The sequence below is a fragment of the Futiania mangrovi genome, from assembly GCF_024158125.1.
In the GTDB taxonomy this organism is placed as follows: Bacteria; Pseudomonadota; Alphaproteobacteria; order Futianiales; family Futianiaceae; genus Futiania; species Futiania mangrovi.
Window position 1 is genome coordinate 1 of record NZ_JAMZFT010000001.1, and the last position, 111,107, is coordinate 111,107.

The following is a 111,107-nucleotide window of genomic DNA, read 5'->3' on the forward strand; positions in this document are numbered from 1 at the left end:
GCGCAGAACAACCTCAACGCGGCCGACTGGACGGGCACGGGGCTGCCCGACGCGGTCGACATCACGATCCCGGCGGACGACGGCCGCGGCTTCTTCGCGCAAGGCCTGACGCCACGCGAGGCCGCGGACCTCCTCAACTACGCCACCGAAACCGGCCTGCTGCGCGACGGCACCGCACCACAGGCCGTCGTCGACGCCAACAACCTCCAGGGATTGATCCAGGTCACAGGAAACAGGGCCGCGGCAATCGGTGCGGCTCCGTCGCAACCCCTGCTTCCGGGCGCACCGGAACCGGCGCTACTGCCGCCGGGACCGGACGCGCTCGTCGGGCTCGACAGGGTGTTCAACCGGGAACTGGATCCGGCGCAGGCGCAAGGTCTGGCGGCGCGGTCGGCGGAGCTTGGGGAACGCTGGGCCGGCGTCGCCGCGGAGATGGACGCCATCCTGGCCGCCGGACCGTCCGATCCGCGATACGCGCCCCTCATGGCGGAGCGCGAGGCGCTGGCCATCGAGCAGACGCAGTTCTCAGGCTCACTGAGCCCCGTCGAGGTTACTGCCAACAGCAGCCGGGCGGTCCAGAACTGGACGGCAACCAACGAGATGGTTGCGGGCTGGGCGAGAGATGGGGTTCCCTTCAGCGCCGAGCGGATCGCGGAGATCAACGAGAGCCTGGGCCAAGGCCTCAGTCCCTGGAACGATCCGCGCGCGGCGGACGAGGCGAATGCGGAGTTCGGCTGGTTCCGCGGACCCGGCGACCGCGTGACGTTCCGGGGCACGCCGTACCTCGACGGGGCGCATGTCGAGCAGGCGGCACAGGAAACCGCCGACTGGATCAACGGGCAACTGGCGGCGGGGGGCGATCCCCTGATCGTCGCGGGGCAGGCGCAGCAACGGCTGAACAGCATCCATCCGTTCTTCGACGGGAACGGGCGTACCTCTGCTTCGGTCGCCAATTGGGTGCTGGCGACGGCGGGACTGCCCCCCGCGACGGAACCCGAGGGGACGCGCGTCGCCCTGTTCCCCGATGCACCGGAGCTAAATCCACCTGCCGGTGCAGCGGAGGCGATGATGGCCGATGCGGTCACGCGCACCGTGGACCGACTCGAAGCAATCGTTCGCCCTGCAGACGCGGGCGACGCCGAAGCGCTGAACCAGGTGCAGGTTCCGGCGGGGCCGCCCGTCGTCACGACGATGGCTGAGGCGCAGCGGGCGCTCGAGGACCGCTACGGCATCGTCCTGGTCGACAATCTGCGGGCTGGCGGTCCGGACTTCCCGCGCCATTCGGACGCCGAGATGCTGGAAATCGTCAATGCCGCGATGCCTGTTCTCGACCGGATCGAGATGAAGGCGCCGGGCGCGCTGCGCGGCCTCGGTCTCAGCAACCGGCACCCCGATCATACCGCCGTACCGGAGAACGGCCTGGTCGTCTCCGGACTGGCGAGCGAACACGCCGGCACGGTCTCGGTGCGCACGCCGGCGCAGTACCTGTCGATCCACAATGGCAACGAGCGCGTGGCACGCCACGTCTTCGAAAGCACCATCCTGCACGAGTTCACCCACGCAATGGTCGCCAAGGCGCCGGAACACGCCCGTGACTTTCGTATGAACCTGCAGCCGGTGGGGCAGATCCGCGGGCCCCACAGCACCAACGCGGGCCCCGATGCGGTCACGCGGGAGGAGCTGATCGCGCAGCTCTATCCGGGGCAGGACCCGCAGAAGTCCGCGATCCGGTTCGGGCGCGATTATGTGCAGCGGATCGAGCCGGGCGAGTTCGCCGCCATGCAGGACGCGGGGCTGCCGGTCCCCTTCACGCCGAACTATGCTGGCACGGTCAATGTCTACCGCAAGCCTGCCGAACGGGCGCCCGACGTGCTGGGCGATATCGTGTCGCGCCGGGCGGGATTCGACAACGAGGGCCTGCCGGAGTTCGGCGTGCTCTACTTCAACGGATGGCCGACGCTGCCGGACCCGTCGACGCAACTGCCCTACAATGCGGTGGCGGCACGCGGACCCGCGCCGGAAAACCTGCAGGGGCTCTTCGAGGGCTTCCTCGCCGAGGCGCAGCGCCAGCCGGGGCCGGTTCAGACGCGCCTCGCGCCGGAGCGGCTGACCATCGTGCCCGATACGGACGGCGGCGACGGCGTGACCGCGGCGAGCCTGGCGTCCCTGAGCCCGGCCGAGCGGGAGGAACACGCTCGGGAACTGGACGCGGCGCTCAGGTCCGCGCAGAACGACCTGACCGCGAACCCGGTGACGCCCGTCGTACGCAACGAGCAATTCCTCTATGACGCCATGCTGGCCGAGCGGGAGGCGGGGCGCCCAGTCGCGGTGCTGCTGGCCGATTCCAACAATTTCTCCGGCTACAACGGCGTCGTGGGCATGGAGGGCGGCGACGCCGCCATAGCGGCCACAAGCGCGGTGATGAACCGCACGGCGGCGCGCCTCAGCGACATGTACGCGCTGGACGGTATCGCCTTCAGCGGCGGGCGCAAGGCCGGCGACGAGATGTTCCTGATCGCCACCGGCGGCGACGGCGAGATGCCGGAGACAGTGCCGCAGGACATGGTGCGCGTCTTCCACGAGGAGATCGCGGCCTACAACATCGCCAACAGGGTGCCGATCCCGACGGGCACGTCCTCCGCCGCGATCATCCGGCCCGATGATTACAACGCGGAGAAGGGCGGCAGCCCGTTCGAACTGCTGCGCCGCCTCGACGGTCTTGACCACCTCGGCGTCGAATACTTCAACCAGGGCGGCCCGGCGGGCGCGGTGACGCGGGCGGAGACGGAGCTTCCGGGCGAGGCGGGCCTGATCCTGCGCGAGACGGCGGAGCGGTCCTTCCCCTGGGTGAAGAACGGTGGCGTGGTGGAACGCTCGGACGGTACCCTCCAGTTCATTCCCGGACCGGTCTACGAGGCCGAACCGGGGCAGGCCGCGCGCCAGTTCCGGGCCGGACAGGGGCGCGTGGACGATGTGAATGCGGCGGTCGATGCCCGCACGGCAAACGTCGCCACGCAGGACGGCTTCGCCCGGCCGCAGATCGCGCCGAACCTCGTCGCGGGCGCGGGCGAGCCCGGCACGCATCCGGCGCTTCCCGACACGATATACCGGGAGATTGCCGGGGTTCCCGACCTCGACACCGTGAACTGGTCCGACCCCCAGGCGAGCGCCGACGCGATCAACGCACTCACCTCCGGGATCGAGATGGCGCGGTCGGTCGAGACGCTGGAGCCCGTGTTCCGCAACCTCGCCGCCGACGGCATAGAGGTGCAGAGCCAGCCGATCGGCCTCGACACGCTGGATACGATGCTCGCCGATGCCGCGCGGACCGGCGGGTCGGTGGAGCTGGATTTCTTCGAGCCGCGCGGCCTGAAGGACATCAACGACCGGGGCGTGGCCGACTTGATGGTCATGGGGCAGCGGCAGGAGGTGCAGGTCAGCCACGGCGGCGGAAACGTGGTGATCGAGCAGATGGTGCGCGCCAACCACCAGGCACTGAGCGAGGTGCTGGGACCGGACTATGTGGAGAATGGCCTCGCGACCGTGTTCCGCGACCGGGGCAAGCGGTTCGCCACCGCGTTCTCGGCAGATGTGACGCCGGAGCAGATCGCACAGGTGCGGGCGCGGCGCGACGAGATCTATGCCGGGACGCCCGCCGAGATCGTGACTGCCAACGGGTCTCGCCACCCGATGTATATCGGCGAGCCTGACGGCGGGCGGCATCCCTTTGTCTTCGACCTCGGCTACGCGGGTGCGCGGGTCACGCCGGGGACCATGACCGGCCCGGCGGATGCTGAGGCGGTGCGCGACCTGCTGGTGGCGCCGATCGCCGGGCAGCGGGTGAGCGTGCTCGACCTCGGCAAGCTCGCCGCAGACGGGGAGCCGGAGGGGGCGGCGGCGCCCTATGGCGCGGTGCCGGGCAACCTGCCGGGGGTCGTCTTCACCCTGCCGCGGGGCACGGCGAACGGAAACGGGGAGAACCAGCGCGCCCGCTACTGACAGGGCCGATACCCGCCTAGAGCCGCCAGTGCCGGAAGCCTGCCGCGCGTACCGCCTCTGGCGCGAAGCGGGCGAGCGGATCGACGAACAGGCCGCCGGGGACGAGCGAGGATGCGAGATCCGCGAACGGCATCTCCCGGTAGAGCCTGTGCGGAGCCGCGACGATCAGGGCGTCGCAGGACCCAAGATCGGCCCGCGGCGTGAGGGTGCGTCCGTATTCGGCCTGGAAGGCGGCGGCGTCGGCAAGATCGTCGGCAGCGGCAACGCGCGCGCCGAAGCCCTCAAGCTCCGCGATGACGTCGGCCACGCGGGAGTTGCGCACGTCGCGCACGTCCGCCTTGAAGGTCACGCCCAGAACATTGACCCGCGCGCCGGGGAAGGAGACGCCCGCGGCGATCAGGGCCTTCGCCACCTCGGCCGCGACGACGCCGCCCATGCGGTCGTTGATGCGGCGGCCGGCGAGGATCACCTCCGGGTGGTGGCCGATCCGCTCCGCCAGGTAGGTCAGGTAATAGGGGTCGACGCCGATGCAGTGCCCGCCCACGAGGCCGGGGTGGAAGTCGAGGAAGTTCCACTTGGTGCGCGCGGCGGCCAGCACGTCCTGCGTGTCGATGCCGATGCGGTGGCAGATCATCGACAGCTCGTTCATCAGCGCGATGTTGAGGTCGCGCTGCACGTTCTCGATGACCTTCGCGGCCTCGGCGACGGCGATGGAGGGGGCGACGTGGACGCCGGCGCTCACGACCTCCCCATAGAGGCGGGCGAGGCGGGCGGCGGTGTCGGGCTCATCGCCCGCGACCACCTTCACGACGCCGCCCAGCGTGTGCACCGGGTCGCCGGGATTGATCCGCTCCGGCGAATAGCCGACGTGGAAGCCTCGCCTCCAGCGCAGGCCGCTTCCGGCCTCGAGGATCGGGATGCACACCTCCTCCGTCGCGCCGGGGTACACGGTCGATTCGAACACCACGGTCGCACCGCGGGCGAGATGGGGGCCGAGCGTCTCGCACGCGCGGGCGAGCAGGCGGAAATCCGGGCGGCGGGCGGCGTCCACCGGTGTCGGAACGGCGACGATGACGGTCCGGGCCTCAGCCAGCGCGGCCGGGTCGGAGGTGACGCGCAGGTGCCGGGCGGCGGCGAAGGCGTCCGCACCGATCTCGCCGCGCGGGTCGGTGCCGGAGGCGAGCGCCGCAACCGTGTCCGCCGACACGTCGAAGCCGATCACCGGGCGGCGCGCGCCGAACGCCAGCGCCAGCGGCAGCCCGACATAGCCGAGCCCCATGACGGCCAGCGTGCCCGTCTCGGCTTCTGCCTCCGCCCCGGCTGAGGCTCCGTTCCGGTCGTCCTCGGTCTGCATGTGCCTCGCCCCCTCGTGCGCAGCGGCTTGCGCCGGCCTACCGGAGTCATAGGACGTCCGGGCCCGCGTGGGAACGGTGCGCGCGAGGAAGGCCGCGACGCCCGGCGCCAGGCGGGAGAGCAGGGCAGCGAGAGACGACAGCATCGCGTGGGGCCTCGCAAGAGGTGCGGGTGCGGAACGGGACGGGGGAGGATAAGCCCGCCGGAGAGGGTGGGGATAAGTTTTTGCAGGCGCCGGGCGGGCGCGCTATAGGACGGGCCATGAACGTGACACCGATCATCTCCCCCTCCATCCTCTCGGCCGATTTCGCGCGGCTCGGCGAGGAGGTCCGCGCCATCGACGCCGCCGGCGCCGACTGGATCCATGTCGACGTGATGGACGGGCATTTCGTGCCCAACCTGACCATCGGTCCGGCGGTCGTGAAGGCGCTGCGCCCGCATACGGCGAAGACCTTCGACGTCCACCTGATGATCGATCCCGTCGACCCGTACCTCGAAGCTTTCGCGGAGGCGGGCGCCGACATCATCACGGTCCACGCGGAGGTGCCGAAGCATCTCGACCGCACGCTGCAGGCGGTCCGCGCGCTCGGCAAGAAAGCGGGCGTCTCGCTGAACCCGGCGACGCCGGAGACGGTGCTCGACTACGTCATGGACCGGGTGGACCTGATCCTCGTCATGTCGGTCAACCCGGGCTTCGGGGGGCAGTCGTTCCTGCGCTCGCAACTGCCCAAGATCGCCCGCATCCGGGAGATGATCGGCAACCGCGACATCCGGCTGGAGGTCGACGGCGGGGTGACGCCGGACACCGCGCGCGAGGTGCTGGCCGCGGGCGCGGACACGCTGGTCGCGGGCTCGGCGGTCTTCAAGGGCGGCACGCCCGAAGCCTATGCCGCCAACATCGCCGCGCTGAAGGCCGCGGGCCGCGAAACGCGCGAGGCCTGAGCGCTCAGCGCGCGAGGCGGGCGGCGCTCAGGGGCAGCGTCGCGATGAAGAGGATGAGCGAAGCCACGACGATCGACGGGCCCGAGGGCGTGTCGAACTGCAGCGAGGCGAGCAGTCCCGCGACCACCGAGACCGCGCCGAAGACGGCGGCGATGGCGGCCATCCCCTCCGGCGAGCGGGCGAAGGGCCGGGCAGAGGCCGCAGGCACCACGAGCAGTGCCGTCACCAGCAGCACGCCCACGATGCGGATCGCGATGGCGACTGCGGCGGCCATCAGCAACAGCAGCAGCAGGCGGTAGAGTTCGACCCGAACGCCCTCCGCCGCCGCGAGGTCGGGGTCGACGGTCGCCGCGAGGAGCGCCCGCCAACTGAAGACCACAATTCCGAGGAGAGCTGCGCCCCCGATCCAGAGGGCGACGACCTCGCCCCGGCCCACCGACAGGATGTCGCCGAAGAGATAGGCCATGAGGTCGGTGCGAACGCCCGGCAGGAAGGCCAGCACCACGAGGCCCACCGCCAGTGTCCCGTGCGCGAGGATGCCGAGGAAGGCGTCCGGCGGGATCTCCACGCGCCGCTCCAGCAGCCAGAGCGCGACGGCGATGGCGAGCGCCGCGGCGAGCACGCCCGCCCGGATGTCGAGGTCGAACGCAAGGCCGAGCGCGACGCCCAGGAGCGCGCCGTGCGCCAGCGTGTCGCCGAAGAACGCCATCCGCCGCCAGACGACGAGGCAGCCGAGCGGGGCAAGCGCGATGGCGAGCGCCAGGCCGGCGAGCATCGCGCGCACGAAGAAGGCGTCGGTCAGACCGGCGAGGATGCTCATGCCCCGCCCTCCGGCCCGTGCTTGTGGCCGTGAACGTGCTCGTGCGCGAGGTCGTGATGATGGCCGTGCGCGTCGACGATGTCGCCGGTCAGGTCGTGCTCGTGATCGTGGGCGTGCGCGTAGAGCGCGTAGGTGCCCGCGGCCTTCGGCCCGAACAGGCGCAGGAATTCCTTGTCCCGGCTGACCGTTCGCGGCGCCCCGGTGCAGCAGACGTGCCCGTTGAGGCAGACCACGCGGTCGGTTGCCGCCATGACGACGTGCAGGTCATGGCTGACCAGCAGGATGCCGCAGCCGTGGCGGTCGCGGATCTCGCCGATCAGATCGTAGAGCGCCGCTTCGCCCGCGAAATCGACGCCCTGCACGGGCTCGTCGAGGACCATGAGTTGCGGCCGCGCGATCAGCGCGCGGGCCAGCAGTACGCGCTGCAGTTCCCCGCCCGAAAGCGTGTGGGCGGGCGCGTCGATCAGTTGCGCGACGCCGGTCTCGTCGAGCGCCGCGTGAACCTCGGACCGGGAGGCCCGCACCGTCAGCGTCATCAGCCGGTGGACGGGCAGCGGCAGGGTGCGCGGCACGGTGAAGCGCTGGGGCACATAGCCCACGGTCAGGCCGGGCGCCCGCACGATCTCGCCCTCGGTCCGCTTCTCAAGCCCGAGGAGCGTGCGCACGACCGTCGTCTTGCCGCCGCCGTTCGGGCCGATCAGGGTGACGATTTCCCGCTCCGCCACCTCGAGGTCCACGTGGCGGACGAGCCAGCGCCCGCCGCGGCGGACGCCGAGATCCTGCGTCGCGATCAGCGTGGCCGCGTCCGTTTGCCGGCTCTCAGGCATGCGAAGGGCTGGGGCGGCGGTCATGGGCGTGCCTCGGTGCAGGCCGCGCAGCGCCCCGCGACCTCGATAACGGGGTCGTGGATCTCGAACCCTTCCTCGCGGGCGGCCTTGCCGATTGCGGCCATGACTCCGCGGTCGGCGATCTCCGCCACGGTCCCGCACCGCTCGCACACCAGGAATTGGGGCCCGTGCCGCGCGCCGGGATGGGCGCAGGCGATAAAGGCGTTCGCCCGCTCGATCCGGTGGACGAGACCCTGCGCCTGCAGGAAGTCGAGCGCCCGGTAGACCGAGATGGCAGCCGGGCGGCGGCCGCGTTCGGCCATGCGCTCGATGATCTCGTAGGCGCCTGTGGCGCGGTGTTCCGAAAGCAGGGTTTCCAGCACCTGGCGGCGCAGCACGGTCAGCCGCTCTCCCCGCCTCGCGCAAAGGTCTTCGGCTGCGTCGAGGCCGGCCGCGATGCAGGCCGCGTGGTCGTGCGCGTCGGAGGGGAAGGCGTGGGTGGTCATGGATGGGTCCGGTGCTGTCCGGCCACCCTCGCACAGTGCGCGGCGCGGGTCATCTCCGGATCGCTTGACATGTTATGTTGTAACATCTACCTCCGGACATCATTCGTCAAGCACCGGCGATCGCGCCGTTTCCCGGGGGAGTTCCGTACATGAGCCCATTCCGCCTGTCCGTTCCCGCCATCCTGGGCCTGGCCTTCTGGGCCACGCCGGCCGTAGCGGCGCCGCCCGCGACCGTCGCCACGATCCTGCCCGTCCATTCCATCGTGTCGGCGGTGATGGCGGGCGTGGCCGAGCCGCACCTGCTGATCGACGGGGCAGGCTCGCCGCACGCCTATTCGCTCAAGCCCTCCGACGCGCGGGCGCTGGAACAGGCGGGGCTGGTCGTCTGGGTGGGCGAGGGGCTGGAGACGTTCCTTGAGCGTCCCCTGTCGACGCTGTCGGCGAAGGCAGCGGTCCTGACGCTGGAGGAGATCGAGGGGATCGAGCTCCTGCCGATCCGCGAGGGCGGAGCGTGGGAAGGCCACGCCCACGATCATGGCGGTCACGACCATAAGAAGGGGCACGACCATAAGAAGGGGCACAGCCACAAGGCGGAGGCGCACAAGGGTCACGGCCACGCAGAAGATGCCGTCGACACCCATCTCTGGCTCGACCCGATGAACGGCAAGCGGATCGCGGCGGAGGTCGCCGAGACGCTCGCCCAACTCGACCCCGCCAATGCCGACACCTACCGCCGCAACGCGGAAACCTATGCCGCGCGCCTCGACGCGCTCGACGCCGAGATCGAGGAGATGCTGCATCCTGTCGAGGACCGGCCCTACGTCGTCTTTCACGACGCCTATCAGTATTTCGAGGCGCACTACGGTCTGAACGCGCGGGGCGCGGTGACCTTGAGCCCCGACCGCGCGCCGGGGGCGGAGCGGCTGCGCGAGGTGCGCCACGCCATCGAGGAGAGCGGGGCCGTCTGCATCTTCGCCGAGCCGCAGTTCTCGCCGCGCGTGCTCGACGTGGTGACGGAGGGCCTGGACGTGAAGACGGGTGTGCTCGACCCTCTGGGGGCCGAGCTGGCACCCGGTCCCGACGCCTATCCGCAGATGCTGCGGAACCTGGCGGTGGCGCTGAAGGACTGCCTCGGCTGAGGGGAAGCCGGGCGCTCAGGCGACCGGGTCGGAAATGACCTCGATCCGGTCGTCGCGTACCGCATTGAAGAAGCAGTTGGGCCGGTTCGTGTGGCAGGCCGGCCCGGTCTGCGCGACCAGCACCAGCACCGTGTCGCCATCGCAGTCGTAGCGGAACTCCACGAGCCGCTGGACGTGGCCGGAGCTTTCGCCCTTGCGCCACAGCGCGCCGCGCGACCGCGACCAATAGGTGATGCGCCCCGTGCGCAGCGTCTCCGCTATCGCTTCCGCGTTCATCCAGGCCATCATCAGGACCTCGCCCGTGCCGGCGTCCTGCGCGATGGCGGGGACCAGGCCCTTGTCGTTGAAGGCGAGCGCGTCCAGAACCGCGGCCACCGTCGCGTCCGACGCGGTCGGCTGGGCGGGAAGCGGGCTTTCGGGGCCGAAGTCTGCGGGCATGGGCGTCGCTCCCGGGTGCGCGTGAAAACGGGCGGGGAGCATGTGCATCCCCGCCCGTGTCCGTCAAGCGCGTCCGTCAGGCCGGCGCGTGCCTCATGCCCCGTACCCCAGGTCCTTCAGCGTCTCGCCGATCTCGTCGAGGACGGCGGGGTCCTCGATGGTGGCGGGCATCTTCCATTCCGACCCGTCGGCGATCTTCTGGATCGTCGCGCGCAGGATCTTGCCCGACCGCGTCTTGGGCAGGCGGTTCACGACCGCGCAGGTCTTGAACGCGGCGACCGGGCCGATCTTCTCGCGCACCAGCGCCACGCACTCCTTCGTGACCGTCTCCGGCGGGGTGTTGGTCCCAGCCTTCAGCACGACGAAGCCAACCGGCACCTGGCCCTTCATCCGGTCGGCGGCGCCCACCACCGCGCACTCGGCCACGTCCGGGTGCTGGGCCAGAACCTCCTCCATCCCGCCGGTGGACAGGCGATGGCCGGCGACATTGATCACGTCGTCGGTGCGCGCCATCACGTGGATGTAGCCGTCGGCGTCCATGATGCCGGCGTCACCCGTCTCGTAATAGCCGGGGAAGTGCGAGAAATAGGCCGAAACATAGCGGTCGCGCGCGTTCCACAGCGTCGGGAAGGCGGCGGGCGGCAGCGGCAGCTTCGCGCAGATCGCGCCGATGGTGCCGCGAGGGACCTCGTGCCCGTCCTCGCCCAGCACACGCACGTCCCAGCCGGGCGCGGGCCGCGTGGGCGAGCCGGGCTTCACCGGCAACTCCTCGATCCCCATGCAGTTCGCAGCGATGGACCAGCCCGTCTCGGTCTGCCACCAATGGTCGATCACCGGGATCTGCAGCTTTTCCTGGCACCATTCGAGCGTGTTCGGATCGCACCGCTCGCCCGCGAGGAAGAAGGTGCGCAGCTTCGACAAGTCGTACTTCGCCAGTTCCTTGCCGTCGGGGTCCTGCTGGCGGATGCCGCGGATCGCCGTCGGCGCGGTGAACATGACGGAGACGCCGTGTTCGGCGCACACGCGCCAGAACGCGCCAGCGTCGGGCGTGCCGACGGGCTTGCCCTCATACATGATGCTGGTGCAGCCGTGCAGCAGCGGCCCGTAGATGATGTAGGAGTGACCGACGACCCAGCCGATGTCGGAGGCGGCCCAGTAGACCTCCCCCGGCTCGACACCATAGACCGCGCGCATGGAATATTTCAGCGCCACTGCGTGCCCGCCGTTGTCGCGCACGATGCCCTTGGGCTGCCCGGTCGTGCCGGAGGTGTAGAGCACGTAGAGCGGGTCTTCCGACTTCACCGGCACGCAAGGCGCTGGTTCGGCGCCCGCCAGCGCCTCGTCCCAGTCGATGTCGCGGCCCTCCGTCAAGGCCGCGGCGACCTGCGGGCGCTGCAGGACGATGCAGGCCTCGGGCTTGTGTTTTGCCAGTTCGATGGCCCTGTCGAGCAGGGGCTTGTATTCGACGACGCGCGTGGGCTCGATCCCGCAGGAGGCGGAGATCACCACCTTCGCCGCAGAGTCGTCGATACGCACCGCCAGTTCGTTCGCCGCGAAGCCGCCGAACACGATGGAGTGGATCGCCCCGAGCCGGGCGCAGGCCAGCGCCGCAGCCACCGCCTCCGGCACCATCGGCATGTAGATCACGACGCGGTCGCCCTTGGCGACGCCGAGGCCCTTGAGTACGCCCGCGAGCCGCGCCGTCATGTCGAGCAGCTCGTCATAGGTCAGCGTGCGCTTCGACTGCGTGACCGGGCTGTCGTGGACGATTGCGGCCTGCGCGCCGCGGCCCGCCTTCACGTGGCGGTCGAGGCAGTTCCAGCAGGTGTTCATCTCGCCGCCGACGAACCAGCGCGTCGTTGGGGCGTCGCTCGTGTCGCAGACCGTATCCCAGGGGCGGAACCAGTCGATGTCGGCCGCGGCCTTCGCCCAGAAGGCCTCCGGCTGCTCGATCGACTCCCGCCACACCCGTTCGTAATCGCCCTTGGCCATGCCTCGCCTCCCTTGCCCGCCGGCGGGGCCGGCGTTCTGCGTTCGCTTTGCCTAGGGTTTTAGCGGGCTGACGTCCGCGCGAAAACCCAGACGAAGGTTCGGCATGGCAGGCAGGAGTGTCAGGCGGCGCAGCTCGCAGGAACCCGGGGGGCAGCAGGGGTGCGCGGATGTGCCCCCGCGGGGGTGAGGCGGCGGACCGAACCCGCCGACCGCGCGGGCAGCACGATGCTGGCGATCGTGCCCTTGCCGGGTGTGCTGTCGATGCGCAGCCGCCCGCCGTGCAATTCGGCGATGCGGGTGGCGAAGGGGATGCCTATGCCGGTGCCGCCGTGCCGCTTCGTCCAGCTTTCGTCGCCCTGGGTCAGGATCGAGCGGGCCGTCCGGATCTGGGCCGGGTCCATGCCGCGTCCATTGTCGCGGATGCAGACCGCGAGGCGGCCATCTTCCGTGACCGTGCAATAGACGCCGACCTTTCCCCCCGGCGGTGTGAAGGCAACGGCGTTGGCGAGGAGATGCCAGATGGCGCGCTGCAGCCGGCGGGAATCGGCTTCGAGTTCCGCCGGAAGGTTGGGTGCCGCCTTCACCGAGACATGGACGCACCCTGCCGCTGCCGCGCCGCGCACCTGTGCGGCAGCCGCGCGGACGATCTCGAGCGGGTCGGCGCTGTCGAGCATGAGGGCGTCCTCGCGCGCGTCACATTCGGTCAGGGTCAGGATGTCGTCGATCATGCCGAGGAGATAGCGCCCGCTCTCCTGGATGTGGTTTGCATAGTCCATGTAGTTGTCATGGCCGAGCGGTCCGAACGTCTGCCGGCGCATCACGTCGGACATGCCGATCACCGCGTTGAGCGGCGTGCGCAATTCGTGGCTCATGTTCGTGAGGAACTGCGCGCGGGCGAGGTTGGCGCGTTCTGCCGCCTCCTGCGCTTCGCGGGCGGCGGCGATCGCGGCCTCGCGCGATTGCACCTCGGTGCGGAAGCGCTCCATCATCTGCTGGTACCAGACCGTGAGTACGTCCGGTTCTGCATTGCAGCGCCGGGCGAGGAGGCGCAACTCCTCCGCCGACAGGGGATCTTCGGCGCGTTCGGCCGCGCTCTCGAAAATCGCGCCGGGGTTGACGTGCGTGCGCTGGCGGCGGGCCAGGGCAAAGCCGATGGCGCCGCCAAATGCCGCGGCTAGGACGAGGATCGACAGCGGGCCGAGCGGCAGCAACAGGGACGCGAAGGCACCGCCGAACGCAGCCCCGGCTACCAGTTTGGCGCACCGGGCCGCGTCGCGGTCTTCCCGCAGCATTTCCCACAGACGCAACATCAGGCCTCCACGCGACCCGCCCGGGATACTCTTCCATCTCCAGTTTCGGGTGAAACTGCAAACAAAGAATAAACCTGAAGGCGAGTCGCGTGGGTCGCCTGCTCCCGCGTCAGTAGTAGATCCGGTCCGGCATGTCTCCGAACGCGAGATCCGCGGTCCTGTTCGTCATGGCCAGGATCGGGTCCATCTGGCCCACCCCGTTGTGGCCGATGCCGGTCAGCGTGTGCCAGGCCTCGTGCACTGCGATCCGCGCCGCGGTGAAGGGGGCGGCCCCTTCTGCCGAAGCGTAGGTCCTGTCCTCGTCCGCGAAGTCGACGAACATCTTCGATCCGTCAACCAGCGCACGGCTGCCGCCGATGCCCGTTCCGGTCTCCACCTCGATCGTCCGGCCCTCTGCTGCCGCCTGATCGACATAGGCAGCGAATTCCGGATCCGCCAGATAGGCCTGCTCGAGCGAGTTCGCGATCTCGCCTGCGCGTTCGCCCTGAACGTTGAAGACGCCCAGCGCGTTCGCCTGCGTGGCGGTGGGGTCGTTCGACCCCATCATCCCGGCAGGTCCGCAGCCTCCGGGTCCGCAGGCATCCGCGCCCCCGAACCCGGCGCCCGCGAAGCCTGCGCCTGGCCCACCATGGCTATGTCCTGCACCGCCATGGGTATGCCCAGCACCCCCATGACCGCCTGCGCCGAATGCACTCATGTAACTCTGGAAATCGTTCGCGTCGGAAAACCCACCACCATGCGAGTGCCCGACCGCGTTCCCACCAGCACCGTAGCTGTTCACGTGAAAACCGACCATTGAGCTCTACCCTTACAAGACACAGGGAAAACTGTCCCTAAATTGGACATTAACCTAGGCTCTTGCGAGGTGGAAGCAAAAAAATCCCGCAGATGCGTCGTGCGCCGTTCCAAAAAAGGACGTTTCGCTTATTCGGCCGCCTCGGCCAGCGGTGCCGGATCGGGGGCCCGTGCCGTCAGCCGGGCGCGCAGCTTCGCCTCCTCCGTGCGCACGCGCTCCAGTGCGGCTTCCTTCACGTGCCCGAAGCCGCGGATCTGCTGTGGCAGGCGGGCCAGCGCGACGGCGGTCGCATGGGTACGGGCGTCGAGCGTGCCGAGGATGTCGGCGACGAGCTTCTCGTAATCCCGGATCAACTGGCGTTCCATCTTGCGCTCGGCCGTGCGGCCGAAGATGTCGAACGGCGTGCCCCGCAGCCGCTTCAGCTTCGCGAGCAGGCGGAAGACGCGCATCATCGCCGGGCCATACTCGCGCTTCACGAGCCGCCCGTTGCCGTCCCGCTTTGCCATGATCGGCGGGGCGAGGTGGAACTTCAGCGCATAGTCGCCCTCGAACATGTCGGCGATGCGGGCCTCGAAGCTGCCGTCGGTGTAGAGGCGCGCGACCTCGTACTCGTCCTTGTAGGCCATCAGCTTGAAGAGGCTGCGCGCGACCGCATCGGTCAGCGCCTCGCCGAGGCCGAGCGCCTTCTCCTTCTCCCGCACCTTGTCGACAAGCGCCTCGTAGCGGCGGGCATAGCGGCGCGACTGGTAGCCGGTCAGGAACTCCACCCGCCGGGCGATGACGTCGTCCAGCGTGCGGGCGATCGCCGTGCTGGCCGTGGCGGCCGGGGCGGGCGCTGCCAGCTTCTCGACCGCGGCGAGATCGTGCGCGGCGCGGCGGCCCCAGAGGAAGGCCTTGAGGTTCGCCTCGACCGCGACGCCGTTGAGGCGGATCGCCTCCTCGATGGAGGACCGCTTCAGCGCGATCAGCCCCTGCTGCCAGGCGAAGCCCAGCATGAACAGGTTGGTCGCGATGGAATCGCCCATCAGCCGCGTCGCGAGCGGGGTCGCGGGAACGAGATGCGTGTGACCCTCACCCAGCATGTCGCCCAGCTGCTTCTCGATCCGCGCGGTCGGAAGGTCGAAGTCGGCATTCTGGGTGAAGGCGCCGGTCATCGTCTTCTGGGTGTTCACGACGGCCTGCGTGTGCCCGGGCTTCAGCGTGGCCTGCACGCCGGAGGAACCCGCGACGACGATGTCGCAGCCGAGCAGCACGTCCGCGCCGCCCGCGGCGACGCGGATCGCCTGGATCTCGTCGGCGCTCGCCGCCAGCCGGATGTGCGAGACGACCGCGCCGCCCTTTTGCGCCAGGCCCGCCATGTCGAGCACGCCGCAGCCCTTGCCCTCAAGGTGCGCCGCCATGCCCATCAGCGCGCCGATGGTCACGACGCCGGTGCCGCCGATGCCGGTCACGACGATGGACTGGCGGCTGTCTGCGGGCAGGGCCGGTTCGGGCAGGGTGGGGAATGCGTCTGCGTCCGCGCCCGCAATGGCTCTGCCCTTTTTCAGCTTGCCGCCCTCGACCGTCACGAAGCTGGGGCAGAAGCCCTTGAGGCAGGAGAAGTCCTTGTTGCATGCGCTCTGGTCGATGGTCCGCTTGCGCCCGAACTCGGTTTCCAGCGGCGCGACGGCGACGCAGTTCGACTGCACGCCGCAATCGCCGCACCCCTCGCACACCAGGTCGTTGATGACCACGCGCTTGTCGGGGTCGGGGAAGGTGCCGCGCTTGCGCCGGCGCCGCTTCTCCGCCGCGCAGGTCTGGTCGTAGACGAGCACCGTCACACCGGGAATCTCGCGCAGCGACGTCTGCACGGCGTCGAGATCGTCGCGGCCGCTGATGTCGACCTCGGCCGGGAAGAAGCCCCTGGGATACTTTTGCGGCTCGTCGGAGACGACGCGCACGCGCTTCGCCCCCTCCGCCAGCACCTGGCGCACGATCATGTCGACCGTCAGCCCGCCGTCGTTCGGCTGGCCGCCGGTCATGGCGACCGCATCGTTGTAGAGGATCTTGTATGTGACGTTGACGCCCGCGGCGACCGCGGCGCGCAGCGCCATGATGCCGGAGTGGTTGTAGGTGCCGTCGCCCAGGTTCTGGAACACGTGGCCGGTCTTGGAGAACGGCGCCTCGCCGATCCAGTTCGCGCCCTCGCCACCCATCTGGGTGTAGCCGATCGTGTTCCGCTCCGGCATCAGCTGGACCATCCAGTGGCAGCCGATCCCGGCATAGGCGCGGCTGCCCTCCGGCACCTTGGTCGAGGAGTTGTGCGGGCAACCGGCGCAGAAATAGGGCGTGCGCGTCGCGATCTCCGCGATGCCCGTCCGCGCCGCCTCCGCCTTGCGGATCTCGTCGGCGCGGGCGCGGATCGCCGCGTCGTCGGCGTATTCGAGCACGCGGTCCGCGATGGCGAGGGCCACCATGTTCGGGTTGAGCGCGTCCTTGGCGGGCAGCAGGACGCGGCCTTCCTCGTCCTGCTTGCCGACGACCTGCGGCGCGCCGGCGCGGCCGTAGAGCGCGTCCTTCAACTGCCATTCGATGAGGGAGCGCTTCTCCTCCACGACGATCAGCTTGTCGAGGCCGAGCGCGAACTCCCGCACGCCCTCGGGCTCCAGCGGCCAGGGCATCGCCACCTTGTAGAGCGCGATGCCGAGGTTCGCGGCCTTCACCTCGTCGATACCGAGGTCGTCGAGCGCCTGGCGCACGTCGAGATAGGACTTGCCCGCCGTGACGATGCCGAGCCGCGGCGTCGCCCCGCCCCTGAAAACCGTCTTGTCGAGCCGGTTCGCCCGCGCGAACGCGCGCACGGCGGGCAGGCGGTAGTCGTGCAGCCGCGCCTCCTGCTCGATCGGCATCTCGAAGGCCTCGATATGCAGGCCGTTCGCAGGCTGGTCCACCTCCGGGTAGACGAGGTTCAGTCGTTCGGCATGCACCTCGATGCTCGCCGTCGCGTCGACCGTGTCCTTGACCAGCTTGAGCCCCGCCCAGGTGCCCGCAAAGCGCGACAAGGCCCAGCCGATAAGGCCGTAGTCCACGATCTCCTGCACGCCGCAGGGGTAGAGAATCGGGATCATCGCATCGACCAGCGCATAGTCGGACTGGTGCGCGGTCGTGGAGCTTTCGCAGGTGTGGTCGTCGCCCATCAGCACGAGGACGCCGCCGTTGGGCGCGGTGCCGGCGAGATTGCCGTGGCGAAGCACGTCGCCGGACCGGTCGACGCCCGGTCCCTTACCGTACCACATGGCGTAGACGCCGTCGTACTTGTTCTCGCCGCGCAGGTGCGCCTGCTGCGTGCCCCAGCAGGCAGTGGCGGCCAGGTCCTCGTTGATCGCGGCCTGGAAGACCACGTCGGCGTCCTTCAGCCAGGACTTCGCCTTCCACATCTGCTGGTCGACGGCGCCGAGGGGCGAGCCGCGGTAGCCCGTCACATATCCAGCGGTGTTCAGACCGGCCGCCTTGTCGCGCGCCTTCTGCATCAGCGCCAGGCGGACGATGGCCTGGGTTCCGGTGACGAAGATCCGGTCCTTCGTCACGTCGAACTTGTCGTCGAGAGAGACGGTCTCAGGCGCGCTCATGCTTCATGCTCCCTGTCCGCTGCGCCCGGTCGCCTGGGGGTGTCTGCTGTTCTTGTCCCCGGGTTGCCGCTGCTGGTCGCGTCGCGGGCCAACGAAACGTATCCTCACAGAACCTAGGGTCGGTCCAGCGGAAAAAAATGTCAATAGTGCTGACCTAATTTCGCAGATGGTTGGACCCGCACGGCAAAGGGGCGGAGGCCTTCGGGCGCTCCGCCCCCTGCTTTTCTCGTCGCCCGGCGAGGCGGCCTAGCCGAACAGCACGCTCGGCAGCCAGGTCGCGAGTTCCGGGAACGCCACCAGCAGGCCCAGCATGGTGAGCTGGATGACGATGAAGGGAATCACGCCCCGGTAGATGTCGCCCGTGCGCACGCCCGCCGGTGCCGCGCCGCGCAGGTAGAAGAGCGCGAAGCCGAACGGAGGCGTCAGGAACGACGTCTGCAGGTTGATCGCGAACATGACCCCAAGCCACACCGGATCGGAGAACGGGTAGACGTCCATCTTGAACAGGATCACCGACACGATCGGCACGACGATGAAGATGATCTCGATGAAGTCCAGGATGAAGCCCAGCAGGAACATCACCAGCATCACGACCAGCATCGCGCCCGCCGCGCCGCCCGGCATGTTCTCCAGCACGTGATGCACCGCGGCCTCGCCACCGAAGCCGCGGAACACCAGGCTGAAGATCGCCGCGCCGAACAGGATGACGAACACCATAGCGGTCGTTTCCATGGTGGAGTTGACGACCGTCCGCAGGATGCCCGTGCGCCACACCCGGCCGAGGCTGATCGCCAGGCCCCAGAGCAGCATCAGGCCGAGCGCCACGCAAAGGCCGATGCCGATCCAGTCGGTGAGTTCGTAGGCCGTCTTGGTGATGCGCACGTCCATGACCTGCGAGACGACCAGCATGCCGATGAGGCTGAGGCCGGCGAAATAGATCGGCCAGCCGTGCCGTTCGTCGAGACGCACGCCGGCAAGGAGGGTCGCGCCGATGGCGCCGACGCCCGCGGCCTCGGTCGGCGTCGCAATGCCCGCGAGGATCGAGCCCAGAACCGCAACGATCAGGATCACCGGCGGCACGAGGCTGTGTCCCAGGGAGCGCAGCAGGTCGGCCGTGCTCATCTCCTTTTCCAGCGGGGGCAGGGCAGGGCTGCTCGACGGCCGGATGATCGCCATGAACACCTGGTAGGTGATGTAGAGACCTACGAGAAGCAGACCCGGAATCAGCGCCGCCGCAAACAGGTCGCCGACCGAGACAGGCTGCGGCGAGAAATCGCCGATCGACATGCGTGCCTGCTGATAGACCGACGACAACTGGTCGCCCAGCAGGACCAGCACGATCGACGGCGGAATGATCTGGCCCAGCGTGCCCGCCGCGCAGATCGAACCCGTCGCGAGCTTCGGATCGTAGCCGTTCTTCAGCATCGTCGGCAGGGATAGCAGCGTCATGGTGACGACCGTCGCGCCCACGATGCCCGTAGACGCCGCCAGCAACGCGCCCACGATCGAGACCGAGATGCCGAGGCCGCCGCGCAGCGTGCCGAACATCCGGCCCATGGATTCCAGCATCTCTTCCGCGACGCGGGAGCGTTCCAGCATCACGCCCATGAACACGAACATCGGAACGGCCATCAGAAGCTCGTTCTGCAGCGTCCCGTTGAGGCGCTGTGCAACCGCCTGCAGGAAGGAGAAGCTGAAGATGCCCAGAAGCTCGCCGATCATTGCGAAGATGATCGAGACGCCGGCGAGCGTGAACGCCACCGGGAAGCCCAGCAGCAGACCCCCGATGAGGCAGAGGATCAGCGCGATGTTGAGAAAGTCGCCGGCGGTCATTGCACCGCTTCCTCCTTGCGTGCGGCCGGGCTCAGGTGCGTGTCGAGCTGGCCGGTCAGGACGAGTGCCGCACGTGCCGCCATCGACAGTCCCTGAAGCAGGATCAGAGCCGCGAATGCGACCGGAAGGCTTTTCAGCAGGAAGACCGCCTGGATGCCGCTCGTCTCCTTCGAACCCTCGAGGATCGACCAGGACTGGATCGCGATCGGCAGGGACACGTCGAGGATCAGCACGGCCATCGGGGCGAGGAAGAACAGCGCCCCGAACAGGTCGGTCATCGCCTTGCCGCGCATCGAGCGTGCTGCGTAGAAGATGTCGACGCGGACATGGCCGCCGCGCAGCAGCACCGCCGCTGCGCCGAGCATGAACCCTGCCGCGTGCAGGTAGACGATGCTCTCCTGCATGGCCACGTGGCCGTAGCCGAACACGTAGCGCAGGAGAACGACGAGAAACTGCAAGAGCACCATGGGTAGCGCGAGCCACGCCACCGTCGCGCCGATCGATTCATTCATCCGGTCGATCGTGCGCGCGAAACCTTCGAGAAAGCTCATGGAACCGGCTCCCTGCCAAGCTTGCCGCGCGGGTCCTCTCCGGACCTCTTCGTCTTGGATGTGCCGTTGCGGGCGGTTGCCCGTCCCGGCGAGGCCTGCGCTGCGGCATCATGCCGCGAACGCGCCCGTCCCGGTAGTCAGATGCCCGCGCCACGGGGTGACGCGGGCATCCACTTTCGGGAACGGTCCCGGACTTACATGTCCATCGCCTTGTCGCGCAGGTTCGCGTAAGGCTGGTCGGACAGCTGGGTCCAGCCACGCAGCGACTTGTACGCCGCCTGGTAGCTCTCGAACATCTTCTTGGTGATTGCGTCACCCTCGGCCGACTCAGCGACGACCTCCTGGGACGTCTTGAAGAATGCCGTGAAGAGCTCGTCGGAGAACTTCCGAAGCTGCACGCCGTGCTTGTTGATCAGCTCGTCGAGCGCGCGGCCGTTGTTGGCGTTGAACTCCGCCAGCGAGTAGTTGTTCTCGGCCATGCAGACGGCCTCCACAACGGCCTTGTCGCTGTCGGACAGGCTGTCCCACACGCCCTTGTTCATGCCCACGCCCAGGGTCGGCCCCGGCTCGTGGAAGCCCGGGTAGTAGTAGAACTTCACGACCTTGTAGAAGCCGAAGGCCAGGTCGTTCCACGGCCCCACCCACTCGGTCGCGTCGATGGCGCCCGACTGCAGCGACGGGAAGATCTCGCCGCCCGGCAGGTTGACGGCGGTCGCGCCCAGGCGCCGCATCACCTCGCCGCCGAAGCCCGGCATCCGGATCTTCAGACCCTTGAGGTCTTCGAGCGTGTTGATCTCCTTGGCGAACCAGCCGCCCATCTGCGAACCGGTGTTGCCGGCCGAGAAGTGCTTCATGTTGAACTGCTCGCCCAGCTCGTCGCGGACCTGGGAGCCGCCCATGTGGTGCATCCAGGCGTCCATCTCCGCCGGCAGCAGCCCGCTGGGGACCGTGCAGCAGAAGTTGTAAGCCTTGGACTTGCCCTGCCAGTAGTAGTCGGCGGCATGGTACATGTCGGCCGCGCCGGACTGCACCGCGTCGAAGCTCTCGAACGGCGGAACCAGTTCGCCGGCTGCGTAGAGCGTGACCTTGATGCGGCCGTCGGTGGCCTTGGTGATGTTGTCAGCGATGCGCTGGGCGCCGGTGCCAAGGCCAGGGAAGTTCTTCGGCCAGGTGGTGACCATCTTGAGTTCGCGCACGCCTTGCGCGATCGCGGGGGCGGCGAACGTCGTGGCTGCAGCAGCAGCCGTCGCGACGCCCGCGCCCTTGATGAATGAGCGACGATCCATGGTACTATGTTTCCTCCACTTTCCCTGTCGGAGCAGGCCGCCAATCGGCGATCAGGCCTCAAGTCTTGTTCGTGGTTGACAGCCTGCGCGGCTGCCAGCCTATCTCCGATCCGCCCCCCAAAAGCAAGGAGATTTCATGTAGAGCGGCCTCTGCTATAGGTCGCACGGGCCGTCTGACACTTGTCTTGCGGCCGGTCATTCGTACTTGTGAAGAGATTTCCGGATCGGGCGGAGCTTGGCTGCAGTGGCATTGGGACGGCTTGCCGACGACGCGCTGGATGTGCTGTCGCGGATCGAAACGGGCGGATTGTTCGAGCGGACGCTGCGCATCGGCGTGACCGGGCTGTCGCGGTCCGGCAAGACGGTTTTCGTGACCTCGCTCGTGCACAACCTGCTGCAGCGGGCGCGGCTGCAGCAGTTGCGTCTCGTGGCGGAAGGCCGGTTCGAGGTTGCGATCCTGCGTCCCCAGCCGGATCCGGAGGTGGCCCGCTTTGCGTTCGAGGCGCACCGCGACGCGCTGCTGGGCGCCGATCCGCACTGGCCGGAGGGCACGCGCCGGATCAGCCAGCTGCGGCTCTCGATCCGCTACCGCCCGACGGGGCTGCTGGCGCGCGCCGTCGGCGGCAGTTCGGTGCTGAACCTCGACATCGTCGATTATCCGGGCGAGTGGCTGCTCGACCTTCCGCTCCTGCGGCTCTCCTTTGCCGACTGGTCGGCGAAGGTGCTGGCGCAGGCGGAGCGTGGCGCGCGGGCCCAGCTTTCCGCGGACTGGCGCGCGGCGCTCGGCCGGACCGATCCCGACACACCTGCCGACGAGGAGACCGCGCAGCGGCTGGCCGGTCTCTTCACCGCCTATCTGCGGGCCGCGCGCGGGTCGCAGGCGAATCTCTCGGAGCTTTCGCCCGGGCGGTTCCTGCTGCCGGGAGAGATGGAGGGGAGCCCCGCGCTGACCTTCTGCCCGCTGCCCCCGGGCGAGGGGCCGGGCAGGCGCGGCAGCCTGCGCGCAGCCATGGAGGAACGCTACCGCGCCTATGTCCGCCACGTGGTCCAACCGTTCTACACCCGGCATTTCGCGCGGCTCGACCGGCAGATCGTGCTGATGGACCTGATGAGCGCGCTCAACGCGGGCGAGGAGGCATGGCGCGACCTGGAAACCGCGATGGACGACATCATGGAGAGCTTCCGGCCCGGTCCCGACAGCTGGCTGCGCCGCCTGATCGGCGGGCGCGTCACGCGCCTCCTGTTCGCCGCGACCAAGGCCGACCAGTTGCACCACTCCCAGCACGCAGCCCTCGAAGGCCTGATGGCGGGACTGGTGCGCCGGGCCTCCGACCGGGCCGCCTTTGCAGGCGCGGGCATCGGCACCATGGCGATCGCCGGAGTGCGCGCCACCACCGAAACGACGGTGCGCGAAGGGGGCGAGCCCTTGGCGTGCGTCGAGGGGACGCCTGCGGGCGCGGCGGAGCGGGCCGCCGTCTTTCCCGGTCACCTGCCGGACCGGATCGAGGATCTCTTCCCGCCCGGCATGGCGCAGGGCGAGCGTTATCATTTCGTGTCCTTCGCGCCCCCGCGCGTGAGGGAGCCCGAGCGCGGCCTGCCGCACATCCGCGTCGACCGCGCGCTCGACTGGCTGATCGGGGAGGCGGCGTCGTGAGCGGCGAGGAGACGCGCACCCATCGTCGTCCCGGCGTCTTTCCGGCGGGGCAGGGACAGGCAGAGCCCGGACCGGACGACTGGGGCGCGGAGGTGCCCGTGCCGCAGGCCGCGCCGGTCCGCCCACTGCCCGTCGCGGGGCGGGGCTGGCGTCCGCTCGGCTGGGCGTTCGGCGCGCTGGGACTGCTCGTCAGCTTCTGGATCGGCTACGAGATCGACGCGATGGTGCGCCGCTTCTTGGCGGACTATCCGCCGCTCGGCTATGCGGCGCTCGCGCTTGCCGCGGTGCTCGTCGCTGGCTTGCTGGGTTTCGCGCTGCGCGAGGTGTTGGCGCTGCGCCGCCTGCGCCGCATCGACCGGCTGCGCCGCCGGGCGGCGGGCGTGCTGGCCGCGGGCCGCGACGCCGTTGCCGCATGCGAAGTGGCGGGCGAGGTGCGGGCGCTCTACGCCGGCCGGCCCGACGCGGCCTGGTCGGCGCAGGGGCTCGACGACGCGCTCTCGGGCCTGATGGACGGGGACGCGATCCTGCACGAGGTCGAACGCCGCGTGCTGAGCCCGCTCGACACCGCAGCCCAGGCGGCGATCCGCCGGGCGGCGGCGCGCGTGACCGCCGTCACGGCCATCGCGCCCGCGGTCGGCATCGACACCGCGGTGGTGCTCGCCAACAATGTCCGGCTGGTGCGCGAGATTGCGGCGATCTACGGCGGGCGTCCGGGCTTCATGGCGTCGTCGCGCCTCGTGCGCGAGGTGGCCATCAGCCTCGTCTTCGCAGGCGGCATGTCGGTCGGCGACGACATCCTCTCGCAGATCGCCGGCCACGGCCTGACCGCGAAGATCTCCACCCGCCTCGGCGAGGGACTGGTCAATGGCGCGCTGACGGGCCGCGTCGGCCTCATTGCCATGGACATGTGCCGGCCGCTGCCCTTCACCGCCGTGAAGCGCCCGCGGCTGCGCGATCTCGTGGCCGGCTTGGCCGACCGCATCGGGCGCACCTCGCAGGAGGAGGGCGTGCAGACCTGACCCGCCAGCCTGCCTCTCGCGCGGGCCCGCGTTCTGCGATAAGGGGCGGGGAGCGCAGCGCGAAGGGGCAGGGACATGGGCGGCATGATCGGGAGCATCGCGCCGGTACTGATACCGACGTTCCTTCTGCCGCTCGCGGGGTATCTCTGGTCGCGCTCGCCCGTCCCCTTCGAGACAGCGTTCGTCACGCGCATCGTCGTCTACATCGGCTCACCCTGCCTGATCTTCGGCACGCTTGCGGCCGCCGACATCCCGCGCGAGGCGTTTCTCGACATGGCGGGGGCGAGCGTCCTGGCGCATTTCAGCTTCGCGGCCCTGGGCGCGGCGGTGATCTGGGCCTCGCGGATGCACGTGCGGACCTATCTCGCGCCCTTCACGCTGGCCAATGGCGGCAATCTCGGCCTGCCGGTGTGCCTCTTCGCCTTCGGGCAGGAGGGGCTGGCACTGGGCATCAGCTATTTCGTCATCCAGTCGGTGCTGATGTTCACCTTCGGGGTATGGCTCATGTCCGGGCAGGCATCGCTGAAGCCCCTGCTCAAGATGCCGATGCTCTATGCCGCCGCGGCGGGTATTGGGGTCACCGTCCTCGAGGTCGAGGTTCCGCGCTGGATCATGAACACGGCGACGCTGACCGGCGGCATGGTGATTCCGCTGATGCTGATCACGCTCGGCGTCTCGCTCGGCCGGCTCAACCCGAAGGGGCTGGGGCGCAGCCTGTGGCTGTCGCTGGTCAAGCTCGCCATCGGCATCGGCGCGGGGTTCCTGCTGGCCGACATCTTCGGCATGACGGGTGCGGCGCGCGGCGTGCTGATCCTGCAATGCGCGATGCCCGCCGCCGTCTACACCTACCTCTTTACCGAGCATTACGGCGGCCGGTCCGAGGAGGTGGCGGGCGTCGTCTTCGTCTCGACGCTGCTCGTCGTGCTCGCCTTGCCGCCGCTTGTGGGCTATGTGCTCACCACCGCATCCTGAGGACGAACGAGACGGCGCAAGGGAAGGGCAAGGGCATGAGCGCACCGGGCGAGAAGGGCTTTCCGGTTTCCTGGGACCAGCTGCACCGCGACGGCCGCGCGCTGGCGTGGCGGCTGGCGGAGCGTGCGCCGTTCGCCGGCCTCGTGACGATCACGCGCGGCGGGCTGGTGCCTGCGGCCATCGTCGCGCGGGAGCTTGGCATCCGCCTGATCGAGACCGTCTCCATCGTCTCCTACGACCACAAGGCGCAGGGCGAGATGCAGGTGCTGAAGCCCGTTTCGCCGGAACTGCTGGAGCGCACGAACGGCGGCGAGGGGCTGCTGATCGTCGACGACCTCGTCGACACGGGCAAGACCGCGCGCCTCGTCCGCGAGATGATCCCCAAGGCGCACTTCGCGACCGTCTACGCCAAGCCCGCGGGCCGTCCGCTGGTCGACACCTTCGTGACGGAGGTGAGCCAGGACACCTGGGTCTATTTCCCCTGGGACCTCGGGCTGCAGTTCGTCCAGCCGATCAACCGCAGCGCGCCGCTCTGACCGGCCGCTAGCCCGCGATCCGCGGCCGTCCGAAGGCGGTCACGCGGATCCGCGCCTCCACGAAGCTGACGAGCCCGCCGTCGAGGTGGGCGACGACGTCCTCGCGCTCGGTCCGCGTCTCCACGTCGCCCGAGCCTGCCTCCCGCGCCCGCCCTCTGGCGAGCGTTGCGGCCCGCGCTTCCGCCTCCGCCGCCGCGGTTTCGAGCGACGGGAAGTCCTCCGGCGTGCCGTCCACGTGGATGCGGAACAGGCCCTCCTCGGGCTGTGTCACCAGCGCGTCGACCGCGACCCGCACATGGCCCGCCACCGCGCCGATGGCGTTGGCGACGTCGGCATGCTCCGGGATCAGCGCCCGCGTGCCCACCAGGTCCGCAATCGCCGGGTACCAGGTTGCCGCGGATGCGCCCAGCGCGATCACGGGGCGGTCGAGCCGCACGCTCAGCGAAACCGTGCCCCGATGGCCGTCGAGCGCACGCGCGATGGCGGGGTCCGCGGCGCTCAGTCCCTCCGCCCCGTCGGCGGCGAGGCCTGCGTCGATCAGCGCATCCGCCGACGCCCGCGTCAGCGCGTCCGCGATGCGCGCGGCGACGGTTTCCGCATGCGGCGCGAAGGCGCGCCCGCGCGGATCCTTCGTCCGCGCCAGCAGGGCGAGGCCCGCCCGCGCGGCGTCTGCGTCCCAGCGTCCGTCCCGGCCCAGCACATGGGCGGCGTCGGTCGGCGTCGGTCCCGCCAGCAGCACGAGGCCCCGCGCCGCCAACCGGTCGATGGCGGTGAGCGCCGCGCGCCCCGGCGCGACCGCCTCCAGCGCCTGCGGCCCGTGGCCCAGCGCCTCCAGGATCGCGGCCTCCGTCCGGCTGAGACCGTCCGCCATCGCCCCGGCCCGACCGGCGGAAACGAGAAAGCGCCCGTCCGTCTCCGCGGGCCTTGCGCGCGCCGCCTGTGCCGCCAGCGTCTCGCCCACGCCCGGATGCGCGCCTGCGAGCAGAGAGAGCGGCACCGCGCGCCGCGGCCCCAGCGCCACCCGCAGGCCGAGGCCCCGTTGCACCAGCCGCACCTCGCTGTCGCCGCCGAGGCCGCGCGTCTGCATGGCGACCGCGCGCACCATGGTGCGGAAGCCGCCGACCTGCGCGCCGTCGGCGCTCAGCCGCGGCAGCCCGGCTTCGAGCGCCGCGATGTCCGTCGTCGTCCCCCCGATGTCGGAGACGAGCGCATCCTCGGCCCCGCACAGGAAGCGCGCGCCGACGAGGCTCGCCGCCGGCCCGGACAGCACCGTCTCGATGGGATGGGTCAGGGCCACGTGCGCGCTGACCAGCGAGCCGTCGCCCTTCACCACCATCAGCGGCGCGCGGATGCCGTGGCTGGCGAGCATCGCGCCCGTGTCCCGCACCAGCCGGGCGAGCAGGCCGATCAGCCGTGCGTTCAGCACCGCCGTCAGCGCCCGGCGCGGTCCGTCGAGCGCGCTGGTCAGTTCATGGCTGCAGGTGACGGGCAGCCCCTTGATGGCGGTCACGAGGTCGCGCACCCGCTCCTCGTGCGCCGGGTTGCGCACGGCGAAGGCCCCCGCCACCGCCACGCCCGTGACGCCTGGATCCAGCGCGGCGAGGAAGGCGCGCACCGCGTCCTCGCCCAGCGGCATGGCTTCCCGCCCGGTCGCCGTGTGCCCGCCATCGACGACCGCCACGGGATCGCCCTTGAGCGCGGCACGAAGCCCCGCGCGGTCGAGCGCGGCCTCCCCCAGCCCGACCAGGATCAGCGCCACGCGCCCGCCCTGTCCCTCCACCACGGCGTTGGTCGCGAGCGTCGTGGAGAGCGAGACGAGGCCGATGCGGCCAGGCACGGCCTCCGCCCGCCCCAGCACGTCCGCCACCGCCGCGCCGAGGCCCGCCGCATAGTCCGCGCGCGTGGTCAGCGCCTTCGCCTTGGCGACGACGCCACGGTCCTCGTCGAACAGCACGGCGTCGGTGAAGGTGCCACCGGTGTCGAGGCCGAGCAGCAGGCTCATCCCGCTGCCCTCCGCCCGCAGGTGGGGTAGGGCACGGCTTGGGCGGCGCGGGCAGCGGGCGTCGTCATGTCAGGCATGGTCCTCGGGTGTCCGGATGCCTGATGTGCGGACAGGCGCGCGCGGCGTCAATGGCTTCCTGTGGGCGAGGGAGTGCGTGCTATTCCCGCACGCCGTTGACGGACCAGTCGTAATGGTCGTCGGCGATCTCCGTTATGCCGTCGAGCGCGGCGGCCAGGTCCGCGTCGGCATGGGCCTTCAGGTGCGCGATGACGCCGGCGTCGGTGCCGCCGAAGTCCTCCATGTACCAGTCGTAGATCGAGGAGACGACGAGCCGCCCGTCCCTGACCGCCGCGCCGCGCGGGTGGTTGACATAGGCGCGTGCGGCTTCCGCCAGCATCTCCTCGACACGGGCCGCGGTCCACGCACGGCGCGCGAGGTTCGGGCAGCCGACGGAGGCGCAATTGACCGCATAGTGGATCCGCGCGTCCTTCCAGATCGGGCGCAGGATGCCGTGCTCGATATCGTTGAGGGACAGCGCGCGTCCCTCGACGGTGACGACCTTCTCGTCCCAGGGGCCGAGGTTGAACAGCCCGCCCTTCACCTTGCGGATGCTGTCCACCGGCCAGGCGTCGAGCACCAGGTCGACCGTCACCGCATTGTAGAGGTTGACCCAGTAGGCGAACTGCGCGTCGCGGGGCAGGGCGGTCACCGTCACCTGCTCCTGCCGGGTGATATGGTCCTTGAGCGCCTGGTGCACGGCAACGGGGACGGCGCCATAGTCGATCCGGTTCACGCCGTCTGCGCCGGGTTTCACATGGCGCATGACGAAGCTGTCCCAGCCCTCGTGATCGGGCGCGCGGTCGCTACCTTCCGCCGTCCAGTGCGCATCGACGAGCCGCGACGCCGGGGCGGCCTCCGGCGCGGGGGAGACGAGCAGGCTCGCCGCGAAAAACAGGACCGCAAGGCCGAGGATGCGCATGCGCGTGGCTCCCATCCGTGTCGGGGGCGTCATCGGGTGCGGGACCGACTGTGCCGCGCGGCCCGGCGCCTGAAAAGCCCCGCGCTGGCGTCCTGACGCGCTTGTGAGCGGGCGTGAGGACGCGGCCTCACGCATTGAGGGCCACGATTGCGCCGTTCAGCACGGCGGCATAGGTCACCCAGGCCGCATAGGGGAACATCAGGGCCGCGGCGATCCGGTCGACCTTGAGGAACAGCGCGATGGTCACGGCGATGGCGGCGGCGAGCAGGACAAGCTCGATCAGCGCCACGCCCGGCGCCCGCAGCCCGAAGAAGATCACCGACCACGCGAGGTTGAGGCCGAGCTGCACCCACCACGCCGCGAGCGCGCGCCGCCCGTGCCCCGTCTCCGCGATGGCGCGCCAGACGCGCCAGGCCGCGATCGCCATCAGCACGTAGAGGATGGTCCAGGCGACGGGAAACACCCAGTCGGGCGGCGTGATCTCGGGCTTGGCAAGCTCCCGGTACCAGGTGTCGACGCTGCTCGACGTCGCAACGCCACCCATCACCGAGACCGCGAAGGTCGCGACGAGAAAGCCCAGGAGGCCGAAATAGCTCTGGCGCTGCTTCATGAGCGGTGAGTCTAGGCCGTTTCTGCCGGATTCGTCCATGGCCCCGCGCGGGGTTTGCCCGTGCCCTTCGTCTGGACGCGGTCCGGCCCCCCTGCTAGAAGGCGGACCATGTTCGGTTCGGGACCCGTGCGGCGAATTACGGGCCCGGCCTCCGCCTGACCGAAGGGGGCGCGGGGGCCGGGTTTCGCGGGCGTGCGCGGGCGGCCTCTCCTCCTGCCGCCGCGCCGGCCCGCAGATCGCGTCCCGCACGCGACCCCAGCAACCCGAAATTCCATGGCCGCCCATCCCGTGGCCCGCATTCAGGACGTGATACCGCCGTGACCGATACGCCGAACTACAAAGACACGATCTTCCTGCCGAAAACCGATTTTCCCATGCGCGCCGGCCTGCCGAAGAAGGAGCCGGAGATCCTCGCCCGCTGGGAGGAGATCGACCTCTATTCCCGCCTGCGCGACACCGCGAAGGGCCGCGACAAGTTCATCCTGCACGACGGCCCCCCTTACGCGAACGGGCACCTGCACATCGGGCATGCGCTCAACAAGACGCTGAAGGACATGGTGACCCGCACCCAGCAGATGCTGGGGCGTGACAGCAACTACGTCCCCGGCTGGGACTGCCACGGGCTGCCCATCGAGTGGAAGATCGAGGAGCAGTACCGCGCCAAGGGCCTCGACAAGGACCAGGTGCCGGTCAACGACTTCCGCAAGGAATGCCGGGAGTTCGCCGACCACTGGATCGACGTGCAGCGCGAGGAGTTCAAGCGCCTCGGCGTCACCGGCGACTGGAAGCGCCCCTACACGACCATGAGCTTCGACGCCGAGGCCCAGATCGCGCGCGAGCTGATGACCTTCGCCATGACCGGCCAGCTCTACCGCGGCTCCAAGCCTGTGATGTGGTCTGTCGTGGAAAAGACCGCGCTGGCCGAGGCCGAGGTCGAATACCACGACCACGTCTCCGACACGATCTGGGTGAAGTTCCCGATTGTCCACGCAAGCGCTATCGGAAGCGAACTGCTTTCAGACCTCGTTCCGGGGCCCGCGTATGTCGTGATCTGGACCACAACGCCCTGGACGATTCCCGGCAACCGCGCGATCTCCTATTCGCCCCGGATTGAGTATGGCCTCTATCAGGTGGTCGATGCACCAGCGGACAATTGGGCCAAGATTGGTGAGCGGTATGTTCTAGCGAAAAATTTGGCAGCGGATGTGATGAAGGCCGCGCGGGTGAGCGAATTCAAGCTCGTACGTGATATCAATCCGGTTGCTATCAGTGCCTGCGCGCACCCGCTGCGGGGACACGGCTACGACTTCGACGTGCCCATGCTCGCGGGCGACCATGTGACCGACGAGGCGGGCACGGGCTTCGTGCACACCGCGCCCGGCCACGGGCGGGAAGACTTCGACGTCTGGATGGAGCACCGGGCGGCGCTCGAGGCGCGCGGCATCTCCACCGCCATCCCCTACACGGTCGACGCAGAGGGGCGCTTCACCAAGGACGCGCCGGGCTTCGAGGGTGCGCAGGTCATCACCCACAAGGGCGACAAGGGCGACGCGAACAAGGTCGTGATCGAGGCGCTGGCCGCCGCAGGCATGATGGTCGCGCGCGGACGGCTGACCCATTCCTACCCGCATTCCTGGCGCTCCAAGAAGCCGGTGATCTTCCGCAACACGCCGCAATGGTTCGTCTACATGGACCGCGACATCGACGGGCCGGGCGACACGCTGCGCGCCCGCGCGCTGGCGGCCATCGACGCGACCCGCTTCGTGCCCGCCTCGGGCCAGAACCGGCTGCGCGGCATGATCGCGGAGCGGCCGGACTGGGTGCTGTCGCGCCAGCGCGCCTGGGGGGTGCCGATCACGGTGTTCGCCGACCCGGACACGGGCCAGGTGCTGAAGAACGAGGCCGTGAACGCCCGCATCGCCGATGCGTTCGAGGCCGAGGGCGCCGACGCCTGGTTCCGCGACGACGCGAAGGCGCGGTTCCTGTCGGGCCTCGTGGACGACCCGGACCGCTGGATGAAGGTGACCGACATCCTCGACGTCTGGTTCGATTCGGGCTCGACGCACTCCTATGTGCTCGACCGGCGCGAGGATCTGAAGCCCCACCGCATCGTCGACGGCGGGCGCGACCGGGTGCTTTATCTCGAAGGCTCCGACCAGCATCGCGGCTGGTTCCATTCCTCGCTGCTGGAAAGCTGCGGCACGCGGGGCCGCGCGCCCTACGACAGCGTGCTGACCCACGGCTTCGTGCTGGACGAGCAGGGCCGCAAGATGTCGAAGTCGCTCGGCAACACGGTCGCGCCGCAGGACGTGGTGAAGGATTCGGGCGCCGACATCCTGCGCCTCTGGGTCGCCTTCTCCGACTATTCGGAGGATCTGCGCATCGGGCCGGAGATCCTGAAGTCGAACGTCGACGCCTACCGCCGCCTGCGCAACACGGTGCGCTGGCTGCTGGGTGCGCTCGACGGCTTCTCCGAGGCCGAGCGTCTGCCCGTCGCCGAGATGCCGGAGCTTGAGCGCTGGGTGCTGCACCGCCTGTGGCAACTCGACGCGCTGGTGCGGCAGGGCTTCGACGATTTCGCCTTCCAGCGGGTCTATCACCAGCTCTTCACCTTCGCGACGAACGACCTCTCCTCGGTCTATTTCGACATCCGCAAGGATGCGCTCTATTGCGACGCGCCCGGCAGCGCGCGCCGGCGCGCCTGCCGCACCGTGCTGGACCACGTGTTCCATTGCCTGGTGCGCTGGTTCGCCCCCGTCCTCGTCTTCACGATGGAGGAGGCTTGGCTCACCCGCTTCCCGTCTGAAACGGACTCGGTGCATCTCCAGACGCTGGTCGACGTGCCGGCGGGGTGGCGCGACGACGCGCTGGCGGAGAAGTGGGCGAAGGTGCGCAAGGTCCGCCGCGTGGTGACCGGCGCGCTGGAGGTCGAGCGCGCGGCCAAGCGCATCGGCGCGAGCCTCGAGGCCGCCCCCGTCATCCACATCGCCGATGCGGACCTGCGCGCCGCGGTCGAGGGCGTGGACATGGCCGAGCTGTGCATCGCCTCTGCCGCCACGATCGTCGCGGGCGAGGGGCCGGCGGATGCCTTCCGCATGGCCGAAGTGCCGGGCGTTGCGGTTGTTCCCGCGCTCGCGGAGGGGGATAAGTGCGCCCGCTGCTGGCAGGTGCTGCCCGACGTGGGCACCCACGCCCATGCGCCGGGCACCTGTGGGCGCTGCGCCGACGCGGTGGGGAGGGACGCTGCGTGACCGGCGCCCCCCCGACGGCAGGGCTGAGGCGCTGGGGCTTCGCGCTGGCGCTCGGTATCGTGCTGCTGGACCAGGCGAGCAAGCTCGTCATGCTCGGCGCGCTGCTGCGCGCGCCGGGTGGCAGCATCGGGGTGATTCCAGGGTTCCTCGACTTCACGCTCGCCTTCAACCGGGGCGTCAGCTTCGGCCTGTTCAAGGCGGGCGACCCGATGGGCGTCCTGCTGCTGGCGGGCGTGGCGCTGGCGGCCAGCGTGCTGATCGCGTGGCTGATCTGGCGGTCTGACAACAGGCTCGCCGCAATCGGCTACGGCTTCGTGCTGGGCGGCGCGGTCGGCAACCTGATCGACCGGGTGCGCATCGGCGCGGTGATCGACTTCATCGACGTGCACCTGGGCACGTTCCGCTTCTGGACCTTCAACATCGCCGACACGGCAATCACGCTGGGCGTGGCGTGCCTCTTGATCGAGATGGTGGTTCAGGACAAAAAGAAACCATGATGCGGGCGTATCCGCGTCCGCCGGGAGGTACCGTGATGATGCGTGTCCGCCGTCTTGCGCCCGCGTGGGTGGGGCTTGCCGCGATTGCCGTGCTGCTTGCCGGGTGCGGCCGCGATCCGCTCGGCCTGAGCGAGAAGCGCCCGCCGGACGAGTTCACGGTGGTCAGCCGCGCGCCGCTCGTGGTGCCGCCGAACTATGCGCTGCGCCCGCCGCAGCCCGGCGCGCCCCGGCCGCAGGAATCGCAGCCGTCGGACCAGGCGCGCGCCCTTATGTTCCAGCGCCAGATCGCGGCGTCCGACGCCTCCGCCGGGGAGCGGGTGCTGCTCGACAAGGCCGGTGCGCAGAACGCCGACCCGAACATCCGCGAGACGGTGAACCTCGAGACCTCGCGTCTGCAGGAGACGGGCCGCGGGCTCGCCGACTACATCCTGTTCTGGCAGACGCCCGCGGACCCGAACACCGTCGTCAACGCAGCCGCCGAGGCGGACCGGCTGCGCAAGGCGCAGGCGGACAAGCAGCCGGTGACGGGTGCAGGAACGCCGGTGATCCAGCGCGCCACGCAAAGGTCGCTCTTCTAGCGGCCGCCGACGGTCCTTGCGGGCATTTTCTGGCCACGAATCCGGCCTAGATAGTTACTCCGAACGAGCAAGCGGCCGCCGGCATGCCTGGCGGCCGGTTCCGGGGAAGGAGTTTCGCACGTGGCTTTCGCATCTGCGCTGTTCGCCCGCATCGCCCTTGCCGCCGTCCTGTTCGCGCCTGCGCTGCTGCCCGCGCACGCTGCGGACATGCCGCGGCCGGAGACCGCGACCCTCGGCAACGGGCTCCAGGTGGTGGTGATCCCCGATCGTCGCGCGCCGGTCGTGACCCACATGCTCTGGTACCGGGTCGGCGCGGCAGACGAGCCGCCCGGCCATTCCGGCATCGCGCACTTTCTCGAGCACCTGATGTTCAAGGGTACGCCAAGCGTGCCGGACGGGCGCTTCTCGCAGGTCGTGGCCGCGAACGGCGGACAGGACAACGCCTTCACCTCTTACGACTACACGGCCTATTTCCAGCGCGTCGCGCGCGACCGGCTGGGCGTCGTCATGGAGATGGAGGCCGACCGGATGCGCAATCTCGTGCTCGACCCGCAGGTCGTGGCGACGGAGCGCGAGGTCATCCAGGAAGAACGCCGCCAGCGCACCGACAATTCGCCGGGCGCGCGGCTGAACGAGGCGATGAACGCCGCCCTCTACCGCAACCATCCCTATGGCGTTCCGATCATCGGCTGGGCGCACGAGATCGCGGCGCTGGACCGCGAGTCGGCGCTCGACTTCTACGACCGCTTCTATGCGCCCAACAACGCGGTTCTGGTGGTTGCGGGCGACGTGACGATGGCGGACGTGCTGCCGCTCGCCGAGGAATTCTACGGCCCGATCCCGCGCGGGTCCGAGGTGGTGCGCACGCGGCCGATGGAGCCGCCGCAAACGGCGCCGCGCCGGGTGCGGCTGGAGGATCCGCGCGTCGCCGCGCCCCAGGTCAGCCGGCTCTACCAGGCGCCGTCGGCGCGCACGGCGGCCGGACAGGACGCAGCCCTCGACGTGCTCGCCGAAATCCTCGGCGGGCGGACGGGCCGCTTCTACCAGGGGCTCGTCGTGGACCGCGCCATCGCGGCGGGGGCGGGGGCCTATTACCAGTCGACCGCGCTCGATTACGGCGTGTTCGCGCTTTACGCGACCGCGTCGGACGGTACGGATGCCGGCGCGCTGGAAGCGGCGCTCGACGAGACGCTGCAGGGTTTCCTTGCCGAGGGACCCAAGCCGGAGGAACTCGACCGCGCCCGCCGTTCGCTGATCGCATCCGCGGTCTACGCTCAGGACAGCCAGTCGACGCTTGCCCGCATCTTCGGCTCGGCGCTGACAACAGGCCTCGGCGTGGACGAGGTGCTCGCCTGGCCGGACCGCATCCGCGCTGTGACCGCCGGCGACGTGATGGCGGCGGCCCGTGCCGTGCTCGTGCCCGAGGCGTCGGTGACGGGCGTCCTCGTTCCCGCACCGCAAAGCTGATCCCGGAGGGGGTTCCGACCATGCGCTACCCGACACGGCACACCGCGCGCGTGGGCGTCCGCGCCTGCGAGCAGCAATCCCTCCTTGCATGTCTCGCCGCGCTCCTGGCGGCGGCGCTGTTGCTTGCCATGGCGCCGAACGCGCGCGCCGCGACCGAGATCCAGCGCGTCGTCAGCCCCGGCGGGATCGAGGCGTGGCTGGTTGAGGACTATACCGTCCCCGTCATCGCGCTCGAGGCGGCGTTCGAGGGCGGGGCCGCGCTCGACCCGGCGGGCAAGGCGGGGCTTGCGACCTTCGCCGCTGCCACGCTGGACGAGGGGGCCGGTCCCTACGACTCCCGCGCCTTTGCCGAGCGTCTCGAGGATCTCAACGTCTCGATCTCCTTCTCCGCTGGGCGCGACCGCTTCGGCGTGAGCCTGAAATCGCTGAGCCAGACGCGCGACGAGGCGTTCGGCCTGCTGCGCCTCGCTCTGGCCGAACCGCGCTTCGATACCGAGCCGGTGGAGCGCATCCGGCGGCAGTTGCTCATCGGCGCGCGCGCCCGCCAGCAGGACCCGGGTGACCGCGCGGCGGCAGCCTTCTTCGCCCGCGCCTTCCCCGGGCACCCTTACGCGACGCCCACCGAGGGCACGCTCGAGACGATCCCGGACATCACGCGGGAGGATCTGCAGACCTTCGCGGCCACGCGGCTTGCGCGCGGCGGGTTGCGCATCGCCGTTGCGGGCGCGATCTCTGCCGACGAACTGGGGCCTCTGCTCGACAGCACCTTCGCCAGCCTGCCCGGCGGCGCGCCGGCGTCCGCCGTGCCCGACGCAAGCGTTGCGGGCTCGGGCGTGACGGTCGAGCGCATGGACGTGCCGCAGTCCTCCATCCTGTTCGGGCTTCCGGGCATCGCGCGCGACGATCCCGACTTCATCCCGGCCTATGTGATGAACTATGTCCTCGGCGGCGGCGGCTTCGCCTCGCGCCTGACGCAGCAGGTCCGCGTCGAGCGCGGGCTTGCCTATTCCGTCTATTCCTATCTCGCGCCGCTCGATCACGGTCCGCTGTGGATCGGCGGCGCGGGCACGCAGAACGCGCGCGTGGCAGAGACGCTGGACGTCGTGCGCGCCGAGCTTGCGCGGATGCGAGACGGGGGCGTGACCGAACAGGAACTCGCCGACGCCAAGACCTATCTCACGGGTGCCTATCCCCTGCGCTTCGACACCAATTCCAAGATCGCGGGCCAGTTGCTCTCGATCCAGGTCGAGGGTCTGGGCATCGACTATCCGGTGCGGCGCAACGCGCTCATCGAAGCGGTCACACGGGACGACATCGCCCGCGTGGCGCGCCGCCTTCTCGATCCCGACCGGTTGCTCGTGGTGATTGCCGGGGCGCCCGAGGGCATCGGCGAGGCGGCACCCGCGCCCGCGCCCCCTGTTGTTTCGCAATAGGGCGGGCGGTTAGACTGCGGCCACTCTTTGCAACCGCAGCAGGATTCGCAGCCCATGGCCTACACCCAGAACGTCGATGCCTGCCTCGGAATCGCGGGGAGCGGCGCGCTGGAGCCGGTGCTGGACGAGGTGCGCGCGGCGCTCACGCAACTCGCGCTCGCCCATGAGCAGGGCACCCTGCCGCTGCTGCACGTGCCCGCGCGCCGTGACGACCTGGGGCTCCTGAGCGACATCGCCGACTGGATGCTGCCGGGCGCGACCGACATCGTGATCCTCGGCACTGGCGGGTCGAGCCTGGGGGCGCAGGCGCTGGCCCAGCTTGCGGGCTATTGTCTGCCCGTGACGATCCCGCCGCAGGGCCGCCCGCGGCTGCATTTCCTCGATAATCTCGACCCGTGGACGCAAGCGGACGTGCTCTACCGGCTGCCGCTCGACAGCACGCGCTGGCTCGTGGTGTCGAAGTCGGGCGGCACGGCGGAGACGATGGCCCAGATGCTCACCGTCCTCGCGCGGCTGGAGGAGGCGGGCTTTGGGGGCGCGGCGCGGCGCGTCATGGTCGCGCTGACCGAGACGCGCGACAGCCCGCTCTCCCGGCTTGCGGCCGCGCACGGGCTGCCGCACGTGCCCCACGATCCGGGCGTCGGCGGGCGCTACGCGGTGCTGACGAGCGTCGGCGCGCTGCCGGCGATTCTCATGGGCCTCGATCCCGTGGCGATGCGGGAAGGGGCGGCGGGCGTGCTGCAACCCATCCTCGACGGCGCGGACGTGCTCGACGTGGCCCCTGCCGTGGGCGCTGGCGTGCTCGCGCTGCTGGAGCGGGAACGCGGCGTGCGCTCCCACGTGCTCATGGGCTATGGCGACCGGCTGCAGCGCTTCGCGCTCTGGCACCGGCAGTTGTGGGCGGAAAGCCTCGGCAAGAACGGCAAGGGCGCGGGCCTCGAAGCCGCGACGGGCCCGGTCGATCAGCACAGCCAGCTTCAGCTCTGGCTCGACGGGCCGGCGGAACGGTCCTTCACCCTCCTTGTGCCGGAGATGAAGGGTCAGGGCCCCGTCTTCCCGGCGGGCGAGGCGCCGGACCCCGACCTCGCCTGGCTTTCGGGCAACACGGTGGGCGACCTCGTCGCGGCGGAGGCGCAGGCGACCGCGGACTCGCTCAACGCCGCCGGCCGTCCGGTGCGCACCATGCGGATCGAGACGCTGAACGAACGCGCGCTGGGTGCGCTCTTCATGCACTTCATGCTGGAGACGATCATCGCTGCGCACCTCCTCGGCGTCGATCCCTACGACCAGCCGGCGGTGGAGGATGGCAAGCGCCGCGCCCGCGCCGCCCTCGACAGGTCCGCGGGAGAAACGGCCGCCTCATGACCGCACCGCGCATCCGCCGCCTCGGCGAGGGCACGATCAACCGCATCGCCGCGGGCGAGGTGATCGAGCGCCCGGCGAGCGTGGTGAAGGAGCTTGTGGAGAACGCGCTCGATGCGCGCGCGGCCCGCGTCACCGTCACCATCGCGGGCGGCGGGCGCGACCTGGTGCGCGTGGAGGACGACGGCCACGGCATGACGGCGGACGACCTGACGCTCGCGGTCGAACGCCACGCAACGTCGAAGCTGCCGACGGGGCCCGAGGGCGACGACCTCGTCCACATCGGTACGCTCGGCTTCCGGGGGGAGGCGCTGCCCTCCATCGGCTCGGTCGCGCGGCTGGAGATCCTGAGCCGGGCCGACGGCGCGGGCGAGGGCTGGCGCATCCGCGTCACCGGTGGCCGCGTCGAGGGGCCGGAGCCTGGCGCCATCGGCAAGGGCACGCGGATCGAGGTGCGCGACCTCTTCTTCGCAACGCCCGCGCGGCTGAAGTTCCTGCGGTCGGAGCGGGCGGAGGCGATGGCGGTCGCCGACGTGGTCAAGCGCCTCGCGCTCGCCCACCCGCACGTGGCGTTCTCGCTGCGCGACGAGAGCCGCACGGTCCTGAACGCGGAGGCCGGAACTGGCGACCTGTTCGATGCCGGCATGGCGCGGGCGGGCGCGATCCTTGGCCGCGACTTCGCCGACAACGCGGTCAAGGTGGAGGTAGAGCGGGCAGGCGTCACGCTCTCGGGCCTTGCCGGGCTGCCGACGTTCAACCGCGGCAATGCGCAGGCGCAGTTCCTGTTCGTCAACGGGCGGCCGGTGCGCGACAAGCTGCTGACGGGTGCGGTGCGCGGGGCGTACGCGGACTTCCTGGCGCGCGACCGGCACGCTGTCTGCGTGCTGTTCCTTCAGATCGCGGCGGAGGAGGTGGACGTCAACGTCCACCCCGCCAAGGCCGAGGTGCGCTTCCGCGACCCCGCGCTGGTGCGCGGCCTGATCGTCTCCGGCCTGCGCCACGCCATCGGGCAGGCGGGCCACCGTGCCGCGACGACCGTTGCGGCGGACGCGCTGTCGGCGCTGCGCGCGCCCGGTGGCGCGCCCTCGCCACGCTTCGACTGGTTGCGTCCGCCCCAGCCGACAGGTGGGGGGCTCGCCGGGTACCGCGCGCAGGCGCCGGTTGCACCCGCGGACGGGCTTGCGGAGGACCAGCGCGCGCTCGCCTCGCTGACCGCCGCGCCCTTCGCGCCCGTGCCGCAGCAGGCAGCACCTGAGGTGGAGGCCGGGCTCGCCGCCCGCCCGCTCGGCGTCGCGCGCGGGCAGTTGCATGGCACATATATCGTGGCGGAGACGGCGGACGGTCTCGTCCTCGTCGACCAGCACGCAGCGCATGAACGCCTCGTGCACGAGCGGATGAAGGCGCAGCTTGCCGCCCGCGGCATCGCCCGCCAGCGCCTGCTGCTGCCGGAGGTGGTGGACCTCGACCCCGCGGATGTCGAGCGACTCGCGGCGCGTGCGGACGAACTGGGCGAGATGGGCCTCGCGCTCGAAGCCTTCGGGCCGTCGGCGGTGGTGGTGCGGGAGGTGCCGGCGATCCTCGGCCAGACGGACGTGCAGGGCCTTGTCCGCGACCTCGCCGACGAGATCGCCGAACTGGACGAGGCGCTGGGCCTCAAGGAGCGGATCGACGCCATCTGCGGCACCATGGCCTGCCACGGTTCGGTGCGCGCGGGCCGCCGCCTGACGGGCGAGGAGATGAACGCGCTGCTGCGCGAGATGGAGGCGACGCCCCATTCCGGCCAGTGCAACCACGGCCGCCCGACCTATGTCGAGCTGAAGCTCGCCGACGTGGAAAAGCTGTTCGGGCGGCGCTGAGGTTCAGGCGGCGGTCAGGAACACGAGCCGTGTCTCGCCGTAGGTGCGATCGTCCAGCGTCTCGAAGCCCTCGATCTCCGGCACCTCTTCGCCCTTGTCGAGTTCGAGGACGCAGACCGCCCCCTCAGCCAGCCAGCCGCCCGCCCCCGCCGAGGCGAGCGCCACCGGGCCCAGCCCGCTGCAATAGGGCGGATCGCAGAAGACGAGCGCGAACGGCCCGCCCGCCACCGCAGGCATCGGGCCGAGGTCGGTCGCCGAGCGGGAGAAGAGCTTGGTCGCGCCCGTCGCGCCCAGCGCCTCGATGTTGCGGCGGACGAGCGCGCGGCTCTCTGCGTGGTTGTCGACGAGGCAGACCCGGTGCGCGCCGCGCGACAGGGCCTCGAGCCCCAGCGCGCCCGAGCCGGCGAAGAGGTCGAGCACGCGCGCGCCCGCGATCTCCGGCGCCCAGGGCGCATGGGAGAGCACGTTGAACAGCGCCTCCTTCACCCGGTCTGTGGTGGGGCGCACGCGGGCGTCCTTCGGCCCGGCCAGCTGCTTGCCGCGCCAGCGGCCCGCGATGATGCGCATGCCCCTCAGCCCCGCCGCTTGCCCGTTCCGCCCGGCTTCGGGCGTGGGGTACGCCGCTCCCCGCGCGCCGTCGGCGGCGCCTTGGCATCCTCGCCCGCGCGTAGCCGCGTCTGCGCGCCCGGCTTGAGCGTCAGCTTCGGCCGGCCCGTGCTCTTGTGCGTGGACCGCGAGGCCGGACCCGGCGCGGCGTCTGCGACCGGCGGATAGATCGCGCCCACCTGGTCGACCAGCGTGCGGCGCGGCACCTCCTCGATCTCGCCGGGTTCGAGCTTGCCAAGCTGGAACGGCCCGTAGGAGGTGCGGATCAGGCGCGTGACCTTCAGCCCCAGGTGCTCCATCACGCGGCGGATCTCGCGGTTCTTGCCTTCCTTCAGCGTCACCGCGATCCAGGCGTTGGCGCCCTGCACACGCTCCAGCCGCGCGGTGATCGGGCCGTAGCGCACGCCCTCGACCTCCACGCCCGCGAGCAGCGTGTCGAGCACCGCCTGGTCGACGTCGCCGAACACCCGCACCCGGTAGCGGCGCGACCAGCCGGTCGCGGGCAATTCCAGCAGGCGCGACAGTCCGCCGTCGTTGGTGAGCAGAAGCAGGCCTTCCGACGTGAGGTCGAGGCGGCCGACAGAGACGACGCGCGGCATGTCGGGAGGGAGCGCCTCGAACACCGTCTGGCGGCCTTCGGGGTCCTTCGCGCTGACCACGAGACCGCGGGGCTTGTGATAGCGCCAGAGCCGCGGACGCTCGATCGCGGGCAGGGGCTTGCCGTCCACTTCCACCCGGTCCGACGTGGTGACGAGCGTCGCGGGCGTCTCCAGCGTGCGCCCGTTCACTGCGACGCGGCCCTCCGCGATCATGGCCTCCGCCGCCCGGCGCGAGGCAATCCCTGCGCGCGCCAGCACCTTGGCGATCCGCTCGCCCCTGGCGGCGCCCTGTTGCGCGCCGTCCTTGTCCGTTGCGTCTGTCATGCCGGTCCTGTCGCGCGTCGCGCGCAGCCGGTCAAGAGGGATCGGCAGCGGGGCTCAGGAATAGTCGCGCGTGTCGTCGATGACCTTGCCGTCGTTGGGCAGGCTGCCGGGGGCCACGACCTCCACCGTGCCGCGCACCTTGCAGACGTCCTGCAGCGTGCGCGCGACGGCGTCCGCAAGGCCTTCCGCCGCGCCCGAAACCTCGGCCTTCAGGACCATGGTGTCGGTCTGCCCCTCGCGCCCGACGACGAGCCGGGCCCGCGCGATCTCCCCATGCTGTTTCAGCACGGCGGCGACCTGCGCGGGGTCGACGAACATGCCCTTGACCTTGGTGCGCTGGTCGGCGCGTCCCATCCAGCCCTTGATGCGCATGTTGGTGCGGCCCGTCGGGCACGCGCCGGAGAGGACCGCCGACATGTCGCCCGTGCCGAAGCGGACGAGCGGATAGTCGGGGTTGAGCGTGGTGACGACGATCTCGCCCACCTCGCCCTCGGGAACGGGGTCGCCGGTGCCGGGGCGCACGATCTCCACGATCACGCCCTCGTCCACCACGAGGCCTTCCATCGCCTCCGTCTCGTAGGCGACGAGGCCCAGGTCCGCCGTGCCGTAGGATTGCAGCGTGGCGATGCCCCGGTCCTTCAGTTCCGCGCGCAGCGAGGGGGGCAGCGCCGCACCCGAAACGGCGGCCTTGACGATGGAGGAGGCGTCGCGGCCCATCTCGGCGGCCTTGTCGAGCAGCACCTTCAGGAAGTCGGGCGTGCCGGAGTATCCGGTGGGGCGGATCCGTTCGATCGCGTCGACCTGCAGTTCGGTGTTTCCGATGCCCGCGGGGAAGGTGACGCAGCCGACCGCCGCCGCGCCCGTCTCGAACATGTGGCCGGCCGGCGTCAGGTGATAGGCAAAGGAATTGTGCACGATGTCGCCGCAGCGGAAGCCCGCCGCATAGAGCGCGCGCCCGCAGCGCCACCAGTCGCGGCCCTGGCCGTCGGCGCCCCATCCCTCGGGCTCGAAGATTGGGCCGGGCGACATGAAGATGCGCCTGAGCGCGCCCGTCTTCACCGCGGCAAGCCCCCCCAGGGGCCGGTTTGCGTCCTGCAGCGCCAGCAGGTCGCCCTTGCGCGTCACCGGCAGCTTCGCGAGCGCAGCGCGGTCGGTCAGGCCATCCGGGTCGACGTCCTTCAGCAGCCTGGCGAAATAGGGCGCGTTGGCCTTGGCGTTGGCGACGTTGGCGCGCAGGCATTCGAAGGTCGAGGTTTCGCGCTGCTCCGGCGCGCGCGTCTCCAGATCGTCGTAGTAGCGCTCGTCGGCCATGCCGCCTCCTTGGGTTCGAGGTCTCGTCGTCTTGCCGCCGCCAGGCGCGCCGCCCGGATCAGTTCAGCCAGCGCTTGCGCCGGCGGTAGCTCTTCACGTCCCGGAAGGACTTCTTTCCCTCGCTGACGCCGAGGTAGAATTCTTTCACGTCGGCGTTGTTGCGCAAGGCCTCGGCATCCCCGTCCAGCACAACCCGGCCATTCTCCAGGATGTAGCCATAGGTCGCGTAGCGCAGCGCCATGTTGGTGTTCTGCTCGGCGACGAGGAAGGACACGCCCTCCTTGTCGTTGAGTTCGCGCACGATCTCGAAGATCTCCGCGACGAGCTGCGGCGCGAGGCCCATCGACGGCTCGTCCAGCAGGATGGTCGACGGCTTCGACATCAGAGCGCGCCCGATCGCGCACATCTGCTGCTCGCCCCCCGAGGTGTAGCCCGCAAGCGAGCGCCGCCGCTCCTTCAGGCGCGGGAAATAGGTATAGACCTTCTCGAGATCGTCGTTGATCGCGGCCCGGCCGTCGCCGCGCGTGTAGGCGCCGGTCAGCAGGTTCTCTTCCACCGTCAGGTGCTCGAAGCAGTGGCGGCCTTCCATGACCTGGATGCAGCCGCGTTTCACGAGGTCGTTGGGCGACAGGTCCTCGACCCGCTCCCCCATGAACTCGATGCTGCCCTTGGTCACCTCGCCGCGTTCCGACTTCAGAAGATTGGAGACGGCCTTGAGCGTCGTGGTCTTGCCCGCGCCATTGGCGCCGAGCAGCGCGACGATGCCTTTCTTCGGCACCTCCAGGCTCACACCCTTCAGGACGAGGATCACGTGATTGTAGATCACCTCGATGTTGTTGATCTTCAGGATCGGCGCGTCGGTCACGGGGCGGCTCTCTCGATCTGGAACGGATGAAGACACGTCAAAGGGGCAAACGAATGTCCGGGGGGAGGGGGGCGGACGGCGGACCGTCCGCCCCTCCTGTGTTCAGAACCTCACGCTCACTTGCAGTCGCGCGGCGTGATGTTGTTCTCCTTCGCGTAGGCTTCCGCGTCGGCCTTGAGCAGGGGCTGGATCACGTCCGACATCGGCTGGATCCAGTCGGTGACGAGCGTCCACTCTCCCGTCTCCGCGTTCCACTGCTGGATCGCGGCTGCGCCGGAGCCTTCGTGGTTGTTGCACGCGATCTTGATTTCCGGGGCGAAGCCGCCGCCGAGGCCCAGTTCCTCCCACCGCTTGTTGTCGATGACCAGGTTCTCGAAGCCGTCGCGCGCCTGCTCGCCACGGATCTTGACCGTGCCGTGCATCTTGATCGCCGTGCGGAGGCCTTCCGCCGTGGCGACCGCGTTCAGCAGGCCGCGGTTGTAGAGCGAGTCGCCGACCCCATCGCGCTCGCCGGCGCCCTTGCCCTTGTCATAGAGCTCGGTGAGGATCTCCTGGATCAGCGGGAAGTTCGTGCCCGGCGCGTTGAACGTCGCGGCCTGGTAGCCCGTGGCGTCCTTGCCGGCCGGCAGCACGTCGTTCTCCGAACCCGACCACCAGATGCCGATGAAGCGGTCCATCGGATAGCGGATCGAGGCGGCTTCCTTGACGGCCACCTGGTTCATCACGCCCCAGCCCCACATCACGACCCAGTCCGGACGGTCGCGGCGGATTTGCAGCCAGGTCGCCTTCTGCTCCTGCCCCGGATGGTCGACGGGCAGCAGCATCAGATCGTAGCCCCAGTCCTTGGCGATGGTCTCGAGCGTGCGGATCGGCTCCTTGCCATAGGCGGAGTTGTGGTACACGAGGGCGACCTTCTTGCCCTTCATGTTGGCCTGTCCGCCCTCCTTGTCCGCGATGTACTTCATGATCACGGTCGCGCCGGACCAGTAGTGCGCGGGCAGGTTGAAGACATAGGGGAAGACCGAGCCGTCAGCGGCGGACGTGCGGCCGTAGCCCATGGACAGGATCGGGATCTTGTCTTCGCTCGCCTTGGGGATCAGCTGGTAGGTGATGCCGGTCGAGAACGGGTTGATGACGAGCGCGCCCGACTCTCCCATGTTCTTGACGTTCTCGTAGCACTCGACGCCCTGCTGCGTGTTGTAGGCCGTCTCGCACTCGACATAGTTGATCTTCGCACCCTCGATGCCGCCGTACTTCTCGTTCAGCAGGGTGAAGTAGTCGGAGAAGGCGTTCGCCACCGGAATTCCGCTCGGCGCGTAGGGGCCGGTACGGTAGGTCAGCAGCGGAACCGTCAGCTCGTAGGACAGGGCCGGTCCCGCCACGAAGGGCAGGGCCATCGCGGCCGCAAGTCCGAGGGCCTTCGTTCTGATCGTCATAGTGTTTCCTCCCGGTCGATCAGCAGTGATGTGTCCTTGTGCCGCTTCGCGGTTCTTCTTCTTGGGGTATGCCGTTCCCTGTTGCGCCCGTCCTCAGTAGGGGAAGGGCCAGAGCCGCAGCTTCTCCTTCACCGTCGACCACAGGCGGGCGAGGCCGTGCGGTTCGACGATCAGGAAGAAGATGATGAGCACGCCGAGCAGCAGGATCTCGAAGTGCTTGGCGGTCACCGCCTGCAGGCCCATCCCGTCCACCATCACCGTCTTCAGCACGATGGGCAGAAGCACCATGAAGGCAGCGCCCAGGAACGAGCCGAGGATCGAACCCAGGCCGCCGATGATGATCATGAAGAGGACGAGGAAGGAGATGTTGATGCCGAACGCCTCCGTCGGCTCCGCCGCGCCCAGCCACACGCCGAAATAGAGCGCGCCGGCCATGCCGATGAAGAAGGACGAGACGGCGAAGGCCGACAGCTTGGCCTTGAGCGGCTGCACGCCCACAAGCTCCGCCGCGATGTCCATGTCGCGGATCGCCATCCATTGCCGCCCGATGTTGCCGCGCGTCAGGTTCTTCGCCACCAGCGCAAACACGCACACGAAGGCGAGGCAGAAGAGATACCCCGCGGCCGGCGACGCCTCCGGTCCCGTCACAAGGACGCCGAAGGACGTGGCCGGCGGCGCCGTGATCTGGCCCGTGGGCGAGTAGTTGTAGAACCAGCCCACCTTGTTGAAGAGCCAGACCAGGAAGAACTGCGCGGCAAGCGTCGCCACCGCCAGGTAGAAGCCCTTGATCCTGAGCGACGGCAGGCCGAACAGCGCGCCCACGCCCGCCGTGACGAAGCCTGCAAGGATCACGATCAGTGCGAAGTCAAGACCGGGGAAGGACGTCATGAGCTTGTAGGTCGCGAACGCGCCCACCGCCATGAAACCACCGGTGCCGAGCGAGATCTGCCCGCAATACCCGACCAGGATGTTCAGCCCGATCGCCGCCATCGTGTAGGACAGGAACGGGATCAGGATGGCCTTGGCGTAATAGTCGTTGATGAAGGGCGGCACGGCGAGGAACGCCACCGCCAGGACCAGAAGTATGAAGGCCTTGTCCTGCGCGATCGGGAAGATCGCCTGGTCCTTGGGGTACGACGTCTTGAACTGTCCGGTTTCACGGTAAAGCATCGCGTCAGACCCTCTCGATGATCTTCTCGCCGAACAGACCCTGCGGACGGAACAGCAGGAAGGCGAGGGCCAGCATGTAGGCGAACCAGTTCTCGATCGCGCCGCCGATGATCGGGCCGGCGTAGATCTCCGCGATCTTCTCGCCGACGCCGATGATCAGGCCGCCGACGATGGCGCCGGGGATGGAGGTGAAGCCGCCGAGGATCAGCACCGGCAGGGCCTTCAGCGCGATCAGCGACAGCGAGAACTGCACGCCCGACTTGGTGCCCCACATGATGCCCGCGACCAGCGCGACGATGCCCGCGACCGACCAGACGACGACCCAGATCGTGCGCAGCGAGATGCCCACCGACAGCGCCGCCTGGTGGTCGTCGGCGACCGCCCGGAGCGCGCGGCCGATCCGCGTCTTCTGGAAGAACACGGCGAGCACGGCCACCAGAAGCGCTGCCGTTACGGCAGCCACGATCTCCAGCTTCTCGACATAGAGGTTGAAACTGTCGAGCAGATAGTCCGACGCGCCCTGCGGCAGGCCGATGTCGAGCACCTTGACGTTCGAGCCCCACAGGATGTCGCCCGTGCCCTCGATCACATAGGCAAGGCCGATCGTCGCCATGAAGAGGATGATCGGCTCTTGGTTCACGAGGTGCCGGAGCACCAGCCGTTCCACGAGCCAGGCCACCGCGATCATCACCAGGATCGTGACGATGATCCCGGCCCAGGCAGGCAGGCCGAACTTCTCCATCACGCCCGTGAGCGTCAGTGCGGCAAAGAGCGCCAGCACGCCCTGTGCGAAGTTGAAGACGCCCGAGGCCTTGAAGATCAGCACGAAGCCGAGCGCCACGAGCGCGTACATGACACCGGCCATCAGGCCGGAAATCACGGTCTCGAAGAAAAACATAACGTCGGGGTTCATCGTCAGGCCTCTTCCTCGTCGTCGTGGGCAACGCCGAGATAGGCGTCGATGACGCGCTGATCGCTCTGCACCTCTTCCGGTGTGCCGTCGGCGATCTTCGAGCCGTGGTCGAGCACCACGACCCGGTCCGACAGGTCCATGACGACGCCCATGTCGTGTTCGATCAGCGCGATCGTGGTGCCGAATTCGTCGTTCACGTCGAGGATGAAGCGGGACATGTCCTCCTTCTCCTCGAGGTTCATGCCCGCCATCGGCTCGTCCAGAAGCAGCAGTTCCGGCTCGGCGGCAAGCGCGCGGCCAAGCTCCACCCGCTTCTGCAGGCCATAGGGCAGCCGCCCCACCGGAACGTTGCGGATGTGCTGGATCTCGAGGAAGTCGATCACCTGCTCGACGAAGGAACGATGTTCGATCTCCTCCTTCAGCGCCGGTCCCCAGTGCAGCGCGTGTGCAAGCAGCCCGCGCTTCATCTTGGTCACCCGGCCCGTCATGATGTTGTCGAGCGTCGACATGCCCCTGAACAGCGCGATGTTCTGGAAGGTGCGGGCGATGCCGGTGGCTGCGGCCTCGTGCGGCTGCATCTTCGTGCGCGCCTTGCCCTTCCAGGTGATCGTGCCTTCCTGCGGGTGGTAGAAGCCGTTGATGACGTTCAGCATCGACGACTTGCCCGCCCCGTTCGGGCCGATGATCGCGCGGATCTCGCCCTTGCGGATGTCGAAGCTGACGTTGGAGTTCGCCACAACGCCGCCGAACCGCAGCGTGATGTTCTGCACGTCGAGGATGACCTCGCCTATGCGGCGGGCGCGTGCCTCGGGCGTGTGCATGGAGTGCGCGTGATGCGTGTTCGCCTCGTGCGCGTCGGCGAGCGCGGCTGCACTGTCGTTCGTCATGTGTCCCGTCGTCCTATTCGGCGGCTTGTGCGGTGTGCCCCGGAAGCGGGACGGTCTTCGCGTCGTGGATCTTCACCGTGGCCTTGAGGGCACCCTTGCGGCCGTCCTCGTATATGACCTCGGTTTCCACGTACTGCTCCGACTTGCCGGAGTAGAGCGCGTCGATCAGCGGGGCGTACCGCTCCGCCACGAAGCGGCGGCGCACCTTGCGGGTGCGGGTCAGTTCGCCGTCGTCGGCGTCCAGTTCCTTGTGCAGCACGAGGAAGCGGTGGATCTGGCAGCCCTGGACATGCTCCTCCTGCGCCAGCGAGCGGTTCACCTCCTCGACGTGGGCGGCGATCATCTCGCCCACCTTGGGGTGCTGGGCGAGTTCCTGGTAGCTCGCATAGGAGATGTTGTTGCGTTCCGCCCAGTTGCCGACCGCGTTGAGGTCGATGTTGATGAGCGCCGTGACAAAGGGCCGCTCGTGTCCGATCGCGACCGCCTCCATGATGTTGGAGAAGAACTTCAGCTTGTTCTCGATGTATTTCGGCGGGAACAGCGATCCGTCCTGCAGCCGGCCCACGTCCTTGGCCCGGTCGATGATCTTCAGGTGGCCGTCCTCGACGAAGAAGCCCGCGTCGCCGGTGTGGACCCAGCCGTCGGGGGTCTTGGTCTCGGCCGTCGCCTCCGGGTTCTTGTAGTATTCGACGAAGACGCCCGGGGAACGGTACATGACCTCGCCCGTCTCCTCGTCGATGCGCACCTCGACGCTGGGGGCCGGCACGCCGACCGTGTCGGCCCGCACCTCGCCGTCCGGGTGCGCGGTGATGAACACCGATGCTTCCGTCTGGCCGTAGAGCTGCTTCAGATTGATGCCGAGCGAGCGGTAGAACTGGAAGATCTCCGGCCCGATCGCCTCGCCGGCGGTGTAGCCCAGGCGCAGCTTCGACAGGCCCAGCACGTTCTTGAGAGGCCCGTAGACAAGCAGGTCGCCCAGCCAGTAGAGCAGCCGGTCGCCGAACGAGACGGCCTTGCCGTCCAGGATATCGGGCCCGACCCGGCGTGCGTGCGCCATGAAGTAATTGAACATCCGCCGCTTGATCGCGCTGGCGTCCTCCATCCGGATGGTGACGGAGGTCAGCAGGTTCTCGAACACCCGCGGCGGCGCAAAATAATATGTTGGCCCAAGTTCCCGCAGGTTCTGCGCCACCGTGTCCTCTGATTCCGGGCAGGACACGCAGAACCCCGCGAAATAGGACTGGCCGATCGAGAAGATATGGTCGCCGACCCACGCCATGGGCAGGTAGGCGAGCACTTCCTCCTTCTCGGTCAGGGTGTCGAAGGCGCAGGAGATGCGCGAGGCGGTGATGATGTTCTCGAAGCTCAGCACCACGCCCTTCGGCCGGCCCGTGGTGCCGGAGGTGTAGAGGATGACCGCGACGTCGCTCCAGGCGCCCTTGCCGATCTCGTCCCTCCAGCGGCCCGGCGCGGACTTTGCCGCGACCCGGCCCCTGTCCTGCACGTCGGCGTAGGCGTGCAGGTAATCCTCGGTGTAGTGGCGCAGGCCGCGGCGGTCCTCATGGACGATGCCGCGCAGGTTCGGCAGGCGGTCCTTGATGAGGATCAGCTTGTCGACCTGCTCCTGGTCCTCGACGATCGCGAAGCGCACCTCGGCGTGTTCGAGGACGTAATGCATCTCCTCGGCGACGGAGTCCTGGTAGACCGGCACCGGTATGCCGCCCAGGGACTGCACCGCCACCATCGCCCAGTAGAGCTGCGGCCGGTTCGTCCCGATAATCGCGACCTTGTCTCCGCGGGCAAGCCCAAGCTCGCCCAGGCCGAGGGCCAGCGCCTCGATCTCGCCCGCGACCTGCGTCCAGGTCCAGGTCTGCCAGATCCCGTATTCCTTTTCCCGGTTCGCCGGACGGTCGCCGAAGCGTGCCACGTTGCGCAGCAGCAGCTTCGGGACGGTATCCTCCACCGGGCGTGCGGCGGCGTCTGCCGTCGTCATCCCTGCCTGTCCTCCCTGTCGTCCCACCCCCTGTTGCTTTTCTTGTTGGCGGGGCGGTGTCATGCGTTCCTGCATGACCGTTATGCGTCAAGACTATAGGGAGGAGATTGCGTCCGCGTCCAGCCTTGCGATGCGGCTTCAGGCGCTCCCGGCATCCGACCTTCGTCGCACGCGAAAACGGCGCGCCCGGGTGGGGCGCGCCGTCGCAAACGCGAATGTGTCGGCAAGGGGTGGCGGCGTCAGGCCGCCTGCCCGATCGCCTTTGCAGTTCCGGGCGTCGCGATTTCGATGCGCCGCGGCTTGAGCTGCTCCGGCACCTCGCGCTGCAGATCGATGTGCAGCAGGCCGTTCTCGAGGGTCGCGCCCTCGACCTTCACATGGTCGGCGAGCGCGAAGCGGCGCTGGAAGCCGCGCGCGGCGATCCCACGATAGAGATAGCTCGGTGCTTCCTCCGACTGCGTCTCGGCTTTCTGGCCGGTGACGGTCAGCGTGGTGTCCTTGGCCTCGATGGCCAGTTCGTCCCGGGTGAAGCCCGCGACCGCGAGCGTGATGCGATAGGTATCCTCGCCGGTCTTTTCGATGTTGTAGGGCGGGTAGCCGTCGCCCCGGTCATTGGCAAGCGCCGGGTCGAGCAGGTTGAACAGCCGGTCGAAGCCGACGGTCGAACGGTAAAGCGGGGAAAGGTCGTGCGTCCGCATGGAATCTATCCTCCTGACAAGCGATAGAGATGTCTTGGCCCTCCCGTCAGGGCAGGGCGGGAACCGGAGCCGCCTGGCCTCCGGCGTTTCAGGATTTGGGAAAGGGGGAGGGGGTGTTCAAGTCCCGCCGGGCACCGTGCAGGCGGGGCCCGCGATCTCCGACGGCACGGGCAGGCCCAGTGCGGCAAGACGCCCGGCCAGATCGGCACAGGCGTGGGCGAAGGCAGCCTCGGTGCCTCCCTCGCAGCGCAGGGTAAGTGCCGGTTCTGTGTTGGATGCGCGGGCAAGCCACCACCAGCCGTCGCCGCGCGCCCGCACGCCGTCGAGCAGGCAGAGCGCAAGTCCCGCCGTCTCCGCACCCGTCCGCAGCGCGCCGAGCGCCGCGGCCTTGTCCGCCTCCGCCACGGGCAGGCGGATTTCCGGCGTCGACGGCCAGCAGGGCAGGGCGTCCACAAGGGCGGCGAGCGGCCGGTCCGAGGCCGCCAGAACCTCGATCAGGCGAAGGCCGGCGTGGATGCCGTCGTCCCAGCCCGGATGGCGGTCGGCGAAGTAGAAATGACCCGTTACCTCCCCCGCGAAGGCCGCGCCGGAGCGGGCGAGCGCCGTTTTTACCGCGGCGTGGCCGGAGGGCGTCCGCTCCGGACGGCCGCCGAGCGCTCGGGCCAGTGTCTCCACCGCGTCGCTCGCCTTGATGTCGAGCGCGACGGGCGCGCCTGGCCTGGCAGCCAGCACGCGGGGCAGGACAAGCATCATCAGCGCGTCGCCAGACACGATCCGGCCCGCGTTGTCGACGGCGACCGCGCGGTCGCCGTCGCCGTCGAGCGCGAGGCCGAGATCGGCACCCGCCTCGAGCACGCGGGCGCGCAACGCGGCGAGATTGGCGGGCTTCGTCGGATCCGGCGGATGCGCGGGGAAACGCCCGTCGACCCTGGCATTGAGGATCTCGTGGCGGCCCGGCAGGCGTGCGGCAAGGCGGACGAGCACCGGACCCGCGGCCCCGTTGCCCGCGTCCCAGACAACCGTTAGGCGGCGTGCCGCATCGAGGGCGAGAGGGGCAAGCAGGTCGGCCACATATGTCTCCGACAGGTCGCGCGCGGTGCGCGTGCCGCCGCCGGGCGCCGGCGGCAGTCCCGGTATCGTGGCGTTCAGCGCGGCAAGCTCCTCCGCCCACAGCGGCAGGCCGTTCAGCACGATCTTCACGCCGTTCATGTCGGGTGGATTGTGGGAGGCGGTGACGACAGCGGCGGCCACGGCGCCGGTCGCGTGTGCGGCGTGGTAGACCTGCGGGCTGGTCGCCAGTCCCAGGGCGCCCACCGCGGCGCCGCCCTCCACCAGGCCCTCGATCAGCGCCTCGTACAGCACCGGGCTCGACACGCGGCCATCGCGCCCGACAACCACGGCCGCCCCCGGACCTCCCGCGCGCAGCGCCAGCGCCCGACCGAGCGCCCGCACGTTCCCCGGCGCGATCTCGTCGGGATAGCGCCCCCTGATGTCATAGCGGCGCACCGCCCCCTGCGGCAGCGGCTGCAGCGACTCCGCGGCGGTCTGGCCGGCCTGCGTCAATTGGAATCGGGCGCGCGTCGACATGGCGCAATCCTATACCGCAACGCGTGAATGAAGTATGTCCCGCCCAGGCTGACGTATACGTAAACTTTTTGGCAGTCAGCGCGGTGCGACCGTGATATAGGCAGGCGCGAAGGGGCGGGAAACGGACCCGCGGAAACGATGGAAAAGACAGGGAGTGACCATGAGTTCGACGCTCGACAAGATCACCGAGGAAATGCGCGCGCGCGTGGCGGGCGGCTCCGGCATCGGCGGTTCGGTGAAGTTCGCGTTCGAGGATGACGGCGTCATCCACCTCGACGGGTCCGAGGTGACGAACGAGGACAAGGACGCCGATTGCACGATCCGCACCAGCGTCGACACATTCATGCAGATCGCCGAGGGCAATCTCGATCCGACGATGGCCTTCATGACGGGCAAGATCAAGATCGACGGCAACATGGGCCTTGCCATGAAGCTGGGCCCGCTGCTGCAGGGCTGAGCGCACGCCTCAGGCGGCGGCCAGACGCTCCAGCGCCGCCGCGTGGACCCGCGCGTCGCCGGCGGCGATCACCTGGCCGCCGGTGGCCGCAGGCCCGCCCGACCAGTCGGTGACGATCCCGCCCGCGGCGCGGATGATGGGGACGAGCGGGCTGATGTCCATGGGCTTGAGCGCCGCCTCGATCACCAGGTCGATGCCGCCGGCGGCGACCATGGCGTAATTGTAGCAATCGCAGCCGTAGCGGGTCATGCGCACGGCAGCCGAGACGCGGGCGAAGGCGTCGGCCTCCGCCTCCGTAGCAAAGATGTCCGGGTGAGTCGTGGCAAGGATCGCCTCGCCGAGGCGCGCACAGCCGCGCGTCCGCAGCGGGACCCGCTGCCCGCCGCGGATCAGCGCGCCACGGCCGCCGGCGGCGACGAACCGCTCGCCGACATAGGGCTGGTCCATGACCCCGAGCACCGGCTCGCCGTCGTGTTCCAGCGCGATCAGCGTGCCCCAGGTGGGAAGCCCCATGATGTAGGCCTTCGTGCCGTCGATCGGGTCCAGCACCCAGCGCCAGGGACCTTGCGCGGGCTTCTCCCCGTGTTCCTCTCCCAGGATGCCATGGTCGGGATAGGCGGCCTGGATCAGCGCGCGCATCGCCGTTTCCGCGTCGCGATCCGCCGCCGTCACGGGATCGAAGCCGTGCTGACCGTCGTCCTTGTCGTCGGTGTCCGGCTGCTGGCGGAAATGGGCGAGCGTGGCGGCCTTCGCCGCATCTGCCAGCCGTTCGGCGAACGCGAGCAGGCTGTCGGCGTCGGTCATCGAGAGAGGCATGGCGGTTACTCCGGCGCGGCCAAACGAAACGGGCCCCGGCACGGCTGCCGGGGCCACGTCTGGATAGCAGAACTTGGGGCCGGGGCCGACCTCAGTCTTCGCCGATCGCCTTGGCGAGGTCGAACAGCTTGCGGCGCTGGTCGTCGGGAATGGCGTAGTAGGCGCGCAGGAGTTCCATCGTCTCCTTGTCCTTCAGCACGTCCTTGTCCGCGCCTTCGGCTTCCGCCGCTTCCAAGTCCAGCCCTTCGAAGAAGAAGGACACCGGGACGTCGAGTGCCTGGGCGAGGTCCCAAAGGCGGCTTGCGCTGATGCGGTTCATGCCGGTCTCGTACTTCTGGATCTGCTGGAACTTGATGCCGACGGCATCGCCGAGTTGCTGCTGGGTCATGCCGGCGAGCCACCGGCGGTGACGCAGACGTTGCCCCACATGGGCATCGACGTGGTGTTTCATCGATCGGTCCTCAACTTACTTGTCATCCCAATGGCCGCAACCTCTGGTGGCGACCTCCGGCGTATGGACCGCCGGTGTGTGCTTCACGGTCATTGCCGCCTTTCGTTGTGTTCCCTTTTAATCGATCCCGCACAGATTGAAAACGAAAAATGACGGAACCGTCAAGATTCGCCCATGCATTTTTTGCATGTGTCGGGATCGAGGGGGCGCCGAGATGCGCTCAGACGGCTGCTTTCGCTCGGGATTTCCGGAAGCTGGGGTTGAGAACCCGCTTGCGCAAGCGGATCGACTGCGGGGTGATTTCGACGAGTTCGTCGTCCTCGATGAAGGAGATCGCCTGCTCCAGCGACAGGATCGTGGGGGGCGTGAGGCGTACGGCCTCGTCCTTGCCGGCGGCACGGATGTTCGTCAGCTGCTTCGCCTTCAGCGGGTTGACGTCGAGGTCGTCGGGGCGCGCGTTCTCGCCGACGATCATGCCGGTGTAGATCTTCGTGCCCGGCGTGATGAACATGCGCCCGCGCTCTTCCAGGTTCCACAGCGCATAGGCCGTCGCCTCGCCGTCGGCCATGGAGATGAGCACGCCGTTGCGCCGCCCGCTGATCGCGCCCTTGTGCGGCTCGTAGCGCAGGAAGACGCGGTTCATGACACCCGTTCCGCGGGTATCCGTCAGGAATTCGCCCAGGTAGCCGATGAGCCCGCGCGAGGGGACGTGCGCCACTATGCGCGTCTTGCCGCCGGACGACGGCGCCATCTCGACGACCGAGCCCTTGCGCAATGCGAGCTTTTCCACGACCACGCCGGTGAAGGCATCGTCCACGTCGATGTAGACTTCCTCGATGGGCTCGATCGTATCGCCGGTCTCCGCGTCCTTCTGGAACAGAACGCGGGGGCGGCTGACGGACAGCTCGAAGCCTTCCCGCCGCATGGTCTCGATCAGGATGCCGAGCTGCAGCTCGCCCCGGCCGGCCACCTCGAAGGCGTCCTTCTCCTCGGTCTCGGTGATGCGGATCGCGACATTGCCTTCCGCCTCGCGCAGCAGACGGTCGCGGATCACGCGGCTCTGCACCTTGTCGCCCTCGCGGCCCGCGAGCGGGCTGTCGTTGACGCCCAGCGTCACCGCGAGCGTCGGCGGATCGACCGGCTCCGCCGGCAGGGCGGCCTCGACTTCCGGTGCACCCAGGGTGTGCGCGACCGAGGCGTTCGAGAAGCCCGCGACCGCCACGATGTCGCCGGCCTCCGCGCGCTCGACCGGCACCCGCTCCAGCCCGCGGAAGGCCAGCACCTTGGTCACCCGCGCGCGTTCCAGCACCGTGCCGTCGCGGTCGAGCGCGCGCGCCTGCATGTTGCCCACGACCGCGCCGTCCTCGATCCGCCCGATCAGCAGGCGGCCGAGGAAGGGGTCGGCCTCCAGCGCGCTGACCAGCATGCGGAACGGCTTCTGCGTGTGTGTGTCGGTTGCCTGCGCGGGGGCGGGAACATGGCGCACGATCAGGTCGAACAGCGGCTTGAGGTCGGCCCCGCGCTCCGTCGTCTCGCTCGCCCAGCCGTCGCGGCCGGATGCGTAGAGGACAGGGAAGTCCAGCTGCTCGTCGTTCGCGCCCAACGAGACGAAGAGGTCGAACACCGCGTTCAGAACCTCGTCCGGGCGGCTGTCGGGGCGGTCGATCTTGTTGACGACGACGATCGGGCGCAGGCCGCGCTTCAGCGTCTTCATCAGCACGAACTTCGTCTGCGGCATCGGGCCTTCGGCCGCGTCCACGAGAAGGATCGCGCCGTCGACCATGGAGAGGTAGCGCTCCACCTCGCCGCCGAAGTCGGCGTGGCCGGGCGTATCCATGATGTTGATGCGGGTGTCGCCCCACAGCACGCTGGTGCACTTGGCGAGGATCGTGATACCCCGCTCGCGTTCCAGGTCGTTGCGATCCATCGCCCGCTCTGCAACCTGCTGGTTCGCGCGGAAGGTGCCGGCCTGCGCCAGAAGCTGATCGACCAGCGTGGTCTTGCCGTGGTCGACGTGCGCGATGATCGCGATGTTGCGGAGCTGCATCTCGGGTCCTGACAGGAAGGGGGGTGGAGCCTTTACGGGGCTTGCGTCTCGCGCGGGTGTACGCGAACCTTCCTTGCAGTGCAACATAAGCGCGCCGGCGGCGTCTCCAAGGCCCTTGGGCGAAGCGGCATGTCCGGCGGAGAAAAATGACATGGGGGAATGCGTATGAAGGCGATGGTCGCACGGGCCTATGGCGGGCCGGAGGTGCTCAGGCTCGAGGACGTGCCGGCGCCGGAGATGAAGCCTGGCCACGTGCGCATCCGCGTGCGCGCCTGCGGGGTCAATTTCGCCGACACGCTGATGGTGCAGGGCCGCTACCAGGAGAAGCCGCCGTTTCCGTTCGCGCCCGGGCTCGAGATCGCGGGCGAGGTGATCGAAGCGGCGGGCGATGTCAGCGCTCCCGCGCCCGGCACGCGCGTCCTCGCCATGTCGGGCAACGGCGGCTATGCGGAGGAGGCGGTGGTGCCCGCGGGCGTCTGCGTGCCCATCCCCGACGCCATGACCGACGTGGACGCCGCAGCCTTCGCGGTGGCCTTCGGCACCTCGCATGTCGGGCTGTGGCACAAGGCGCGGCTGCAGCAGGGCGAGACGCTGCTCGTGCACGGCGCGTCGGGCGGCGTCGGCCTGACGGCGGTGGAGATCGGCAAGATCATGGGCGCGACCGTCATCGCGACCGCCAGCAGCGAGGACAAGCTCGCGATCGCCGCCTCCAAGGGCGCCGATCACCTGCTGCTAAGCAGCGATCCGGACCTCAAGGACAGGATCAAGGAGATTGCCGCACCGACGGGCGGGGTGAACGTGGCCTACGACCCGGTCGGCGGGGACATGTTCGACGCCTCGCTGCGCACGCTGGCCTTCGAGGGGCGCATCGTCGTCATCGGCTTCGCGAGCGGATCCATCCCGCAGATCCCCGCCAACATCCTGCTGGTGAAGAACGTCGACGTCCTGGGCCTCTACTGGGGCGCCTACGCGCGCAAGAAGCCCGCGGTGCTGGCGGAGAGCTTCCGGACGCTGATGGACTGGTACGTGGCCGGCCGGATCCGCCCGCACGTCTCGAAGGTCTATCCGCTGGCGGAGGCGGGCGAGGCGCTGACCCACATGATGTCGCGCAAGGCGACCGGCAAGCTCGTCATCGGGATCGGCTGATTCCGCGCGTCCTGCCGCCGAAAGGTCAGGAGTTGTTGGCGAGCTGTTCGCGCGCGGCGGCCCGGCGGCGGGCGACCTCCGAAAGGCGCTGGGCGCGCATCTGCTCGAGCGCGCTGATCTCCAGCTGGCGGCGGCTCATCGCGACCCGTTCCCGCTCGCTCAGCCAGTTGTCGTAGACCTTGGAGCGGTAGCGGACGTAGAACTGCTCGGTCGCGGAGTGATAGCGCTCGATCGCCTTCTTCCAGGACCGGTGCTCGTCGAACAGCGCCGTCAGGAATTCCGCCGCATAGGTGACGTTGATCAGCGGGTCGAAGGCTTCCTCCAGGTTGTCGAACGCCTCGCCGTGGAAGCGCAGGTTGATCTGCATGCAGCCGACGTCGATGGAGCGCATGCCCTGCGCCTGAAGCTGGCGGACCTTGGCGATCGCCTGGTCCTTGCTGTCGAAGAAATATCCCTTGCCCTCGGCATTGATGGTCCAGGGCCAGGACACGAACTGCCGCTCGCCCGCATCGTCGCGGATCGACCTGCCGGTTTCCGTCAGCGACACGGCGGCAAGCAGTTGCGGGGGGAGGCCGCGCACCTGCTCGACATAGGCGGTGGTGGCGCGGCAGATGCCGGCGGCGTCCATCCCACCCTGCGCCTGCGCAGCCGCGGGAAGCGGCGTCAGCAGACACAGCGCGGCCGCAGCGGCACGGAGCCCCCATGCAATCCGATCAGCCGTGGCATGAAATGCGGACATGGCCCTGACTGCCCTCCGAAAACCGTCGAACACCGGGTCAGAGTTTCGGCAAACATCCTTAATGACGCGTTAGCGGGCAAAGCTGCCGGAATCGGCCTGCAGGACGCGCCTGCCACGACGGCATCAGCCCAAATTTTGTGCATCTGAAAAGATGGCAATTGCGAAGGCAGAAAATACACGAACGGACTTGATTTTTGTGCGTCGCAGCGTCAGATTATTGCAGTGCGGCGTTGACACATCGGCCGACGCAGCACGTGCCCTTCACGGGCGTTTCCTCCCTAGACTGAAGCCACCTTGGGCCTACCAAGGTGGCTTTTTTTTACCCGCGCCCGGCGGGAGGGGCGCTGTCGCCCGCACCCAGGGGGCGCTGCATGTAGACGACATCGAGCCAGCGGCCGCGCTTGAACCCGACCGCGCACACCATGCCCGTCCGTTCGAACCCCAGCGCGGCGTGCAGCCCGATGGAGCCCGCGTTGCCGCTGTCGCCGATCACGGCGACCATCTGGCGGAAGCCGCGCGCCTCGGCGTCGGCGACGAGGCGGGAGAGCAGGACGCGCCCGATGCCTCGGCCGGCCATATCCGGGTGCACGTAGATCGAATCCTCGACCGTGAAGCGGTAGGCGCTGCGCCTGTGATAGGGGCCCGCATAGGCATAGCCCGCGACCGCCCCGCCTGCCGCTGCGACCAGCCAGGGATAGCCGCCGTCCTGCAGCGTAGTCAGGCGTCCGAGCATCTCGTCCGAAGAGGGGGGAATTTCCTCGAACGTGCCGAAGCCGTTCAGCACGTGATGCGCGTAGATCGCCGCGATGCCCGGCACGTCAGCTGCGGTTGCGGGCCGGATGTCGAGGCCGGGGAGATCGGTCGGTGCCGCGGTCATGGCGATCGTGTCCGCTGTTTCAGGGGCGGGCCAGCGCCTCGGTCATCAGGTGGAGAAACTGTCCCAGCCGTGTCTTCAGCCCGTCGTATCCGGAATTCGGCACGATCCGCGCCTCGTCCATGTAGAGATCGCGCCGCACCTCGATCTGGAAGGCATGCACGCGCTCGCCGGGGCGGCCGTAGTTCTGGGTGTTGAAGCCGCCGGCATAGGGCCGGTTGCGAACCACGCTGAGGCCGAGCGAGCGGAACGCCGCCTCTGCCCGCGCGATCAGGTCCGGTGCGCATGCCGTACCGTGCCGGTCGCCCAGGATGATGTCGGGCCGCGCCTCGCCCGCGTCGAGATCGCTGAACCCCCCGACGGACGGCATGGAATGGCAGTCGATGAGCACCGCCGCGCCGAACCGGTCGCGCGTTTCGGCCAGCAGCCGCGACAGCTTCGCGTGATAGGGGCGGTAGCACCGGACGATCCGCGCCTCCGCCTCGTCGAAGCGCAGCTTGCGCCGGTAGATCGCGCGCCCGCCGCCGACACGCCGCGCGATGGTGCCGAGGCCGCTGGCCACGCGGGGTGAGCGCGTGTTGACGTGCGCGGGCAGGGGATCGGCGAACATGGTGGGGTCCAGCTCGTAGGCTTCCCGGTTCACGTCGAGATAGGCGCGCGGGAAGGTGGCCCGCACCATCGGCATGCCGAGTGCCAGCCCGCCGGAGAAGAGGTCGTCGACGAAGGCGTCTTCCGAGGTGCGCAGCGCCAGCGGGTCGAGATCGCTGGCCGCCAGGAATTCCGATGGATAGACGTCGCCGGAATGCGGCGAGGACAGCACGATGGGCACGGTCTGGGCGGCCGGGTGCAGCACCTCCACGGCCGGGCGGACCCCGCCATCCGGCGATGTCCGGGGCCGGTCCTGGCTGGCGGTGTCCGCCTCTGCGGCGGCCTCGTGGCCGGGGTTGTGAAGGGAAGTCATCGGCGCAGGATCGGTCCCAGTTGACGAACGCGGACGCGCGCGACACGCTTTTCCGGACGTGCGCCGGGGGGCGCCGGACGGGGGAAACGCGCGCTTAACGGTTAGGCGAGGATAGTGTCGCGGGCCGGGGCCGTCCACGTCTTCCGGGTCCCTGGACCGATCACCGCAAGGGAGTTCCGGCCGATGGCCACAATCCTGCTCGCCGAGGACGACGATGCCATGCGTCTTTTCCTCTACCGGGCACTGAAACGGGCAGGACATTCGGTGACGGCGGTGGGCGACGGGTCAACCGCCCTCAGGCACGTCAAGACGCGGCCCTACGACCTGCTGCTGTCGGACGTGGTGATGCCGGGCCTCGACGGGGTGGAGCTTGCGCGCCGCGCCGCCGACCTGCGGCCGGCCATGAAGATCATGTTCATCACGGGGTTCGCGGCGGTGGCGCTCAACCCGGCCAATGGCGCGCCGGTGGATGCGCCCGTGGTCTCCAAGCCCTTCCATCTCAAGGATCTCGTGACCACGATCGAGGGATTGCTCGCGGCATGAAATTTCTTCGCGCAGGGTGACTTGCGCAGCCGCGCCGCCTTGGGTATAGGAGGCGCCTCGCATTCGGCGGCTTCGGGCGCGTAGCTCAGCGGGAGAGCACTACGTTGACATCGTAGGGGTCGGTGGTTCGATCCCACCCGCGCCCACCATCGCCGACGCGAAAACTGATTGAGCGGTCCGTTCACCCGGGCCACGGGTCAAACGGCTGAAGGCACGAGGACGACATGAAGATCCGCAACTCGCTGAAGTCGCTGAAGAGCCGGCATCGCGACTGCCGCGTCGTGCGCCGCAAGGGCCGCGTCTACGTCATCAACAAGACGCAGCGCCGCTACAAGGCGCGCCAGGGCTGACGCACCCGCCGGGTCTTGCACCCGGCTGTTCGCGTGCTGGAATTCGCGGAGGGCCGCGCACCGGTGGGTGCGGCGGCCCTTTCGCATGCGCGGGCGGATCTTCTTTCTGCAGTGCGCCTTGCCGTTTCCCTGGCGGTACAGGTTCCGCGAGATTGTTTCCCGCGCGGAAAGGACGCTTCTCCGCGCCCACGCCGTCTGCGGCGTTTGATTTGCCCGCCGCCGGCGCTACGCTCTGACGGCGAACGGGGAGAACGCGCCATGCTGACCATGCCCAAGCCCGACGAGCACGCCTTCGCCCGGCGCGAGGAACTGGTCGCCCGCCTGCGCGAGATCCTGCCCGCCGCCTCCGTCATCGACAGCGAGACGGAGCGGCGCGCCTATGATTGCGACGCCTTCACGATGTACCGGCAATTGCCGCTCGTCGTCGCCCTGCCCGAGACCGTGCCCCAGGTCGCCGCGGTGCTGAAACTGGCGCGCGAGATGGACGTCAAGGTCGTGCCGCGCGGGGCGGGTACCTCGCTCTCTGGCGGGTCGATGCCGCTCGAGGACGGCATCCTGCTCTCCATGATGAAGTTCAACCGCGTGCTCGAGATCGACTGGGAGAACCGCTGCGCCGTCGTGCAGCCGGGCGTGACCAATCTCGGCATCACGAAGGCGGTGGAGCATCGCGGCTTCTATTACGCGCCCGATCCCTCCTCGCAGATCGCCTGCTCGATCGGCGGCAATGTGGCGGAGAACTCGGGCGGCGTGCATTGCCTGAAGTACGGGCTGACGACCAATAATTTGCTGGGCATCGAGATGGTGACGATGGAGGGGGAGGTCATCCGCCTCGGCGGCAAGCATCTCGACCCGGACGGCTACGACCTGATGGGCGTGATGACGGGGTCGGAGGGCCTGCTCGGAGTCGTGACCGAGGTCACCGTGCGCATCCTGCAGAAGCCGCAGACCGCGCGCGGCCTGCTGATCGGCTTCCCGAGCGTGGCGGCGGGCGCCGACACGGTCGGCGCGATCATAGGCGCGGGCATCATTCCGGGCGGCCTCGAAATGATGGACAGGCCCGCGATCCTGGCGGCGGAGGATTTCTGCGCCCCCGGCTATCCGCGCGACGCCGAATCGCTGCTGATTTGCGAACTCGACGGTACGCCGTCGGAGGTCGACGCGCTGGTGGACCGCGTCAGCGCCATCGCGCGGGACAATGGCGCGACCTTCCTCAAGGTCTCCGAGACGGAGGAGGAGCGGCTGGGCTTCTGGGCCGGCCGCAAGAACGCCTTTCCCGCGGTCGGCGCGATCGGGCCGGACTATCTCTGCATGGACGGCACGATCCCGCGCGGGCGGCTGGCGGAGGTGCTGACCGGCATGCAGTCGCTGGCCGAGAAGCACGGGCTGCGCGTCGCCAACGTGTTCCACGCGGGCGACGGCAACCTGCATCCGCTGATCCTCTACGATGCGAACAAGCCGGGCGACATCGAGAAGGCGGAAGAGTTCGGCGGCGATATTCTCAAGCTCTGCGTCGAGGTGGGCGGCGTGCTGACCGGCGAGCATGGCGTGGGCGTCGAGAAGCGCGACCTCATGGGCACCATGTTCGACGAGACCGACCTCAAGCAGCAGCAGCGGCTGAAGTGCGCCTTCGATCCGACGCAGCGGCTCAATCCGGGCAAGGTGTTCCCGACGCTGCACCGCTGCGCGGAGCTTGGCCACATGCACGTCCACCGCGGGCAGGTGCCGTTTCCGCACCTGCCGCGCTTCTGAAGCGGGGACGTGGCCATGGACCCGGCCGGGCAGACCCTTCATCCGGCGGACGAGGCGCAGCTCGCCGAGGCTGTCGCCGCCGCCGTCGCCAGCGAGACGCCGGTCGCCGTCGCGGGCGGGGGCACGCGCTCGGGCCTCGGCCGGCCCGTGGAGGCAGGCGCCCTGATCGACACGCGCGGCATGTCGGGCGTCCTGTTCTACGAGCCGGGGGAGCTTGTGCTGTCCGCGCGCGCGGGCACGCCGCTTGCCGAGATCGTCGCCATGCTCGACGCGGAGGGGCAGGAGCTTGCCTGCGAGCCCATGGACTTCGCCGCGCTCTCCGGCCTCGACCCGGCGGAGGCATCGGGCACGCTGGGCGGCATGGTCGCGGCGGGCGTCGCGGGCCCGCGCCGCATCCGGGCGGGTGCCGTGCGTGACCATGTGCTGGGCTTCCGCTGCGTCACCGGACGGGCCGAACCGATCAAGTCCGGCGGCCGCGTGATGAAGAACGTGACGGGCTACGACCTCTCCAAGCTCGTGACCGCCTCGCACGGAACCTTGTGCGTGCTGACCGAGGTGACCGTGAAGGTGCTGCCGAAGCCGGAAACGCAGGCGACGCTCGTCCTGCATGGCCTCGACGACGCCGCCGCCGTCGCCGCGCTGACGAGGGCGAGCGGCACGCCGCACGAGGGCTCCTCCTTCGCCCATGTGCCGGAAGGGACGAGCCCAGACGGCATCGCGCGCACGGCGATCCGGCTGGAAGGGCCCGAGGTGTCGGTGAGCGCGCGCGTCGCCGACATGATCCGCGACGTGGCCGGCAGCGCGGAGACGAGCACACTCGACGCCGGTGCCTCCGCCACGTTCTGGAACGACCTGCGCGACGGTCTGCCCGTCGTGGCGGGCGAGGGCCAGGTCTGGCGCATCTCGGTCGCCCCGACGGCGGGGCCGGTCGTCATGACCGCGATCCGCGCGGCGGGCGTGCCGGTGCTGGCGCACGCCTACGACTGGGCGGGCGGCCTGATCTGGCTGCGCGTCGAAGCAGCAGGCGACGCCCACGCCGATGCGATCCGGGCGGCGGTGGCCGCGGCAGGCGGCGGGCACGCGACGCTCTTTCGCGCAGACGACGACGTGCGCCGCGCGGTTCCCGTGTTCCAGCCGCAGCCGTCCGCGCTCGCCGCGCTGACGGCGCGTGTGAAGCATGCCTTCGACCCGGTCCGCGTGCTCAACCGCGGCCGCATGCGCGAGGACCTGTAGCCCATGCAGACCCATTTCACCCTCGCCCAGCTTGCCGATCCGCAGGTCGCCCGGTCGGAGCAGATCCTGCGCAACTGCGTGCATTGCGGCTTCTGCACGGCGACATGCCCGACGTTTGCGTTGCTCGGCGACGAACTCGACAGCCCGCGCGGGCGCATCTACCTCATCAAGGAGATGCTGGAGAACGACCGCCCCGCGGACGAGAAGACGGTCACGCACATCGACCGCTGCCTCTCCTGCCTCTCCTGCATGACCACGTGCCCGTCCGGCGTGCACTACATGCACCTGGTCGACCATGCCCGCGCGCATATCGAGAAGACCTACCGCCGCCCGCTGATGGACCGGCTGGTGCGCGCGATGCTCGCCGCCGTGCTGCCGCGCACCGTACCGTTCCGGCTGGCGCTGTTCGGCGCGCGTCTCGCCCGGCCCTTCGCGGGGCTGATGCCTGCGCGGCTGAGGCCGATGCTGGCCATGGCGCCTGCGCACATCCCGTCGCCATCCCATGTCGACCGGCCGCAGGTCTTCCGGGCGGAGGGAGAACGGCGGATGCGCGTCGCCCTGCTCAACGGTTGCGCGCAGAAGACGCTCGATCCCACGATCAACGAGGCGACGGTGCGCCTTCTGACCCGCCACGGGGTCGAGGTGGTGGTGGCCCGGGGCGCGGGCTGCTGCGGGGCGCTGACCCACCACATGGGCAAGGAAGAGGCCTCGCACGCCTCGGCCGTCGCCAATATCGCGGCCTGGTGGCGCGAGGTCGAAGGTGAGGGGCTCGACCACATCGTCATCAATACCAGCGGCTGCGGCACGACCGTGAAGGACTACGGTCACATGCTGCGCACCGACGCCGAATGGGCGGAGAAGGCAAAGCGCATCTCCGAGATGGCGCTCGACATCACCGAACTGATGGCGCGCGTCGGGCTCGCGCCGAAGGCGGGCGCGGTGCCAAGGCTGCGCGTCGCCTATCATTCCGCCTGCTCGATGCAGCACGGCCAGAAGATCACGCGCGCGCCGATGGAGCTGCTGGAAAAGGCGGGGTTCGAGGTGACGGGCGTGCCCGAAAGCCATCTCTGTTGCGGCTCGGCCGGCACCTACAACCTCCTGCAGCCGGAACTCGCGGGGCAATTGCGCGCGCGCAAGGTGGCGAACATCGAGAGCGTGTCGCCCGATGTGATCTCCGCCGGCAACATCGGCTGCATGGTGCAGATCGCGGGCGGCACTGGGCTTCCCGTGGTGCACACGGTCCACCTGCTCGACTGGGCGAGCGGCGGTCCGGCGCCGGATGGGCTGGACGGTCTGACGCAACGCGCCTGAGCCCGCGCACGCTGCGACACGTCTGCCCTTGGCGCGCCACGATTCCTGCCTATCCTCATATCTCATGAGAGGGTGGCTGGCGATTTTGGCGGTTCTTGTCCTGGCGCTGTCGGCGCCGGCGCACGCGCGCCAGACCGATCCGCGTCTCGACAGCCTGTTCGGCCGCCTGCAGGTCGCCGAGGACGGGCCGCCTGTCGAACGGCTGACCCGCGAGATATGGACCGTCTGGACCGAGAGCGGCAGCCCGACGCTCGACCTCCTGATGAAGCGGGCGCAGATGGCCGTGAACGCGAAGAAGTTCGAAACGGCCATCGCCATCCTCGACACGGTCGTGGAGATCGACCCCGATTATGCCGAGGGATGGAACCGGCGCGCGACCGTGCATTTCCTCGCCGGCGACTATGCCCGCTCCGCCCTCGACATCGAGAAGGTGCTGGACCTCGAACCCCGCCACTTCGGGGCGCTTTCGGGTCTTGGCCAGATCATGGAGCGGATCGGACGGCCCGAGGCAGCACTCGACGCCTATCGCCGCGCGCTGATGGTCAATCCCCACATGCCGCAGGTCAGGTCGCGCGTCGACGACCTGACTCCAGAGGTCGAGGGGCGCGGCATATGAAGCGCCTGCCATGCTGGTAACCCTGTTCGCCGCGCTGGCCATGGTGGGCGGCGGTCTGCTGGCGTGGACGGACCACAGCGCGCGCAAGGCGGTGGAGCAATATCCGCCGCTCGGCCGTTTCGTGGAGGCGGGCGGCGTGCGCCTGCACTATCTCGACCGCGGGGAAGGCCGGCCGGTCGTTCTCCTGCACGGGGCAAGCGGGAACCTGCGGGACTGGACCCAGTCCATTTTCGATGCCGTGGCCGCGAGTCATCGTGCCATCGCCTTCGACCGCCCCGGTCACGGCCACAGCGCCCGGCCGGACGAGGCAGGATGGGATCCCCGCGTACAGGCCCGCCTCGTCCGTGCGGCGCTCGCGTCCATTGGCGTGGAGAAACCGATCCTCGTCGGCCATTCCTGGGCGGGCACCGTTGCGCTCGCCTATGCGCTCGACTACCCGGACGAGGTGGGGGGCGTGCTCTTTCTCGCGGGCGTCTCGCACCCGTGGCCGGGTGGGGTGGGGGCCGACCGCGCCATCGCCACCACGCCGGTTCTGGGGGCGCTCTTTACCAACACGCTCGTCATGCCCGTGGGGCGCGCTGTCGCCGGACGTGCGATCGAGGGTGTGTTCGCGCCGAACCCCGTTCCGCCGGGCTATGCCGAGGGGCTCGGGCTGCCGCTCGTGCTCAGGCCCGAAAGCTACCGCGCCAACGCCGAGGATCTGACGAACCTCAAGCCCATCGTGGCGGAGATGAGCGAACGCTATGGAGAGATCCGCGTGCCCGTCACCCTGCTCGCGGGCGCGGAGGACAAGGTGATCTGGAACAGCCTGCATGCGGACGCGCTGGCCCGCGAGATCGAGGGCGCGCGTCACGTGGTGCTGGACGGCATCGGCCACATGCCGCACCACGCCGCACCCGCGGCCGTGCTGGCGGAGATCGACGCGCTGGCTGCCCGCGTGCGCTAGCCCCAGTGCGCTAGCTCCTGTGCGCTAGTCCGTCACGATCCCGCGGGGGGAACCGACCTGCGCGATCCGCAGGATGTTCGTCGCGCCTGGCGTCCCGAAGGGCACGCCCGCCGTGATGACGATACGCTGGCGCTTCTCCGCAAAGCCCTGGTCCTGCACGATGCGCGAGGCGCGCACCACCATGTCGCGGAAGTTCTCCGCATCGTCGGTCAGCACGCAATGCAGCCCCCAGACAAGGGCGAGGCGGCGCGCCGTCTCCATCAGCGGCGTCAGGCAGACGATGGGCACCGCGGGGCGTTCCCGCGCGGCGCGCAGGCCGGTGGAGCCCGACTTGGTGTAGCAGACGATGGCGGCTGCCCCGATCGTCTCGGCAACCTGGCGGGCTGCGGCGGTGATCGCGTCGGCGCTCGTCGCCTCGGGCGCGGTTTCCAGGCTGTGGATGGCCGAGCGGTAGGCGCTGTCGCCCTCGACCGAGCGTGCGACCCGGTCCATGGTCGACACGGCCTCCACCGGATAGGCTCCGACAGCCGATTCCGCCGACAGCATGACCGCGTCCGCCCCGTCGTAGACCGCGCCCGCGACGTCGGAGACCTCGGCCCGCGTCGGCACCGGGTTCTCGATCATGGATTCGAGCATCTGGGTCGCCACGACCACGGGCTTGCCGGCATGGCGCGCCAGGCGGATCAGCGACTTCTGGATGCCCGGCACCTTTTCGAGCGGCATCTCGACGCCCAGGTCGCCGCGCGCCACCATCAGCCCGTCCGCGACCTCGAGGATCTCGTCGATCCGGGCGACGGCGGCCGGCTTCTCGATCTTCGCCATCAGCGCGGCGCGGCCCGCCGTCAGCTTCTTGGCTTCCGCCACGTCCTCGGGCCGTTGCACGAAGGAGAGCGCGATCCAGTCGACGCCCAGGTTCGCGGCGAAGTCGAGGTCGCGCCGGTCCTTGTCCGACAGCGCGGCCACCGGAAGCACGGCGTCGGGCACGTTCACGCCCTTGTTGTTGGAAATGGGGCCGCCGACGACGATCTCGGTCTCGGCGAAGCCGTCGCCCGCCTCGATCACGCGCAGCCGGATCTTGCCGTCATTGAGCAGCAGGGTGGCGCCTGCTTCCAGCGCCTTGAAGATTTCCGGGTGGGGCAGGGGGAGGCGCCGTGCGTCGCCCGGCGCGGTATCGAGATCGAGGCGCAGGTGCGCGCCTTCCTCCAGCATCGCCTCGCCGGACGCGACCTTGCCGATACGCAGCTTCGGCCCCTGCAGGTCGGCCAGGATGCCGATGGGGTGGCCCTTCTCCGCCTCCACCTGCCGGATCGCGGCGTGCAGCTTCGCCACGCCCTCGTGCGTGCCGTGGCTCATGTTCAGCCGGAAGGCGTCGGCGCCTGCCTCCACCAGCGCGGCGATGGCCTCCGGCGTCGAGGTTGCGGGACCCAGCGTTGCGAGGATCTTCAGGCTACGGCGCCGGTACATGAACAAGCCCCTCCCCGGGCGCGAATCAGTCGATCAGGATCACGCGGACATCATTCACATTCGTCTGCGTCGGTCCCGTGATAACCGCGTCGCCCAGCCGATGAAAGAAGCCGCCGGAATCATTTGCGGTGAGTGCCGCCTTCGCATCGAGCCCCCGCACCTGCGACCGCGCCAGCGTGTCGGGCGTGACGGTGGCACCGGCCACGTCCACGCCATCGGGGCCGGGCGCGCCGTCCGCGCCGTCGCTGTCGCCCGCAAGCGCCCAGATGCCTGCCGCGCCGTCGAGCGCGAGCGCGAGCGCCAGCGCATATTCCCGGTTGGGTCCGCCCGTGCCCTTGCCGCGGATCGTCACGGTCAGCTCACCCCCCGACAGGATCGCACGCCGTGCACCCTTCGCGCGCGCCTCGATTGCCAGGCGTGCGTGCGCGCGCGCCACCTCGCGCGCCTCGCCCTCGATGGCATCGCCCAGCATCTCCACGGCGTAGCCGCTGCGACGCAGGACCTCCGCCGCCGCTTCGAGCGCATCGCCGGGCGTCGCGATCAGCCGGTACTGCGTCCGCGCAAAGGCCGGATCGCCGGGCTTGGCCGTCTCGTTCGCGGGGTCGGCGAGCGCTGCCGTGACGCGCGCTGGCGCATCGATGCCGTGGCGGGCGAGCACCGCGCGCGCGTCCGCGAGCGTCGTGGGGTCGGGCACCGTCGGCCCGGACGCGATGGCCGCCGGATCGTCGCCCGGCACGTCGGAGATCGCGAGCGTCAGCAGCCGCCCCCGGCAGGCCTGCGCCAGCCGCCCGCCCTTGATGCGGGAGAGATGGCGGCGCACCGTGTTGATCTCGGAAATCGTTGCGCCCGACCGCAGCAGCGCGCGCGTTACTGCCTGCTTGTCGGCAAGGCCCAGGCCCCGCGCGGGCGCGGCCAGCAGGGCGGACGCGCCGCCCGACAGCAGGAAGACGATCATGTCTCCGGGGGCAGCGCCCGCGGCTTCCGCCAGCAGGCGGTCAGCGGCGGCCATGCTGGTCGCGTCGGGGACCGGGTGGGCGGCTTCCAGCACCTCGATCCGTTGCGTGGGCAGGCTGTAGCCCGTGCGCGTCACAACGACGCCGCGCGCCTCATCGCCCAGCGCGGCTTCCGCGGCTTGTGCCATCGCCGCCGCCGCCTTGCCCGCGCCGAGGATCAGCAGCCGCCCGTCCTGGGGCGGCGCGGGCAGGTGCGGTGGCAGGCAGGTGCCCGGGTGCGCGCGGCTGACCGCCGCGCGGAACGCGGCTTCGAGGACGGCGCGGGGATCCGTAGGCCCGGGGTCTTTCTGCGCGCGGTCTTGAAGCACGCGGGCGTCTCCGTACATTGCGGGGCAGTGCAGGCGCACCGGTGCGCCCGCCGCCAGTTCCTTGATGCGAGCCCCGCCGCGCGATGTCCAGTACCCACGACGCCCCGACCGCCGAACACGGCCCCGAAATCCTGCGCCCGGACGGGGAGGTGCGGCTGCTGTTCGTCTGCGACCATGCCTCCAACCACATTCCGGAGGATTATGCCCGCCTCGGCCTCGACCCGGCCACGCTGGAGCGGCACGTCGCCTGGGACATCGGCGCGGCGGACGTCGTGCGCGCACTGTCGGCCGCGTTCGGCGCACCGGCCGTGCTCACGCGCTTCTCGCGCCTGCTGATCGACCCGAACCGGGGCGAGGACGACCCGACGCTGGTGATGAAGCTTTCGGACGGCGCGATCGTCCCCGGCAACCGCCACGCGGACGCGGCGGAGGTGGAACGCAGGCTCGCCCGCTTCTACCGGCCCTACGACCGTGCGGTGCGGGCGGCGATCGACCGGGCGCTGGGCGAAGGCGTCCTGCCCGTCATCGTTTCCATCCACTCCTTCACGCCCTGGTGGCGCGGACGCCAGCGGCCCTGGCACTACGGTATCCTGTGGCACGAGGACAGGCGGCTTGCAGGGCCGATGCTCGACCGGCTGCGGCGCGAGCCCATGCTCGTCGTCGGCGAGAACGAGCCCTATGCCGGCCAGTACGAGGGCGACAGCATGGACCGGCACGCGCTGAAACGCAGCCTGCCGCACCTGCTTGTGGAGATCCGGCAGGACCTGATCGGCAATCCCGATGACGCGGCCCGCGTGGCGCACCTGCTGAAACGTGCGCTGAAGGACGTGTTCGCCCAGACGGGCCTCGGGCCCCAGGCGGCCTAGGCGCGCCAACGCCGGGCCTTGGCAGCGTGCCTGCCTTGGGTTACCTCAGACCCCCGAGGGATGCATCTTCCGCGACAGGGAGGACGGAGCGATGGACAAGACCAACCAGACCGAACTGGAGGCGGCAGCCTTCCGCCGGCTCGTCGAGCATCTGCAGGGCCGCACGGACGTGCAGAACATCGACCTGATGAACCTTGCAGGTTTCTGCCGCAACTGCCTGTCGAACTGGTACCAGGAAGCGGCGGCCGACCGCGGCCTCGACGTCAGCAAGGACGCCGCGCGCGAAATGGTCTATGGCATGCCCTACGCGGCGTGGAAGGAGAAGTACCAGACCCCCGCGACGCCGGAGCAGCAGAAGGCCTTCGAGGCCACCCACAAGCATTGATGTGAGGGCGGGGCGTCGCCTGGCCGCCCGCCCGTCCAATGGAGAGTAACGATGGACGACAGCATGATCGCGGCGGGCCAGTTGCGCGCCTTCATCGAGCGGATCGAGCGGCTGGAAGAGGAGAAGGCCGCGATCGCCGCCGACATCAAGGAGGTGTTTGCGGAGGCCAAGGGCAACGGCTTCGACGTGAAGACCATGCGCCAGGTCATCAAGATCCGGAAGATGGACCGCTCGGAAGTGCAGGAGCAGGAGGCGATGCTCGACCTCTATCTCGCCGCGCTCGGCATGGACCGTACGCCGTCGACCCGCGACGCGGACGTGGACGCGGCCTGACGCACCGTCAGCCAGCGGCCTGAAACGGAAAAGGGCGGCCCTGGAGGCCGCCCTTGCCGTGTCCCGGGCGTGCCGGGGTCAGGCGCTCTCGCGGCTTTCGAGCCCGTAGTCGCGGACCTTGCGGTAAAGCGTCGAGCGGCCGATGCCGAGGCGGCGCGCCACCTCCGACATGTGACCGCCATAGCGCCGGATCGCATAGTCGATCATGTCCGCCTCGACCTGGTCGAGCTGGCGCACATGGCCCTCGTTGTCCACGGCCATCACCGTGTCCGACGGGCGCACGGTCACCACGCGCTCCGCCACCGGACCGTCGCCGGACAACTCGGCAGCGCCGGAGGGGACGCTGGTGCGCTGGGCCGACGCGATCTGCGGGAAATCGTCGACGCCGAGCATCGTGCTCTCGGACAGGACGACCGCGCGGAACACCGCGTTTTCGAGCTGACGGACGTTGCCCGGCCAGCGGAAGGCCGTCAGCATCTCCATCGCCTCCGGCGTGATGCCGCGAACCTTCTTGCCTTCCTCGACCGCGAAACGGCTTATGAAGTGCTCGATCAGGTCAGGAATGTCCTCCGCCCGCTCCCGCAGCGGCGGGATGGTCAGCGGGAACACGTTGAGGCGGTAATAGAGATCCTCGCGGAACTTGCCCTCGGCCACCAGTTGCGCGAGGTCCCGATTCGTTGCCGAGATGATCCGTACGTCCACCTTGATCGGCTTGGTGCCGCCGACGCGGTCGATCTCGCTTTCCTGCAGGGCGCGCAGCAGCTTGACCTGCATGTCGAGGCGCAGTTCCCCGATCTCGTCGAGGAACAGCGTGCCGCCGTTTGCTTCCTCGAACTTTCCGGTGTGCCGGTCGGTGGCGCCGGTGAAGGCGCCCTTCTCGTGACCGAACAGGATCGATTCGACGAGGTTTTCGGGGATCGCCCCGCAATTGACGGTGACGAACGGCTTGCCCGCGCGGTCGGAGGAGCCCTGGATGGCGCGTGCGATCACCTCCTTGCCGACACCGGATTCGCCGTCGATCAGCACGGGGATGGACGACTTTGCCGCCCGCTCCGCCAGCTTCAGCACCTGGCGCATCGGCAGCGAGCGCGCGATGAGATCGTTGAAGCCCAGCGTGTTCGACGCCCGGCGCTTCAGCCGCTCCACCTCGCCGCTCAACCGGTTCAGCTTGAGGCAGTTCTCGATGGAAACCTGCAGCCGTTCCGGACTCGCGGGCTTCACGATGAAATCGTTTGCGCCCGCGCGCATCGCCTCGACCACGGTCGTGACGCTTCCATGCGCGGTCAGGACAATCACGGGCAGACCGGGCCGTTCCGGCTTGATCTCCGCCAGCACGGCCATGCCGTTCATGCCGGGCATCACGAGGTCCAGCAGCACAAGATCGACGTCGGCTCCCTTCGGCCCACGCAGATAGTCGAGCGCAGCACGCCCGTCCTGCGCCGTTTCCGTCACGTAGCCCTGCGTGCCCACAACCGATTCCAGCAGGCGCCGCTGTGCCGGATCATCGTCGACGATCAGTATCTTCTGAACCATTGCCAATCCCGCTTCGGCTTGCATGCCCCCCTCGCCCCTTGCGGGCAAGCACGCAACTTCTATTAACCCTACACGCGACCCCGCGTCATCCGCAATACGGAGTCCCAAAATCACACAATCGACGCCGATGCTTAAGGCCACGTTAAGGGCGCGGCAAGAAGGGCTTGCCGCGGTTCGCTTGAAAAAAACACGCGGTGGCGGGGAACCCGGTGTCACGGGAGAGCGTTACACTGTTGCCGGTCGTGACTGTCATGGCTGGCGTGCAGTGTGTCTTTATCGAGACGTTCGCCATCACAGTGTTGCGCCTATGCAACGTCGGCGAGCTTAATGCCTTAAGGGGAGGTCCGCGGTTGCCCTTCGTGCAAGGGCTGTGCGAAGAATGGCGATGCGGGGTTTTATCGGTTCGAAGCCCTGACTTGGTCATGCACACCGGACCTGTGCGGAAATTTACGGAGACGAGGGATGAGGGCAATCTCCCGAGCGATGATGATGGGTGCTTTTCTGGGCCTGGCCGGTTGCGCGGGCCTCGGCGGCACCTTCCATGCAGAAGATTTCATCGGCCAGAACATTCAGGGTTCTGACTTCAACGCCCACCTTGCGCGCGAGTATCAGAGCGTTGCGCGCCTGGAGGCGAAGGAGCACGTGAACTGGTACCAGTCCGGCCTCTACACCAACAAGGGTCTCGCGGCGATGGGCGGCGAGACGGTTCTTCCGTGGGAGCCGGCCGACTTCGGTGTCGGCGGTGACGCGGACGCATGGCGCAACGACCTGCTCGCGGCGCTCGATGCCAACCGGTCCGCGCGTCCGGAGGCTTGCGCCCGCGCCCAGGTGATGTACGACGCCTACCTGCACGCCAGCGACAGCGTCTATCCGCCCACGCCGGCGGAGCGTGCGGAGCAGTTCAAGGACGCGCTCGCGGCCTGCAAGGGCGGTGCACCGGTTGCGGCTCCCGCCGCTCCGAACGCGTTCACCATCTACTTCGGCTTCGACAAGTACAATCTGACGGCGGAAGCCCAGCGCGTCGTGGACAGCATCGTGTCGGCTCTGCGCGGCATGGCTGCGCCGCGCGTCACGGTTGACGGCCACACCGACACAGCCGGCCCGTCGGCTTACAACCTCGGCCTCGGCGACCGCCGTGCCAAGGCTGTGCAGAAGGCCCTGACGGACCGCGGCGTGGGTGCGGGCGCGATCTCGACCGACACGCTCGGCGAGTCGCAGCTGGCCGTTCCGACTGCGGACGGCACGCCTGAGCCGCTCAACCGCCGCGCGGTCATCACGATCAAGTAAGATCGCGGACCGGTTTCGGACCCCCGCACGGGATCCGGAGTGAGATGGAAGGCCCCGCCACCTCGGCGGGGCCTTTCTCTTTTCGCCCCGCGGGCCATATCCCCGGGCAGGGCCTGCCGGGGCCCTCGATGGCAGAATGGCGGAGCGGACAGGCCTCACGATGGAGCAGGACGAGGAGCGCAACAGGCTGGGCGGCAGGGTGCGCCGGTACGCGCGGGTCTCCACCAATGTGGGCGGGCTTGCTGCGCGCTTCGCCGGCAGCCGCCTGCTCGGGATGGACCTCGACCGCGGCCGGCATGCCAGCGAGTTGACGGCAGCTCTGGGCGGGCTGAAGGGCCCCCTGATGAAGGTGGCGCAGCTTCTCGCGACGATTCCCGAGGCCTTGCCGGACGAATATGCGCAGGAGCTTGCCACGCTCCAGTCGAACGCGCCGCCCATGGGCTGGCCGTTCGTGCGCCGCAGGATGTCCGCGGAACTCGGCCCGGACTGGCAGGCGAGATTCGCGCAGTTTGGCCGCGATGCCGTGGCGGCCGCCTCGCTGGGGCAGGTACACAGGGCAACGGCGCACGATGGGCGCCTGCTCGCGGTCAAGCTCCAGTATCCCGAGATGGCCTCTGCGGTAGAGGCCGACCTGCGCCAGCTTTCGGTCATTCTCGCGATCTTCCGCCGCATGGACGGCGCCATCGACCCCTCGCAGATCGGCGAGGAGATCGGGATGCGGCTGCGCGAGGAGCTGGATTACGGCCTGGAACGCCGGCACATGCGGCTCTATCGCAGGATGCTGGCGGACGTGCCGGAGGTGACCGTTCCGGAGCCGGTGGAGAGCCTGTCGACGGGCCGCCTGCTGACCATGGAGTGGCTGGACGGAAAGCCCGTTCTGGACTTCACGGACGCGCCCCAGGAGGCCCGCAATCGCATTGCCGAGGCCATGTTCAAGGCATGGTGGCGGCCCTTCTCGGGGTTCGGCGCGATCCACGGCGACCCGCATCTCGGAAATTACACGGTGCGCGAAGACGGCGGCCTGAACCTTCTGGATTTCGGCTGCATCCGTACCTTCCCGCCGGAGTTCGTCCGCGGCGTCGTGGATCTCTACCGGGCAATCCGCGACGGTGACCGGGCGCTCGCCGTGCACGCCTACGAAACCTGGGGCTTCCGCAACCTCACAGCGGAGATGGTCGACGCGCTGAACATCTGGGCGCGTTTCATCTACGGGCCGATGCTCGAGGACCGGGTGCGAACCATTGCCGACGGTGTGAGCCCCGGGCAATACGGGCGCGCGGAGGCGCAGGAGGTGCATGGCCGCTTGCGCAGGCTGGGCAAGATCACCCCGCCGCGCGAGTTCGTGTTCATGGACCGGGCCGCCATCGGGCTGGGCGCGGTGTTTCTGCGCCTGGGCGCCGAATTGAACTGGCACCGGCTCTTCAACGCGATGATCGGCGATTTCGACACCGGCGGGCTTCGGGACGCGCAGGGGCGTGCGTTCTGCGATGCGGACGTGCCCCTGCCTGCAGCCGCGCACGCCTCGGCCTAGCAGACCGAATTCCTCAGCTGTCCGTACCAGTTCGCTTGCGGGGCGGCGCGGGTTTCGGTATTCCGAGTGTCATTATCGGGGTAATCGTTCGGGACAGGACCGGTATGGCTAAGAAGACCGAGGAGGGGGCGCGCATGGACATTGCAGAGCACGAGCGGACATGGGCCGGATTCGTGACGTTCACGAAATGGGGAACCATTTCGGTCGCGCTCGTGTTGATCCTGATGGCACTGTTCCTTCTCTGAGGGAACGGCGCCGCACTGCCGTGTGCGCTATCGCGGCGGAGATCCATCCGCCGGCCGGGGAGGGGCCATGAAAATCGCAATCCCGAAGGAGACACGGGACAAGGAGCCCCGTGTCGCCGCAACGCCTGAGACCGTGAAGAAATTCATCGGCCTCGGTGCCGAGGTGACGGTCGAGAAGGGCGCCGGAGCGGGCTCGTACATCGCCGACGCGCTCTTCGAGGAAGCGGGTGCGAAGATCGCGGGCACGCACAAGACGTGCGTCTCCGGTGCGGACGTGGTGCTGAAGGTGCGCCGCCCGCAGGAGAAGGAGCTGAAGGACTACAAGTCCGGCACGGTGGTCGCCTGCCTCCTCAATCCCTACAACGATCCGGACACGATGAAGGCCTGCGCGGACGCGGGCCTTACCGTCTTCGCCATGGAATTCATTCCGCGCATCACGCGCGCGCAGTCGATGGATGTGCTGTCGAGCCAGGCGAACCTCGCGGGCTACCGCGCGGTGGTCGAGGCGGCGGCGCTGTTCGAGAAGGCCATGCCGATGATGATGACCGCCGCGGGCACCGTCGCCCCCGCCAAGGCCTTCGTGATGGGCGCGGGCGTCGCGGGCCTGCAGGCGATCGCCACGGCAAGGCGTCTCGGCGCGGTCGTGACCGCGACCGACGTGCGCCCAGCCGCGAAGGAGCAGGTCGAATCGCTGGGCGCCAAGTTCATCGCGGTCGAGGACGAGGAATTCAAGCAGGCCGAGACCGCGGGCGGCTACGCCAAGGAGATGTCGGAAGAGTACCGCAAGAAGCAGGCGGAGCTTGTGGCAAGCCATGTCGCCAAGCAGGACATGGTCATCACCACGGCGCTCATTCCCGGCCGCCCGGCACCGGTCCTCGTGACCGAGGAGATGGTGAAGGCGATGCGCCCCGGCTCCGTCATCGTCGACCTGGCGGTCGAGCAGGGCGGCAATTGCCCGCTGTCGAAGCCCGACGAGGTTGTCGAGGCGCATGGCGTGCGCATCGTCGGCTATCCCAACATGGCGGGCCGCATCGCGGTCGATGCCTCGGCGCTCTATGCGCGCAACCTTCTGAACTTCCTGACGCCGATGATCGACAAGGAGAAGGGCGCGCTCGCCATCGACTGGGATGACGACATCGTGAAAGGCACGCTGATCGCCCGCGACGGTGCGGTCGTGCATCCGAACTTCGCGAAATCCGGCTGAGGCCAGGGGGGACAACCATGGCGCAGGACCTGAACGCAGCACTGGAGACGGCCCGGGCGGCGCGCGACGCGCTCGACGCTGCCATCGCGCAGGCCGCCGAGACGGCACAGGCGATGGAAGGCACGGCGGGCGCGGTCGCAGATGCCGCCGGCCACGCGACAGGCATCGACCCGTTCATCTTCCGCATCGCGATCTTCGTGCTGGCGATCTTCGTCGGCTACTACGTGGTGTGGAGCGTGACGCCCGCACTGCACACGCCGCTGATGTCGGTGACCAACGCGATCTCCTCGGTGATCGTGGTCGGTGCACTTCTGGCCGTGGGCGTGTCGCTCGGCGACGTGACGAGCGAGAGCGCCGGCTGGGGCGCGAAGATCCTGGGGTTCCTCGCGCTCGTCATGGCGAGCGTGAATATCTTCGGGGGCTTCCTCGTCACCCAGCGGATGCTGGCCATGTACAAGAAGAAGACCTGAAGGGGGCTAGAGAGACATGTCAGCCAATCTCGCGGCCCTTCTCTACCTGGTTTCCGGGGTCCTGTTCATCCTTGCGCTGCGCGGCCTGTCGCATCCGACGACCTCGCAGCGGGGCAACCGCATGGGCATGGTCGGCATGGCCATTGCCGTCGTCACGACGCTGTTCGTGGCGGCGCCATCGGACCTGACCTCCTGGGTGCTGATTCTCGCCGGCATCGCCATCGGCGGCGGCATCGGCGCGAAGATCGCGCGCGACGTGCCGATGACGAGCATGCCGCAGCTCGTCGCGGCCTTCCACTCCCTGGTCGGCATGGCCGCGGTGTTCGTGGCGGCGGCCGCGCTCTATGCGCCGGAAGCGTTCGGCATCGGCACGCTCGGCAACATCAAGACGGCGAGCCTGATCGAGATGGCCCTCGGGGCCGCGATCGGCGCGATCACCTTCTCCGGCTCGATCATCGCGTTTCTGAAGCTCGACGGGCGCATGTCGGGAAAGCCGATCACCTTCCCGAACCAGCACCTGGTGAACCTCGCGCTCGGCATTGCGCTGGTCGTGCTCATCATCTGGTTCACGGCGACGGACAGCGCGCTTGCGTTCTGGCTGCTGGCGCTGCTCGCCTTCGCCATCGGCGTGCTGATCATCATCCCGATCGGCGGCGCGGACATGCCGGTCGTCGTGTCGATGCTCAACTCCTACTCGGGCTGGGCCGCGGCGGGCATCGGCTTCACGCTGGAAAACACGGCGCTGATCATCACGGGCGCGCTGGTGGGCTCGTCGGGCGCGATTCTCAGCTACATCATGTGCAAGGGCATGAACCGCTCCTTCTTCTCCGTCATCCTCGGCGGCTTCGGCGGGGAGACTGTGGCGGCTGCAGCCGGCGAGGTTGAGCAGCGCCCGGTGAAGCAGGGCTCGGCGGAAGACGCGGCCTTCGTGATGAAGAACGCCTCCAAGGTCATCATCGTGCCGGGCTATGGCATGGCGGTGGCGCAGGCCCAGCACGCGGTGCGCGAGATGGCCGACCTGCTGAAGGAGGCGGGCGTCGAGGTGAAGTACGCCATCCATCCCGTCGCGGGCCGCATGCCCGGCCACATGAACGTTCTGCTGGCCGAGGCGCAGGTGCCCTATGACGAGGTGTTCGAGCTGGAGGACATCAATTCGGAGTTCTCCGACGCCGACGTTGCCTTCGTGATAGGTGCCAACGACGTGACCAACCCGGCGGCCAAGACCGACAAGTCCTCGCCGATCTACGGCATGCCGGTGCTCGACGTGGAGAAGGCGCGCACCGTCCTCTTCGTGAAGCGCGGTATGGGCTCGGGCTATGCAGGCGTGGAGAACGAGCTGTTCTTCCGCGACAACACGATGATGCTGTTTGCCGACGCCAAGAAGATGGTGGAGGCGATCGTCCGCGACCTCTGACCCGCGGCGAAAGCGCACAGCCACGCGAAACGCCGGGCCTGGGAGCGATCCAGGGCCCGGCGTTCTGCGTAGGAACCTTCCGAACGAGAACACAACGAACGGGAGTGGATGCAATGTTTCTCACCGGATGGGCCGGATCGGCCGCGGGTGCATGGGCCGCCGTGGGCCTCGTGGTCACGGGCCTTCTCAGCGCCGCTGTCGTCGGGCTGGTGCTCACCGGCCCGCTCGAAGCGGCACATGGGGGGGTGGAGCAGGACGCGGCGGGGGTGCCTGCTGCCGCGTCCTCCGATCCCTGGAGCCATTTCGAGTGACCCGATGGGCACAAGGGGCGGAAATGAAAAAGGCCAGCGCAAGCTGGCCTTTGACGTTTTCAGTGAAGGAGCGTTCCGGCGCGCGCGCCGGGCCCGGCCTTAGAGCAGACCTTCGCGCTGCGCCCGCTTCCGCGCCAGCTTCCGCGCCCGGCGGACAGCCTCGGCCTTTTCACGGGCCCGCTTTTCCGACGGCTTCTCGTAATGATTGCGGAGCTTCATCTCGCGGAAGATGCCCTCACGCTGCATTTTCTTCTTCAGCGCCTTGAGAGCCTGGTCGACGTTGTTGTCGCGAACGATGACTTGCACGTTGTTTCCTTCACCCGCCTTTCTGTACGTGGGCGCGGCTTATAGCAAAGGCGGAACGGCCTGTCCACATGCTGCGTGCGGAGCGGGAGAGGCAATCCGCCGCTTTTCCTCGCGCTCCCGGCGGCCTAGTGTTCACCCCATCGAGTGTCCCCGGCGCCCGGGGGAGGAGAGACGATGACCGACCCGCACCTCGACGTGAAGCGCGCGATTCTCGCCGCCGCCGTGGCCCACGCAGGCTTCGACGGCTGGACCGATGCGACCTTGTGCGCCGCGGCCGCAGAAGCCGGCGTGAGCGCTGGCCGGGCGCGGCTCGCCTTTCCGGCGGGTGCGCCCGATCTCGTGGCCTTCTATGTCGCGGAGGCCGACCGGCGCATGGTCGAGGCGTTGCGGGAAAAGGACTTGCCCACGATGAAGATCCGGGAGCGGATCACGACCGCCATCCGGACGCGGCTGGAGCAGGCGGAGGGAGAACGGGACGCGGTGCGCCGGGCGGCCGCGCTCTTGGCCCTGCCGCAGAACGCGGGGCTGTCGCTGCGCTCGCTCTATGGCACCGTGGACGCCATGTGGCGCGCGGCGGGCGACGCCTCCACCGACCACAATTTCTACACCAAGCGCCTGACGCTGGCGGCCGTCTATTCGTCCGTGCTGCTCTACTGGCTGGGCGACGACAGCGAGGGGCGGCAGGCGACCTGGGCCTTCCTCGACCGGCGCATCCAGAACGTCATGGACTTCGAGAAGTTCAAGGCGCGCCTGCCCGATCTCGGCGGCGTGGCCGAGGCGCCGCTGCGCCTCCTGGGCGCGCTGCGCTATGCCGGGGCCGCGCGCCGTCCCGTGCGGTCGGTCGTACCCCGGCCCGGCGCGCGTCGCTGACCGGAGCGCTTGCGCGCTACCAGCCCAGCGCGGCGAGCAGCACGGCGACCGTCATGTAGATCAGGATCAGCACGCCGACGGTCCAGAAGGTCGCGCGCACGTCATGGGTCTGCGCCGTCGCATAGGCGGCGAAGTGCAGCAGCCGCGAGGCCACATAGCCATAGAGCACCACCTGCGCCATCAGCAGCGACGGCCCGGTCAGCACGTAGAGAAATCCCGCCACGAGGAAGAACGGCACGTTCTCGAGGTCGTTCATGTGGATGCGCCGCATACGCTCCACCCGCTCGTCCGGGGCAAGCTGCTTCGGGTCCGGTGCCGGGTTCAGCGGGGTCTTGCGCAGATCCTCCGGCGCCCGGTAGCCGCCCTTCACCTGCATCATGCGCAGGACAGTCAGCCAGGCCATCGCAAGCGTCTTGAGAATCATCAGCGCCGCGGCGATCGCATAGGTCGCGAACACCGGGTCGTCCAGGCTGAACTGTGTCATCGCGGTATACCCCCCTCGCCCCCTGATGGAGCCGGGGCAGGATAGCACCTTTCGGCTCTAGCCTTGTCGCGCTCCGGACGAGGGTCCCGTCAGGCGCGTGACATGCCCCATCTTGCGGCCCGCACGCGCCTCCGCCTTGCCATAGAGGTGCAGCGCCGCGCCGGGTTCCGCCACGATCTCGCGCCAGGCGTGCGCCTCGTTCCCGATCAGGTTGGTCATCACCGCGCCCGAATGGCGGGCGGGCGACCCCAGCGGCCAGCCGCAGACGGCGCGGACATGCTGCTCGAACTGGCTGACGGCGCAAGCCTCCAGCGTCCAGTGGCCGGAGTTGTGGACGCGCGGCGCGATCTCGTTGACCAGCAGGCCGCCGTCGCGGGCCACGAACATCTCCACGCCCATGACGCCCACATAGTCGAGCGCGGTTGCGATGGCCTCCGCCATGCGCACCGCCTCCGCCGCCTGCGCGGTCGTCAGCGCCGACGGCACGGTCGAGGTGTGTAGGATGTGGTTGCGGTGGACGTTCTCCACGGGGTCATAGGCCGCCACCGCGCCGTCCACGCCCCGCGCGACGATCACGGAGACCTCGCGCGCGAAGTCGACGAAGCCCTCGAGGATTGCGGGCGCGGACCCGATCTCCCGCATCGCGGCGTCGAATGCAGCCGGATCGCTTGCGCTGAGCTTCGCCTGCCCCTTGCCGTCGTAGCCGAACTGCCGGGTCTTCAGGATCGCCGGCGTGCCGATCAGCGCGGCTGCCCGCGCCAGGTCCATCGGCTTGTCGACGGCCTGAAAGGGGGCCGTCCCGATGCCGAGACCGTTGACGAAGGTCTTTTCGTTCAACCGGTCGCGGGCGATGGCGAAGGCACGCGCGCCAGGCCGTACCGGGACGATGGGCGCGAGCGCATCGAGCGCGGCGTCGGGCACGTTCTCGAACTCGACCGTCACCACGTCGGCGGCATCGGCCAATGCGTCGAGCGCCTCGCGGTCGGTGTAGTCCCCGCGGATATGGCGGCATACCTGGCCTGCGGGGGGATCGGCCTCGGGCGCCAGCACGACCGCGCGGATGCCGAGGCGGGCGGCCGCCAGTGCGATCATGCGGCCCAGCTGTCCGCCGCCGAGGATCCCGAGGGTGCCGCCGGGCGGGACCGGCGCCGTATCATGCCTCATCGCTGGGCGCCTCCGCGACCGCCGCCGTCCGCTCCGCCCGCCATTGCGCGAGCCGGGCCCCGACCTCCGCGTTGCCGAGCGCGACGATGGAGGCCGCCATCAGCCCCGCATTGGTCGCGCCCGCAGCCCCGATGGCCAGCGTGCCGACCGGCACGCCCGCGGGCATCTGGACGATGGAGAGCAGGCTGTCGAGACCGGAGAGCGTCCGGCTCTGCACCGGCACGCCGAGGACGGGGAGCGTGGTCAGGCTCGCCACCATGCCGGGCAGGTGGGCGGCGCCACCCGCGCCCGCTACGATCACCTTGAGGCCGCGCGCCTGTGCCGATTTCGCGTAGTCATAGAGCCGTTCGGGCGTGCGGTGTGCGGAGACGATGCGGATCTCGTGCGCGACGCCCAGTTCGGCGAGCACGTCGGAAGCCGCCTTCATCGTCGTCCAGTCGGACTGCGAGCCCATGATGACGCCGACGTCGATGCTGGCCGCGGTCATGGCGTGTTCCCCTCTGGCACCGGCGTGTGCAGGCCCGCCACGGCCCCGATCGCCCGGAAAGCGCGGGAGTATAGGGGCAGAGGCGCGGTGTGCAAGGGGCTGGCGGATGCGCGGGCCGTGCGGGGAGTGCTCAGGCGATGATGTCCGGCGTGATCTGGTCCTCGATGCGCACGATCTCGTCGCGCAGCATCAGCTTGCGCTTCTTCAGGCGCCGGATCTGAAGCTCGTCGCGCAGGCTTGCCGTCTCCAGCGCACGGATCGCATCGTCGAGGTCGCGGTGCTCCTGTTTCACGATTTCGAGGCGGGCCCTCAGCACGTCCTGTTCGTCCATGATTCTTCCCGCAAAAGCCTCCACCCCACGCGCCCTTAGTGCTAGCCCGGAACGCTCCGCGCGTCCATCATCTCCCGCGTGCATCAGGGTTTTCCGGCACGGGGGAGGAGGCAGCATGGAGATACCGGAAGGGACGCTGTGGCGCTTTGCGGTGGCGCTCTACGGCCAGCCGGGCGTAGCCGACGATTGCCTTGCCCTGCAGGACCGGTACGGGGCCGCGGTCACGGTGATCCTCTGGCTCGCGTGGGCGTGGGCGGAAGCGCGCCCGGTGCCGGTGGGGGAGGCGCGGGGCGATCTGCTCGCGCGAATTGGCGCCTGGCGGGCCGTCGCGACGGACCCCTTGCGCGCTGTGCGCCGCGCGATGAAACCGCACGAGGACGACCTGCCCCTTGGGGCCGAGGCGCGCGCGGCGGTCAAGGCGGCGGAGCTTGCCTGCGAGCGGGCCGAGCTTGCGCTGCTCGAAGCCGGGACGGGCAGCAGCGGGCGGACCTTCGCGACACTGGAGGAGGCTGTGGCCGCGGCGCGCGCCACCCTGCCGCAGGACGGCGGTGGTGCGGAAGACCTCCTGCGGCGGATCTTCGTCGCGGCCGCCCATGCCCGATAGCGGCGGTCAGTCCTTCCGCGGCCCCTTGCGCCTGCCCTTGGTCAGGTCCTCGCCCCACCGCTTCACGTCCGGCACGGCGATGCCGAAGAGGTCGAGCGCGCGTCCGGCAGCCTGCGTCACGACCTCGTCCATCGTCTCGAGCCCCGCATAGAAGGCCGGCACGGGGGGCGCCACCACGGCGCCCATCTCGGTTACCGCGACCATGTTGCGCAGGTGGCCGAGATGCAGCGGCGTCTCCCGCGCCACGAGGACGAGGCGGCGGCGCTCCTTCAGCGTCACGTCGGCGGCGCGGGTCAGCAGGTTCGAGGTCACGCCGGTGGCGATCTCCGCCAGCGTGCGCATGGAGCAGGGGGCGACGATCATGCCCATGGTCGCAAACGAACCCGAGGCGAGCGCCGCACCCACGTCCTCCACCTTGTAGACGGTGTGGGCAAGCGCATGAACGTCCGCCGGCTTGCGGCCGGTCTCGTACCCGATGGTCATGTCGGCTGCATGGGTCGTGACGAGGTGCGCCTCGACCCCTGCGTGGGCCAGCATTTCAAGCACCCGCACGCCGATCGCCACGCCCGATGCGCCAGAGATACCGACGATCAATCTTTTGCCGTTCATGATGGGCAACCTCACTGGCGGGAGTCCGTATCCATGCCCATTTCCAATCGAGGGCATGTGGTGCTCTACTGGTTACATCAGCAATGGGAGGCATATCATGAGCCTGGAGTCGCACATCCATCAGCTTTCCCGCAAGCACGCCGAACTGGAGCGTTGCCTCGCCGAGGAGGAGAACCGCCCGGCGGCCGATACCCGGCGCATTGCGGAGATCAAGCGTGAGAAGCTGCGGCTGAAGGACGAGATTGCCCGCCTGACGCATCACTGAGGCTTTCGGGCGCAATGCCGGGCCCCACAGATTGGGGCTCGGCAAGCCCGCCTGCGATCGCGTAGCATCCCCCCGCTGACGGCTAACCGGACACGGGGAAAACAGCATCATGTCGCTCAAGGATCATGCCGCGATCGTCACCGGCGGCGCGAAGGGGATAGGCCGCGCCATCGTCGAGCGATTCGCCCGCGACGGCGCACGGCTCGTCATCGCGGACACGGACGAGGGCGCAGGCGAAAAGCTGCGCGAGGAAATCGTCGAGGCGGGCGGAGAGGCGATTTTCATCGATTGCGACGTTTCGGACCGGCTGGATGTCCACAATCTCGTGGCGGCCGCGATCGACGCCTATGGCCGCATCGACACGCTCGTGAACAACGCCGGGATCATCGCCGGGGCCGACTTCCTCGACTACAAGGAAGATGATTTCGACCGGGTGCTGGCGGTCAACCTGAAGGGCCCCTTCCTCGTCGGCCAGGCGGTCGCCCGCCAGATGGTCAAGCAGATCGCGGAGGAGGAAACGAAGCCCCGCGACGTACGCGCGGCCATCGTCAACATGTCCTCGGTCAACGCGGTTCTGGCGATCCCGAACCAGCTCGCCTATGTGACTTCGAAGGGCGGGCTGAACCAGATGACCAAGGTCATGGCGCTGTCGCTCGCGCCGCATGGCATCCGGGTCAACGCGATCGGGCCGGGCTCGATCCAGACCGACGTGCTGAAGGCGGTGATGGGGGACGAGGCCGCCAAGCGGAAGATCCTGTCGCGCACGCCCATCGGGCGCATCGGCCAGCCGGAGGAGATCGCGGAACTGGCGGCCTTCCTCGCATCGCCGGCGGCAAGTTATCTCACGGGCACCTGCATCTATGCCGACGGCGGACGGATGGGCCTCAATTATCTCATGCCGACCGACGAGGAGTAGGCGCGCTTGCGCGACGGACGTGGCGGGCGGGAGCCATCTCCCCTCTGGCTGAAGGCGAGCCCGGTCATCTTCCTGCTGATCTGGTCGGGCGGCTTCGGCTTTGCGAAGATGGGGCTGGAACATGCAGAGCCCCTGACCCTTCTGGCGCTGCGCTACGCGCTGGTGCTGGCGGTGCTGGCGCCCGCTGCCCTGCTGTTGCGCCCCCCGCTGCCGCCGAGCAGGGCAGTGTGGGGGCACCTCGCCGTGGTCGGCGTGCTCTTCCAGACCGTCTACTTCGGCCTGTGCTATGTCGCCATGAAATCCGGACTGTCGGCGGGCGGCATCGCGATGATCGTCTCCATGCAGCCGATCCTCGTTGCCATCCTCGCGCCACGGCTGACTGGCGAGGTGGTGACGCTGCGGCGGTGGGCGGGCCTCGGCCTCGGCCTTGCCGGCGCGGCGCTGGTCATCGGCGTGCGCAACGAGCTTTCGGCCGAATCGCTCCTCGGTCCTGCGCTGGCTGGCATCGCGGTCTTCGCAATCGCGGGCGCGACGCTCTATGAGCGCCGGTTCGGCGTCACCTGCCACCCGGTCACCTCCAACGCGGTGCAGTACGCCGCAGGCTTCGCCACGACGCTGCCGCTCGCGCTTGCCATGGAGAACCTGCACGTCGACTGGACGTGGGAGCTTGGCATCGCGCTCGTCTATCTCGTGGTCGGCAATTCGCTGGTGGCGCTGACGCTGCTGCTGGCGATGATCCGGCGCGGCGAGGCGGCGCAGGTCTCCAGCCTGTTCTTCATGGTGCCGCCGGTCAGCGCGCTGATCGCCTGGCTCGTGATCGGCGAGGTCATGCCGCCGGTTGCCTGGGCGGGGCTGGCGCTTGCAGCGGCGGGCGTCGCCATCGCGGGGCCGGCGGGGAGCCGTATGCGCCGTTCGTGATGGCCTGAAATGCGAAAGGGGCGCAGCTTTCGCCGCGCCCCCTGGCAGCAACGCGACGCCTTGCCCGTTATTCCGATTTCGGCAGGTTGAAGAGGCTGTCTGCGTCGATCTCTTCCTCACGCCCGTCCGCGCGCAGGTCGTCGGGGTGGGTATCCTCCGCGAGGCTGTCCGCCGCCGGCATGAGCGTCGCGCCCTCTGCCGCCTGGGGATTGTCCTTGGCGAGCTTGGCCTGCGCCTTCTGCACGGCCTGGTCCAGCTCCACCTGCGTGCAAAGGCCGATCGACACGGGGTCGATGAACTTGAGGTTGGCGGCATTCCAGTGCGTCTTCTCGCGGATCGCCTGGATCGTCGTCTTCGTCGTGCCGATCAGCTTCGAGATCTGCGCGTCCGAAAGCTCCGGATGGTAGCGCACCAGCCAGTTGATCGCGTCCGGCTTCTCCTGCCGCTTGGAGACGGGCGTGTAGCGCGGCCCCTTCTGCTTGATCTTCGGCAGGGCGAGGTCGCGCGCGCGCATCTTCAGGCTGGCGGCGGGATCGGCCTCGCAGCGGGCGATCTCCTCGCGCGTCAGTTCACCCGCCGTGACCGGGTCGCGCCCCTTGATGCCCTGCGCCACGTCGCCGTCGGCGATGCCCTGCACCTCCAGCACGTGCAGGCCGCAGAAGTCCGCGATCTGGTCGAAGGACAGGGTGGTGTTGTCGATGAGCCAGACGGCCGTCGCCTTGGGCATGAGCGGCGTGGACATGGCGCCTCCGCAAACGATGTTGATCGGGTCTCGTTACAGCTTCTCTCCGGGCCGCGCCGGGGCTTTTCCGGTGCGCCGTCACCACGTATTCTCGCGATGGACGGGAAATTCGCCCCGTATATAGGCAATTTCCCCTGCAATGAAAAGCGCCTTGGCGGCTGCGTACTCAGTCCATCGTCAGGATGACCTTGCCCACGTGCCCGGAGGCCTCGAGATAGGCATGCGCCTCGGCGCCTTGCGGGAAGGAAAAGGTCTTGTCGATGACCGGCCCGACGCGCCCGCTCTCCAGCAGCGGCCACACCTCGCGCTCCAGGGCTTCCGCGATCTCGGCCTTCTGCTCGACCGTGCGCGGCCGCAGGGTGGAGCCGGTGATGGTCAGCCGCTTCACCATCATCTTCACGAAATCGACCTCGGCCTTCGAACCCTGCAGGAACGCGATCTGCACCAGGCGGCCCTCCAGTGCCAGCGTGTCGATGTTCTTCTGGATGTAGGGACCGCCCACCATGTCGAGGATCAGGTCCACCCCCCGCCCGTCGGTCAGCGTCTTCGCTTCCGCCACGAAGTCCTGCGTGCGGTAGTTGATCGCCTTCTCCGCCCCCAGCTTCTCGCACGCCCGGCACTTCTCGTCCGTCCCGGCGGTGGCGAACACGCGCGCCCCGCGCGCCGCGGCCAGCTGGATCGCGGTCGTGCCGATGCCGCTCGACCCGCCGTGGACGAGGAAGGTTTCCCCCGCCTGCAGGCGCCCGCGGTCGAAGACGTTGGTCCAGACGGTGAAATAGGTCTCCGGCACGCCGGCCGCACTGACCATGTCCATGCCCGCCGGGATCGGCAGGGTCTGGGCGGCGGGCGCGGTCACATATTCGGCGTAGCCGCCGCCCGCGACCAGCGCCATGACCTTGTCGCCCGCCTTCCAGCGGTCGACGCCGGCGCCTGCCGCCACCACTTCGCCCGCGACCTCGAGCCCGGGCCACTCCGGCGCGCCCTTCGGCGGCGGATAGCCGCCCTTGCGCTGCGCGATGTCGGGGCGGTTCACGCCCGCGGCGGCAACCTTGATCAGCACCTCGTCATGTGCCGGTTGCGGCACTGGCCGCGTGGCCGGCTTCAGCACCTCCGGCCCGCCCGGCTCGGTGATCTCGACGACGGTCATGGTTTCGGGAAGCGGCATGGCGGACGGCCTCTTGTCTTGATTGATGGGTGTCGCCCCGGGACAATAGCCCGTCGGGCCTGGCGGTCCAACCGGGGCCGGACGCATGCGCCAATGCAGGGAGGGAAAGGCGATGATCTGGGACGAGGTGCCGCCGCCGAAGCCTGAGGGGATCGTACCGGGCGCGGATCTGTCGCGCCTGTCGATCGGGGAGCTTGAGGAGCGCATAGCGACGCTCAAGGCGGAGATCGCACGGGCCGAGCAGGCCATCTCGGCCAAGCGCGCGAGCAAGGATGCCGCCGATTCCGTCTTCGGCGGGCCGCGTTAACCGGGCCTTAAGGCTTCCCGTGCTTTAACCATGAGGCGTGCCGCGATCCGGCACGGCCTGGTGGACGATCCTCCACCTTTTTCGATGCCTCCCTGTTAGACTTGAGCCGTGCCTGTCACGGCTCTTTCTTTTTGCGCCCGCCGCCCGCATCGTGGGCCATGATCGGGGCCGGACAGGGGGGCGAGGCCAATGCTTTCGATCCCGCGCGTGCCGTCCCGGCGGACAGCCGTCGTCGTGGCGCTGCTCGGCCTTCTGGCGGTTAGCCATTCGGTCCTCTTCATCCGCCTCGCCGACGCGCCGGCGGTCACCATCGCCTTCATGCGGGTTCTCGTGGGCACGCTCGTGTTCGCGCCGTTCGGCGCCGCGGCGCTGCGCGCTCTCGAGGGGGTCGATCCGGGCATCATGCGGCGCGCGGTGCTGTTGTCGCTGGGCAGCGGGGCGTTCCTCGCGGCGCATTTCGCAAGCTGGATCGCCTCCATGCAACGGGTGAGCATCGCGGAATCCATGGTGCTGGTCAGCCTGACACCGATCTGGATCGTGCTGATCGACGCGGCGCTGGGCCGCGGTGCGCCGGGCCGTTTGCTTGCCGGCGCCATCGCGCTCTGCCTTGCGGGCACGGCGGTGCTGGGCTTTCAGGGCGCGCAGCGTGTGGACGGCGACCTGCTCGGCCTTGGCCTTGCGACGGCGGGGGGCGTGTGCATGGCGGTCTACCTCACGGCCGGGCGCACCGCGCGTCAGCACCTGCCGGTCACGGCCTATGTGACGCTGTGCTATGGCTCCGCAGCGGCCTGGCTCCTTGCGGGCGCTTTGCTGGGCGGAGTTCCGCTGGGCGGTTTCGGCGAACAGACATGGGCGGCGATGATCGCGCTCGGCCTCGTGAGCCAGGTAATCGGACATACGAGCTACAACTGGACGCTGGGCACCCTGCCGCCGGTCTTCGTCGCGGTCTGTCTCCTGGGGGAGCCGATTCTCGGTGCGCTGCTCGGCCTCCTCTACCTGCAGGAGGCGATTCCGCCGGGCGCCGCCGCGGGTGGGGTCCTGATCCTCGCCGGCCTCGGACTGGCGCTGGCAGCAGAACTGCGGAAGGCGGGCTGAGGCGGCCCGCGCGCCGACCGCAGCCTGGCCAGGGGCGAAAATTTGACGGATCTGTCATCGGCCTGACGCATGGCGCTTGACGAAGATCGACAGCCACGGCTACGATCCTTCTCGACAGGCAAGTCTGACAGGGATGCGTCAAAAAGAATTGGGGGGCTGGCGGTTTTCAGGAACCGGCAGCCCTTTTCAAAAGGACGCAGAAGATAAGCCAGGGGAGACCGAACGGGGCTGCCGCGCGACCGCGCGGCGGCCCCGTTTGCTTGCGCGTCCGCCCTGCGTTCGCCGCCGTTCTCTTTTTCCACAGGCCGCCTCCCGAAGCGTCACGATGCGGCACGGACTGTGCATTACCGGAGCAATGGACGTTCCAGGACGTCCCCGAATGATCCAGCCGGGGCACAATCGGCGGATGAGCACAGGCGGCGGGGCACAATGATGAGCAGCGTGGGTGAGCAGTTGCACACGGCAGGAAGGCAACAGGACAGGGCGGACATGGTCGCGCAGATCGGCGCGCGCCAGTTCGCGAGTTCGGCGGTTTTCTACAAGACCTTCGACGAGGCCATGGCGCTGGTGCAGGAAACGGCGGCCTATCTCGATGGGCAGGGACGCTTTGAAAGTCAGGATCTTGGCCGGGATTGCGCCCTTGTGTACGCCGCCGAAAGCATGCGTCTGACGACCCGGCTGATGCAGGTGTCGTCGTGGCTGCTGGCGCAGCGCGCGCTGCAGAAGGGGCAGATCGCATACGCCGAGGCTGCGGGGCCGAAATACCGGCTGTCCATGCCTGAGCCGTCGGTTGCACCGAACCCGCGTGTCCTGTCGCAGCTTCCGGACCGGTTCGTCACACTCATATCGCGTAGCCGCAGACTTTACGCCCGTGTCAAAAGGATTGACACGCAGCTGTACGGCGAGGGCGATCGAACGCAGCTTGCGGAGCCGCCGTTTGCCCATCACATCCGCCGTATCGAGGCTGCTTTCGCACCGGCGTTGCGCATGGACACCGCGCAGGCCGAGCCGCGGCATTCGCGTGGCGGCCGCGCCTGACCGGCGCGGCCAGCCCGGCATCGTTCAAGGGGGGCAGGCGCGCAAAGGGCGCGGAGGGGGAAACCCGTCCGCGCCCTTTCCGTCTTGAGGTGCGCCGCTCGAGGGCAGAACAGGGGCGCGTTACACCGCGCCCATGCGTTCGGCCGCTCAGCTCTTGATGACGCCGAAGCCTTCGAACCGCTTCTTGAAGCGGCTGATGCGGCCGCCCGTGTCCATCAGGCGCTGGGTGCCGCCCGTCCACGCCGGGTGGGACCTGGAGTCGATGTCGAGGGTGAGCGTGTCGCCCTCTTTCCCATAGGTCGAACGGGTCTGATAGGTCGTGCCATCGGTCATGGCGACGGTGATCATGTGGTAGTCGGGATGTCCGTCTTTCTTCATGACGCTCACTCCGCGGATGCTGCCGGTGATGCCTTGCGCGCCAGCGTGCGGGCCCGTGGCATAGGTTCAAGCGGCGCTCTATAGACGAGGAACGGGCGGCCTGCAAGGGGCGGCGGCGCTCTGCGCGCCGGATGGGAGCGTTGCGGCCTGCCCCGGCGCTTGGTAAGCACGGTTCGGCGTTGTCTTGAGACACGAGTTTGCCGAGCAGGGACAGCATGAGCCAGACGTCCGAGCCGCATTCCGCCACAACGTCGGCGCCGTCCGCCGCCGAGGAGGGCGTCCGCCCCTCGTCGCGCTCGCTGGGGCCCCTGGCCGGTCTCTGGCCTTTCGTGCGGCCGCATCGCGGTCTCGTGACCGGGGCCGTCATCGCGCTGATCGTGGCGGCGCTCGTGACCCTGACGGTCCCGATGGCATTCCGGCGGATGATCGACAACGGGTTCGCCGCATCGAACGCGGCGTTCATCGACAAGTACTTCCTCATGCTGATCGCGGTTGCGGGCCTGCTGGCCATGGCGACGGCGGTGCGCTTCTACCTGGTCACGCGACTGGGAGAGCGGGTGATCGCGGACCTGCGCGAAGCGGTCTACGCCCATGTGCTGAAACTCTCGCCGGAGTTCTTCGCGGTCCAGCGGACGGGAGAGGTTTTGTCGCGGCTCACGACCGACACCACGGTCATCCAGGGCGTCGTGGGGTCGAGCGCGTCCATCGCGCTGCGCAACATGCTGCTGCTTGTGGGAGGGCTCGCCATGCTGATCGTGACGAGCCCGAAGCTGACCGCGCTCGTCTTCGTGCTGGTGCCCGTGGTCGTCGGGCCGATCATCGTGCTGGGGCGCAAGGTGCGACGGCTGTCGCGCCTGTCGCAGGACAAGGTGGCCGCCTCCAGCGCCTTCGCGGGCGAAAGTCTCTCGGCGATCCAGACGGTCCAGGCCTTCACGCACGAGGGGGCGGACGCACGCACCTTCCGCGGCCTGGTGGAGGAGGCTTTCGATGCGGCGCTGGGCCGCGTGCGGGCCCGCTCGGCGCTGACCGTCATCGTGATCTTCCTGATTTTCTCCGGAATCGTCGGCATCCTGTGGCTCGGCGCGCAGGACGTGCTGACGGGTGCGATGACCGGCGGGGAGCTTGCGCAGTTCGTCCTCTACGCGGTGTTCGTCGCGGGTGCGGTAGGGGCCCTGTCGGAGGTTTGGGGCGAGGTGCAGCGGGCGGCCGGCGCGACCGAGCGGCTGATGGAACTGCTCGACGCCAAGCCCGCGATCCGCGCGCCCGAAAGCCCCGTGGCGCTGCCCGTACCGGCGCGTGGCGAAGTGGCCTTCGATGCCGTGAGCTTCCGTTACCCGATGCGGCCCGACCGGTCGGCGCTCGACGAGGTGAGTTTCACGGTTGCGCCAGGGGAGACGGTGGCGCTGGTGGGGCCCAGCGGTGCGGGAAAGAGCACGGTCTTTCAGCTTCTTCTGCGCTTCTACGACCCGCAGACGGGCCGCGTGCGCATCGACGGGGCCGACCTGCGCAAGGCGGACCCGGCGGACGTGCGCGCGCGCATCGCCATCGTGCCGCAGGACACGGCGATCTTCGGCACCGACGCGCTGGAGAACATCCGTTACGGCCGCCCGGCCGCCACCGAGGAGGAGGTGATCGCCGCCGCGAAGGCCGCCGCCGCGCACGACTTCATCGAGATGCTGCCCGACGGCTACCACACCTTCCTGGGCGAGCGGGGCGTTACGCTCTCCGGCGGCCAGCGGCAGCGGCTCGCCATTGCCCGTGCGCTGCTGAAGGACGCGCCGATCCTGCTGCTCGACGAGGCGACGAGCGCGCTCGACGCGGAGAGCGAGCGGCTGGTGCAGACCGCGCTCGAACGGCTGATGGAGGGGCGCACGACGCTCGTCATCGCGCACCGGCTCGCGACCGTGCGGCGCGCCGACCGCATCCTCGTGATGGAGGACGGCCGCATCGTCGAGACCGGCACGCACGAGGAATTGTCGGCCCGCTCCGGCCTCTATGCGCGGCTCGCGCGTTTGCAGTTCGGGGCCGAGGTGGCGCCGTTGCGGGCCGTTACCGCTCCGTCAGCTTGAACTCGATCCGGCGGTTGCGGGCGTAGGCCTCCGCCGTCCGGCGGTCGTCGATGGGCTGGAAGGAGCCGAAGCCGGCGGCCGCGAGGCGTTCCTCCGGGATACCGCGGCTGCTGAGGAACTTCACGACCGAGACGGCGCGCGCCGTCGACAGCTCCCAGTTCGACGGGAACTCCGGCGTGCTGATCGGGCGGGCGTCGGTATGCCCGTCGACGCGGACGATCCAGTCGATGTCGGGCGGGATCTCCGGGATGATGCGCAGCAGGACGTCCGCCAGCCGCTCAAGCTCCCCGCGCCCGTCCGCGCCGATCTCGGCGGAGGCGACCTCGAACAGCACCTCGGACTGGAAGACGAAGCGGTCGCCGCGGATCTCGATGCCCGCCGTGTCGCCGAGGATCTGGCGCAGGCGTCCGAAGAATTCCGACCGGTAGCGCTGCAGTTCGCTGACTTTCTCGGCGAGCGCGGCGTTCAGCCGCTGGCCGAGGTCGGCGATCACCACCTGCTGCTCCTGCGTGCGCGCCTCGGACGCATCGAGCGCCTCCTGTAGCGACGCAAGCTGCTGGCGCAACACGGCGACCTGCTGGTTGAGGAGGAGGAGGGCGGCCTCGGCCTCGTTCGCCCGGCCCGTCTGTTCCTTCAGCGTCTCGCGTGCCGCGGCGATTTCTTCCTGCGTGGCGGCGGCCTGCTCGCGGGCCCGGTCGGCGCTGTCGCGCGCGGTCTTGAGATCCGCCGAGAGCGAGGACAGAGCCGTCTCGCGCTGGGCCAGCAATTGTTCGAGCCGCCTGCGCGCCTCCGCGGCGAGCAGTGCGCGCTGTTCGGCGTTGCTCAGTTCGCCGGTGAGGCCTTTCTTCTCGGCCTCCAGAAGCTCCGCGCGGGCGCGCGCCTCCTCCAGCTTGCGGGCGAGGTCGGCGCGCTGTTGTTCCGATAGCGCCTCAAGCTCGGCCATCGCGCTTTCGAGCCGTGCCGCCTCCGCCTCCGACGCGGTCGCGCGCGAGGACAGGCTGTCGGCAAGGGCTGCAAGCCGGTCGCGCTCCGCCGTCAGCGCGCCGACCTCGGTGCGGGCCTGGTCGAGATCGCCCCGCGTCTGCGCAAGCAGCCGGGAGAGGCGGTCGCGCTCGTCCTGCGCATCCGAGAGGCGGGCGAGCGCGCGGTCGCGCTCCACCCCCAGGGTGGCGAGCGAGGCTGTCGCCTCGCTCAGGCGGGAGGAAAGCGTCTCAGTCGTCTCCTGCTCGATGGCGAGCAGGCTCGACAGGTCCGCCACCTCGCGCGTCAGGCGGTCGAGCTGTGCGTCGCGCCCGCTGATCGCCTCCGACAGGAAGAATTGCGCCAGCATGAACACCGACAGCAGGAACATGACCACGAGGACGAGCGCGGTCAGCGCATCGACGAAGCCGGGCCAGTAGTCGCCCTGCAGCCGCCGTCCGCGTGCCGACCGGATGGCCATCGCCTACCCCCGCTTCTCCGCGCTGGCAGCCACGGTGCGGGCGAGCATGCGGATCTCCGCGCGCAGCTCGTCGATCATGTCGGCGCGTCCGGCGGCGTTTTCCTCCAGCAGGCGCTTCACATAGACGTCGACGTTGCGGATGTGCCCGCGCGTCACCTCGTCGATGGTAAGCTCCCGTGTCTCGGCTATGTTCGCGATACGGTCGAGCGCGGGCTTCAGCTCGTCCTGGCGGTCGGCGAGCGCCTGCAACTTGCCCTGCTCGGCCTGCAGGGCCTCGGTCAGCGCCATCAGCCGCTCCGCAAGCTTGGCAACCGCATCGCCGGAGCGGACGCGCGCGGCCTCCGCCTTCTCCAGCGTGCGCTCCATCCGCTCCAGGCTCTCCGCCGTGCGTTCCAGCAGCGCGCCCATGTAGGCGGGCATCGCGTGGTCGCCCTCGACCGCCGCGCCGGCGCCGATCTTCGTCTGACCGGAGAGCCACTCCTCCAGGTCGTTGTAGAAGGCGTTCTGCGCCTGCCCGAGCTGCAGGTCGAGAAAGCCCAGCACCAGCGAACCCGACAGGCCCAGCAACGAGGAGGCGAACGCCGTGCCCATGCCGTCGAGCGGCGCTTCCAGCCCGCGTTTCAGGTCGTCGAAGATGCTCGTGATGTCGCCCGAGCCGACATTGAGCGAGCGGATCGTGTCGACGATCGCGCCGATGGTCGACAGAAGCCCCCAGAAGGTGCCGAGCAGGCCGAGGAAGATCAGCAGGCCGATCAGGTAGCGCGCGATCTCCCGGCTTTCCTCGAGCCGCGCGCCTAGCGAATCGAGGATCGAGCGCATCGACAGTGCAGAGAACGCGCCGCGGCTGCGGTTCTGCCGCAGCATGGCGGCGATCGGGGCGAGCATTGAGGGCGGCACGATCACGTCGACGCCGCTGCGCCCTTCCATGTAGGCCTCGATCCAGTTTGTGGACCGGCCGAGCAGGAAGACCTGCCGCAGGATGTAGACGATGCCGAGAAGGGCTGTGGCGATGATCAGCCCGTTGAGCACCGGGTTGGTGGAGAAGATGTTGATGATCTCGCGGTGAAGCGCGGCCGTGACCAGCGTCACCAGCGCGAGAAAGATGCCCATGCGCACGAGAAAGCGTGTCGGCCGTGTCACATCCGACGGGCGTGCGTCCAATGTCGCCATGCGCCAGATCGCTCCGTCTCAAGATGGCGGGACCCGACGGCACGGGACCCGCGGGCCACCCGGACTCCCGAGGTGATTCGGGATGTCACAGACTGTACCGGTTCGGGGCGGCGATGGCGAGACGGCGTCCGGACGGGGCCGGGCCGCGGCTCAGGCGCTGCCGTCCCCGTCGCCGGAGATGCCGGCTTCGGGCGCCTCCGCGGGCGCTTCCGCAGCGGCCTTGCGGGCGGCCTCCCCGCCGCGTGCCGCGCTGCGCAACAGCTTGCGGACGGGGTCGTGCAGGTCGGCGTTCGCGGCGAGCACGCTGCCGGTCTCGAGAATGTCGGGGCCGCCCAGGACGTCGGTCACGGTGCCGCCGGCCTCGCGCACCATCAGGATGCCCGCGGCCATGTCCCACGGCGACAGCCCCCGCTCCCAGAAGCCGTCGTACCGCCCGGCCGCCACATAGGCGAGGTCGAGCGCCGCCGACCCGAAGCGGCGGATGCCGGCGACGCGGTTGGTGATCTTGACGAGGTCGCGCATCAGGGCGTCGTGGCCGGGCTTGCCCGCATAGGGGATGCCGGTCGCAAGCAGGGCCTGCGTCAGGTCGCGGCGGGCCGACACGCGCAGACGCCGGTCGTTGAGGTACGCGCCCTTGCCCTTCTCGGCCCAGAACAGCTCGTTCTTGACGGGATCGAAGATCACGCCCGCGGCGATCCGCCCCTTCTGCTCATAGGCGATGGAGATCGCCCAGTGCGGCAGGCCGTGGAGGAAGTTCGTCGTGCCGTCCAGCGGGTCGACGATGAAGCGGTGCTCGTCGGCAAGGCCGCCGCCGGTCACCCCCGTCTCCTCCATCAGCAGGCCGAACTCGGGCCGGGCGCGCTTCAGCTCCTCGCCGATCACCTTCTCGGCCTTGCGGTCGGCGGCGCTGACGAAGTCGGCCGGGCCCTTCTTCGAGACCTGCAGGTGCTCGACTTCGTTGAAGTCGCGCAGGAGACCACGCGCCGCCTTGCGGGCGGCGCCGATCATGACGGTGACGACGGCGGAGTGGCGGGGGGCGTCCATCGCGGGCTCAGTCCGCCCGCCGGACGTATTCGCTGGTCTCGGTCGCGACGATGACCTTCTCGCCCGTCGACATGAAGGGCGGCACCATAACGCGCACGCCGTTCGACAGGATCGCCGGCTTGTAGGAGGCGGCTGCCGTCTGGCCCTTCACGGTCGGCTCGGTCTCGACCACTTCGAGCGTCACGTATTCGGGAAGCTGGCAGGAGATGTAGGTGCCCTCGTGGCTCTCCAGCATGACCTTCATGCCTTCCTGGAGGTAGACGGCGCGGTCGCCGACGAAGTCGCGGGGCAGTTCCACCTGCTCGAACGATTCCTGGTCCATGAAGACCAGCATGTCACCGTTCTCGTAGAGGTACTGGAAATCGCGCTGCTCCAGACGGACGCGCTCCACCGTCTCGGAGGCGCGGAACCGCTCGTTGAGCTTGCGGCCGTCGAACAGGTTCTTCAGCTCGACCTGGTTGTACGCGCCGCCCTTGCCGGGCTTCACCGCCTGCGTCTTGACCGCGACCCAGAGCGTGTCCTGGTGCCGGATCACGTTGCCGGGGCGGATTTCATTGCCGTCGATCTTCATCGGCATCACCGTCCATCTGAAAAGAGCGCGCCGCTCGGGGAACCCGGAACCGTCTTGCCCGTTCCAGCGAAGCGGGCATGGACAGGCGGGACCCTTGCGGCGAATGTGGGCAGCTATCTAGCAGGGCGCGCACGGGCTTTCAACGGCGGCGGACAGGCGGGGCCGGGACGGACACATGCGGGTGCTGGTCATCCTCAACGCGGACAGCGGACAGGGCGAAGCGCGCGAGGCTGCATTGGTCGCACTGCGCAGGGCGGGAATCGAGATCGCGGACGCGCCGGACACCCGCTCCGCGCGGGAGGCCCGCCAGCTTGTCCGCGCCGCCGCGCACTGGCGCAAACGTGCCGACGCCGTGGTCGTGGGCGGCGGGGACGGCACGATTTCGGGCCTGGTGAGCGCGCTGCTGCTGACGGACCTGCCGCTTGCCATCCTGCCGCTCGGCACGGCCAACGACTTCGCGCGCGGGCTTGGCATTCCGGACGATGTCGACGAGGCGGCACAGGTGATCGCGGCAGGCTGCGTGCGCCGCGTCGACGTTGGAGAGATTTCGACCGCGCGCCGCCGCAAGGTTCATTATTTTCTGAACGCTGCCGGCATCGGGCTCGCGAGTGTGGCAGCGCGCGCGAGCGGGGGGTGGGCAAAGCGCGTGCTGCGCAGCCTCGCCTATCCGCTGGCGGTGGCCCGGGCCGCCGTCCGCCTGCGGCCCTTCTCCGTCCGGATGACCCTCGATGGGACGGAGCGGGAGATGCGCGTCCTCCAGGTCTCCATCGGCAACGGCCGCCATTTCGGCGGCGGCGCGTTGCTCTCCCGTGGGGCCAGCGTGCGCGACGGGCTGGCGGAGGTTGTCGCCATTCCGAAACCCCGCCTGTGGGAGGCCGCCCGGATCGCGCTCAGCGCCCGGCGGGGCGGACTGGGCCGGACGCGGACCGTGCATCTGGGCCGCGCCCGTGACATCCTGATCGAGACGCGCGGGCCGCGGCGGATCATGGCCGATGGCGATCCTGCCGGGCGTACCCCGGCGCGGATCCGGATCCGGGCCGGGGCGCTATCGGTAATCGTGCCGGCGCATCCTGCGGCGGTAACCGGCATCCCGGCGCAGCAGAGGAATGAGGACGGCATGGAGCCCATCGTTCGCGATCCGCAGGAAGAGGCGCTGGCAGCGCTGGTCCGTGCCCTGATGTTCGCGGCTTCCGGCTACGCGGCGGGTGCCGAGCATGGTGGGGAGAACGCCGACGCCGCGGAACGGCTGTCGCGCGAGCGGGCCGAGGATGTCGCGCGGTTCGAGGGGCATATTCGTGCGCTTGGCGCATTGCCGCCGGATCGGGAAGCCGACCGGCAAGCGGTGCGCGACATGATCGCCGCCGCCCGGACGGCATTGGTGCAGGACGCCTTCTCGGGACGCGCGGCGGAGGAGGAGGCCGTGCTCGACGCGACCGTCGCCGCTCTCGACGTGGCGGACGGAGAGGTTCTGAGGCGCGACCTCGTCGACCTGCGCGACCGGGTGGAAGCGCAGCTTCAGCGGCTGGCGCCGGGCTGACGCCGGAACGGGACCGCGCGGCCCTCAGGACCCCGCGGCTTCGTCGAGCAGCCTGTTGAACGCGGCCACAGCCGCTGCAGGGCCGTCGGGATGGTTCCAGATGCCACCCGAAACCGCGATGAAGTCGGCACCCGCCTCGACCAGGCTTGCAGCGTTCTCCAGCGTGATGCCACCGATGGCGACGCAGGGCACCTCCGCGATCTCCGACCAATTGCGCAAGAGGTCGAGATCGGCGGCGGTCTTCGGCGTCTTGGTTGCCGTCGGGAAGAAGGCGCCGAACGCGACATAGTCGGCGCCGGCCTCCGCCGCCTCATAGGCGAGGTGCCGGGAATCGTGGCAGGTCACGCCGACGATGGCGTCGGCGCCGAGAAGGGCGCGCGCCTCCGCATAGGGCGTGTCCTCCTGCCCGATGTGCACGCCGTCGCAGCCAAGTTCCTTCGCAAGGTCCGGCCGGTCGTTGAGAAGCACCGCGACGTCCGCGCCCTGCGCGACGGGCAGGATGGCGCGCGTGACGGCGCGGATGTGGTCGTCAGTGGCCGGGGTGCCGCCGGCGTCCTTCAGCCGGATCTGCAGGCAGGCGACGTCGCCCGCGGCAAGCGTCTTCATCAGCAGCGCGGCAAACGCCTGCGGATCGTCGATCCGCGGCGGCGTGATGAGGTAGAGACGGCAGCGGTCTTCCGGCGCGATCTTCTGGGTGGGCTCTGTCATGGAGCGTCTCTCATGTCCCCGGCGTGTCCATTGGGGGGAGGCGCGCTCCCCGAAACGCGGCGGGGCCCCCGAAGGGACCCCGCCAGCCTTGTCCTTCCGTGCCTGATAAAGGGGCGCTTACGCGGCCTTTTCAAGCCCCTCCGACCACTCGCCCTTGGCGGCGAGGCCGTTCATGCGGGCGCGGTGCGCGAAGGCGCGCTGGGCGGCGGACCAGTTCTCGTCCTTGCCGCCCCAGGCCTTCAGCGCCGCCTGCTGCAGCGCGCGGCCATAGGAGAAGGAGAGCGCCCAAGGCAGGTTGCCGATCTTGTTCATGGCGTCGAGGTGGGCCGTCGCCTCCTCCTCCGACTGGCCGCCGGAAAGGAACACGATGCCCGGCACCGCCGCCGGGACCGTGCGCTTCAGGCAGGCCACGGTCTTTTCCGCGACCTCGGCCACGGAGGCCTGCTTCGCAGACTTCTTGCCGGCGATCACCATGTTCGGCTTCAGCAGCGTGCCTTCCAGCCGGACGTTGGCGAGGTAAAGCTGGTCGTAGACCTCGTTCAGGACGGCTTCCGTCACCTCGAAGCAGCGGTCGATGTCGTGGCCGCCGTCCATCAGGACCTCCGGCTCGACGATCGGAACCACGCCATGCTCCTGGCAGATCGCGGCATAGCGGGCGAGTGCGTGCGCGTTGGCGACGATGTTGCCGCGCGTCGGCACGCCGTCGGCGATGTCGATCACCGCGCGCCACTTGGCAAAGCCCGCGCCCAGCGCGGCATATTCGGCCATGCGCTTCGACAGGCCGTCGAGGCCTTCCGTTACCTTCTCGCCGGGGAACAGCGCCTGGTCCTTGGCGCCCGCGTCGACCTTGATGCCGGGCACGGAGTCTGCGTCCGCGATCAGGGAGATCAGCGGGCTGCCGTCGCGGGCCTTTGCGCGGAACTGCTCGTCATAAAGGATCACGCCGGAGATGTGGTCGCCGAAGCCCGGCGTGCGGAACAGCATCTCGCGGTAGCCGTTGCGGTTCGCCTCGGTCGACTCCACGCCGATCTGGTCGAAGCGCTTCTTGATGGTGCCGGTCGATTCGTCGGCGGCGAGGATGCCGCGGCCCGGGGAAACGATCTTGTGAGCGGTGGTTTCAAGCTTCTCGATGTTCATCTGTCCTGGCCCATCTCGATTTGAGGCGGTCTGAGTTGCGGGAGTGTGTCATTTGCGGAGGGCAGCGACGCCCGGAAGCGTCTTGCCCTCCAGCCACTCAAGAAACGCGCCACCCGCGGTGGAAATATAGCTGAAATCCTGCGCCACGCCTGCATGTGCCAGCGCCGCGACCGTGTCGCCGCCGCCCGCGACCGTGACGAGGCCGTTCTCGCGCGTGAACCTGGCCGCCAGTTGCGCCGCTGACGTGGTGCCCTTGTCGAAGGGCGCGATCTCGAATGCGCCGAGCGGGCCGTTCCAGACGAGCGTCTTCGCGGTGCGGAACGCAGTCTCGATCAGCGCCAGCGTGTCGGGGCCCACGTCGAGGATCATCTCGTCGGCCGCGATGTCCGACAGCGCGACGGTACGCGAGGCCGCGCCCGCCTTGAACTCGGTCGCGACGGCGGCGTCGACCGGAAGCAGGACCTGGCAGCCGGCCTTTTCCGCCGCCGCGAGGATCGTGCGCGCGGTGCCGGCGAGGTCGTGCTCGCACAGCGACTTCGCCACGTCCACGCCCTGCGCGGCGAGGAAGGTGTTCGCCATCCCCCCGCCGATCACCAGCATGTCGACGCGGGAGACGAGGTTTTCCAGAAGCGCGATCTTGGTGGAAACCTTGGCGCCGCCGACAACGGCCGCGACCGGCCGCTCCGGCTTCTCCAGCGCGCGGGTCAGCGCGTCGAGTTCCTTCTCCATGCAGCGCCCGGCATAGGCGGGCAGGAGACGGGCCACCCCCTCGGTCGAGGCGTGCGCGCGGTGTGCCGCCGAGAAGGCGTCGTTCACGAACGCGTCGCCGAGATCGGCGAACGCCTGCGCCATGGCCGGGTCGTTCTTTTCCTCGCCCGCGTGGAAGCGCGTGTTCTCAAGCAGAAGGACCCCGCCCGCGGGCAGCGCCGCGATGGCATCGGCTGCCGCCGCGCCCACGCAATCCTCGGCGAAGGCCACCTCGCGGCCCAGGTGCTGCGCCAGCGGCGCGCGCACCTGCGCAAGCGACATCTCCGGCACGCGCTTGCCCTTGGGCCGGTCGAAATGGGCGAGCAGGATCACCTTCGCGCCCTTGTCCGCCAGTTCCGCGACGGTCGGCACGACGGCGTCGATGCGGGTGAAGTCGGTGACCTTACCGTCCTGCATGGGCACGTTCAGGTCGACGCGGACGAGCACGCGCTTGCCCGCCGGGTCGAGACTGTCGAGGGTACGGAAATCGCTCATGGGTGTCGGGGAATCCGCTGACTGGGAAGGGGGGCGGAACGCGGACGGGGCGGCGCCTTGCCAGCGCCGCCCCGGTCTCTCGCGTCTCAGATCGTGGCGGCGAAGGCCACCGCCGTGTCCGACATGCGGTTGGAGAAGCCCCACTCGTTGTCGTACCAGGTCAGGATGCGCACCAGCGTGCCTTCCATCACCTTGGTCTGGTCCATGTGGAACACCGAGGAGCGGCTGTCATGGTTGAAGTCCATGGAGACCAGCGGCTCGTCCGTGTAGCCGAGGATGCCCTTCAACTCACCGTCGGCGGCCTCGCGGATCGCGGCGTTGATCTCCTCGACCGTGGTGGCGCGCTTGGCAATGAACTTCAGGTCGACCACCGAGACGTTCGGCGTCGGCACGCGGATCGCGACGCCGTCGAGCTTGCCCTTCAGCTCCGGCAGGACGAGGCCCACCGCCTTGGCCGCGCCGGTCGAGGTCGGGATCATCGACATCGCCGCCGCACGTGCCCGGTAGAGGTCCTTGTGCATGGTGTCGAGCGTCGGCTGGTCGCCCGTGTAGGAATGGATCGTGGTCATGAACCCCTTCTCGATCCCGACCGCCTTGTTCAGCACATAGGCGACGGGCGAGAGGCAGTTCGTCGTGCACGACGCGTTGGAGATGACGCGGTCGTCCTTCGTCAGCGTGCCGTGGTTGACGCCGTAGACGATGGTCTTGTCCGCGCCGTCGGCGGGGGCGGAGACGATCACCCGCTTGGCGCCGGCCTTCAGGTGCGCCGCCGCCTTGTCCTTCGACGCGAAGATGCCCGTGCATTCCATGGCGATGTCCACGCCGAGGTCGCCCCAGGGCAGCTCCTCCGGGTTGCGGATGGCGGTCACCCTGATTGTGCCGCGGCCCACGTCGATCGTGTCGCCGTCGACCGTGACGGTCGCGGGGAAGCGGCCGTGCACGCTGTCGTAGCGCAGCAGGTGCGCGTTGGTTTCGACCGGGCCCAGGTCATTGATGCCCACCACCTCGATGTCCGTGCGCCCCGATTCCACGATGGCGCGCAGAACGTTGCGCCCGATCCGGCCGAAGCCGTTGATCGCAACACGAACTGCCATGCTGATATCCTCCGTCCGCTTGTCTGTCAGAGCCGCGCCCGGGCGGCGTCGGCCACGTTCTCCGCTGTAATGCCGAAGTGCTCGTAAAGAACCTTATAAGGCGCGCTCGCTCCGAAGCCTTCCATGCCGATAAAGGCGCCGTTCTCGCCGGTCCAGCGCGCCCAGCCGAGGGGGCAGGCCGCCTCGACCGCGATGCGCACGGTCGCGGGGTCGACGGTCGCGGTGCGGTAGGCTTCGTCCTGCTGCGCGAACAGCTCCCACGACGGCATGGAGACGACGCGCGTCGGCACGCCGTCGGCCTGCAGCATGTCGCGCGCGGCGACCGCGATCTCGACCTCCGACCCGGTGGCGAGGAGGGTGACGCGCGCCGCGCCGCCCTCGGCCTCCCGCAGGACATAGGCGCCCTTCGCGCTGAGGTTCTCGTCGGTGTGCTCGGTGCGCAGCGTCGGCAGGTTCTGCCGGGTCAGCGCCAGCGCCGACGGCGTGGAGGTCGCCTGCAGCGCGAGCTCCCAGCACTCCGCTGTCTCGACCGCGTCGGCCGGGCGGAAGACCAGCAGGTTCGGGATCGCCCGCAGCGCGGCCATGTGCTCGACCGGCTGGTGCGTCGGACCGTCCTCGCCGAGGCCGATGGAATCGTGGGTCAGCACGTGCACGACCCGCAGGCCCATCAGCGCCGCGAGCCGGATCGCCGGGCGGCTGTAGTCGGAGAAGACGAGGAAGGTGCCGCCATAGGGGATGAACCCGCCGTGCAGGGCGAGGCCGTTCATGCAGGCGGCCATGCCATGCTCGCGCACGCCGTAGTGGATGTAGCGGCCGCCATAGTTCTCCGGCGAGACGATCTCCATGCCCTTGGTGAGCGTGTTGTTGGAGCCCGTCAGATCCGCCGAGCCGCCCACCGTCGCGGTCACGATGGGGTTGATGACCTCCAGCGCCTTCTGCGAGGCGACGCGCGTCGCCATCGCGGGGGCGGTCTCCGACAGGGCCTTCTTGTGCGCGGCGATGGCGGTGGAAAGCTCCGCCGGCAGCGCGCCCGACAGAAGCGCCTCGAACGCGGCGCGCGCGCCGGAGGCGGCGAGCCGGTCTTCCCATGCCTTGCGCACGGCCGCGCCCTTCGCGCCGATGGCGGTCCAGGTGGCGCGGATCTCCTCCGGGATCTCGAAGGGCGGATAGGGCCAGTTCAGCTCCTTGCGGGCGGCCGCGATCTCGTCAGCGCCGAGCGGCGAGCCGTGCACGCCTGCCGTCCCCTTCTTGTTCGGCGCGCCATATCCGATCACCGTCTTGCAGGCGATGAGCGAGGGCAGCGGCGAGGTGCGCGCCCGCGCGATCGCCGCGGCGACCGCCTCGGGATCGTGGCCGTCGACCTCGTCCGTTTCCCAGCCCGCCGCCTCGAACCGCGCCAGCATGTCGCCCGTGACCGCGAGCTTGGTCGGCCCGTCGATGGAGATCTGGTTGTCGTCGAACAGCACGATCAGCTTGCCGAGCTTCAGGTGGCCGGCGAGGCCGATCGCCTCATGGCTCACGCCCTCCATCAGGTCGCCGTCGCCCGCGATGACATAGGTGTGATGGTCGACCAGCGCGTCGCCGAAGCGGGCGTTCATCATCCGCTCGCCCAGCGCCATGCCGACCGCCGTCGCGATGCCCTGGCCGAGCGGGCCGGTCGTCGTCTCGATCCCCGCGCCATGGCCGTACTCAGGGTGGCCCGCCGTCCGGGAGCCGAGCTGGCGGAAGTTCTTCAGCTGCTCCAGCGGGAAATCCTCGTACCCCGTCAGGTGCAGCAGAGAATAGAGCAGCATGGAGCCATGGCCCGCCGACAGCACGAAGCGGTCCCGGTCGGCCCAGTCGGGCCGCTTCGGGTCGAACTTCAGGAACTGGCGGAACAGGACCGTCGCCACGTCGGCCATGCCCATCGGCATGCCGGGGTGGCCCGACTTCGCGGCTTCGACGGCATCCATCGACAGCGCGCGCAGGGCGTTGGCGAGGGGGGTGTGGTCTGTCGTGGGTGTCGTCATCGGTTCCGGTACACTCGCGTTCTGTCAAGATGGCTGGGCCGGGATCCGGAAACGCGGAATCGGGCGCGTCTCGCCCCGGCTGCTCCAGCGGCGGGCGGCACCGGCCGTGCCCTTGTAGGAAACGCAAGGCATCCCGTGCCGGGACCGCGAAACTCGTCGCGCGGGAAAGGCCGGTCCCGAACGTATCCGGGTGAGGTCCGCGCCCGCGGCGCGCGCAACATGGCGAGGCTTCCGGGGGGCGTCAAGCCTTAAGCGCCCGCGTGCCGCACGGTTTCCTCGTGGCCATGCAGGGGCGGGATTCCGGCAGGTGCCAATCCCGCCCCACCTGTGCTAAGGCAGGCGGTGAGGTGCGGGCTGCAGGCGGGTGTCAGGTCCGCAGATGCGGCCGCATCGGCGGGGGGCTGATCGGAGGTGAGACATGAGCGATCTTGAGACGGCCCTGTCACGGCTCGAACAGGCCTTTTCGGCGCTGGACGGCGCTGTCGAGGAGGCGGCCCGGCGCCGGGGCGACGTGGGCCGGCTGCTGGAAGAGATGGAGACGCTGCGCGGCGAGCGCGAGGAGCTTGCCGCCGAGGTCGCGCGCCTGCGCGACGCGCGCAGCGTGGCGGACGAGGTGGATGCGCGGCTCGAGGCGGCGATCGGCCAGGTCGAGGGCATCCTCGCGCTTGACCGCGCGGGCGGCTGACGGAGGACGGTTCCGATGGCCAATGTTTCGGTGGAGATCAATGGGCGCGGCTATCTGGTCACCTGCGATCCGGGGCAGGAAGACCGGATCCGGGCGCTGGGACGCCACATCGACGGTCATGTGCGCACCCTGGTCGAAGGGGGGGTGCGCACGTCCGACATCAACCTGCTGCTGCTCGCGGCCCTGACGGTCGCCGACGAATATTTCGAGGCGCGCGCGGCCGCCAACCCGGATCAGGCGCGCGCCAACGGCAGCGGCGTGCCGGAGGAGGAGCTTGCGCGCATCCTCGACGGCATGGCCGACCGCGTGGAGGGCATTGCGGCACGGCTTCGCGAGGCTTAAGTTCACCGGCGCGGGAACTGCCCGGTTCGTCAGACGCGTAAATCCCGGGAGCCGATATCGACCTCCAGGGAGCTGTCCCTGCTCCGGGCCGTGGCCTGGAACACACGGCGCCCACCTGTCTATGACGGGCTCACGGAGGATTTCAGACCGTCAACGGCCAGGGTGGTCCCGCACGCTTTTCCCTGTCGCCCGCGTCCGCGCGGCGCCCCTTGCCGGGAGAGCCGACCATTGACGGACCGGTCTCGCGTTTCCGACGACATCTCTGCGACCAAGGCGGCCGCCCGGGCCGAGGCGAAGGCTGCGCGCCGGGCAGCGCAGGCCGCGGCAGGGCCTGACGCCGGGGGGCGGGCCGCGCGCAACTGGATGGCGCTCGCGGGCGATGTTGCCGGGCGCACCGTCGCCGTCTATTACGCCATGGGCGAGGAGATGCCGACCTTGCCGCTGATCGCGGCGCTGGTGCGCGCAGGCGCATCGACGGCGCTGCCGGTGGTGGCGGGGCGGGACCGCCCGCTCGTCTTCCGGGCGTGGGCGCCGGGCGATCCGCTGGTTTCCGGCGGCTTCGGAACCTCCGTTCCGGCGGCGGACGCGGCGGTGGTGGTGCCGGAGATCCTCGCCGTGCCATTGCTGGCCTGGGACGGGCAGGGGTATCGTCTGGGCTATGGCGGCGGGTTCTACGACCGGACGCTGGCGGCACTGAGGGCGGCAGCCCCGGGGGTTCGGGCCATCGGGCTCGCCTTCGCGGGGCAACGGGTGGCAGGCGTCCCGCGCGAGGCGACGGACATCGCGCTCGACGCGCTCGCCCACGAGGCGGGCATCGTGAGGTTTGGAGAGGAGACGGCATGAGGCTCGTCTATCTGGGTGACATCGTGGGCCGCGCCGGGCGCGACGCGGTGGTGGAGCGCGCGGGCGAGATCCGCCGCAGGCTCGACGCCGACCTGCTGATCGTGAACGGGGAGAACGCCGCCGGCGGGTTCGGCATCACGCAGAAGATCTGCGAGGATCTCTACGCGGCCGGCGTCGACGTGATTTCGACCGGCAACCATGTCTGGGACCAGCGCGAACTGCTCGACTACATCGACAGCGATCCGCGGCTGATCCGCCCGATCAACTTCCCGGCCGGCACGCCGGGGCGGGGCGCGACCATGGTGGAGAGCGCGCGCGGCCACCAGGTGCTGGTGATCAACGCCATGGGCCGCATCTTCATGGACCCGCTCGACGACCCCTTCGCCGGGGTCGAGGAGCAGCTGGCGCTTTGCCGTCTGCGCGAGAGCGTGGATGCCATCGTCGTCGACATCCATGCCGAGGCGTCGAGCGAGAAGATGGCGATGGGGCATTTCTGCGACGGGCGGGCGAGCTTCGTCGTCGGCAGCCATTCCCACGTACCGACGGCGGACGCGCAGATCCTGCCGGGCGGCACGGCCTACCAGACCGACGCGGGGATGTGCGGCGACTATGATTCCGTGATCGGGATGGAGAAGACCGAGCCGCTCAACCGCTTTACGCGCAAGATCGCGCAAGGACGCTTCGCGCCCGCCATGGGCGAGGCGACGGTGTGCGGCGTGGCGGTCGAGACCGACCCCGCGACGGGGCTCGCGGTGCGCGTCGCGCCGATCCGCCTGGGCGGGCGGCTGGCGGAGACCTTCCCCGACTGGGCCGCGCAGGGCCGGGCGGCGGCGGAGTAGGCGGGCGCGCTTTCGGCGGAAATGGACAAGCGCTGGCGGGATCGGCTAAAACCCCGCGCGCTGGAACGAGGACATCGCGGGCTTGCGGAACACGCGCCCGCGCGGCACGGAGAGCGAGCATGGCTGGGCATTCGCAGTTCAAGAACATCATGTACCGGAAGGGTGCGCAGGACGCCAAGCGCGCCAAGGTGTTCGCCAAGCTGAGCCGCGAGATCACGGTCGCCGCGAAGCTCGGCGGCTCCGACCCGGCGATGAACCCGCGCCTGCGCCTTGCCGTGCAGAACGCGCGTGCCGAGAACATGCCCAAGGACAATATCGAGCGGGCGGTCAAGAAGGCCGAGGGCGGCGATGCCGACACCTATGAGGCGATCCGCTACGAAGGGTACGGCCCCGGCGGCGTCGCGATCCTCGTCGAGGCGCTGACCGACAACCGTAACCGCACGGCGGGCAGCGTGCGCGCGGCCTTCTCCAAGAACGGCGGCGCGATGGGCGAGACGGGCTCGGTCTCCTTCATGTTCGACCGGGTGGGCGAGATCGGCTTCAAGAAGGATGCGGGCGACGCGGAAGCCGTGCTGGAGGCCGCGATCGAGGCGGGCGCCGACGACGTGGTGACGGACGATGCAGGCCACACCGTCGTCTGCGCGTTCGAGGCGATCGGCGAGGTGTCTTCCGCGCTCGAGGAGGCGCTGGGCGAGCCCGAGACCGTCAAGGTCGTCTGGAAGCCGCAGAACACGACGCCCGTCGACGCGGAGAAGGCCGAGACGCTGATGAAGCTGATCGGCACGCTGGAAGACGACGACGACGTGCAAGCCGTCTTCTCGAACTTCGAGGTCGACGAGGAAACGCTGGCCAAGCTGACGGCGGCGTGAGCGGCCGGTCTCCATCGCCCCGCGTTCCCCTTTTCTTCCCGGCCTCGCTTTCGCGCGGAGGCGTTTCGCGCTAACGCTTGAGCCATGGCGGCACAGGCGATTCGCATCCTCGGACTCGATCCCGGACTCCGGCGGACCGGCTGGGGCGTCGTGGAGATCATGGGCTCGCGCCTGCGCCACGTCGCGAACGGGGTGGTGGGGTCCGACGGGACCGACGATCTCGCCCGGCGCCTGCTCGCCCTGCACGACGGACTGGGCGAGGTAATCGCGGGGTTTTCACCCGACGAGGCCGCGGTCGAGAAGACCTTCGTGAACAAGGACCCGGTGGCCACGCTGAAGCTCGGCCAGGCGCGCGCGATCTCGCTGCTCGTCCCGGCGCGCGCAGGGCTTCGGGTTGCCGAATACGCGCCGAATCTCGTCAAGAAATCCGTGGTCGGCGTCGGCCTCGCGGGGAAGGAGCAGGTGCAGCACATGGTCCGCCTGCTGCTGCCGGGCGTGACGCTCGAAGGCCCCGATTCGGCCGATGCGCTGGCAGTCGCGATCTGCCACGCCCATCACCGCGGCCAGCGCACGCTTGCGGAGGCGGTGCGATGATCGGCCTGCTGCGCGGCGCGATCGAGGCGGTGGACGGCGACAGCGTGCTGATCGACGTGAACGGCGTCGGCTATATCGTCCATGTCTCGGCCCGCACGCTGCAGGCGCTGCCGCGCACCGGCGCGCCGGCCACGCTTTTCGTCGAGACGCAGGTGCGCGAGGACGCGATCACGCTCTACGGTTTTGCGACGCAAGCGGAGAAGGCGTGGTTCCGCAAGCTGACGAGCGTTCAGGGCGTGGGCGCACGGGTCGCGCTTGCGGTTCTGGGCACGCTCAGGCCGGACGAGCTGACGGCGGCCATCGCGCTGCAGGACAAGACGGCGGTCGTGCGCGCGCCAGGCGTCGGGCCGAAGCTCGCCCAGCGGATCGTCAACGAGCTGAAGGACAAGGCGCTGCCGGAAAGCCTCGCCGCGCTGACGCGGGCTCCCGTGCCGGAGGGGGCGGGCGCACCCGCCCCGAACGCGGGCGACCTCGACACGGAGGAGACGGCGCGCCGCGATGCGATGTCCGCGCTGGTCAATCTCGGATACGCGCTGGCCGACGCGAACCGCGCGGTGCTGGCCGCCTGGGGCACGGGCGCGCGGGAGGTTGACGGGCTGATCCGCGGCGCGCTGAAGGAGCTGGCGCGATGAGCGGGCGTCTCGTGCACCCCGACGCGCAGGGCGAGGACATAGGCGAGGGGAGCCTGCGCCCCCTCTCGCTTGACGACTTCACCGGCCAGAAGAAGGCGAGGGAGAACCTGCGCATCTTCATCGAGGCGGCGCGCACGCGCGGCGACGCGCTTGACCATGTGCTGCTGTCTGGGCCGCCGGGCCTCGGCAAGACGACGCTGGCGCAGATCGTGGCGCGGGAGCTTGGCGTGAATTTCCGCGCGACCGCCGGCCCGGTAATTGCCAAGGCGGGCGACCTCGCCGCCATCCTGACCAACCTCGAGGCGCGCGATGTCCTGTTCATCGACGAGATCCACCGGCTGAACCCGGCGGTCGAGGAAATCCTCTACCCGGCGATGGAGGATTTCGTGCTCGACCTCGTGATAGGGGAGGGGCCCGCGGCGCGCACCGTGCGCATCGACCTGCAGCCGTTCACGCTGGTGGGCGCGACTACGCGCTCCGGCCTCATCTCGACGCCCTTGCGCGACCGGTTCGGCATCCCGGTCCGGCTCGACTACTACACCGACGAGGAACTGCTCTCCATCGTGCGGCGCGGTGCGCGGCTTCTGGGCGCGGAGATGGCGGAGGACGGCGCGGCCGAGATCGCGCGGCGCGCGCGCGGCACCCCGCGGATCGCGGGCCGCCTGCTGCGCCGCGTACGCGATATCGCGGCGGTCCAGGGCTCGGGCGTCATCGACCGCGGTGTGGCCGACCGCGCGCTGAACCGGCTGGAGGTGGACGCGCGCGGGCTCGACGCGCTCGACCGGCGCTATCTGAACACGCTCGCCAACGGGTTCGGCGGCGGGCCGGTGGGCGTGGAGACCATCGCCGCCGCCCTGTCGGAGGCACGCGACGCGCTTGAGGAGGTGATCGAGCCCTTCCTGATCCAGCAGGGACTGCTGCAGCGCACGCCGCGCGGGCGGATGCTCACCGGCAATGCGTGGGAGCACCTGGGCCTGCCGCGTCCCGAGGGCAGCGCATCGCCCGCAACCGATCTCTTCGGGAAGGGCTGATGGGCGGGCGGCATCCGGAAACAGGCGTGTTCGAGGGCAGCGTGCACCGCCTGCCGGTGCGTGTCTATTACGAGGACACCGACACCGCGGGCATCGTCTATTACGCGAACTGGCTGCGCTTCCTCGAGCGTGGCCGGACGGAATACATCCGCGCGCTGGGCGTCCGTCAAAGCGACTTGTTGACCGGCGACGACTGGCGCGCCTTCGCGGTGCGCCGGGTCGAGGTGGACTATCTGGTTCCCGCCCGGCTCGACGATGCGCTCGTCGTGGAGACCTGGGTGGAGGAGGCGCGCGGGGCGAGCCTCGTCATGGGGCAGCAGGTCACGCGCGACGGGCGCACGCTGATCGGGGCGCGGGTGCGCGTCGCCTGCATCGATGCGGCGGGCAAGCCGCGGCGGATCGATCCGGAGGTGCGCGCGGCGCTTGTCGCGCAGGGCGGTTCGGCACCGGGTCCGGGTGAATGAAACGCCCAAATTTGGACCAAATGGTCGGGCCCTCTGCCCACGTCGCGGCGGGGGCGTGAGTCGCTGCGGCGCGCCGGGGCCGAAGGGACCGTAACAGAGGCCTGAGAAGGGGAATGAGGGACTGATGGAAAGCGAGATCGTCGGGGCGGCCGCGTCGGCTGGCGAGTTTTCGATGTGGGCGCTGTTCCTTCGCGCCGACCTGGTGGTGAAAGCGGTAATGATCTCGCTTCTGCTCGCCTCGGTCTGGTCGTGGGCCATCATCTTCGAGAAGATGGCGCTGATGGCCCGCCTGCGCCGCAAGGCGCGCGGCTTCGAGGATGAGTTCTGGTCGGGAGAGCCGGTCGACGGTCTCTACGAGGACGTCAAGGAAAAGCCCGATCACCCGATGGCGCGCGTCTTCGTCTCCGGGATGCGCGAGTGGCGGCGCGGCCACGTCGACGGCAAGCCGACGCCCGGCCTGAAGGAGCGCGTCGAGCAGTCCATGTCGTCCACCTTCGCC

106 protein-coding genes, 1 tRNA gene and 1 other RNA gene (1 of these 108 running past the window's edge) are annotated in these 111,107 nt (G+C 69.3%); 55 read left to right on the forward strand and 53 right to left on the reverse strand.

What is annotated here, in order from left to right:
• On the forward strand, window positions 1–3,999 hold a 3,999-nt coding region (locus NJQ99_RS00005), incomplete at its 5' end, for a Fic family protein (RefSeq protein ID WP_269330756.1).
• Window positions 4,000–4,015: 16 nt separating this feature from the next.
• On the opposite strand, the gene NJQ99_RS00010 is transcribed toward NJQ99_RS00005, so the two are convergent.
• Window positions 4,016–5,278 carry a nucleotide sugar dehydrogenase gene (locus NJQ99_RS00010; protein ID WP_269332043.1) on the reverse strand — a complete coding sequence of 421 codons (1,263 nt, stop codon included), beginning with the start codon at window positions 5,276–5,278 and terminating at the stop codon, window positions 4,016–4,018.
• A gap of 335 nt (window positions 5,279–5,613) precedes the next feature.
• Between NJQ99_RS00010 and rpe the strand changes: the two genes are divergently transcribed.
• Window positions 5,614–6,294 (forward strand): ribulose-phosphate 3-epimerase, encoded by a 681-nt coding sequence (rpe, locus tag NJQ99_RS00015; protein ID WP_269330757.1) that lies wholly within the window; start codon window positions 5,614–5,616, stop codon window positions 6,292–6,294.
• A gap of 4 nt (window positions 6,295–6,298) precedes the next feature.
• Here the strand turns inward: rpe and NJQ99_RS00020 are convergent, their stop codons facing one another.
• The 3 genes from NJQ99_RS00020 to NJQ99_RS00030 are packed head-to-tail and all read right to left on the reverse strand — an operon-like array spanning window position 6,299 to window position 8,447.
• Complete coding sequence (locus tag NJQ99_RS00020) at window positions 6,299–7,114, reverse strand: iron chelate uptake ABC transporter family permease subunit (RefSeq protein WP_269330758.1); 816 nt, start codon at window positions 7,112–7,114, stop codon at window positions 6,299–6,301.
• Window positions 7,111–7,965: an ATP-binding cassette domain-containing protein gene (locus NJQ99_RS00025; RefSeq protein WP_269330759.1), complete on the reverse strand. Its 855-nt coding sequence runs from the start codon at window positions 7,963–7,965 to the stop codon at window positions 7,111–7,113. Before NJQ99_RS00025 ends, NJQ99_RS00020 begins: the two co-directional genes overlap by 4 nt.
• Window positions 7,962–8,447: a Fur family transcriptional regulator gene (locus NJQ99_RS00030; RefSeq protein WP_269330760.1), complete on the reverse strand. Its 486-nt coding sequence runs from the start codon at window positions 8,445–8,447 to the stop codon at window positions 7,962–7,964. The genes NJQ99_RS00025 and NJQ99_RS00030 overlap by 4 nt, the downstream gene beginning before the upstream one ends.
• Window positions 8,448–8,596: 149 nt before the next feature.
• On the opposite strand from NJQ99_RS00030, the gene znuA reads away from it, so the two are divergent.
• Window positions 8,597–9,586 (forward strand): zinc ABC transporter substrate-binding protein ZnuA, encoded by a 990-nt coding sequence (znuA, locus tag NJQ99_RS00035; protein ID WP_269330761.1) that lies wholly within the window; start codon window positions 8,597–8,599, stop codon window positions 9,584–9,586.
• Window positions 9,587–9,601: 15 nt separating this feature from the next.
• On the opposite strand, the gene hisI is transcribed toward znuA, so the two are convergent.
• The 8 genes from hisI to NJQ99_RS00075 form a co-directional block, all read right to left on the reverse strand.
• Complete coding sequence (gene hisI, locus NJQ99_RS00040) at window positions 9,602–10,024, reverse strand: phosphoribosyl-AMP cyclohydrolase (protein WP_269330762.1); 423 nt, start codon at window positions 10,022–10,024, stop codon at window positions 9,602–9,604.
• Window positions 10,025–10,117: 93 nt separating this feature from the next.
• Window positions 10,118–12,016: a propionyl-CoA synthetase gene (locus NJQ99_RS00045; protein ID WP_269330763.1), complete on the reverse strand. Its 1,899-nt coding sequence runs from the start codon at window positions 12,014–12,016 to the stop codon at window positions 10,118–10,120.
• Between the two features lie 119 nt (window positions 12,017–12,135).
• Entirely contained in the window at window positions 12,136–13,326 is a 1,191-nt protein-coding gene (locus NJQ99_RS00050; RefSeq protein ID WP_269330764.1) for a sensor histidine kinase, read from the reverse strand.
• 109 nt (window positions 13,327–13,435) lie between these two features.
• Window positions 13,436–13,873: a hypothetical protein gene (locus NJQ99_RS00055; RefSeq protein ID WP_269330765.1), complete on the reverse strand. Its 438-nt coding sequence runs from the start codon at window positions 13,871–13,873 to the stop codon at window positions 13,436–13,438.
• A 377-nt stretch (window positions 13,874–14,250) separates the two neighbouring features.
• Window positions 14,251–17,730 carry an indolepyruvate ferredoxin oxidoreductase family protein gene (locus tag NJQ99_RS00060; RefSeq protein WP_269330766.1) on the reverse strand — a complete coding sequence of 1,160 codons (3,480 nt, stop codon included), beginning with the start codon at window positions 17,728–17,730 and terminating at the stop codon, window positions 14,251–14,253.
• Window positions 17,731–17,976: 246 nt separating this feature from the next.
• Window positions 17,977–19,563, reverse strand: a complete 1,587-nt coding sequence (locus tag NJQ99_RS00065) for a TRAP transporter large permease (RefSeq protein WP_269330767.1) — start codon at window positions 19,561–19,563, stop codon at window positions 17,977–17,979.
• Window positions 19,560–20,114, reverse strand: a complete 555-nt coding sequence (locus NJQ99_RS00070) for a TRAP transporter small permease subunit (RefSeq protein ID WP_269330768.1) — start codon at window positions 20,112–20,114, stop codon at window positions 19,560–19,562. The genes NJQ99_RS00065 and NJQ99_RS00070 overlap by 4 nt, the downstream gene beginning before the upstream one ends.
• A 194-nt stretch (window positions 20,115–20,308) precedes the next feature.
• Window positions 20,309–21,400 carry a TRAP transporter substrate-binding protein gene (locus NJQ99_RS00075; protein WP_269330769.1) on the reverse strand — a complete coding sequence of 364 codons (1,092 nt, stop codon included), beginning with the start codon at window positions 21,398–21,400 and terminating at the stop codon, window positions 20,309–20,311.
• Between the two features lie 244 nt (window positions 21,401–21,644).
• Between NJQ99_RS00075 and NJQ99_RS00080 the strand changes: the two genes are divergently transcribed.
• From NJQ99_RS00080 to gpt, 4 genes are all read left to right on the forward strand, one after another.
• Window positions 21,645–23,054: a YcjX family GTP-binding protein gene (locus NJQ99_RS00080; RefSeq protein ID WP_269332044.1), complete on the forward strand. Its 1,410-nt coding sequence runs from the start codon at window positions 21,645–21,647 to the stop codon at window positions 23,052–23,054.
• Entirely contained in the window at window positions 23,051–24,073 is a 1,023-nt protein-coding gene (locus tag NJQ99_RS00085; protein WP_269330770.1) for a TIGR01620 family protein, read from the forward strand. Before NJQ99_RS00080 ends, NJQ99_RS00085 begins: the two co-directional genes overlap by 4 nt.
• Before the next feature lie 84 nt (window positions 24,074–24,157).
• Window positions 24,158–25,045 (forward strand): AEC family transporter, encoded by an 888-nt coding sequence (locus tag NJQ99_RS00090; protein ID WP_269330771.1) that lies wholly within the window; start codon window positions 24,158–24,160, stop codon window positions 25,043–25,045.
• Window positions 25,046–25,080: 35 nt separating this feature from the next.
• Window positions 25,081–25,581, forward strand: coding sequence for a xanthine phosphoribosyltransferase (gene gpt, locus NJQ99_RS00095; protein ID WP_269330772.1), 501 nt, complete (start codon window positions 25,081–25,083; stop codon window positions 25,579–25,581).
• A gap of 7 nt (window positions 25,582–25,588) precedes the next feature.
• Here gpt and NJQ99_RS00100 read toward each other — a convergent pair whose 3' ends face one another.
• The 3 genes from NJQ99_RS00100 to NJQ99_RS00110 all read right to left on the reverse strand — a co-directional run bounded on the left by NJQ99_RS00100 (window position 25,589) and on the right by NJQ99_RS00110 (window position 29,172).
• Entirely contained in the window at window positions 25,589–27,583 is a 1,995-nt protein-coding gene (locus tag NJQ99_RS00100; protein WP_269330773.1) for a hydantoinase/oxoprolinase family protein, read from the reverse strand.
• 157 nt (window positions 27,584–27,740) lie between these two features.
• A complete protein-coding gene (locus NJQ99_RS00105) occupies window positions 27,741–28,562 on the reverse strand; it encodes a DUF547 domain-containing protein (protein ID WP_269330774.1) in 822 nt (273 codons plus the stop codon).
• 127 nt (window positions 28,563–28,689) lie between these two features.
• Entirely contained in the window at window positions 28,690–29,172 is a 483-nt protein-coding gene (locus NJQ99_RS00110; protein ID WP_269330775.1) for a TspO/MBR family protein, read from the reverse strand.
• 374 nt (window positions 29,173–29,546) lie between these two features.
• On the opposite strand from NJQ99_RS00110, the gene ileS reads away from it, so the two are divergent.
• From ileS to mutL, 7 genes are all read left to right on the forward strand, one after another.
• On the forward strand, window positions 29,547–32,423 hold the full coding sequence (ileS, locus tag NJQ99_RS00115; protein ID WP_407933350.1) for an isoleucine--tRNA ligase: 2,877 nt from the start codon (window positions 29,547–29,549) through the stop codon (window positions 32,421–32,423).
• Complete coding sequence (gene lspA / locus NJQ99_RS00120; RefSeq protein ID WP_269330777.1) at window positions 32,420–32,920, forward strand: signal peptidase II; 501 nt, start codon at window positions 32,420–32,422, stop codon at window positions 32,918–32,920. The genes ileS and lspA overlap by 4 nt, the downstream gene beginning before the upstream one ends.
• A gap of 35 nt (window positions 32,921–32,955) precedes the next feature.
• Entirely contained in the window at window positions 32,956–33,498 is a 543-nt protein-coding gene (locus tag NJQ99_RS00125) for a DUF3035 domain-containing protein (RefSeq protein WP_269330778.1), read from the forward strand.
• 120 nt (window positions 33,499–33,618) lie between these two features.
• Window positions 33,619–34,965, forward strand: coding sequence for a M16 family metallopeptidase (locus NJQ99_RS00130; protein ID WP_269330779.1), 1,347 nt, complete (start codon window positions 33,619–33,621; stop codon window positions 34,963–34,965).
• A 20-nt stretch (window positions 34,966–34,985) separates the two neighbouring features.
• Window positions 34,986–36,398: a M16 family metallopeptidase gene (locus NJQ99_RS00135; RefSeq protein WP_269330780.1), complete on the forward strand. Its 1,413-nt coding sequence runs from the start codon at window positions 34,986–34,988 to the stop codon at window positions 36,396–36,398.
• Window positions 36,399–36,452: 54 nt separating this feature from the next.
• Complete coding sequence (locus tag NJQ99_RS00140; protein WP_269330781.1) at window positions 36,453–37,763, forward strand: glucose-6-phosphate isomerase; 1,311 nt, start codon at window positions 36,453–36,455, stop codon at window positions 37,761–37,763.
• Window positions 37,760–39,616 carry a DNA mismatch repair endonuclease MutL gene (gene mutL / locus NJQ99_RS00145; protein WP_269330782.1) on the forward strand — a complete coding sequence of 619 codons (1,857 nt, stop codon included), beginning with the start codon at window positions 37,760–37,762 and terminating at the stop codon, window positions 39,614–39,616. The genes NJQ99_RS00140 and mutL overlap by 4 nt, the downstream gene beginning before the upstream one ends.
• Before the next feature lie 3 nt (window positions 39,617–39,619).
• Here mutL and rsmD read toward each other — a convergent pair whose 3' ends face one another.
• From rsmD to NJQ99_RS00200, 11 genes are all read right to left on the reverse strand, one after another.
• Window positions 39,620–40,183, reverse strand: coding sequence for a 16S rRNA (guanine(966)-N(2))-methyltransferase RsmD (gene rsmD / locus NJQ99_RS00150; protein ID WP_269330783.1), 564 nt, complete (start codon window positions 40,181–40,183; stop codon window positions 39,620–39,622).
• Window positions 40,184–40,188: 5 nt separating this feature from the next.
• Complete coding sequence (locus NJQ99_RS00155) at window positions 40,189–41,145, reverse strand: pseudouridine synthase (RefSeq protein WP_269330784.1); 957 nt, start codon at window positions 41,143–41,145, stop codon at window positions 40,189–40,191.
• Window positions 41,146–41,199: 54 nt separating this feature from the next.
• Window positions 41,200–42,456 (reverse strand): phenylacetate--CoA ligase family protein, encoded by a 1,257-nt coding sequence (locus NJQ99_RS00160; RefSeq protein ID WP_269330785.1) that lies wholly within the window; start codon window positions 42,454–42,456, stop codon window positions 41,200–41,202.
• Window positions 42,457–42,514: 58 nt separating this feature from the next.
• On the reverse strand, window positions 42,515–43,321 hold the full coding sequence (locus tag NJQ99_RS00165) for an ABC transporter ATP-binding protein (RefSeq protein ID WP_269330786.1): 807 nt from the start codon (window positions 43,319–43,321) through the stop codon (window positions 42,515–42,517).
• A 116-nt stretch (window positions 43,322–43,437) separates the two neighbouring features.
• Window positions 43,438–44,757 carry an ABC transporter substrate-binding protein gene (locus NJQ99_RS00170; protein WP_269330787.1) on the reverse strand — a complete coding sequence of 440 codons (1,320 nt, stop codon included), beginning with the start codon at window positions 44,755–44,757 and terminating at the stop codon, window positions 43,438–43,440.
• A 93-nt stretch (window positions 44,758–44,850) separates the two neighbouring features.
• Complete coding sequence (locus NJQ99_RS00175; protein ID WP_269330788.1) at window positions 44,851–45,927, reverse strand: branched-chain amino acid ABC transporter permease; 1,077 nt, start codon at window positions 45,925–45,927, stop codon at window positions 44,851–44,853.
• 4 nt (window positions 45,928–45,931) lie between these two features.
• Window positions 45,932–46,840, reverse strand: a complete 909-nt coding sequence (locus NJQ99_RS00180; protein WP_269330789.1) for a branched-chain amino acid ABC transporter permease — start codon at window positions 46,838–46,840, stop codon at window positions 45,932–45,934.
• Window positions 46,841–46,842: 2 nt separating this feature from the next.
• Window positions 46,843–47,661, reverse strand: a complete 819-nt coding sequence (locus tag NJQ99_RS00185) for an ABC transporter ATP-binding protein (RefSeq protein WP_269332045.1) — start codon at window positions 47,659–47,661, stop codon at window positions 46,843–46,845.
• Between the two features lie 79 nt (window positions 47,662–47,740).
• Window positions 47,741–49,720 carry an AMP-binding protein gene (locus tag NJQ99_RS00190; protein ID WP_269330790.1) on the reverse strand — a complete coding sequence of 660 codons (1,980 nt, stop codon included), beginning with the start codon at window positions 49,718–49,720 and terminating at the stop codon, window positions 47,741–47,743.
• A 239-nt stretch (window positions 49,721–49,959) separates the two neighbouring features.
• The gene (locus tag NJQ99_RS00195) at window positions 49,960–50,418 is read right to left on the reverse strand and encodes an Hsp20 family protein (protein WP_269330791.1); all 459 of its coding nucleotides are present in this window, start codon (window positions 50,416–50,418) and stop codon (window positions 49,960–49,962) included.
• Between the two features lie 117 nt (window positions 50,419–50,535).
• Window positions 50,536–52,005, reverse strand: coding sequence for a phosphomannomutase/phosphoglucomutase (locus tag NJQ99_RS00200; RefSeq protein WP_269330792.1), 1,470 nt, complete (start codon window positions 52,003–52,005; stop codon window positions 50,536–50,538).
• A gap of 160 nt (window positions 52,006–52,165) precedes the next feature.
• Here NJQ99_RS00200 and NJQ99_RS00205 point away from each other — a divergent pair, with 160 nt between their 5' ends.
• A complete protein-coding gene (locus NJQ99_RS00205) occupies window positions 52,166–52,462 on the forward strand; it encodes an SCP2 sterol-binding domain-containing protein (RefSeq protein ID WP_269330793.1) in 297 nt (98 codons plus the stop codon).
• A gap of 9 nt (window positions 52,463–52,471) precedes the next feature.
• Here NJQ99_RS00205 and hisN read toward each other — a convergent pair whose 3' ends face one another.
• The 3 genes from hisN to typA form a co-directional block, all read right to left on the reverse strand.
• Window positions 52,472–53,278 (reverse strand): histidinol-phosphatase, encoded by an 807-nt coding sequence (gene hisN / locus NJQ99_RS00210; RefSeq protein ID WP_269330794.1) that lies wholly within the window; start codon window positions 53,276–53,278, stop codon window positions 52,472–52,474.
• 91 nt (window positions 53,279–53,369) lie between these two features.
• Window positions 53,370–53,729 carry a helix-turn-helix domain-containing protein gene (locus NJQ99_RS00215; protein ID WP_269330795.1) on the reverse strand — a complete coding sequence of 120 codons (360 nt, stop codon included), beginning with the start codon at window positions 53,727–53,729 and terminating at the stop codon, window positions 53,370–53,372.
• Between the two features lie 220 nt (window positions 53,730–53,949).
• Entirely contained in the window at window positions 53,950–55,776 is a 1,827-nt protein-coding gene (gene typA, locus NJQ99_RS00220; RefSeq protein ID WP_269330796.1) for a translational GTPase TypA, read from the reverse strand.
• A gap of 159 nt (window positions 55,777–55,935) precedes the next feature.
• Here typA and NJQ99_RS00225 point away from each other — a divergent pair, with 159 nt between their 5' ends.
• On the forward strand, window positions 55,936–56,922 hold the full coding sequence (locus NJQ99_RS00225; RefSeq protein WP_331283219.1) for an NADPH:quinone oxidoreductase family protein: 987 nt from the start codon (window positions 55,936–55,938) through the stop codon (window positions 56,920–56,922).
• A 25-nt stretch (window positions 56,923–56,947) separates the two neighbouring features.
• Here the strand turns inward: NJQ99_RS00225 and NJQ99_RS00230 are convergent, their stop codons facing one another.
• The 3 genes from NJQ99_RS00230 to NJQ99_RS00240 form a co-directional block, all read right to left on the reverse strand.
• Window positions 56,948–57,661 carry a transglycosylase SLT domain-containing protein gene (locus NJQ99_RS00230; RefSeq protein WP_269330797.1) on the reverse strand — a complete coding sequence of 238 codons (714 nt, stop codon included), beginning with the start codon at window positions 57,659–57,661 and terminating at the stop codon, window positions 56,948–56,950.
• A gap of 319 nt (window positions 57,662–57,980) precedes the next feature.
• The gene (locus tag NJQ99_RS00235) at window positions 57,981–58,538 is read right to left on the reverse strand and encodes a GNAT family N-acetyltransferase (protein ID WP_269330798.1); all 558 of its coding nucleotides are present in this window, start codon (window positions 58,536–58,538) and stop codon (window positions 57,981–57,983) included.
• Between the two features lie 19 nt (window positions 58,539–58,557).
• Window positions 58,558–59,496 (reverse strand): N-formylglutamate amidohydrolase, encoded by a 939-nt coding sequence (locus NJQ99_RS00240; protein WP_269330799.1) that lies wholly within the window; start codon window positions 59,494–59,496, stop codon window positions 58,558–58,560.
• A 183-nt stretch (window positions 59,497–59,679) separates the two neighbouring features.
• Here NJQ99_RS00240 and NJQ99_RS00245 point away from each other — a divergent pair, with 183 nt between their 5' ends.
• The 8 genes from NJQ99_RS00245 (at window position 59,680) to NJQ99_RS00280 (ending at window position 66,244) form a co-directional block, all read left to right on the forward strand.
• Entirely contained in the window at window positions 59,680–60,039 is a 360-nt protein-coding gene (locus NJQ99_RS00245; protein ID WP_269330800.1) for a response regulator, read from the forward strand.
• Window positions 60,040–60,113: 74 nt separating this feature from the next.
• Window positions 60,114–60,188 (forward strand) — tRNA-Val (locus tag NJQ99_RS00250).
• Between the two features lie 75 nt (window positions 60,189–60,263).
• The gene (ykgO, locus tag NJQ99_RS00255) at window positions 60,264–60,389 is read left to right on the forward strand and encodes a type B 50S ribosomal protein L36 (RefSeq protein WP_269330801.1); all 126 of its coding nucleotides are present in this window, start codon (window positions 60,264–60,266) and stop codon (window positions 60,387–60,389) included.
• A 258-nt stretch (window positions 60,390–60,647) separates the two neighbouring features.
• Window positions 60,648–62,138 (forward strand): FAD-linked oxidase C-terminal domain-containing protein, encoded by a 1,491-nt coding sequence (locus NJQ99_RS00260; protein WP_269330802.1) that lies wholly within the window; start codon window positions 60,648–60,650, stop codon window positions 62,136–62,138.
• Between the two features lie 15 nt (window positions 62,139–62,153).
• Window positions 62,154–63,371, forward strand: coding sequence for a glycolate oxidase subunit GlcE (gene glcE, locus NJQ99_RS00265; protein WP_269330803.1), 1,218 nt, complete (start codon window positions 62,154–62,156; stop codon window positions 63,369–63,371).
• Window positions 63,372–63,374: 3 nt separating this feature from the next.
• The gene (gene glcF / locus NJQ99_RS00270; RefSeq protein WP_269330804.1) at window positions 63,375–64,682 is read left to right on the forward strand and encodes a glycolate oxidase subunit GlcF; all 1,308 of its coding nucleotides are present in this window, start codon (window positions 63,375–63,377) and stop codon (window positions 64,680–64,682) included.
• Window positions 64,683–64,767: 85 nt separating this feature from the next.
• Window positions 64,768–65,298 carry a tetratricopeptide repeat protein gene (locus NJQ99_RS00275; protein ID WP_269330805.1) on the forward strand — a complete coding sequence of 177 codons (531 nt, stop codon included), beginning with the start codon at window positions 64,768–64,770 and terminating at the stop codon, window positions 65,296–65,298.
• 10 nt (window positions 65,299–65,308) lie between these two features.
• Window positions 65,309–66,244 (forward strand): alpha/beta fold hydrolase, encoded by a 936-nt coding sequence (locus NJQ99_RS00280; RefSeq protein ID WP_269330806.1) that lies wholly within the window; start codon window positions 65,309–65,311, stop codon window positions 66,242–66,244.
• 24 nt (window positions 66,245–66,268) lie between these two features.
• Here the strand turns inward: NJQ99_RS00280 and pyk are convergent, their stop codons facing one another.
• Together pyk and NJQ99_RS00290 are read right to left on the reverse strand one after the other, a co-directional pair.
• Complete coding sequence (gene pyk, locus NJQ99_RS00285) at window positions 66,269–67,708, reverse strand: pyruvate kinase (RefSeq protein WP_269330807.1); 1,440 nt, start codon at window positions 67,706–67,708, stop codon at window positions 66,269–66,271.
• A gap of 25 nt (window positions 67,709–67,733) precedes the next feature.
• The gene (locus NJQ99_RS00290) at window positions 67,734–69,047 is read right to left on the reverse strand and encodes a glycerate kinase type-2 family protein (RefSeq protein WP_407933345.1); all 1,314 of its coding nucleotides are present in this window, start codon (window positions 69,045–69,047) and stop codon (window positions 67,734–67,736) included.
• A 65-nt stretch (window positions 69,048–69,112) separates the two neighbouring features.
• Between NJQ99_RS00290 and NJQ99_RS00295 the strand changes: the two genes are divergently transcribed.
• The 3 genes from NJQ99_RS00295 (at window position 69,113) to NJQ99_RS00305 (ending at window position 70,613) form a co-directional block, all read left to right on the forward strand.
• On the forward strand, window positions 69,113–69,895 hold the full coding sequence (locus NJQ99_RS00295; RefSeq protein ID WP_269330809.1) for an N-formylglutamate amidohydrolase: 783 nt from the start codon (window positions 69,113–69,115) through the stop codon (window positions 69,893–69,895).
• 91 nt (window positions 69,896–69,986) lie between these two features.
• The gene (locus NJQ99_RS00300; protein WP_269330810.1) at window positions 69,987–70,280 is read left to right on the forward strand and encodes a DUF1244 domain-containing protein; all 294 of its coding nucleotides are present in this window, start codon (window positions 69,987–69,989) and stop codon (window positions 70,278–70,280) included.
• A 51-nt stretch (window positions 70,281–70,331) separates the two neighbouring features.
• Window positions 70,332–70,613, forward strand: a complete 282-nt coding sequence (locus NJQ99_RS00305; RefSeq protein WP_269330811.1) for a DUF2312 domain-containing protein — start codon at window positions 70,332–70,334, stop codon at window positions 70,611–70,613.
• Window positions 70,614–70,691: 78 nt separating this feature from the next.
• Here the strand turns inward: NJQ99_RS00305 and NJQ99_RS00310 are convergent, their stop codons facing one another.
• The gene (locus tag NJQ99_RS00310) at window positions 70,692–72,146 is read right to left on the reverse strand and encodes a sigma-54-dependent transcriptional regulator (RefSeq protein WP_269330812.1); all 1,455 of its coding nucleotides are present in this window, start codon (window positions 72,144–72,146) and stop codon (window positions 70,692–70,694) included.
• A gap of 462 nt (window positions 72,147–72,608) precedes the next feature.
• Between NJQ99_RS00310 and NJQ99_RS00315 the strand changes: the two genes are divergently transcribed.
• From NJQ99_RS00315 to NJQ99_RS00345, 7 genes are all read left to right on the forward strand, one after another.
• Window positions 72,609–73,433, forward strand: coding sequence for an OmpA family protein (locus NJQ99_RS00315; protein ID WP_269330813.1), 825 nt, complete (start codon window positions 72,609–72,611; stop codon window positions 73,431–73,433).
• Between the two features lie 136 nt (window positions 73,434–73,569).
• Window positions 73,570–74,964 (forward strand): ABC1 kinase family protein, encoded by a 1,395-nt coding sequence (locus NJQ99_RS00320; RefSeq protein WP_269330814.1) that lies wholly within the window; start codon window positions 73,570–73,572, stop codon window positions 74,962–74,964.
• A 104-nt stretch (window positions 74,965–75,068) separates the two neighbouring features.
• A complete protein-coding gene (locus NJQ99_RS00325; protein ID WP_269330815.1) occupies window positions 75,069–75,209 on the forward strand; it encodes an aa3-type cytochrome c oxidase subunit IV in 141 nt (46 codons plus the stop codon).
• Between the two features lie 67 nt (window positions 75,210–75,276).
• The gene (locus NJQ99_RS00330) at window positions 75,277–76,413 is read left to right on the forward strand and encodes a Re/Si-specific NAD(P)(+) transhydrogenase subunit alpha (protein WP_269330816.1); all 1,137 of its coding nucleotides are present in this window, start codon (window positions 75,277–75,279) and stop codon (window positions 76,411–76,413) included.
• Window positions 76,414–76,430: 17 nt separating this feature from the next.
• Entirely contained in the window at window positions 76,431–76,883 is a 453-nt protein-coding gene (locus tag NJQ99_RS16325; RefSeq protein WP_269330817.1) for a proton-translocating transhydrogenase family protein, read from the forward strand.
• A 16-nt stretch (window positions 76,884–76,899) separates the two neighbouring features.
• Window positions 76,900–78,297, forward strand: a complete 1,398-nt coding sequence (locus tag NJQ99_RS00340) for an NAD(P)(+) transhydrogenase (Re/Si-specific) subunit beta (protein ID WP_269330818.1) — start codon at window positions 76,900–76,902, stop codon at window positions 78,295–78,297.
• A 113-nt stretch (window positions 78,298–78,410) separates the two neighbouring features.
• On the forward strand, window positions 78,411–78,608 hold the full coding sequence (locus NJQ99_RS00345) for a hypothetical protein (protein WP_269330819.1): 198 nt from the start codon (window positions 78,411–78,413) through the stop codon (window positions 78,606–78,608).
• Window positions 78,609–78,707: 99 nt separating this feature from the next.
• On the opposite strand, the gene rpsU is transcribed toward NJQ99_RS00345, so the two are convergent.
• A complete protein-coding gene (gene rpsU / locus NJQ99_RS00350; protein WP_269330820.1) occupies window positions 78,708–78,914 on the reverse strand; it encodes a 30S ribosomal protein S21 in 207 nt (68 codons plus the stop codon).
• Window positions 78,915–79,088: 174 nt separating this feature from the next.
• On the opposite strand from rpsU, the gene NJQ99_RS00355 reads away from it, so the two are divergent.
• Window positions 79,089–79,784, forward strand: coding sequence for a COQ9 family protein (locus NJQ99_RS00355; RefSeq protein WP_269330821.1), 696 nt, complete (start codon window positions 79,089–79,091; stop codon window positions 79,782–79,784).
• A 16-nt stretch (window positions 79,785–79,800) separates the two neighbouring features.
• Here NJQ99_RS00355 and NJQ99_RS00360 read toward each other — a convergent pair whose 3' ends face one another.
• The 4 genes from NJQ99_RS00360 to NJQ99_RS00375 form a co-directional block, all read right to left on the reverse strand.
• A complete protein-coding gene (locus tag NJQ99_RS00360) occupies window positions 79,801–80,268 on the reverse strand; it encodes an MAPEG family protein (protein WP_269330822.1) in 468 nt (155 codons plus the stop codon).
• Window positions 80,269–80,325: 57 nt separating this feature from the next.
• A complete protein-coding gene (locus NJQ99_RS00365) occupies window positions 80,326–81,432 on the reverse strand; it encodes a 5-(carboxyamino)imidazole ribonucleotide synthase (protein WP_269330823.1) in 1,107 nt (368 codons plus the stop codon).
• The gene (gene purE / locus NJQ99_RS00370; protein ID WP_269330824.1) at window positions 81,422–81,919 is read right to left on the reverse strand and encodes a 5-(carboxyamino)imidazole ribonucleotide mutase; all 498 of its coding nucleotides are present in this window, start codon (window positions 81,917–81,919) and stop codon (window positions 81,422–81,424) included. Before purE ends, NJQ99_RS00365 begins: the two co-directional genes overlap by 11 nt.
• 130 nt (window positions 81,920–82,049) lie before the next feature.
• Window positions 82,050–82,250, reverse strand: a complete 201-nt coding sequence (locus tag NJQ99_RS00375) for a YdcH family protein (RefSeq protein WP_269330825.1) — start codon at window positions 82,248–82,250, stop codon at window positions 82,050–82,052.
• A gap of 115 nt (window positions 82,251–82,365) precedes the next feature.
• Here NJQ99_RS00375 and NJQ99_RS00380 point away from each other — a divergent pair, with 115 nt between their 5' ends.
• Window positions 82,366–82,854 (forward strand): TIGR02444 family protein, encoded by a 489-nt coding sequence (locus tag NJQ99_RS00380; protein WP_269330826.1) that lies wholly within the window; start codon window positions 82,366–82,368, stop codon window positions 82,852–82,854.
• A 6-nt stretch (window positions 82,855–82,860) separates the two neighbouring features.
• On the opposite strand, the gene NJQ99_RS00385 is transcribed toward NJQ99_RS00380, so the two are convergent.
• Entirely contained in the window at window positions 82,861–83,463 is a 603-nt protein-coding gene (locus tag NJQ99_RS00385) for a UbiX family flavin prenyltransferase (protein WP_269330827.1), read from the reverse strand.
• A gap of 97 nt (window positions 83,464–83,560) precedes the next feature.
• Here NJQ99_RS00385 and NJQ99_RS00390 point away from each other — a divergent pair, with 97 nt between their 5' ends.
• The 3 genes from NJQ99_RS00390 to NJQ99_RS00400 all read left to right on the forward strand — a co-directional run bounded on the left by NJQ99_RS00390 (window position 83,561) and on the right by NJQ99_RS00400 (window position 85,562).
• The gene (locus NJQ99_RS00390; protein ID WP_269330828.1) at window positions 83,561–83,728 is read left to right on the forward strand and encodes a YdcH family protein; all 168 of its coding nucleotides are present in this window, start codon (window positions 83,561–83,563) and stop codon (window positions 83,726–83,728) included.
• Window positions 83,729–83,837: 109 nt separating this feature from the next.
• Window positions 83,838–84,644 carry an SDR family NAD(P)-dependent oxidoreductase gene (locus tag NJQ99_RS00395; RefSeq protein WP_269330829.1) on the forward strand — a complete coding sequence of 269 codons (807 nt, stop codon included), beginning with the start codon at window positions 83,838–83,840 and terminating at the stop codon, window positions 84,642–84,644.
• Window positions 84,645–84,650: 6 nt separating this feature from the next.
• The gene (locus NJQ99_RS00400; RefSeq protein ID WP_269330830.1) at window positions 84,651–85,562 is read left to right on the forward strand and encodes a DMT family transporter; all 912 of its coding nucleotides are present in this window, start codon (window positions 84,651–84,653) and stop codon (window positions 85,560–85,562) included.
• Between the two features lie 67 nt (window positions 85,563–85,629).
• Here NJQ99_RS00400 and NJQ99_RS00405 read toward each other — a convergent pair whose 3' ends face one another.
• Window positions 85,630–86,304 carry a DUF1013 domain-containing protein gene (locus NJQ99_RS00405; RefSeq protein ID WP_269330831.1) on the reverse strand — a complete coding sequence of 225 codons (675 nt, stop codon included), beginning with the start codon at window positions 86,302–86,304 and terminating at the stop codon, window positions 85,630–85,632.
• A 166-nt stretch (window positions 86,305–86,470) separates the two neighbouring features.
• Entirely contained in the window at window positions 86,471–87,469 is a 999-nt protein-coding gene (locus tag NJQ99_RS00410; RefSeq protein WP_269330832.1) for an NAD(P)H-quinone oxidoreductase, read from the reverse strand.
• 112 nt (window positions 87,470–87,581) lie between these two features.
• Between NJQ99_RS00410 and NJQ99_RS00415 the strand changes: the two genes are divergently transcribed.
• From NJQ99_RS00415 to rcdA, 3 genes are all read left to right on the forward strand, one after another.
• Window positions 87,582–87,776: a DUF1192 domain-containing protein gene (locus NJQ99_RS00415; protein WP_269330833.1), complete on the forward strand. Its 195-nt coding sequence runs from the start codon at window positions 87,582–87,584 to the stop codon at window positions 87,774–87,776.
• Window positions 87,777–87,965: 189 nt separating this feature from the next.
• Window positions 87,966–88,871: a DMT family transporter gene (locus tag NJQ99_RS00420; RefSeq protein ID WP_269330834.1), complete on the forward strand. Its 906-nt coding sequence runs from the start codon at window positions 87,966–87,968 to the stop codon at window positions 88,869–88,871.
• Window positions 88,872–89,360: 489 nt separating this feature from the next.
• A complete protein-coding gene (gene rcdA, locus NJQ99_RS00425; protein ID WP_269330835.1) occupies window positions 89,361–89,909 on the forward strand; it encodes a protease adaptor protein RcdA in 549 nt (182 codons plus the stop codon).
• Window positions 89,910–90,056: 147 nt separating this feature from the next.
• Here rcdA and rpmE read toward each other — a convergent pair whose 3' ends face one another.
• A complete protein-coding gene (gene rpmE, locus NJQ99_RS00430; protein ID WP_269330836.1) occupies window positions 90,057–90,287 on the reverse strand; it encodes a 50S ribosomal protein L31 in 231 nt (76 codons plus the stop codon).
• Between the two features lie 215 nt (window positions 90,288–90,502).
• On the opposite strand from rpmE, the gene NJQ99_RS00435 reads away from it, so the two are divergent.
• Window positions 90,503–92,356, forward strand: coding sequence for an ABC transporter transmembrane domain-containing protein (locus NJQ99_RS00435; protein WP_269330837.1), 1,854 nt, complete (start codon window positions 90,503–90,505; stop codon window positions 92,354–92,356).
• Here the strand turns inward: NJQ99_RS00435 and NJQ99_RS00440 are convergent.
• The 4 genes from NJQ99_RS00440 to efp all read right to left on the reverse strand — a co-directional run bounded on the left by NJQ99_RS00440 (window position 92,337) and on the right by efp (window position 96,582).
• Window positions 92,337–93,797 carry a peptidoglycan -binding protein gene (locus tag NJQ99_RS00440; protein ID WP_269330838.1) on the reverse strand — a complete coding sequence of 487 codons (1,461 nt, stop codon included), beginning with the start codon at window positions 93,795–93,797 and terminating at the stop codon, window positions 92,337–92,339. The two genes, NJQ99_RS00435 and NJQ99_RS00440, sit on opposite strands and share 20 nt — an antisense overlap.
• A gap of 3 nt (window positions 93,798–93,800) precedes the next feature.
• The gene (locus NJQ99_RS00445; protein WP_269330839.1) at window positions 93,801–94,967 is read right to left on the reverse strand and encodes a flagellar motor protein MotA; all 1,167 of its coding nucleotides are present in this window, start codon (window positions 94,965–94,967) and stop codon (window positions 93,801–93,803) included.
• A gap of 150 nt (window positions 94,968–95,117) precedes the next feature.
• Entirely contained in the window at window positions 95,118–96,011 is an 894-nt protein-coding gene (locus NJQ99_RS00450) for an inositol monophosphatase family protein (RefSeq protein ID WP_269330840.1), read from the reverse strand.
• Window positions 96,012–96,018: 7 nt separating this feature from the next.
• Window positions 96,019–96,582, reverse strand: a complete 564-nt coding sequence (gene efp / locus NJQ99_RS00455) for an elongation factor P (protein WP_269330841.1) — start codon at window positions 96,580–96,582, stop codon at window positions 96,019–96,021.
• A 175-nt stretch (window positions 96,583–96,757) separates the two neighbouring features.
• Here efp and NJQ99_RS00460 point away from each other — a divergent pair, with 175 nt between their 5' ends.
• Window positions 96,758–98,119, forward strand: a complete 1,362-nt coding sequence (locus tag NJQ99_RS00460; RefSeq protein WP_269330842.1) for a diacylglycerol/lipid kinase family protein — start codon at window positions 96,758–96,760, stop codon at window positions 98,117–98,119.
• Window positions 98,120–98,143: 24 nt separating this feature from the next.
• Here the strand turns inward: NJQ99_RS00460 and thiE are convergent, their stop codons facing one another.
• From thiE to tkt, 5 genes are all read right to left on the reverse strand, one after another.
• Window positions 98,144–98,827, reverse strand: a complete 684-nt coding sequence (thiE, locus tag NJQ99_RS00465) for a thiamine phosphate synthase (protein ID WP_269330843.1) — start codon at window positions 98,825–98,827, stop codon at window positions 98,144–98,146.
• Window positions 98,828–98,944: 117 nt separating this feature from the next.
• A complete protein-coding gene (locus NJQ99_RS00470; RefSeq protein ID WP_269330844.1) occupies window positions 98,945–99,964 on the reverse strand; it encodes a class I fructose-bisphosphate aldolase in 1,020 nt (339 codons plus the stop codon).
• 48 nt (window positions 99,965–100,012) lie between these two features.
• Window positions 100,013–101,206 carry a phosphoglycerate kinase gene (locus NJQ99_RS00475; RefSeq protein WP_269330845.1) on the reverse strand — a complete coding sequence of 398 codons (1,194 nt, stop codon included), beginning with the start codon at window positions 101,204–101,206 and terminating at the stop codon, window positions 100,013–100,015.
• Window positions 101,207–101,292: 86 nt separating this feature from the next.
• Complete coding sequence (gene gap / locus NJQ99_RS00480; protein WP_269330846.1) at window positions 101,293–102,300, reverse strand: type I glyceraldehyde-3-phosphate dehydrogenase; 1,008 nt, start codon at window positions 102,298–102,300, stop codon at window positions 101,293–101,295.
• Between the two features lie 26 nt (window positions 102,301–102,326).
• Window positions 102,327–104,309, reverse strand: coding sequence for a transketolase (tkt, locus tag NJQ99_RS00485; protein ID WP_269330847.1), 1,983 nt, complete (start codon window positions 104,307–104,309; stop codon window positions 102,327–102,329).
• Window positions 104,310–104,727: 418 nt separating this feature from the next.
• On the opposite strand from tkt, the gene NJQ99_RS00490 reads away from it, so the two are divergent.
• The 11 genes from NJQ99_RS00490 to tolQ all read left to right on the forward strand — a co-directional run.
• Window positions 104,728–104,994: a DUF4164 family protein gene (locus tag NJQ99_RS00490; protein ID WP_269330848.1), complete on the forward strand. Its 267-nt coding sequence runs from the start codon at window positions 104,728–104,730 to the stop codon at window positions 104,992–104,994.
• A 15-nt stretch (window positions 104,995–105,009) separates the two neighbouring features.
• Complete coding sequence (locus NJQ99_RS00495) at window positions 105,010–105,336, forward strand: cell division protein ZapA (RefSeq protein WP_269330849.1); 327 nt, start codon at window positions 105,010–105,012, stop codon at window positions 105,334–105,336.
• 11 nt (window positions 105,337–105,347) lie between these two features.
• A non-coding RNA gene (gene ssrS / locus NJQ99_RS00500) (6S RNA) lies at window positions 105,348–105,509 on the forward strand.
• Window positions 105,510–105,564: 55 nt separating this feature from the next.
• Window positions 105,565–106,179: a 5-formyltetrahydrofolate cyclo-ligase gene (locus tag NJQ99_RS00505; protein ID WP_269330850.1), complete on the forward strand. Its 615-nt coding sequence runs from the start codon at window positions 105,565–105,567 to the stop codon at window positions 106,177–106,179.
• On the forward strand, window positions 106,176–107,018 hold the full coding sequence (locus tag NJQ99_RS00510; protein ID WP_269330851.1) for a TIGR00282 family metallophosphoesterase: 843 nt from the start codon (window positions 106,176–106,178) through the stop codon (window positions 107,016–107,018). Before NJQ99_RS00505 ends, NJQ99_RS00510 begins: the two co-directional genes overlap by 4 nt.
• A 119-nt stretch (window positions 107,019–107,137) precedes the next feature.
• On the forward strand, window positions 107,138–107,887 hold the full coding sequence (locus NJQ99_RS00515) for a YebC/PmpR family DNA-binding transcriptional regulator (RefSeq protein WP_269330852.1): 750 nt from the start codon (window positions 107,138–107,140) through the stop codon (window positions 107,885–107,887).
• Between the two features lie 99 nt (window positions 107,888–107,986).
• The gene (ruvC, locus tag NJQ99_RS00520; RefSeq protein WP_269332047.1) at window positions 107,987–108,481 is read left to right on the forward strand and encodes a crossover junction endodeoxyribonuclease RuvC; all 495 of its coding nucleotides are present in this window, start codon (window positions 107,987–107,989) and stop codon (window positions 108,479–108,481) included.
• A complete protein-coding gene (gene ruvA / locus NJQ99_RS00525; RefSeq protein ID WP_269330853.1) occupies window positions 108,478–109,113 on the forward strand; it encodes a Holliday junction branch migration protein RuvA in 636 nt (211 codons plus the stop codon). Before ruvC ends, ruvA begins: the two co-directional genes overlap by 4 nt.
• Window positions 109,110–110,144, forward strand: a complete 1,035-nt coding sequence (gene ruvB / locus NJQ99_RS00530; protein ID WP_269330854.1) for a Holliday junction branch migration DNA helicase RuvB — start codon at window positions 109,110–109,112, stop codon at window positions 110,142–110,144. The genes ruvA and ruvB overlap by 4 nt, the downstream gene beginning before the upstream one ends.
• Window positions 110,144–110,608 carry a tol-pal system-associated acyl-CoA thioesterase gene (gene ybgC, locus NJQ99_RS00535; RefSeq protein WP_269330855.1) on the forward strand — a complete coding sequence of 155 codons (465 nt, stop codon included), beginning with the start codon at window positions 110,144–110,146 and terminating at the stop codon, window positions 110,606–110,608. The genes ruvB and ybgC overlap by 1 nt, the downstream gene beginning before the upstream one ends.
• A gap of 124 nt (window positions 110,609–110,732) precedes the next feature.
• A protein-coding gene (gene tolQ / locus NJQ99_RS00540) for a protein TolQ (protein ID WP_269330856.1) crosses the window boundary here: on the forward strand, window positions 110,733–111,107 show its 5' portion. Its footprint extends 330 nt past the window's final position; the window shows 375 of its 705 coding nt (coding positions 1–375); it begins with the start codon at window positions 110,733–110,735; its stop codon lies off the right edge, out of view.

Bases quoted from the DNA above. Each gene is read 5' to 3' on its own strand.
- NJQ99_RS00135 (WP_269330780.1), top strand. From the start codon at position 34,986: ATGCGCTACCCGACACGGCACACCGCGCGCGTGGGCGTCCGCGCCTGC.
- NJQ99_RS00340 (WP_269330818.1), top strand. From the start codon at position 76,900: ATGTCAGCCAATCTCGCGGCCCTTCTCTACCTGGTTTCCGGGGTCCTG.
- gpt (WP_269330772.1), top strand. From the start codon at position 25,081: ATGAGCGCACCGGGCGAGAAGGGCTTTCCGGTTTCCTGGGACCAGCTG.
- NJQ99_RS00320 (WP_269330814.1), top strand. From the start codon at position 73,570: ATGGCGGAGCGGACAGGCCTCACGATGGAGCAGGACGAGGAGCGCAAC.
- NJQ99_RS00230 (WP_269330797.1), bottom strand. From the start codon at position 57,661: ATGTCCGCATTTCATGCCACGGCTGATCGGATTGCATGGGGGCTCCGT.
- NJQ99_RS00300 (WP_269330810.1), top strand. From the start codon at position 69,987: ATGGACAAGACCAACCAGACCGAACTGGAGGCGGCAGCCTTCCGCCGG.
- ileS (WP_407933350.1), top strand. From the start codon at position 29,547: ATGCGCGCCGGCCTGCCGAAGAAGGAGCCGGAGATCCTCGCCCGCTGG.
- NJQ99_RS00290 (WP_407933345.1), bottom strand. From the start codon at position 69,047: ATGTACGGAGACGCCCGCGTGCTTCAAGACCGCGCGCAGAAAGACCCC.
- NJQ99_RS00155 (WP_269330784.1), bottom strand. From the start codon at position 41,145: ATGACAGACGCAACGGACAAGGACGGCGCGCAACAGGGCGCCGCCAGG.
- NJQ99_RS00460 (WP_269330842.1), top strand. From the start codon at position 96,758: ATGCGGGTGCTGGTCATCCTCAACGCGGACAGCGGACAGGGCGAAGCG.
- NJQ99_RS00495 (WP_269330849.1), top strand. From the start codon at position 105,010: ATGGCCAATGTTTCGGTGGAGATCAATGGGCGCGGCTATCTGGTCACC.
- NJQ99_RS00310 (WP_269330812.1), bottom strand. From the start codon at position 72,146: ATGGTTCAGAAGATACTGATCGTCGACGATGATCCGGCACAGCGGCGC.
- rsmD (WP_269330783.1), bottom strand. From the start codon at position 40,183: ATGCGCATCATCGCGGGCCGCTGGCGCGGCAAGCAGCTGGCCGGGCCG.
- rpmE (WP_269330836.1), bottom strand. From the start codon at position 90,287: ATGAAGAAAGACGGACATCCCGACTACCACATGATCACCGTCGCCATG.
- glcF (WP_269330804.1), top strand. From the start codon at position 63,375: ATGCAGACCCATTTCACCCTCGCCCAGCTTGCCGATCCGCAGGTCGCC.
- NJQ99_RS00060 (WP_269330766.1), bottom strand. From the start codon at position 17,730: ATGAGCGCGCCTGAGACCGTCTCTCTCGACGACAAGTTCGACGTGACG.
- NJQ99_RS00065 (WP_269330767.1), bottom strand. From the start codon at position 19,563: ATGACCGCCGGCGACTTTCTCAACATCGCGCTGATCCTCTGCCTCATC.
- NJQ99_RS00325 (WP_269330815.1), top strand. From the start codon at position 75,069: ATGGCTAAGAAGACCGAGGAGGGGGCGCGCATGGACATTGCAGAGCAC.
- mutL (WP_269330782.1), top strand. From the start codon at position 37,760: ATGACCGCACCGCGCATCCGCCGCCTCGGCGAGGGCACGATCAACCGC.
- NJQ99_RS00280 (WP_269330806.1), top strand. From the start codon at position 65,309: ATGCTGGTAACCCTGTTCGCCGCGCTGGCCATGGTGGGCGGCGGTCTG.
- NJQ99_RS00235 (WP_269330798.1), bottom strand. From the start codon at position 58,538: ATGACCGCGGCACCGACCGATCTCCCCGGCCTCGACATCCGGCCCGCA.
- NJQ99_RS00360 (WP_269330822.1), bottom strand. From the start codon at position 80,268: ATGACACAGTTCAGCCTGGACGACCCGGTGTTCGCGACCTATGCGATC.
- NJQ99_RS16325 (WP_269330817.1), top strand. From the start codon at position 76,431: ATGGCGCAGGACCTGAACGCAGCACTGGAGACGGCCCGGGCGGCGCGC.
- NJQ99_RS00470 (WP_269330844.1), bottom strand. From the start codon at position 99,964: ATGAACATCGAGAAGCTTGAAACCACCGCTCACAAGATCGTTTCCCCG.
- NJQ99_RS00215 (WP_269330795.1), bottom strand. From the start codon at position 53,729: ATGAAACACCACGTCGATGCCCATGTGGGGCAACGTCTGCGTCACCGC.
- NJQ99_RS00205 (WP_269330793.1), top strand. From the start codon at position 52,166: ATGAGTTCGACGCTCGACAAGATCACCGAGGAAATGCGCGCGCGCGTG.
- NJQ99_RS00450 (WP_269330840.1), bottom strand. From the start codon at position 96,011: ATGGACGCCCCCCGCCACTCCGCCGTCGTCACCGTCATGATCGGCGCC.
- NJQ99_RS00390 (WP_269330828.1), top strand. From the start codon at position 83,561: ATGAGCCTGGAGTCGCACATCCATCAGCTTTCCCGCAAGCACGCCGAA.
- NJQ99_RS00330 (WP_269330816.1), top strand. From the start codon at position 75,277: ATGAAAATCGCAATCCCGAAGGAGACACGGGACAAGGAGCCCCGTGTC.
- NJQ99_RS00055 (WP_269330765.1), bottom strand. From the start codon at position 13,873: ATGATGGGGTCGAACGACCCCACCGCCACGCAGGCGAACGCGCTGGGC.
- NJQ99_RS00240 (WP_269330799.1), bottom strand. From the start codon at position 59,496: ATGACTTCCCTTCACAACCCCGGCCACGAGGCCGCCGCAGAGGCGGAC.
- NJQ99_RS00305 (WP_269330811.1), top strand. From the start codon at position 70,332: ATGGACGACAGCATGATCGCGGCGGGCCAGTTGCGCGCCTTCATCGAG.
- thiE (WP_269330843.1), bottom strand. From the start codon at position 98,827: ATGACAGAGCCCACCCAGAAGATCGCGCCGGAAGACCGCTGCCGTCTC.
- ykgO (WP_269330801.1), top strand. From the start codon at position 60,264: ATGAAGATCCGCAACTCGCTGAAGTCGCTGAAGAGCCGGCATCGCGAC.
- NJQ99_RS00170 (WP_269330787.1), bottom strand. From the start codon at position 44,757: ATGACGATCAGAACGAAGGCCCTCGGACTTGCGGCCGCGATGGCCCTG.
- NJQ99_RS00175 (WP_269330788.1), bottom strand. From the start codon at position 45,927: ATGCTTTACCGTGAAACCGGACAGTTCAAGACGTCGTACCCCAAGGAC.
- ybgC (WP_269330855.1), top strand. From the start codon at position 110,144: ATGGGCGGGCGGCATCCGGAAACAGGCGTGTTCGAGGGCAGCGTGCAC.
- NJQ99_RS00010 (WP_269332043.1), bottom strand. From the start codon at position 5,278: ATGGGGCTCGGCTATGTCGGGCTGCCGCTGGCGCTGGCGTTCGGCGCG.
- NJQ99_RS00190 (WP_269330790.1), bottom strand. From the start codon at position 49,720: ATGACGACGGCAGACGCCGCCGCACGCCCGGTGGAGGATACCGTCCCG.
- NJQ99_RS00125 (WP_269330778.1), top strand. From the start codon at position 32,956: ATGATGCGTGTCCGCCGTCTTGCGCCCGCGTGGGTGGGGCTTGCCGCG.
- NJQ99_RS00030 (WP_269330760.1), bottom strand. From the start codon at position 8,447: ATGACCACCCACGCCTTCCCCTCCGACGCGCACGACCACGCGGCCTGC.
- NJQ99_RS00140 (WP_269330781.1), top strand. From the start codon at position 36,453: ATGGCCTACACCCAGAACGTCGATGCCTGCCTCGGAATCGCGGGGAGC.
- NJQ99_RS00395 (WP_269330829.1), top strand. From the start codon at position 83,838: ATGTCGCTCAAGGATCATGCCGCGATCGTCACCGGCGGCGCGAAGGGG.
- NJQ99_RS00025 (WP_269330759.1), bottom strand. From the start codon at position 7,965: ATGACCGCCGCCCCAGCCCTTCGCATGCCTGAGAGCCGGCAAACGGAC.
- NJQ99_RS00475 (WP_269330845.1), bottom strand. From the start codon at position 101,206: ATGAGCGATTTCCGTACCCTCGACAGTCTCGACCCGGCGGGCAAGCGC.
- ruvA (WP_269330853.1), top strand. From the start codon at position 108,478: ATGATCGGCCTGCTGCGCGGCGCGATCGAGGCGGTGGACGGCGACAGC.
- NJQ99_RS00375 (WP_269330825.1), bottom strand. From the start codon at position 82,250: ATGGACGAACAGGACGTGCTGAGGGCCCGCCTCGAAATCGTGAAACAG.
- NJQ99_RS00405 (WP_269330831.1), bottom strand. From the start codon at position 86,304: ATGTCCACGCCGCTCATGCCCAAGGCGACGGCCGTCTGGCTCATCGAC.
- NJQ99_RS00050 (WP_269330764.1), bottom strand. From the start codon at position 13,326: ATGTTGCGTCTGTGGGAAATGCTGCGGGAAGACCGCGACGCGGCCCGG.
- NJQ99_RS00160 (WP_269330785.1), bottom strand. From the start codon at position 42,456: ATGGCCGACGAGCGCTACTACGACGATCTGGAGACGCGCGCGCCGGAG.
- NJQ99_RS00490 (WP_269330848.1), top strand. From the start codon at position 104,728: ATGAGCGATCTTGAGACGGCCCTGTCACGGCTCGAACAGGCCTTTTCG.
- NJQ99_RS00245 (WP_269330800.1), top strand. From the start codon at position 59,680: ATGGCCACAATCCTGCTCGCCGAGGACGACGATGCCATGCGTCTTTTC.
- tkt (WP_269330847.1), bottom strand. From the start codon at position 104,309: ATGACGACACCCACGACAGACCACACCCCCCTCGCCAACGCCCTGCGC.
- pyk (WP_269330807.1), bottom strand. From the start codon at position 67,708: ATGTACCGGCGCCGTAGCCTGAAGATCCTCGCAACGCTGGGTCCCGCA.
- NJQ99_RS00105 (WP_269330774.1), bottom strand. From the start codon at position 28,562: ATGCGCATCCTCGGCCTTGCGGTCCTGTTTTTCGCGGCGAGCCTGCTC.
- purE (WP_269330824.1), bottom strand. From the start codon at position 81,919: ATGACCGCGGCCAGCATCGACGTCGGCGTCATCATGGGCTCGCAGTCC.
- efp (WP_269330841.1), bottom strand. From the start codon at position 96,582: ATGAAGATCGACGGCAATGAAATCCGCCCCGGCAACGTGATCCGGCAC.
- hisI (WP_269330762.1), bottom strand. From the start codon at position 10,024: ATGCCCGCAGACTTCGGCCCCGAAAGCCCGCTTCCCGCCCAGCCGACC.
- NJQ99_RS00200 (WP_269330792.1), bottom strand. From the start codon at position 52,005: ATGTCGACGCGCGCCCGATTCCAATTGACGCAGGCCGGCCAGACCGCC.
- NJQ99_RS00385 (WP_269330827.1), bottom strand. From the start codon at position 83,463: ATGAACGGCAAAAGATTGATCGTCGGTATCTCTGGCGCATCGGGCGTG.
- NJQ99_RS00070 (WP_269330768.1), bottom strand. From the start codon at position 20,114: ATGAGCTTTCTCGAAGGTTTCGCGCGCACGATCGACCGGATGAATGAA.
- NJQ99_RS00090 (WP_269330771.1), top strand. From the start codon at position 24,158: ATGATCGGGAGCATCGCGCCGGTACTGATACCGACGTTCCTTCTGCCG.
- rcdA (WP_269330835.1), top strand. From the start codon at position 89,361: ATGGTCGCGCAGATCGGCGCGCGCCAGTTCGCGAGTTCGGCGGTTTTC.
- NJQ99_RS00420 (WP_269330834.1), top strand. From the start codon at position 87,966: ATGCTTTCGATCCCGCGCGTGCCGTCCCGGCGGACAGCCGTCGTCGTG.
- gap (WP_269330846.1), bottom strand. From the start codon at position 102,300: ATGGCAGTTCGTGTTGCGATCAACGGCTTCGGCCGGATCGGGCGCAAC.
- NJQ99_RS00445 (WP_269330839.1), bottom strand. From the start codon at position 94,967: ATGGCGACATTGGACGCACGCCCGTCGGATGTGACACGGCCGACACGC.
- NJQ99_RS00185 (WP_269332045.1), bottom strand. From the start codon at position 47,661: ATGCACACGCCCGAGGCACGCGCCCGCCGCATAGGCGAGGTCATCCTC.
- NJQ99_RS00180 (WP_269330789.1), bottom strand. From the start codon at position 46,840: ATGAACCCCGACGTTATGTTTTTCTTCGAGACCGTGATTTCCGGCCTG.
- NJQ99_RS00345 (WP_269330819.1), top strand. From the start codon at position 78,411: ATGTTTCTCACCGGATGGGCCGGATCGGCCGCGGGTGCATGGGCCGCC.
- NJQ99_RS00380 (WP_269330826.1), top strand. From the start codon at position 82,366: ATGGAGATACCGGAAGGGACGCTGTGGCGCTTTGCGGTGGCGCTCTAC.
- NJQ99_RS00415 (WP_269330833.1), top strand. From the start codon at position 87,582: ATGATCTGGGACGAGGTGCCGCCGCCGAAGCCTGAGGGGATCGTACCG.
- NJQ99_RS00225 (WP_331283219.1), top strand. From the start codon at position 55,936: ATGCGTATGAAGGCGATGGTCGCACGGGCCTATGGCGGGCCGGAGGTG.
- NJQ99_RS00100 (WP_269330773.1), bottom strand. From the start codon at position 27,583: ATGAGCCTGCTGCTCGGCCTCGACACCGGTGGCACCTTCACCGACGCC.
- NJQ99_RS00510 (WP_269330851.1), top strand. From the start codon at position 106,176: ATGAGGCTCGTCTATCTGGGTGACATCGTGGGCCGCGCCGGGCGCGAC.
- NJQ99_RS00110 (WP_269330775.1), bottom strand. From the start codon at position 29,172: ATGAAGCAGCGCCAGAGCTATTTCGGCCTCCTGGGCTTTCTCGTCGCG.
- NJQ99_RS00365 (WP_269330823.1), bottom strand. From the start codon at position 81,432: ATGAGGCATGATACGGCGCCGGTCCCGCCCGGCGGCACCCTCGGGATC.
- NJQ99_RS00315 (WP_269330813.1), top strand. From the start codon at position 72,609: ATGAGGGCAATCTCCCGAGCGATGATGATGGGTGCTTTTCTGGGCCTG.
- rpe (WP_269330757.1), top strand. From the start codon at position 5,614: ATGAACGTGACACCGATCATCTCCCCCTCCATCCTCTCGGCCGATTTC.
- NJQ99_RS00075 (WP_269330769.1), bottom strand. From the start codon at position 21,400: ATGGATCGTCGCTCATTCATCAAGGGCGCGGGCGTCGCGACGGCTGCT.
- ruvB (WP_269330854.1), top strand. From the start codon at position 109,110: ATGAGCGGGCGTCTCGTGCACCCCGACGCGCAGGGCGAGGACATAGGC.
- glcE (WP_269330803.1), top strand. From the start codon at position 62,154: ATGGACCCGGCCGGGCAGACCCTTCATCCGGCGGACGAGGCGCAGCTC.
- NJQ99_RS00020 (WP_269330758.1), bottom strand. From the start codon at position 7,114: ATGAGCATCCTCGCCGGTCTGACCGACGCCTTCTTCGTGCGCGCGATG.
- NJQ99_RS00515 (WP_269330852.1), top strand. From the start codon at position 107,138: ATGGCTGGGCATTCGCAGTTCAAGAACATCATGTACCGGAAGGGTGCG.
- NJQ99_RS00195 (WP_269330791.1), bottom strand. From the start codon at position 50,418: ATGCGGACGCACGACCTTTCCCCGCTTTACCGTTCGACCGTCGGCTTC.
- znuA (WP_269330761.1), top strand. From the start codon at position 8,597: ATGAGCCCATTCCGCCTGTCCGTTCCCGCCATCCTGGGCCTGGCCTTC.
- typA (WP_269330796.1), bottom strand. From the start codon at position 55,776: ATGCAGCTCCGCAACATCGCGATCATCGCGCACGTCGACCACGGCAAG.
- NJQ99_RS00295 (WP_269330809.1), top strand. From the start codon at position 69,113: ATGTCCAGTACCCACGACGCCCCGACCGCCGAACACGGCCCCGAAATC.
- hisN (WP_269330794.1), bottom strand. From the start codon at position 53,278: ATGCCTCTCTCGATGACCGACGCCGACAGCCTGCTCGCGTTCGCCGAA.
- NJQ99_RS00410 (WP_269330832.1), bottom strand. From the start codon at position 87,469: ATGCCGCTTCCCGAAACCATGACCGTCGTCGAGATCACCGAGCCGGGC.
- NJQ99_RS00440 (WP_269330838.1), bottom strand. From the start codon at position 93,797: ATGGCCATCCGGTCGGCACGCGGACGGCGGCTGCAGGGCGACTACTGG.
- NJQ99_RS00260 (WP_269330802.1), top strand. From the start codon at position 60,648: ATGCTGACCATGCCCAAGCCCGACGAGCACGCCTTCGCCCGGCGCGAG.
- NJQ99_RS00045 (WP_269330763.1), bottom strand. From the start codon at position 12,016: ATGGCCAAGGGCGATTACGAACGGGTGTGGCGGGAGTCGATCGAGCAG.
- NJQ99_RS00355 (WP_269330821.1), top strand. From the start codon at position 79,089: ATGACCGACCCGCACCTCGACGTGAAGCGCGCGATTCTCGCCGCCGCC.
- NJQ99_RS00435 (WP_269330837.1), top strand. From the start codon at position 90,503: ATGAGCCAGACGTCCGAGCCGCATTCCGCCACAACGTCGGCGCCGTCC.